The 115,343-nt window shown below is 70.8% G+C and carries 97 protein-coding genes, 1 tRNA gene and 1 pseudogene (1 of these 99 running past the window's edge); 68 read left to right on the top strand and 31 right to left on the bottom strand.

Going from position 1 to position 115,343, the window contains the following annotated elements; genetic code table 11:
* Together AC07DC_RS07535 and AC07DC_RS07530 are read right to left on the bottom strand one after the other, a co-directional pair.
* Positions 1-488 carry the start of a sugar transferase gene (locus tag AC07DC_RS07535; RefSeq protein WP_478912851.1) on the bottom strand. It extends 988 nt beyond the left edge of the window, so the window shows 488 of its 1,476 coding nt (coding positions 1-488); its start codon is at positions 486-488; its stop codon lies beyond the left edge, outside the window.
* A complete protein-coding gene (locus tag AC07DC_RS07530; protein WP_478912849.1) occupies positions 485-1,669 on the bottom strand; it encodes a glycosyltransferase family 4 protein in 1,185 nt (394 codons plus the stop codon). The genes AC07DC_RS07535 and AC07DC_RS07530 overlap by 4 nt, the downstream gene beginning before the upstream one ends.
* A gap of 614 nt (positions 1,670-2,283) precedes the next feature.
* Between AC07DC_RS07530 and AC07DC_RS07525 the strand changes: the two genes are divergently transcribed.
* The 6 genes from AC07DC_RS07525 to AC07DC_RS07500 all read left to right on the top strand — a co-directional run bounded on the left by AC07DC_RS07525 (position 2,284) and on the right by AC07DC_RS07500 (position 5,832).
* Positions 2,284-2,523, top strand: a complete 240-nt coding sequence (locus AC07DC_RS07525) for a chaplin (RefSeq protein ID WP_478912847.1) — start codon at positions 2,284-2,286, stop codon at positions 2,521-2,523.
* A gap of 125 nt (positions 2,524-2,648) precedes the next feature.
* Positions 2,649-3,059: a rodlin gene (locus tag AC07DC_RS07520; protein ID WP_478912845.1), complete on the top strand. Its 411-nt coding sequence runs from the start codon at positions 2,649-2,651 to the stop codon at positions 3,057-3,059.
* A gap of 287 nt (positions 3,060-3,346) precedes the next feature.
* Positions 3,347-3,580 carry a chaplin gene (locus tag AC07DC_RS07515; protein ID WP_478914053.1) on the top strand — a complete coding sequence of 78 codons (234 nt, stop codon included), beginning with the start codon at positions 3,347-3,349 and terminating at the stop codon, positions 3,578-3,580.
* Between the two features lie 160 nt (positions 3,581-3,740).
* Positions 3,741-4,493, top strand: coding sequence for a chaplin (locus tag AC07DC_RS07510; RefSeq protein WP_478912843.1), 753 nt, complete (start codon positions 3,741-3,743; stop codon positions 4,491-4,493).
* 459 nt (positions 4,494-4,952) lie between these two features.
* On the top strand, positions 4,953-5,291 hold the full coding sequence (locus AC07DC_RS07505; protein WP_478912841.1) for a hypothetical protein: 339 nt from the start codon (positions 4,953-4,955) through the stop codon (positions 5,289-5,291).
* Positions 5,292-5,418: 127 nt separating this feature from the next.
* The gene (locus AC07DC_RS07500) at positions 5,419-5,832 is read left to right on the top strand and encodes a rodlin (protein ID WP_478912839.1); all 414 of its coding nucleotides are present in this window, start codon (positions 5,419-5,421) and stop codon (positions 5,830-5,832) included.
* A gap of 90 nt (positions 5,833-5,922) precedes the next feature.
* Here the strand turns inward: AC07DC_RS07500 and AC07DC_RS07495 are convergent, their stop codons facing one another.
* On the bottom strand, positions 5,923-6,402 hold the full coding sequence (locus tag AC07DC_RS07495; RefSeq protein WP_478912837.1) for a hypothetical protein: 480 nt from the start codon (positions 6,400-6,402) through the stop codon (positions 5,923-5,925).
* Positions 6,403-6,441: 39 nt separating this feature from the next.
* Between AC07DC_RS07495 and AC07DC_RS07490 the strand changes: the two genes are divergently transcribed.
* From AC07DC_RS07490 to AC07DC_RS07470, 5 genes are all read left to right on the top strand, one after another.
* Positions 6,442-7,398 carry a helix-turn-helix transcriptional regulator gene (locus AC07DC_RS07490; RefSeq protein ID WP_478912835.1) on the top strand — a complete coding sequence of 319 codons (957 nt, stop codon included), beginning with the start codon at positions 6,442-6,444 and terminating at the stop codon, positions 7,396-7,398.
* 96 nt (positions 7,399-7,494) lie between these two features.
* Positions 7,495-8,454 carry a DUF389 domain-containing protein gene (locus tag AC07DC_RS07485; RefSeq protein ID WP_478912833.1) on the top strand — a complete coding sequence of 320 codons (960 nt, stop codon included), beginning with the start codon at positions 7,495-7,497 and terminating at the stop codon, positions 8,452-8,454.
* Between the two features lie 177 nt (positions 8,455-8,631).
* Complete coding sequence (locus AC07DC_RS07480; protein WP_478912831.1) at positions 8,632-10,719, top strand: glycosyl hydrolase family 28-related protein; 2,088 nt, start codon at positions 8,632-8,634, stop codon at positions 10,717-10,719.
* Between the two features lie 394 nt (positions 10,720-11,113).
* Positions 11,114-12,031 (top strand): MurR/RpiR family transcriptional regulator, encoded by a 918-nt coding sequence (locus tag AC07DC_RS07475; RefSeq protein WP_478912829.1) that lies wholly within the window; start codon positions 11,114-11,116, stop codon positions 12,029-12,031.
* Between the two features lie 306 nt (positions 12,032-12,337).
* Positions 12,338-12,727, top strand: a complete 390-nt coding sequence (locus AC07DC_RS07470) for a hypothetical protein (RefSeq protein WP_478912827.1) — start codon at positions 12,338-12,340, stop codon at positions 12,725-12,727.
* 315 nt (positions 12,728-13,042) lie between these two features.
* Here the strand turns inward: AC07DC_RS07470 and AC07DC_RS07465 are convergent, their stop codons facing one another.
* Both AC07DC_RS07465 and AC07DC_RS07460 read right to left on the bottom strand, forming a co-directional pair.
* Positions 13,043-17,056 (bottom strand): hypothetical protein, encoded by a 4,014-nt coding sequence (locus AC07DC_RS07465; protein ID WP_478912826.1) that lies wholly within the window; start codon positions 17,054-17,056, stop codon positions 13,043-13,045.
* 760 nt (positions 17,057-17,816) lie between these two features.
* Positions 17,817-18,152 carry a MerR family transcriptional regulator gene (locus AC07DC_RS07460; RefSeq protein ID WP_478912824.1) on the bottom strand — a complete coding sequence of 112 codons (336 nt, stop codon included), beginning with the start codon at positions 18,150-18,152 and terminating at the stop codon, positions 17,817-17,819.
* A 986-nt stretch (positions 18,153-19,138) separates the two neighbouring features.
* Between AC07DC_RS07460 and AC07DC_RS07455 the strand changes: the two genes are divergently transcribed.
* Positions 19,139-19,534: a hypothetical protein gene (locus AC07DC_RS07455; RefSeq protein WP_478912822.1), complete on the top strand. Its 396-nt coding sequence runs from the start codon at positions 19,139-19,141 to the stop codon at positions 19,532-19,534.
* Between the two features lie 66 nt (positions 19,535-19,600).
* Here the strand turns inward: AC07DC_RS07455 and AC07DC_RS07450 are convergent.
* A pseudogene (locus AC07DC_RS07450) lies at positions 19,601-19,804 on the bottom strand (mobilization protein); the annotation flags it as partial.
* Positions 19,805-19,860: 56 nt separating this feature from the next.
* Positions 19,861-20,739 carry a hypothetical protein gene (locus AC07DC_RS07445; RefSeq protein ID WP_478912820.1) on the bottom strand — a complete coding sequence of 293 codons (879 nt, stop codon included), beginning with the start codon at positions 20,737-20,739 and terminating at the stop codon, positions 19,861-19,863.
* Between the two features lie 714 nt (positions 20,740-21,453).
* Here AC07DC_RS07445 and AC07DC_RS07440 point away from each other — a divergent pair.
* The gene (locus tag AC07DC_RS07440; RefSeq protein ID WP_478912818.1) at positions 21,454-21,576 is read left to right on the top strand and encodes a hypothetical protein; all 123 of its coding nucleotides are present in this window, start codon (positions 21,454-21,456) and stop codon (positions 21,574-21,576) included.
* Positions 21,577-21,844: 268 nt separating this feature from the next.
* On the opposite strand, the gene AC07DC_RS07435 is transcribed toward AC07DC_RS07440, so the two are convergent.
* Positions 21,845-21,918, bottom strand: a tRNA-Gly gene (locus tag AC07DC_RS07435).
* A 465-nt stretch (positions 21,919-22,383) separates the two neighbouring features.
* On the opposite strand from AC07DC_RS07435, the gene dcd reads away from it, so the two are divergent.
* Together dcd and AC07DC_RS07425 are read left to right on the top strand one after the other, a co-directional pair.
* Positions 22,384-22,959 (top strand): dCTP deaminase, encoded by a 576-nt coding sequence (gene dcd, locus AC07DC_RS07430; RefSeq protein ID WP_138351324.1) that lies wholly within the window; start codon positions 22,384-22,386, stop codon positions 22,957-22,959.
* Position 22,960: 1 nt separating this feature from the next.
* Positions 22,961-23,458, top strand: a complete 498-nt coding sequence (locus tag AC07DC_RS07425) for a phosphoribosyltransferase (protein ID WP_478912816.1) — start codon at positions 22,961-22,963, stop codon at positions 23,456-23,458.
* Between the two features lie 80 nt (positions 23,459-23,538).
* Here the strand turns inward: AC07DC_RS07425 and AC07DC_RS07420 are convergent, their stop codons facing one another.
* Entirely contained in the window at positions 23,539-24,468 is a 930-nt protein-coding gene (locus AC07DC_RS07420) for a Yip1 family protein (protein ID WP_478912814.1), read from the bottom strand.
* A 259-nt stretch (positions 24,469-24,727) separates the two neighbouring features.
* Between AC07DC_RS07420 and AC07DC_RS07415 the strand changes: the two genes are divergently transcribed.
* Entirely contained in the window at positions 24,728-25,567 is an 840-nt protein-coding gene (locus AC07DC_RS07415; protein WP_478912812.1) for a DsbA family protein, read from the top strand.
* A 76-nt stretch (positions 25,568-25,643) separates the two neighbouring features.
* Here AC07DC_RS07415 and AC07DC_RS07410 read toward each other — a convergent pair whose 3' ends face one another.
* Entirely contained in the window at positions 25,644-27,908 is a 2,265-nt protein-coding gene (locus AC07DC_RS07410; RefSeq protein ID WP_478912810.1) for a (Fe-S)-binding protein, read from the bottom strand.
* A gap of 528 nt (positions 27,909-28,436) precedes the next feature.
* Between AC07DC_RS07410 and dnaK the strand changes: the two genes are divergently transcribed.
* The 5 genes from dnaK (at position 28,437) to AC07DC_RS07385 (ending at position 33,272) form a co-directional block, all read left to right on the top strand.
* Positions 28,437-30,293 (top strand): molecular chaperone DnaK, encoded by a 1,857-nt coding sequence (gene dnaK / locus AC07DC_RS07405; protein WP_478912808.1) that lies wholly within the window; start codon positions 28,437-28,439, stop codon positions 30,291-30,293.
* The gene (grpE, locus tag AC07DC_RS07400) at positions 30,290-30,955 is read left to right on the top strand and encodes a nucleotide exchange factor GrpE (protein WP_478912806.1); all 666 of its coding nucleotides are present in this window, start codon (positions 30,290-30,292) and stop codon (positions 30,953-30,955) included. The genes dnaK and grpE (AC07DC_RS07400) overlap by 4 nt, the downstream gene beginning before the upstream one ends.
* Positions 30,956-30,985: 30 nt before the next feature.
* On the top strand, positions 30,986-32,182 hold the full coding sequence (gene dnaJ / locus AC07DC_RS07395; protein WP_478912804.1) for a molecular chaperone DnaJ: 1,197 nt from the start codon (positions 30,986-30,988) through the stop codon (positions 32,180-32,182).
* Between the two features lies 1 nt (position 32,183).
* Positions 32,184-32,636, top strand: a complete 453-nt coding sequence (locus AC07DC_RS07390) for a heat shock protein transcriptional repressor HspR (RefSeq protein ID WP_478912802.1) — start codon at positions 32,184-32,186, stop codon at positions 32,634-32,636.
* 120 nt (positions 32,637-32,756) lie between these two features.
* Positions 32,757-33,272: an FBP domain-containing protein gene (locus tag AC07DC_RS07385; RefSeq protein ID WP_478912800.1), complete on the top strand. Its 516-nt coding sequence runs from the start codon at positions 32,757-32,759 to the stop codon at positions 33,270-33,272.
* Here the strand turns inward: AC07DC_RS07385 and AC07DC_RS07380 are convergent.
* Entirely contained in the window at positions 33,269-33,679 is a 411-nt protein-coding gene (locus AC07DC_RS07380) for an ATP-binding protein (RefSeq protein WP_478912798.1), read from the bottom strand. The genes AC07DC_RS07385 and AC07DC_RS07380 overlap by 4 nt on opposite strands.
* A gap of 238 nt (positions 33,680-33,917) precedes the next feature.
* Here AC07DC_RS07380 and AC07DC_RS07375 point away from each other — a divergent pair, with 238 nt between their 5' ends.
* Both AC07DC_RS07375 and AC07DC_RS07370 read left to right on the top strand, forming a co-directional pair.
* Positions 33,918-34,799, top strand: coding sequence for a helix-turn-helix domain-containing protein (locus AC07DC_RS07375; RefSeq protein ID WP_478912796.1), 882 nt, complete (start codon positions 33,918-33,920; stop codon positions 34,797-34,799).
* 11 nt (positions 34,800-34,810) lie between these two features.
* On the top strand, positions 34,811-35,011 hold the full coding sequence (locus tag AC07DC_RS07370) for a DUF397 domain-containing protein (RefSeq protein WP_478912794.1): 201 nt from the start codon (positions 34,811-34,813) through the stop codon (positions 35,009-35,011).
* 7 nt (positions 35,012-35,018) lie between these two features.
* Here AC07DC_RS07370 and grpE (AC07DC_RS07365) read toward each other — a convergent pair whose 3' ends face one another.
* The 4 genes from grpE (AC07DC_RS07365) to AC07DC_RS07350 all read right to left on the bottom strand — a co-directional run bounded on the left by grpE (AC07DC_RS07365) (position 35,019) and on the right by AC07DC_RS07350 (position 38,940).
* Positions 35,019-35,555 (bottom strand): nucleotide exchange factor GrpE, encoded by a 537-nt coding sequence (gene grpE / locus AC07DC_RS07365; RefSeq protein WP_478912792.1) that lies wholly within the window; start codon positions 35,553-35,555, stop codon positions 35,019-35,021.
* A complete protein-coding gene (locus AC07DC_RS07360) occupies positions 35,552-36,721 on the bottom strand; it encodes a tetratricopeptide repeat protein (protein WP_478912790.1) in 1,170 nt (389 codons plus the stop codon). Before AC07DC_RS07360 ends, grpE (AC07DC_RS07365) begins: the two co-directional genes overlap by 4 nt.
* A gap of 53 nt (positions 36,722-36,774) precedes the next feature.
* Positions 36,775-38,370 (bottom strand): Hsp70 family protein, encoded by a 1,596-nt coding sequence (locus tag AC07DC_RS07355; protein WP_478912788.1) that lies wholly within the window; start codon positions 38,368-38,370, stop codon positions 36,775-36,777.
* Positions 38,371-38,535: 165 nt separating this feature from the next.
* Positions 38,536-38,940 (bottom strand): pyridoxamine 5'-phosphate oxidase family protein, encoded by a 405-nt coding sequence (locus tag AC07DC_RS07350; RefSeq protein WP_478912786.1) that lies wholly within the window; start codon positions 38,938-38,940, stop codon positions 38,536-38,538.
* Positions 38,941-39,040: 100 nt separating this feature from the next.
* Between AC07DC_RS07350 and clpB the strand changes: the two genes are divergently transcribed.
* Both clpB and AC07DC_RS07340 read left to right on the top strand, forming a co-directional pair.
* A complete protein-coding gene (gene clpB / locus AC07DC_RS07345) occupies positions 39,041-41,644 on the top strand; it encodes an ATP-dependent chaperone ClpB (protein ID WP_478914051.1) in 2,604 nt (867 codons plus the stop codon).
* A gap of 92 nt (positions 41,645-41,736) precedes the next feature.
* Entirely contained in the window at positions 41,737-42,288 is a 552-nt protein-coding gene (locus AC07DC_RS07340; RefSeq protein ID WP_478912784.1) for a type III secretion system chaperone family protein, read from the top strand.
* 46 nt (positions 42,289-42,334) lie between these two features.
* On the opposite strand, the gene AC07DC_RS07335 is transcribed toward AC07DC_RS07340, so the two are convergent.
* Positions 42,335-43,546, bottom strand: coding sequence for a hypothetical protein (locus AC07DC_RS07335; RefSeq protein WP_478912782.1), 1,212 nt, complete (start codon positions 43,544-43,546; stop codon positions 42,335-42,337).
* A 348-nt stretch (positions 43,547-43,894) separates the two neighbouring features.
* Between AC07DC_RS07335 and AC07DC_RS07330 the strand changes: the two genes are divergently transcribed.
* From AC07DC_RS07330 to AC07DC_RS07265, 14 genes are all read left to right on the top strand, one after another.
* On the top strand, positions 43,895-45,061 hold the full coding sequence (locus tag AC07DC_RS07330; protein ID WP_478912780.1) for an aminotransferase class I/II-fold pyridoxal phosphate-dependent enzyme: 1,167 nt from the start codon (positions 43,895-43,897) through the stop codon (positions 45,059-45,061).
* A gap of 702 nt (positions 45,062-45,763) precedes the next feature.
* Positions 45,764-46,285 (top strand): DUF2617 family protein, encoded by a 522-nt coding sequence (locus tag AC07DC_RS07325; RefSeq protein WP_478912778.1) that lies wholly within the window; start codon positions 45,764-45,766, stop codon positions 46,283-46,285.
* A gap of 211 nt (positions 46,286-46,496) precedes the next feature.
* The gene (locus AC07DC_RS07320) at positions 46,497-48,086 is read left to right on the top strand and encodes a polyamine aminopropyltransferase (RefSeq protein ID WP_478912776.1); all 1,590 of its coding nucleotides are present in this window, start codon (positions 46,497-46,499) and stop codon (positions 48,084-48,086) included.
* 234 nt (positions 48,087-48,320) lie between these two features.
* A complete protein-coding gene (locus AC07DC_RS07315; protein WP_478912774.1) occupies positions 48,321-49,130 on the top strand; it encodes an SRPBCC family protein in 810 nt (269 codons plus the stop codon).
* A gap of 129 nt (positions 49,131-49,259) precedes the next feature.
* Positions 49,260-50,057 (top strand): aldose epimerase family protein, encoded by a 798-nt coding sequence (locus tag AC07DC_RS07310; protein ID WP_478912772.1) that lies wholly within the window; start codon positions 49,260-49,262, stop codon positions 50,055-50,057.
* A 37-nt stretch (positions 50,058-50,094) separates the two neighbouring features.
* Positions 50,095-50,634 carry an orotate phosphoribosyltransferase gene (gene pyrE / locus AC07DC_RS07305; protein ID WP_138357064.1) on the top strand — a complete coding sequence of 180 codons (540 nt, stop codon included), beginning with the start codon at positions 50,095-50,097 and terminating at the stop codon, positions 50,632-50,634.
* A gap of 194 nt (positions 50,635-50,828) precedes the next feature.
* On the top strand, positions 50,829-51,851 hold the full coding sequence (fbaA, locus tag AC07DC_RS07300) for a class II fructose-bisphosphate aldolase (RefSeq protein ID WP_478912770.1): 1,023 nt from the start codon (positions 50,829-50,831) through the stop codon (positions 51,849-51,851).
* Between the two features lie 129 nt (positions 51,852-51,980).
* Entirely contained in the window at positions 51,981-52,394 is a 414-nt protein-coding gene (locus AC07DC_RS07295; RefSeq protein ID WP_478912768.1) for a DUF3151 domain-containing protein, read from the top strand.
* A gap of 302 nt (positions 52,395-52,696) precedes the next feature.
* Positions 52,697-53,485 carry a DUF3152 domain-containing protein gene (locus AC07DC_RS07290; RefSeq protein ID WP_478912766.1) on the top strand — a complete coding sequence of 263 codons (789 nt, stop codon included), beginning with the start codon at positions 52,697-52,699 and terminating at the stop codon, positions 53,483-53,485.
* Positions 53,486-53,568: 83 nt separating this feature from the next.
* Entirely contained in the window at positions 53,569-54,447 is an 879-nt protein-coding gene (locus AC07DC_RS07285) for a tryptophan 2,3-dioxygenase family protein (protein ID WP_478912764.1), read from the top strand.
* On the top strand, positions 54,440-55,720 hold the full coding sequence (gene kynU, locus AC07DC_RS07280; RefSeq protein ID WP_478912762.1) for a kynureninase: 1,281 nt from the start codon (positions 54,440-54,442) through the stop codon (positions 55,718-55,720). Before AC07DC_RS07285 ends, kynU begins: the two co-directional genes overlap by 8 nt.
* A gap of 15 nt (positions 55,721-55,735) precedes the next feature.
* Positions 55,736-56,698: an alpha/beta hydrolase gene (locus AC07DC_RS07275; RefSeq protein ID WP_478914049.1), complete on the top strand. Its 963-nt coding sequence runs from the start codon at positions 55,736-55,738 to the stop codon at positions 56,696-56,698.
* 121 nt (positions 56,699-56,819) lie between these two features.
* On the top strand, positions 56,820-58,256 hold the full coding sequence (locus tag AC07DC_RS07270) for a sensor histidine kinase (protein WP_478912760.1): 1,437 nt from the start codon (positions 56,820-56,822) through the stop codon (positions 58,254-58,256).
* Positions 58,253-58,912 (top strand): response regulator, encoded by a 660-nt coding sequence (locus AC07DC_RS07265; RefSeq protein ID WP_478912758.1) that lies wholly within the window; start codon positions 58,253-58,255, stop codon positions 58,910-58,912. Before AC07DC_RS07270 ends, AC07DC_RS07265 begins: the two co-directional genes overlap by 4 nt.
* Before the next feature lie 139 nt (positions 58,913-59,051).
* On the opposite strand, the gene AC07DC_RS07260 is transcribed toward AC07DC_RS07265, so the two are convergent.
* Positions 59,052-59,726 carry a Crp/Fnr family transcriptional regulator gene (locus tag AC07DC_RS07260; RefSeq protein ID WP_138357072.1) on the bottom strand — a complete coding sequence of 225 codons (675 nt, stop codon included), beginning with the start codon at positions 59,724-59,726 and terminating at the stop codon, positions 59,052-59,054.
* A 253-nt stretch (positions 59,727-59,979) separates the two neighbouring features.
* Here AC07DC_RS07260 and nth point away from each other — a divergent pair, with 253 nt between their 5' ends.
* The 3 genes from nth to AC07DC_RS07245 all read left to right on the top strand — a co-directional run bounded on the left by nth (position 59,980) and on the right by AC07DC_RS07245 (position 62,793).
* Positions 59,980-60,813, top strand: a complete 834-nt coding sequence (nth, locus tag AC07DC_RS07255; RefSeq protein WP_478912755.1) for an endonuclease III — start codon at positions 59,980-59,982, stop codon at positions 60,811-60,813.
* Complete coding sequence (locus AC07DC_RS07250) at positions 60,810-61,487, top strand: NUDIX hydrolase (protein ID WP_478912753.1); 678 nt, start codon at positions 60,810-60,812, stop codon at positions 61,485-61,487. The genes nth and AC07DC_RS07250 overlap by 4 nt, the downstream gene beginning before the upstream one ends.
* 106 nt (positions 61,488-61,593) lie before the next feature.
* The gene (locus AC07DC_RS07245; protein ID WP_478912751.1) at positions 61,594-62,793 is read left to right on the top strand and encodes a MarP family serine protease; all 1,200 of its coding nucleotides are present in this window, start codon (positions 61,594-61,596) and stop codon (positions 62,791-62,793) included.
* 457 nt (positions 62,794-63,250) lie between these two features.
* On the opposite strand, the gene AC07DC_RS07240 is transcribed toward AC07DC_RS07245, so the two are convergent.
* The 5 genes from AC07DC_RS07240 to AC07DC_RS07220 all read right to left on the bottom strand — a co-directional run bounded on the left by AC07DC_RS07240 (position 63,251) and on the right by AC07DC_RS07220 (position 70,734).
* Positions 63,251-64,174: an alpha/beta fold hydrolase gene (locus tag AC07DC_RS07240; RefSeq protein ID WP_478912749.1), complete on the bottom strand. Its 924-nt coding sequence runs from the start codon at positions 64,172-64,174 to the stop codon at positions 63,251-63,253.
* A gap of 13 nt (positions 64,175-64,187) precedes the next feature.
* Complete coding sequence (locus AC07DC_RS07235; RefSeq protein ID WP_478912747.1) at positions 64,188-64,637, bottom strand: phage holin family protein; 450 nt, start codon at positions 64,635-64,637, stop codon at positions 64,188-64,190.
* 69 nt (positions 64,638-64,706) lie between these two features.
* Positions 64,707-66,149 carry a Na+/H+ antiporter NhaA gene (nhaA, locus tag AC07DC_RS07230; protein WP_478912745.1) on the bottom strand — a complete coding sequence of 481 codons (1,443 nt, stop codon included), beginning with the start codon at positions 66,147-66,149 and terminating at the stop codon, positions 64,707-64,709.
* 241 nt (positions 66,150-66,390) lie between these two features.
* Positions 66,391-68,349, bottom strand: coding sequence for an acetate--CoA ligase (gene acs, locus AC07DC_RS07225; RefSeq protein ID WP_478912743.1), 1,959 nt, complete (start codon positions 68,347-68,349; stop codon positions 66,391-66,393).
* A gap of 174 nt (positions 68,350-68,523) precedes the next feature.
* Entirely contained in the window at positions 68,524-70,734 is a 2,211-nt protein-coding gene (locus AC07DC_RS07220; RefSeq protein WP_478912741.1) for a bifunctional SulP family inorganic anion transporter/carbonic anhydrase, read from the bottom strand.
* 249 nt (positions 70,735-70,983) lie between these two features.
* On the opposite strand from AC07DC_RS07220, the gene AC07DC_RS07215 reads away from it, so the two are divergent.
* Positions 70,984-72,351, top strand: a complete 1,368-nt coding sequence (locus AC07DC_RS07215) for a polysaccharide deacetylase family protein (protein ID WP_478912739.1) — start codon at positions 70,984-70,986, stop codon at positions 72,349-72,351.
* On the opposite strand, the gene AC07DC_RS07210 is transcribed toward AC07DC_RS07215, so the two are convergent.
* On the bottom strand, positions 72,344-73,348 hold the full coding sequence (locus tag AC07DC_RS07210) for an ATP-binding protein (RefSeq protein WP_478912737.1): 1,005 nt from the start codon (positions 73,346-73,348) through the stop codon (positions 72,344-72,346). The genes AC07DC_RS07215 and AC07DC_RS07210 overlap by 8 nt on opposite strands.
* A 106-nt stretch (positions 73,349-73,454) precedes the next feature.
* Between AC07DC_RS07210 and AC07DC_RS07205 the strand changes: the two genes are divergently transcribed.
* A complete protein-coding gene (locus AC07DC_RS07205) occupies positions 73,455-74,276 on the top strand; it encodes a Fic family protein (RefSeq protein ID WP_478912735.1) in 822 nt (273 codons plus the stop codon).
* 357 nt (positions 74,277-74,633) lie between these two features.
* Here AC07DC_RS07205 and AC07DC_RS07200 read toward each other — a convergent pair whose 3' ends face one another.
* A complete protein-coding gene (locus AC07DC_RS07200) occupies positions 74,634-75,467 on the bottom strand; it encodes an HAD family hydrolase (protein WP_478912733.1) in 834 nt (277 codons plus the stop codon).
* Between the two features lie 452 nt (positions 75,468-75,919).
* Between AC07DC_RS07200 and ssd the strand changes: the two genes are divergently transcribed.
* The 7 genes from ssd (at position 75,920) to AC07DC_RS07165 (ending at position 80,933) form a co-directional block, all read left to right on the top strand.
* Complete coding sequence (gene ssd, locus AC07DC_RS07195; protein WP_478912731.1) at positions 75,920-77,029, top strand: septum site-determining protein Ssd; 1,110 nt, start codon at positions 75,920-75,922, stop codon at positions 77,027-77,029.
* Positions 77,026-78,201 carry a TadA family conjugal transfer-associated ATPase gene (locus AC07DC_RS07190; protein ID WP_478912729.1) on the top strand — a complete coding sequence of 392 codons (1,176 nt, stop codon included), beginning with the start codon at positions 77,026-77,028 and terminating at the stop codon, positions 78,199-78,201. The genes ssd and AC07DC_RS07190 overlap by 4 nt, the downstream gene beginning before the upstream one ends.
* Positions 78,198-79,124 carry a type II secretion system F family protein gene (locus AC07DC_RS07185; RefSeq protein WP_478912727.1) on the top strand — a complete coding sequence of 309 codons (927 nt, stop codon included), beginning with the start codon at positions 78,198-78,200 and terminating at the stop codon, positions 79,122-79,124. The genes AC07DC_RS07190 and AC07DC_RS07185 overlap by 4 nt, the downstream gene beginning before the upstream one ends.
* Positions 79,121-79,909 (top strand): type II secretion system F family protein, encoded by a 789-nt coding sequence (locus AC07DC_RS07180; RefSeq protein WP_478912725.1) that lies wholly within the window; start codon positions 79,121-79,123, stop codon positions 79,907-79,909. The genes AC07DC_RS07185 and AC07DC_RS07180 overlap by 4 nt, the downstream gene beginning before the upstream one ends.
* 61 nt (positions 79,910-79,970) lie before the next feature.
* On the top strand, positions 79,971-80,177 hold the full coding sequence (locus tag AC07DC_RS07175) for a DUF4244 domain-containing protein (protein ID WP_478912724.1): 207 nt from the start codon (positions 79,971-79,973) through the stop codon (positions 80,175-80,177).
* A gap of 43 nt (positions 80,178-80,220) precedes the next feature.
* Positions 80,221-80,601: a TadE family type IV pilus minor pilin gene (locus AC07DC_RS07170; RefSeq protein WP_478912722.1), complete on the top strand. Its 381-nt coding sequence runs from the start codon at positions 80,221-80,223 to the stop codon at positions 80,599-80,601.
* Positions 80,598-80,933, top strand: a complete 336-nt coding sequence (locus AC07DC_RS07165) for an Rv3654c family TadE-like protein (protein ID WP_478912720.1) — start codon at positions 80,598-80,600, stop codon at positions 80,931-80,933. Before AC07DC_RS07170 ends, AC07DC_RS07165 begins: the two co-directional genes overlap by 4 nt.
* Before the next feature lie 3 nt (positions 80,934-80,936).
* Here AC07DC_RS07165 and AC07DC_RS07160 read toward each other — a convergent pair whose 3' ends face one another.
* A complete protein-coding gene (locus tag AC07DC_RS07160; RefSeq protein WP_478912718.1) occupies positions 80,937-83,498 on the bottom strand; it encodes a DEAD/DEAH box helicase in 2,562 nt (853 codons plus the stop codon).
* Positions 83,499-83,661: 163 nt separating this feature from the next.
* On the opposite strand from AC07DC_RS07160, the gene bldG reads away from it, so the two are divergent.
* From bldG to AC07DC_RS07135, 5 genes are all read left to right on the top strand, one after another.
* The gene (bldG, locus tag AC07DC_RS07155; protein WP_138357092.1) at positions 83,662-84,003 is read left to right on the top strand and encodes an anti-sigma factor antagonist BldG; all 342 of its coding nucleotides are present in this window, start codon (positions 83,662-83,664) and stop codon (positions 84,001-84,003) included.
* Positions 84,004-84,091: 88 nt separating this feature from the next.
* On the top strand, positions 84,092-84,523 hold the full coding sequence (locus tag AC07DC_RS07150) for an ATP-binding protein (RefSeq protein ID WP_478912715.1): 432 nt from the start codon (positions 84,092-84,094) through the stop codon (positions 84,521-84,523).
* A gap of 509 nt (positions 84,524-85,032) precedes the next feature.
* The gene (locus AC07DC_RS07145; RefSeq protein ID WP_478912713.1) at positions 85,033-87,429 is read left to right on the top strand and encodes a sodium-translocating pyrophosphatase; all 2,397 of its coding nucleotides are present in this window, start codon (positions 85,033-85,035) and stop codon (positions 87,427-87,429) included.
* A gap of 195 nt (positions 87,430-87,624) precedes the next feature.
* The gene (locus AC07DC_RS07140) at positions 87,625-88,200 is read left to right on the top strand and encodes a small secreted protein (RefSeq protein ID WP_478912711.1); all 576 of its coding nucleotides are present in this window, start codon (positions 87,625-87,627) and stop codon (positions 88,198-88,200) included.
* A gap of 119 nt (positions 88,201-88,319) precedes the next feature.
* Complete coding sequence (locus tag AC07DC_RS07135) at positions 88,320-89,849, top strand: DUF7059 domain-containing protein (RefSeq protein WP_478912709.1); 1,530 nt, start codon at positions 88,320-88,322, stop codon at positions 89,847-89,849.
* 102 nt (positions 89,850-89,951) lie between these two features.
* Here the strand turns inward: AC07DC_RS07135 and AC07DC_RS07130 are convergent, their stop codons facing one another.
* The 3 genes from AC07DC_RS07130 to AC07DC_RS07120 form a co-directional block, all read right to left on the bottom strand.
* Positions 89,952-90,215 (bottom strand): TM2 domain-containing protein, encoded by a 264-nt coding sequence (locus AC07DC_RS07130; protein ID WP_138357097.1) that lies wholly within the window; start codon positions 90,213-90,215, stop codon positions 89,952-89,954.
* Between the two features lie 153 nt (positions 90,216-90,368).
* Positions 90,369-90,779, bottom strand: coding sequence for a DUF2752 domain-containing protein (locus tag AC07DC_RS07125; RefSeq protein WP_478912707.1), 411 nt, complete (start codon positions 90,777-90,779; stop codon positions 90,369-90,371).
* A complete protein-coding gene (locus AC07DC_RS07120) occupies positions 90,772-91,224 on the bottom strand; it encodes a TM2 domain-containing protein (protein WP_478912705.1) in 453 nt (150 codons plus the stop codon). Before AC07DC_RS07120 ends, AC07DC_RS07125 begins: the two co-directional genes overlap by 8 nt.
* A 118-nt stretch (positions 91,225-91,342) precedes the next feature.
* Here AC07DC_RS07120 and AC07DC_RS07115 point away from each other — a divergent pair, with 118 nt between their 5' ends.
* From AC07DC_RS07115 to AC07DC_RS07075, 9 genes are all read left to right on the top strand, one after another.
* The gene (locus tag AC07DC_RS07115) at positions 91,343-92,341 is read left to right on the top strand and encodes an ArsR/SmtB family transcription factor (RefSeq protein WP_478912703.1); all 999 of its coding nucleotides are present in this window, start codon (positions 91,343-91,345) and stop codon (positions 92,339-92,341) included.
* A 129-nt stretch (positions 92,342-92,470) separates the two neighbouring features.
* Positions 92,471-93,502 carry an ABC transporter ATP-binding protein gene (locus AC07DC_RS07110; RefSeq protein ID WP_478912701.1) on the top strand — a complete coding sequence of 344 codons (1,032 nt, stop codon included), beginning with the start codon at positions 92,471-92,473 and terminating at the stop codon, positions 93,500-93,502.
* The gene (locus AC07DC_RS07105; protein ID WP_478912699.1) at positions 93,502-94,284 is read left to right on the top strand and encodes an ABC transporter permease; all 783 of its coding nucleotides are present in this window, start codon (positions 93,502-93,504) and stop codon (positions 94,282-94,284) included. Before AC07DC_RS07110 ends, AC07DC_RS07105 begins: the two co-directional genes overlap by 1 nt.
* Before the next feature lie 10 nt (positions 94,285-94,294).
* Positions 94,295-95,092 carry an ABC transporter permease gene (locus tag AC07DC_RS07100; RefSeq protein WP_478912697.1) on the top strand — a complete coding sequence of 266 codons (798 nt, stop codon included), beginning with the start codon at positions 94,295-94,297 and terminating at the stop codon, positions 95,090-95,092.
* Between the two features lie 117 nt (positions 95,093-95,209).
* Positions 95,210-95,404 carry a hypothetical protein gene (locus tag AC07DC_RS07095; RefSeq protein WP_478912695.1) on the top strand — a complete coding sequence of 65 codons (195 nt, stop codon included), beginning with the start codon at positions 95,210-95,212 and terminating at the stop codon, positions 95,402-95,404.
* Between the two features lie 171 nt (positions 95,405-95,575).
* Positions 95,576-98,395 carry a type I DNA topoisomerase gene (gene topA / locus AC07DC_RS07090; protein ID WP_478912693.1) on the top strand — a complete coding sequence of 940 codons (2,820 nt, stop codon included), beginning with the start codon at positions 95,576-95,578 and terminating at the stop codon, positions 98,393-98,395.
* 88 nt (positions 98,396-98,483) lie between these two features.
* On the top strand, positions 98,484-101,468 hold the full coding sequence (gene tmk, locus AC07DC_RS07085) for a dTMP kinase (RefSeq protein ID WP_478912691.1): 2,985 nt from the start codon (positions 98,484-98,486) through the stop codon (positions 101,466-101,468).
* 396 nt (positions 101,469-101,864) lie between these two features.
* Positions 101,865-105,287, top strand: a complete 3,423-nt coding sequence (locus AC07DC_RS07080; protein WP_478912689.1) for an AfsR/SARP family transcriptional regulator — start codon at positions 101,865-101,867, stop codon at positions 105,285-105,287.
* A 56-nt stretch (positions 105,288-105,343) separates the two neighbouring features.
* On the top strand, positions 105,344-106,054 hold the full coding sequence (locus tag AC07DC_RS07075; protein ID WP_478912687.1) for a DsbA family oxidoreductase: 711 nt from the start codon (positions 105,344-105,346) through the stop codon (positions 106,052-106,054).
* 36 nt (positions 106,055-106,090) lie between these two features.
* On the opposite strand, the gene AC07DC_RS07070 is transcribed toward AC07DC_RS07075, so the two are convergent.
* Together AC07DC_RS07070 and AC07DC_RS07065 are read right to left on the bottom strand one after the other, a co-directional pair.
* A complete protein-coding gene (locus tag AC07DC_RS07070; RefSeq protein ID WP_478912685.1) occupies positions 106,091-107,902 on the bottom strand; it encodes a sigma-70 family RNA polymerase sigma factor in 1,812 nt (603 codons plus the stop codon).
* A gap of 112 nt (positions 107,903-108,014) precedes the next feature.
* A complete protein-coding gene (locus tag AC07DC_RS07065; protein WP_478912683.1) occupies positions 108,015-109,028 on the bottom strand; it encodes a TetR/AcrR family transcriptional regulator in 1,014 nt (337 codons plus the stop codon).
* Positions 109,029-109,322: 294 nt separating this feature from the next.
* On the opposite strand from AC07DC_RS07065, the gene AC07DC_RS07060 reads away from it, so the two are divergent.
* Positions 109,323-110,693, top strand: a complete 1,371-nt coding sequence (locus AC07DC_RS07060) for an NAD(P)/FAD-dependent oxidoreductase (protein WP_478912681.1) — start codon at positions 109,323-109,325, stop codon at positions 110,691-110,693.
* Positions 110,694-110,885: 192 nt separating this feature from the next.
* Positions 110,886-112,613: an ATP-binding SpoIIE family protein phosphatase gene (locus AC07DC_RS07055; protein WP_478912679.1), complete on the top strand. Its 1,728-nt coding sequence runs from the start codon at positions 110,886-110,888 to the stop codon at positions 112,611-112,613.
* A 74-nt stretch (positions 112,614-112,687) separates the two neighbouring features.
* On the opposite strand, the gene AC07DC_RS07050 is transcribed toward AC07DC_RS07055, so the two are convergent.
* Positions 112,688-113,998 (bottom strand): MFS transporter, encoded by a 1,311-nt coding sequence (locus tag AC07DC_RS07050; protein WP_478914047.1) that lies wholly within the window; start codon positions 113,996-113,998, stop codon positions 112,688-112,690.
* Positions 113,999-114,112: 114 nt separating this feature from the next.
* Here AC07DC_RS07050 and AC07DC_RS07045 point away from each other — a divergent pair, with 114 nt between their 5' ends.
* Entirely contained in the window at positions 114,113-114,673 is a 561-nt protein-coding gene (locus AC07DC_RS07045) for a MarR family winged helix-turn-helix transcriptional regulator (protein WP_478912677.1), read from the top strand.
* The last annotated feature ends 670 nt before the right edge of the window (positions 114,674-115,343 follow it).

Below are 115,343 nucleotides of genomic sequence, written 5' to 3'. Positions count from 1 at the left end.
CGCTGGAACCGGTAGACCACCGCGCGCGCGGCGCAGGCCAGCAGGCTGGTCGCGGCGATCGTGGTGAGCAGGACCGGCCAGCCGGGGGAGTGCGCGGGGCGGACGGCGGCGAGGGTGGTGGCGGAGGCGCACCAGGCGAGGGCCGAGCAGCCCAGCAGCGCGGGCAACTCGTCGAGCGCCGCCGGGTCGAGGCCCGTGCGGTACAGCCCGGCGTAGGTGTGCAGGAGCGTCAGGACCACCAGGAGCGGGCCGAGCAGCAGCACCGGGGAGCCCGGGCGCAGGGCCAGCACCCCGGCGGCGGCCAGGCAGTCGGTGGCGACGAGCGGGACGACCGCCCGGTGGCGGACGGGGACCCTTGCGTGGGCCGGCTGCGATACGGCGTCGGACGGCCCCCGGGGTGGTGCGATCGGGGCGCTGCCGGCGGGCGCGGCGGTGGTCCGCGTCACGTTCCGGGCTGGATGGGGCGCCTTTGCGCTCTCCGTCGTCATCGCGTGATGCGTTCCCTGCACTCGGGTTGCGACGGATCGAGCAGGTCGCGATAGAGCTCCGCGACCGACGCCGTCGTCCGCCGCACGTCGTAGGTGGTGCGCACGTGGTTGAGGGCCCGGCGGGCCGCGGTGGCGCACACGCCGGGGTTGGTGAGCAGGCCGAGGAGCGCCTGGGCGAGGGCCGCCGGATCCTCCGGCGGCACCAGGCAGAAGCGCTCCTGGCCGGGTGGCAGGCTCTCCCGGGCGCCGTCGACATCGGTCATCACCACGGGGCGGCCGCAGGCCATCGCCTCCAGCGGGGCCAGCGCCATCCCCTCCCACCGGGACGGCTGGACGACCACGTCGGCGGCCCGGTACCAGGGGGCGGTGTCACCGGTGGCCCCGGCGAAGAGCACCCCTTCGGGGGCGTCCCGGAGCAGCCGGTCGCGGTCGGGCCCGTCGCCCACCAGGACCAGCCGCGCGTCGGGCAGGCGGGCGGTGACCTCGGGCCAGGCCCGCAGGAGCAGGTCCTGGCCCTTCTGCGGACACAGCCGGCCCACGCAGACCACCAGGCGGTCGGCGGGACCCAGGTCGGAGAGGGCGGGCAGCGAGGCCCGCAGTCCGGGTGCCGCGTCCGACGGGCCGCCGTCGGGAGCGAAGCGGTCGAGGTCGACGCCGTTGGGGACGACCGCCCAGCGGGCGTCGATTCCGGCGCGCTCCCCCGTTCGCCGCTCGCTCTCGCTGACGCAGAGAACCCGGGTGGCCCAGCGCGCGGCCCACCGCTCCCAGCGGACGGCGGCGTACGCGGTCGCCCCGCCGACCGCCTCGAAGGACCAGGCGTGCGGCTGGAACACCGTCGGCACCCGGCCGCGTACCGCCAGCCGGCCGGCCAGTCCGGCCTTGGCGCTGTGGGCGTGCAGCAGATCCGGCCGCACCTCGCGGACCACCCGGCCGGCGCGCAGGGTCTCGGCGGCGAGTCCGGGGCCGGGCGAGCGGCCGGCCGCCCAGGGCACCACCTCGGCGCCCGCCTCGGCCGCGTCGCCGGCCAGGCCGCCGCCGGGAGGGCAGGCCACGACCGCACGGATCCCGTCACGTACCTGGGCCCGCACCAGGTCGGTGACGACGCGGGCGACACCGCCGTCAACAGGCTGAACGAGGTGGAGCACCGTCAGCCGGCCGGGTTCCTGCTGGTGTTGCGGCATCGCGCGCTGTTCTCTCTCTCCGCGACATGAAGAAATGGGGGTGTGTGCCGCCGTGCCCTGTCCGCGAAATCGGCGGTCTGTCTCGGTATCAACGAGGGGCCTGCCGGGCAGGTAATCCTTGTCCGGCGCGCCGGCGCGAAATGGGAGCTCAGTGCCGCTGCCGGCCAACGGCGGTACCTGGTGCAGCGATCGGCGCCCGCCGATCGATTGACGAACTCCTGTTCGTCCGTTCACGGAATGGCTGGTTGCTCTCCACAGTCAACCACCCGAACAGGAATGCACCGTGACAGAGTCCGGGCTGAAAATCACGTGGGACGCGCTGACCATGGGTGACAGCACATTCTTACGACCAACTGATCAACCATCACACCGTGTTGACGAATCGGCCATTTCTCGAATGCGTTCGCGAAGATGCTCCGGAATCCCGAACGCGCCCTCGAATCAACGGCGATCGGCCGGTCCCGAGTAACACGCACACCTGCGCGGGATTTCACCTTCCGGAGGAGATACCCCCGGGCCTATTGATGCGTTGATCACGCTGTTGGTCCATCCGGGCCAACGCCGCGTCGTCTCTCCCGTAGACGCGTTGTCTCTCCAGTAGAAATGGACGCTCCATGTCGCGTTTTGCCAAGGCCACCGTTCTGACCGCTTTCGCCGGTGCCGCTGTCGCCGGTGCGTCCGGTATCGCTTTCGCGGACGCCGGCGCCCACGGTGCCGCTGTGGAGTCGCCCGGTGTCGGCTCCGGCAACCAGATCCAGGTTCCGGTGCACGTGCCCGTCAACCTGTGCGGCAACTCCGTCACCGTGATCGGCCTGCTCAACCCGGTGTTCGGCAACGTCTGCGTCAACCGCTGACCGAACCGCTCGTTGGCCGGACTGGGGCCGTCACCATTCGGGTGAAGGGCCATAACCAAACCTGCGATGGGCGGTTGATCAGTCCGACCCGGTACCGGGGCAATCTCGCACAAGAAGGACTAATCGTGATCAAGAAGTTCCTCGCCACGGCTGCGGTGGCTGTCTCCGTCGTTGGCGTCTCCGCCGCGGTGGCCTCGCCCGCGATGGCCATCGGCAACTCCGGCGGAACCAGCACCACCAACGGGAACGGTTCCGAGCAGTCGTACGGCAACACCTACACCAGCGGCTACATGAGCCCCTCGTTCGCGCTCGTCCAGGGTTCCCTGAACAAGCCGTGCCTCGCGCTGCCGCTCAAGGGCAACGTCGGTTCGCTCATCGGCGTGGTGCCGATCACGGTCCAGGACATCAACGTCCTGTCGTCGCCGCAGAACCAGCAGTGCACCGAGAACTCCTCGCAGATCAAGGGCGACGAGCCGCTGTCGCACATTCTGGACCAGATCCCGGTCCTGTCCGGCAACGGCGCGCACAACAACTGATCCGCATTGCCTGAAGGCCCTGGCCGTCGGTGATCACTGACGGCCAGGGCCGTTTTTGTGCCCGAATTTCGTACCTGGATCCGTATTCAGCACGGCAATTCGTGAATTATGGAAGCCGAAGTTACGGCATTCGGGTGGATGATCACCGCAGGTGAACATGGAGGGTTTCTCCAGCCATCGGCGGTCGTTACCCCGGATGGTAGCGGTGTCACGGGCGGCAAGAAATTCCCCCGGGCAGCACGACGGTCGTGACTGTGATCGACACCCCTATGGAAAGGGAGCTCAACGTGAAGTACTCGAAGGTTGCCGCAATCGCCGCCGGAACGCTGATGGTCATGGGTGGCGCGGCCCCCGCTTTCGCCGACGCCGGCGCCCAGGCCGAGGTCTCGCACTCCCCGGGTGTGCTGTCCGGCAACGCCGTTCAGGTCCCGATCCACATCCCGGTCAACGTGTGCGGCAACACGGTCAACGTCATCGCCCTGCTGAACCCGGCGTTCGGCAACACCTGCACCAACAACTGACGTTGGTCCCCAGCCCGTGAGGGCAACCCGTTGCGGCCCCGGAGCGCTAGCCCGTGCTCCGGGGCCGCAACGGTTCCGGCGTGCGAGAGACCTTCCCGCGCGCTTCACCAAACACCCCACCAAACACCCCAGGCAGGGAAGAGAGACGATGCGACAGGCCTTGAGCAGGAGTCTGATCACCGTCGCCGCCGCGAGCGGAGTGCTCGCCGTGACCGGCGGCTACGCGCACGCTGATACGGAGGCCCGTTCGACGACGTCGAACTCGCCGGGCGTGCTGTCCGGCGACAGCATCCAGGTCCCGGTGGACGCACCGGTGAACCTGTGCGGCAACTCGGTGAACGTGGTGGCGCTGCTGAACCCGGCGTTCGGCAACGGCTGCGCCAACGAGTCGGCCCCGGCGCACGAGCGGCACGCGTCGGTGCCCGCGCAGCACGCCGGAACGCCCGCGCACGAGAGCGCCCACCACGGTGAGCACCACGGTGCCCACCACGGCATGCGGCACCACGAAGGGAACACCACCTCGGGCTCGCCCGGTGTGGGTTCCGGCAACAACGTCCGGGTCCCGGTCCAGGCGCCGGTCAACGTCTGCGGCAACACCGTTGACGTGGTGGCCCTGCTGAACCCGGCCATGGGCGACGAGTGCGGCGCGGACGCGCCGCCCCCGCCGCCGACGCGCCACCTGCCGCCGCCGGTTCACCACACCCCGCCGACGACGCGGCACATTCCGCCGGTCGAGCACGTCACGCCGCCGTTGCACGCGGCCGCGATCCGGCCCGCAGTACCGGTACGCGCTCAGCTCGCGCAGACGGGTTCTGAGGACCTCGGTACGGCCGGGGCCGTCAGTGCCGGGCTGCTGCTGAGTGGCGCAATGCTCTACCGCCGAACGCGCGCCGCACGGGTCCGATCGAATTGATCTGTTGACGCGGTGGGGAAACGGCCTGCCCCGGTGTCTCGCGACAGGAGATTCGCGAGATGCCCGAACGGCAAATTCGCCGGCGGCTGGGGGCCCACCGCGGGCAGACCGTGCGCAGGAATCTGCGGACTCCTCGTGCGTCTTCGATAGTAGGGGCCGGACACCACGGTCCCCCTGGCCGAACCGCGACTTCACGCGAACGAGAATATGTCATTTCGCTTGTTTCAAATGCGTTCGCCTGTTTCCGGTTCTTCCGTTCGGAAATCAACGAACGTCAATTGATACTAGAATTGCATGAGTTCTCACTTTCGAGTGATTGCCAAGAAGGATCTTTCCTCATGGTTTCTGTTGTGCGGCAGGGTCGTTAGCCAGGGGGACTACGGCGTCGTGAGCCATCCGTCGCTCACGCGGCCACCACCTCTGTGGTCGCCGCAGACGCCGCTACCGAAAGGGTTGACCGTGAAGTACTCCAAGGTTGCTGTGGTCGTCGCCGGTTCCGTGATGGCCATGGGTGCCGCCGCGCCGGCGTTCGCCGACAGCGCGACCCCCGTGATGCCGACCAGCATCAACGGCGGCCTCGACCAGGCCTTCGCGGCGCAGCCGCTGCAGAAGGCGGGCGACGCCAGCCTCGGCCCCGTGGTGGGCGCGGTCTCGCAGACCACCGACAAGCTGCGGTCGGACACCTCCACCGACTCGCTCCTGGGCCAGACGACCGACGCCGCCAAGAACCTGACGCCGGCGCTGGCCGGCGCCGCCAAGGCCACGCAGCTGCTCGGCGGCCTGCCCCTCGGCGGCTGACTTCACCGGCCGGCGTCACCCTTCGGGGCAATTTCCGCCAATGGAATGAAGCACCGGAACCAAACCCGTTCTCATCGGTTGATCTCTTCGCCCCGACTAGGGCACCCCCGCACACGAAGGACTGATCATGATCAAGAAGTTCCTGGCCGGCGCTGCCCTGGCGGCATCCGTTGTCGCCGCCGGTGCCGCCTCGGCGCCGCAGGCGATGGCGATCGGTGACGAGGGCGGCACCAAGACCGTCAACGGCAACGGGGCGGAGCAGTCCTACGGCAACACGCACACCGACGGCACGATGAGCCCGCAGATGGGCCTCGTGCAGGGCTCGCTCAACAAGCTCTGCGCGGGCGTCCCGGTCAAGGGCAACATCGGCTCGCTCGTCGGCATCCTGGTTCCGATCACTGCCCAGGACATCAACGTCCTGGCGTCGCCGCAGAACCAGCAGTGCACCGAGAACTCCTCCCAGATCAAGGGTGACGAGGCCGCCTCGCACATCCTGAACCAGATCCCGGTGCTCTCCGGCAACGGCGCGCACAACGGCTGACCCGAGCCGCGCACCACTCCGGGTCGCCGGCCCCTCTCCTTCCGGCGACCCGGCCCCCGACCGCGTGTGGTCAGCGCGTGTCGAAGTCGTTCACGGGCGGTCTCCCGTACTGCCCTCGGGGAGCGAGTCGGCGAGATAGGCGGCGAGGTCGGGACGGTCCGGCGCGAGCATGTGGCGTACCCATGCGTCGCGTTCGTGGAGCATCGGCGGCAGCTCCCAGACGCAGCCGATCAGCGTCGGCTCCAGTCGGACGAAATGCGTCGGGTCGTTGTCCGGGCAGCCCAGCACCGGCTGGCCGCCCGCCGCCCCGGCGAAGTGCAGAGCGTTGTCCCAGGCCCAGCTGTACGCGTTGAGGTACGCCCCGTCGTCCCCACCCCTGTGGAGGACGATGAAGGTGGCCTGCGGCGTACCGTCCGGCTCGGGCAGCAGCTCGGGGAGGATCGCGTACGCGGCCTTCTCGACCTCGGGTTCGATCCCCGCCGGGTCGGCGGTGACGTGGTACCGCTTGATGTGCCGGCCCCCCACCTCGACCGGTGGCAGCACCCGCAGCAGTTTCTCCGTGAAAGCCATGGCTGGACCGTAGAGGCCCTTCACTGACACCTTGTGTCAGTGAAGTCCAGCCGTCTGCTCTCCGTCCTGCTGCTGCTCCAGACCCGGGGCCGGATGACCGCCGCCCAGCTCGCACAGGAGCTGGAGGTGTCGGTCCGGACCGTCTACCGGGACGTCGACGCGCTGCACGCGGCGGGCGTGCCGCTCTACGGGGACGCCGGGCACTCCGGCGGCTACCAGCTCCTCGCCGGCTACCGCACCCGGCTGACCGGACTGAGCGCCGGCGAGGCGGAGGCGCTCTTCCTCTCCGGCATCCCGGGCCCCGCCGCCGAACTGGGACTCGGCTCCGCCCTCGCCGGCGCCCAGCTCAAACTGCGGGCGGCGCTCCCGCCCGAGCTGCGCGTCCAGGCCGAACGCATGCAATCCAGGTTCCACCTCGACGCGCCCGGCTGGTACGCGGACGACGCTGCCGTCCCGCATCTTCCGCAGGTCGCGGACGCGGTGTGGCACAGCCGGGTGCTCGACGTCCGCTACCGCCGCTGGAAGGCGCCGACCGATGTCGACCGGCGGCTGGAGCCGTACGGGCTGGTGCTCAAGGCGGGCCGCTGGTACGTCGTCGCCGGGCCGGGACCGTCGACGTACCGCGTCGACCAGATCCTCGAACTCACTGTGCGGGACGAGGAGTTCCAGCCGCCGGAGGACTTCGACCTGGCCGGCTACTGGCAGCGCTACCAGGCCGACTTCCACGCCCGTCTGTACCAGGGCGAGGCACTCGTCCGCCTCGCTCCGCGCGCCGCGTCCCGTCTCACCGGAGCCGCCGCCCACGCCCTGGCCGCCACCGGAACCCCGGAGCCGGACGGCTGGATCCGCGCGGTCCTCCCCATCGAGTCACTCGACCACGCCCGCGGCGAGTTCCTCGCCCTCGGCACGGACGTCGAAGTCCTCGGCCCCCCGGAGCTGCGCTCCCGCCTCGCCGAGACCTCCCGGATCCTGGCGGAGCGCTACGCCCCCGCGTGACGGCCGCACGGGCACGAACCCGGGCACGAACCCGGGCACGAACCCGGGCGTGAATCCGGACACGAACCGGGGCACGAAGCCGGGCACAATGACGCTGTGCTGCATGTGCGAGTGATCAGTCCCGTGGAACGCACCGACGAGGTGCTGAGGATCGCCGTCGACTGCCCCGCGGTGGTCAACGTGATCAGACTGCCCGGCGCCGCGTACGCGCCCCGGGGCGACTTCGTCGAGTTCGACGTGGCCAGGGAAGCGGCCAACGGCGTGCTCGCGCAGTTGCGGGGGCTGGGGTTGAAGGACAGCGGCGGCATCACCGTCGAGGAGCTGTATCTGTCGATCTCCACCGCCGCAGAGAAGGCCGAGGAGATCGCACCGGGGGATCCCGACGACGCCGTCGTCTGGGACGAACTGGCCGCGCGCACCTCCGCCGAGACCCGACTCACCTGGGCGTTCCTGGCCTTTCTCGCGCTCGCGACGCAGATCGCGGCGATCGGCGCGCTGCTGGACCAGCCGATCCTGATCGTCGGCGCGATGGTGCTGGGCCCCGAGTTCGGGCCGGTGGCGGCCGCCTGTTTCGGCTTACTGCGGGGCGATCTGCGGCTGATCGGCGCGGCCGTGCGCACTCTTGTCATCGGTTTCGCCGTCGCGATCGCGATCACGACGGCCTGCGCGGTCATGAGCCGGCTGCTGGGCTGGATCACTCCGGCGATGCTGGACAACAGACCGACGACCGACTTCATCATCCATCCGGACAAGTGGTCGTTCATCGTGGCGCTGTTGGCCGGCGTCGCGGGAATCCTGTCGATGACGGCAGGCAAGTCCGCCGCTCTGGTGGGCGTCTTCATCTCGGTCACCACCGTCCCGGCGGCGGGCAACATCGCCGTGGCGATCGCCCTCGCCCACTGGCACGAGGTCGCCGCCTCGTTCCAGCAGCTCGGCGTGAACCTCGCCGGCATGCTCCTCGCCGGCACGGTCACCCTCTTCCTCCAGCGCTTCCTGTGGAACCGCTACGGCCTGCACGTCATGCCGGCCGCCGCCCGGACGGCTCCCCCGCAATGAATCCAGGAAGTTGACGCAAGACTTTGATGGACTGCCGTATGTAGACGGCAAGCCGGCGGAAATATTCGGTAGGACCTTGTGGAACCGGGAGTGCGGTCCTACTGTCACCTCACCCTCATGGCATCCGCTTCGCCTTGCGGGTCTCAGGCGCGCCCTCCCGAGAGAAACGAGCATGCGATGTCACGGAGCATCACAGGTGCTGTGGCGAAGTGGTCGGAAGGACCGCGGCGAAGGTCCGCGGTGGTGGTCGCGTCGGTGACCGCGGCTGCCCTCGGGCTCAGCGTTCTGGCGGGTGGGACGGCGTTGGCCGGACCTGGCGCGGGCGGCGGTCCGGGCGCGGGGAGCGGGCCGGGCCCGGTGGTGACGCGCGCCGCACTCGATCCGGCGCTGGTCGCGGGCCGTGGCGCAAGCGTGGGATTCGCCGAGCAGGAGGCGGAGAACGCCGCGACGAACGGCACGGTCATCGGTCCCGGCCGCACCGCCTACACACTGCCGGCGGAGGCGTCCGGTCGTCAGGCGGTCTCGCTGACACCGGGCCAGTACGTCGAGTTCACGCTGCCGGCCGCAGCCGATGCGATCACCGTGCGCTACAGCATTCCGGACGCGCCGGGCGGCGGCGGGATCACCGCACCGCTCGACGTCACGGTCAACGGCAAGAACCGGACAACCGCGACGCTGACGTCGCAGTACGCGTGGCTGTACAACCAGTATCCGTTCTCGAACGACCCGAACGCCGGGCTGCTGCACCCCGACTACTGGGTCACCGAGTGCGCCTGCGTGCCCGCCGCCACGACACCCGCCCCGGAGTTCGCGACCCCGTTCCGCCCGAACCACTTCTACGACGAGCAGCGGCTGCCGCTCGGCAGGAAGTACCGCGCGGGGGACAAGGTGCGGCTCACCGTTCCCGCCGGGAGCAAGGCCGCGACCACCACCATCGACCTGCTCGACTCCCAACTCGTGGGCGCGCCGCACGTCGCGGTCGTCGCGGCGAACGTGCTGGCGTTCGGCGCCGACCCGACCGGCCGGCGCGACTCGGCCGACGCGATCGACCGGGCGATCGCCTTCGCGCAACGGACGCACCTCAAGGTCTACATCCCGCCGGGCACGTACCAGGTGAACCGCCACATCGTCGTCGACAACGTGACGATCGAGGGCGCCGGCAGCTGGTACACGATCATCAAGGGGCACGAGGTCGCCCTCACCACTCCGGCGCCCGACGGTTCGATTCACAGCGGTGTCGGTTTCTACGGCAAGGACGCGGCGGCCGGCGGCAGCACCAACGTCCACCTGTCCGGCTTCGCCGTCGAGGGCGACGTCCGCGACCGCGTCGACACCGACCAGGTGAACGGGATCGGCGGCGCGCTGAGCAACTCGACGATCGACGGCCTCTACATCCACCACACCAAGGTGGGCATGTGGTTCGACGGCCCGATGACGCATCTGCGGATCACCGACAACGTCATCACCGACCAGATCGCCGACGGCCTCAACTTCCACACCGGCGTCACGCACTCGCTCGTGTCGAACAACTTCATCCGGAACTCGGGTGACGACGGCCTCGCCATGTGGTCCGAGAAGACCGGGAACGCCGACAACACCTTCGACCACAACACCGTGCAGACACCCGTGCTCGCCAACGGCATCGCGATCTACGGCGGCACCGACAACACGGTCTCGAACAATCTGATCGCCGACCCGATCCGGGAGGGCAGCGCCATCCAGGTCGGCTCCCGCTTCGGCTCCGAGGCGTTCACCGGGCACCTGTGGATCACCGACAACACCACGGTCCGCGCCGGCACGTACGAGCTGAACTGGAACATCGGCCTCGGGGCCATCTGGTTCTTCGCGCTGGAGAAGAACATCGACGCGGACATCCGGGTGACCGGGGACAACTTCCTCGACAACACCTACAACGCGATCATGCTGGTCTCCGACTGGCCGGTGAAGGACCTGTACTCGATCACCAACGTCCACTTCAAGGACATCAGGGTCGACGGCACGGGCACATCGGTGGTCAGTGGCCGCGCCGCGGGATCCGCGACGTTCGAGAACGTGGACGCCCGCAACGTCGGGGCGGTAGGGGTCAACAACTGCGGCTCGTTCCACTTCACGCCCGCCGGCTCGGAGTTCGCGCTGACCGATCTCGGTGGCAACGACGGGGGCGGTACGACCGGCCCCTGGCTCGCCCCCTGGGAGCTGCCGAACACCATCACCTGCGACGACCGGCCGGCGGTCGTCGTGCCGCCGGCCCCGTCGGCGTGGTGACGTCCCGCCGGGATCCGTTGTAGTCGCCCTCCCGCCGGCTCCACCGTCGCGGTCCGGCCGGTCGCGTACTCCCTCGGCGAACTCGCCCGGCTCCTCGGCCGCGAGGACGAGGCCACCGCGCACTTCGCCCGTGCGGCCGGCGTCGCCGAACAGTGGAACAGCACGCGGGGACGCCCGGCGTGACGTCCGGAAAGTGACGTCCTGAACGGGTGTGCCGCAGGACCGTCGACCGCACACTGTGTTCGTCCCGCTGCTCTCGGTGATGCTGGCCCGCGATCCCACACCTGCGAAGACCGGGGCGCTGCGGCGGGCGGGATGTGGTGAGGAATGTCCGGTTCGACCGCAGGGGGTGAGCTATGTTGAGCAGGAGCGGCATGAACAAGGAGGCGCACCGGTGCCATCGGGGCAGCAGGCACGGGCACAGGCGGCTGCGATCACACCAGGTGGGCAGCCTCCGGACCAGGAGCGCTCCCCGGCCGACCGGCTCCACGCACTGTTCAACGGCCATCACCTGTCCCCCGGGCAGCGGCGTATCGCCCAGTACCTGATCGACCACCTCACCGAGGCCGCCTTCCTCTCGATCACCGACCTCGCGGAGCGGGTGGGCGTGAGCCAGCCGTCCGTGACCCGTTTCGCCGCCTCCCTCGGCTTCAGCGGATATCCCGCCCTGCGGGAGGTGCTGCAGCCGATCGCCCTGAGCGCGGTCGCGGGATCGCCGGAGAGCCGGCAGCAGCTGCGTCGCAACGAGCTGCAGGCGGCCGTCGACGCCGAGATCGAGAACCTGGAGAACGTGCGCCGGCTGCTCGCCGACACCGATCAGGTGCTGGACATCGGCCGTGAGCTGGCCCATTCGGTGCCGCTGACCGTTCTCGGCCTGCGAATCTCGGCCCCGCTCGTGGACTACTTCGCCTATGCCGCCCGGCGTATCCACCCCGATGTGCGGGTGGTGACCCGCGGCGGCAGCGTCGCCTTCGACGCGCTGCTGCAGTCCCGGGCGGCGGGCGGTGCATGGGTGCTGGCCTTCGCCATGCCCCGGCACGCCAGGGAGACGCTGGCAGCCCTGCGGGCCGCCCGCAGCGCCGGGCTGCGCATCGCCCTGATCACGGACGCCACACTGGGACCTCTGCTGGACGAGGCGGACGTGGTGCTGACCGCCGGTACCGGCTCCCGGCTGGTGTTCGACTCGTACGCGGCGCCGGGAATGCTCTCCGCAGCCCTGCTGCAGGCGATGGCCGACGCGGATCCGGAGCGGACGCAGGCGCGGCTCGAGGGGTACGAGCAGGTCGCCGATCAGCACGGTTTCTTCCTTTAGGTGCCGGAAGCACCTTTTGGGCAGGCCTGCACCGTCCGGAATGTATGAAATTTTTCATACCCTTGCGTACTCGACGGTATATATGTTTACTGCAGACGGCGCCTGGCTCCACCAGATGCCATGGAGAGCGTGACCCGCCCTCCCGACGGAACACCCGGGCCGACGCTCCCTCCTCGTGCCGCGCCCGGGGTGTTCACACCGGGCGCTCGCATCCCGCTGAGCGCCCACGGCAGCCTCGGTCAACCCCTGGGCCGAGGCAGCCAACAACCTCTCGATCAGAGTCGGCACCCTTCGGAAGCGACGAGAATGTCCCAGACGACCCTCAGCACGCTCAGCCCGGACTGGCCCTGCCAGGTCAAGTCACCCGGGAACCACGACTGGGAACGCACGGCCACCCGCTGGCTGCGCGACCTGCTGCCGGCCCGCTACGCCGGATACTCCACGCTCACCCGCCACCCCGCACTCCTCGCCCGGCACGCACAGCTCCAGCTGCAGTACGAGATGCGTGCGGTCCAGGTGGCGATGTGCACCAGCCGTGCCGAGCTGCCCACCATGGGCATGGTCGAGGCAGTCATCGAGAACACGATCCGCCTCTACGCCGTGGAGCTGGAACAACTGAGCCGCCTGGCCCGCGGAGTCCGCCTCGTCACCGAAGCCCTCACCGCCACCACCCCCGCCCCCCAACGCAAGCGCTGACCACTTTCCGCGCGTCCCGCCGCTGAGCCCCGGGCCACGGCTCCCTCACCCCTTCCCGTGTCAACAGCGCCGCCGCGCCGCCCGGGGGTCCGGGCGGCGCGGCGCCCCCGGCGGGCCCGCCCGCCCCCCCCCGCCCCCCCCCCCCGCGGCCGCCCCCCCCCCGCCCCCCGCCGGGGGGGGGGGGGCCCCCCCCCGCGCCCCCCGCCCCCCCCCCCCCCCCCCCCCCCCCCCCCCCCCCCGCCCCCCCGCCCGCGGGGGGGGGGGGGGCGCGGCGGCGGCGCTGTTGGCGTGGTGGGACTTACTGGCAGGGTGCGGTCAGCTGCTGTAGTAGCCGTTCAGGTCGGCGATGACCTGGACGTCGCCTGCCATGTTGTAGAAGGTGATCTGCCCGTCCACCACCGGCACGACCACCAGGTTGGCGATCGTCTCCCCTGTGGTGAAGTTCAGGTTCGACACCCCGGGCATCGGCCGGCTGTGCGGATAGACCGTCAGGAAACCGCCGGTCGTGGGAGCGGTCACCGTGACGTTGAGCACCACTGCCGTGACCCCTTCCGCAGGCACCCCTTCCACGTCGGCCACCCGCAGGGTCACCGTGCCGCCCGGACCGACCGCACCGGCACGGGCGCCCAGGCCACTGCGGGTGTCCATGACGCGCGTCGGTCCCGCGGGGGAGAAGGTCGACCCCGCCGACGAGAAGTAGCCCGTCACGTCGGCGAGCAGATCCACCGAGCCGCCGGCGTTGCGCAGGTCGACCTTTCCGTTCACCACCGGCACGACCACCAGGTTGGGGATCGTCTCCTTCGCGGCGAAGTTCAGGTTGGAGACCGCGGGCACCGGTGTGCCGTCCGGGTAGACCGTCACGAAGCCGGCCTGGGTGGGACCGGTGACCGTCACGTTCATGACCACCGCGGTCACGCCCGTGGCGGGCACGCCCTTCACCCCGGCCACCTGCAGCCGCACCACGCCACCGGGGCCCACGGGCGCCTTGGGGGCGCCCGTACCGTTCCGGGTGTCCAGGAAGCGCGTCGGCGTGATCGCCGTCAGGGCCGAGCCACCGCCTTCCGTGTAGTAGCCGGTGACATCGGCGAGCAGGTCGACCGACCCGGTGGCGTTGCGCAGGTCGACCTTGCCGTTCACCACCGGCACCGTCACCAGGTTCGGGATCGTCTGCCCCGGGCGGAAGTCGATGTTGGAGACCGCGGGCAGCGGCCGGCCATCGGGATACACCGTCACGTAGCCGCCCTGCGAGGGGCTGACCGCCGTCACGTTCATGACCACCGCGGTCACGCCCGTGGCGGGCACGCCCTTCACCCCGGCCACCTGCAGCCGCACCACACCACCGGCGCCGACGCGCGCCTTGGGGGCGCCCGTACCGTTCCGGGTGTCCAGGAAGCGCGCCGGTGTGACGGCAACGAAGCGGCTGTGTGAGGCGATGGGGGCCGCGGTGACCGTGTAGGCCCCGCTCAGCACTCCCGAATCGGGCATCCCGGCGGTCCAGTTGAGATCGTCGAGCACCACGTCGTATGCGCCGGGGGTGACCCCGTGGGTGGAGAGCCGCAGGGTGAGCGCCGTGCCGTCAGGGCTGACGGAAACCGGCTCGCTCATCCGGTATCCGGTCGCCGGGCTCCCGTTGGTGGCGAGCGTCAGCTTGTCACCGAGGTCGAGACCGGTGCCGTGCACCACCACCTGGTTCTGCGTCTCCGCCGGCCCGCTCGCGGGAGTGATCGACGTCAGCGTCTTGGTGGGCGGTTTGGCGCTGCATCCCTCCAGGCACACGCCCTGCATGGAGTAGTCCATGGGGAGCACCTGACTCGACGGAGTCACCACCAGGACCGCCTGCGCCGCCTCTCCCTGGGAGTAGACGGAGCAGCGGTAGCCGAAGTCACCGGAGTTGGTGTTGCACTGGTACTGGGTGAAGTAGGAATCGCCCCAGTGCGCGGCACTGAGCAGCCCCACCGATGGTTGACCCGCACCACTGGAGTTGTAGGCGCCGTACACCCCGAGACTCTGCGAGGGCTTCACCTGGACGACGGCGCAGTAACCCGTCGAGTTCTCGGTGAAAGTCCCGCCGCGCAGGGAGAATCCGTCCATGGACACCGGGTGCGCCGTGCACTCCGGAGCCCAGCCCGCCGCGGTGCCGACCCGCCAGGTGTCCACGTGCGCGGTGATCGGCGAGTCGCTGTAGCCGGAGGCGAGCACCAGGACCACGTACGACGTGTCGCCGGTCACCTGGCAGGCGACGCCCCACTGTCGGCAGACGTACTTGCCCGAGGAGTCGACGACCTCCAGCATGGCTCCGGCCGGAGCCGCGGCGGTCGTCCGCGCGCCCATCCAGAACTTGTCCGCGGCGGCCGCGGGGACCCGCAGGCAGCGCGCGTCCAGGGCCGATCCGAGCGTGAAGGCGGTGGACTTGCCGCCGAACGTCGTGGAGACCGGGGCCGAGCAGGAGGCCGTCCGGGAGATGTCACGTCGCACGAGGTGGTACGTGTCCGCCCGGCCGGTGCTGCCGGTCAGCATGGCCGTGTAGGAAGTGCCGGAGTCCATGGGGCACACCGTGGTGCTGCCGACAGTGCTGCAGATCTTCTTGCCACTGGCGTCGTAGAAGGTGATCGCGGCGTTCACCGTGTTGGCGGTGTTCTCGTAGTCGATCATCTCGCTGGTGGAGTGCTGACCGGCCGGAATGCTGAGGCACTGGACCTTCTTGGTCGCGGTGAGCGACGCTTCCGCACCCCAGGACCCGCCGAAGCCGGACTGCGGCCAGGAGGCGCAGCCCGCCACGTTGTCGGTGCGCTGCACTGCCACCGCGTAGGCGCCGGTGGACGGGCCGGAGAGCACGGCGTGGAACGGGGCGGTGCCGGTCAACGCGCAGGCCACGAAGGTGTAGTTGTAGTTCTGGCACTGCTGGGTGCCGGCGGCGTCCAGCACCACCACGTTCGGGTCGACGCCGTCCGCGGGCGGCTGGTTGGTCATGAAGACGGTGCGCCCGGTGGATGTCGGCAGCGTCAGGCAGATCTGCTCACCGGGGCCGCTGAACGTGCCGGTCTCGGGCCCCGAGGTGAAGCCGTCGTCCTTGATCCCGGTGCAGCCCCGGCTCTCGTCGATGGCGTTGAACGACATGCCGAACGGTCCCGCGTCGGTGGCGTAGTAGCTGTTGACCGCCCAGAAGTACGTCCCTGCCGCCAGATGGCAGGTCGTGTAGTAGTTCTGCTCGCACCCGAAGGTGCCGTCCGCCTTGTAGAGCGCCCCCGGAACGCTGCCGCCGCCGGCGCTGACCGGGCTGAACTGGTAGGTCCCCGCGGTGGGAACGTGCAGTGCGCGGCAGCGGGTCGGTGAGGTGAGATCGGGGGCTGTGCCGTATGCCTGCGGCTCCACGGTCGGGCAGCCCTCGGGATCGGAGAGGCGGGCCAGCGTCAGGTGGTAGTCGGCAGCGGCGGCGTAGGGCTCGCTCACGAGCGCGCGGAACGGTGCGGTGCCGGTCAGGGTGCAGTCGGTACTGCCGGTGCAGACCTGCGTGCCCGTCGCGTCGTAGACGGCCTCGGTCACCGGGTACGGCGTGATGAAGCTGCGCAGCACGTCGCCGACGGACAGGGCGGGGACATAGCAGTTTCCCGTGGCACCGGCCGCGAGGGTGCCCTGGAGATCGGCCGGTGCGCCGAGGTGGAGTGCGCTCTCGCTCACCGCGGTACAGGAGGTGTCGGAGAGCAGCGCGGTGTAGGAGAGGGAGAAGCCGGTGCTGTTGCCGGTCTCGTTGAGGATCTGCAGGGTGTAGGTCCCGGCCTGGCCGGTCCCGCACCTCAGCGGCTTCGTCCAGTCGGGCTGCCGGCAGCCGACGGTGCTGCCGTCGGGCGCCTTGAGGGTGCTCTGCAGGAAGCCGCCGCCGGTCGCGACCGTCTGGATGAACAGCAGGTCGGTCGCCTGGGGCAGGCTCAGCGTGAAGCTGCTGGTGGTGCCGCTGTCGAGGGAGGCACAGGGGTAGACGGTGTCCGGCTGGATCGCACCCGAGCAGGTGTCCGGCAGGTCACTGCTGCGGATGGCCTTCACCGCGGCCGCGGCGCGCGCGGCCCGTGCGTCGATCTTCGGAGCGACGGGCCCGGCGGCCTTGGGAGCCGGCTTGGGCGTCGCCTTCGGGCCTGCCGCCTGGGGCGAAGCCGTCGTCGCAGGATTGACCGCACTCGTCGGATTCGACGCCGCGGCGTAGGCCGAACCCGTCTGGCCGAGGAGCCCGGCCAGGACGGCGGCGAGAAGCGCGACGAGGGCGGCTATGCCGCCGCTCGGTCTCCTTCTGCTGCCACGTCCTCGTCCGCGTCCCGCAAAGGTCGGTAGAGACATGTACCCCCCTGACACACGCCCCGCCCCCGCAGTCACAGGAGTCCCATCAGGGCACGCGGAGCCTAGCCGCTCGCACCTCACCCAGGGGATCAATAAACAAACGCATGAACGATTCTTGGCCTGGAATCGGAGCGGGGGTGCAGGGGGCCGGACAACGGTCGCCCTCGCGGCCGAGAAGGACCAGGCAGTCAGGCTCGCCCGACGGGCAAACAAAGCAGCCCCGGGCCGTTGGCCTGGGGCTTTTGTGTGGAGCGAGTGACGGGAATCGAACCCGCGCTCTGAACTTGGGAATCACCCTGAACTTCGACCTGAGAATGACCTCTGACCTGGGGCGATGGCCGCCTGCGGCCCTTCCCTGCGACTCCGGTGAAGCCCCTGGTGACCGCTGCAAACCGCCCCCACTGGCACGTTGTGGCACGGCCCCTCGCGCTTGGGACGCAGCGCAGTTCGGCGGAAGGCGCGGCCGCAGTTGGCACTGGTGGCGGGTGTGCGGTAGGTCTGGGCGGGTAACTGCGCGCTGGTCCTCTTGGGCACGTGGGCTCCCCAGAGTGAATCGGGCGATTGGGCCCGTTGCGCCAGTCGGGTGAGACGCGTTGGGTGCCTCAGAGTCCCATGTCGCGTTCGGCCATCCAGCCAATGCTTAAGCCTTGGCCGATTGAAGTGGCTGCGTCCCGGCAGACGCGCCGACGGTATGCCGGCGATCCCAGGGGCACGGAAGGTGGGGCCCGGGGATCGGGGCGGGCTCGGCCGGCGTTGTAGGTCAGCTGGCTGGGTTGTTGCGCAGTTTCTCGTTCAGTTGGAGGGCTTCTTCGAGTTGGTCTTCGAGGGCGACGATGCGGCAGGCGGTTTCGATGGCGGTGCCCTGGTCGACGAGTTCGCGGGCGCGGGCGGCGATGCGCAGTTGGTAGCGGGAGTAGCGGCGGTGGCCGCCCTCGGACCGCAGGGGGGTGATCAGGCGGGCTTCGCCGATCGCACGGAGGAAGGCTGCGTTGGTGCCGATCATCTCGGCGGCGCGGCCCATGGTGTAGGCGGGGTAGTCCTCGTCATCGAACCGGTCGGCCGGGCTCGCGGCGCTGGCGGGGGGTTGGTCGGTCATTACGCCTCTTCGTGTCTGTTGGGCATCTGGCCTCCTGGGGAAACGCGTGGAGGGGCCCCGGGAGCCGTACCTGGCTTCCGGGGCCCCATGGGGCGGATCAAACACCATCTACTTCTACTACCGGCTTGTGCTGGCCGGTCCTGCCGTATTCGCATTGCCGCGTCGGGGGAACACGGGGTGCGGGGATCTTGAATGCTTGACCGGGGACCACCTTCCAATCCGGGGCCTTGCGAGTGCCCGCACACACCTGCCGTGCGGGCGATCCTGATGGTGTTGCTCCGAACCTTTCCTGCTCGTATCTGAAACGACGAAAGCTACTGACCTGCTGGTACTTCAGATACTGCGGTCCTGCGATCACAACTGAACTGCACTTCACAAACTGCGACTTGCGTGGCAGCCCCTTCTGGGCTGCCCAGCCCGGCAGTCAACCCCTGCGGCCCTGGTGCATGAAGCGGCCGCCGGGTTCCACTGCCGTGCCGTACCTACGGGAACATCGGGTCCCCTGTCCTGCGTGGTGCGTACTGCTGGTGGCTTTGAAAGCGTCACCCTGTCCGGCAGCCAGCCCCGTCGCCTGTTCCGCAACTGCTCTGGCTTAGAACCCCACTGCCGAACCTCTTGGCACGCGCGCCCGCAGTCCGGCGCCTTCACCAAGAGACCACTTATCCGCTGCTGGTACTGCTGTCAGAACTGCACTTGCTGTCTTGCGCGACGACCCCTGTGTGGGCCATCTGACCCGGCAATCAACCCTGCGACCACGTGCACTGAACGGCCGCCGGATTCCATCACCGTGCCACACCTCTGCGCGGCAGTTCGTGTCTGCCGCGCCCTGCTGTCTTCTTGGCTACGACAGGAACACTACCCACACCCCGAAGCGAATGTCTACTGCACTCGGGATAGATTTTCGTGCCAGCGGGAGGCAGGCATACTGCTCCCGTTCAGCACGATCAGTCAGTGCGTCTGCGCATGGAAGGGGCAGGAGAACGGGCATGCGAACTGACCGCTCACCGGTTCCGGAGACGGACATCTGCGACTTGTGCGCCCGCCGGCTCACCGACGGATGTCAGCTGGGCGTCGTCCCCGACTCGTCCGCGATCCGCGCCCGTGGTCCCGCGCGCGACGGCCGGCGACTGGTCGTCGCCTGCTCCCCCGAGCACTTGGCCGTCCTGCAGCAGGAGTACCGCACCCGCCCGTACGTGCCCGAGGAACTGTGGGCCGGGCAGATCGACCGCGCCCTGGCGCTTCAGCCCCAATCGCTTACTCGGGAGGCGCTGTCGGCGGCCACCGGCCTGGGTCCCCTGGAAATCCAGCGCGCCCTGGCCTGGAAGAGGCACCGCGACTGGCAACAGTACGAGCTGGACTCGCAGGCACCCGAGGTCGGCTGAAGGACCGAACCGGTCCGGGCTCCTCAGCGACCGTGGGTCAGCCGGCCCGCGGGTCCTTCGGTCCTATCAGCGGCGCAGCTGATGGGCACGCGGCATAGCCGGGGCGGCCTGGGGGTTTCCGGGCAGGTGAGCGGGAGTCTGAGCCCGGGTGTTGGTTGAGCGGAGGCGGGCGGCTTCGGCTCGTGGGTCGGGTGCGGGGTTGCGGGCCTTGTGTTGGATGCGGGTGATCAGGACTCGGGCGGGTTGGTGAGCAGTGGTCAGTTCACGTGGACGCGATGAGGTACGCGTCGGGCGGGCGGTTCCCGGGGCGCTCACCGGGTGGCGACTTACCTCGCTGGTTGGACGCCCGGCGTCAGCTCGACGCGGATGGTGTCACTCTCGTGGATGACGTATACCGGGTCGTTCTCCACGTTCCAGCCGTCGGGGAGCAGATGATAGCGTCCGCTGCGCTCGACGAGAAGTCGCAATCCGGTATAGCGGCAGCGAAAGGCGGAGTGGGTCTGAGGGCTGAGGCAGTCCTCACGCAGCTTTCCGCGTGGCGTCAGTTTTAGGCTGTCTGTACTGAAGACGACTACGGCGGTTCGGTCAGCGAGATGGTTGGCAACGCTTCTGGCATCTCGCTGACCAAGCTGTCCGGCGATCAAAGCGACTGCCCAAAGCAGGAAGACCCCGGCAGCGAAGACCGGCACCGCGCAGTTCCGGAGGCCAGTTGGGCGGACGCCGTTGTTGGCGGCGCGTGTCTGTCCCAGAAGGAGGCCAGACGCGACCGTAACGGGAGCCACCCATCCCCAGCCGTGCAGCTGGATCGGTCTCCACGCGAGCAGTATTGCCAGGCCAGCGGCCAGTACTACTAGGTGTCGGCGTGCCACTGCGGCGGAGGCGTTGGTGATGACGTGCGCGCTCCTCTCAGGCATTTTTGCCAGCAGGTTCGGCGCGCGGGCGGCGATTAATGCACCTACGACGGCAACGAGTACTGGCACGGTCACCAGGCGCAGGCATTGGATGACCAATTCTGCGGGGCTGAATCCGATCGAGAGCGGGGATAAGTGGAAGTAGCCGTAGAAGGCACTGCTGTACAGGACGCCCGCGTAGAACATCAGCGCGGCAAGGAAGGAGGCCTGTGCGATAACAGAGCTGAGAATCCCTGCCGGAGTTGCGGAATCGCGACGGCTCTTGTGGTGTGGGGGCGCGGAGGTCGGGATCACGATTCGCTTGGCGACGGCGGTGACGAGATGGGGCAGGTGGGGCGGCTGGTGGATGGCGACGAGCCGTCGGGGCAGCTGGGCCCCGGTGATGGAGTCGTAGGGGCGATGCCCGGCGCGGGGTCGGTTGCTTTACCGGTGCGGGGAGGAGGCGTCGTCAGCGGGGGGAACGAGTCTTCGCCGCCCCCGGCGGGCGGAGAGGTGTTCCCCCCGGACGGGGACGTGTTGCCCCCGGCGGGCGGGGAGGCGTTGCCCTCGGAGGGGGAGGCGCTTCTCTCGGGGGCTTTGGGCCCTGGGGAGCCGCAGCCGATTGCCGCCAGACACAACGCCACGACCGCAGCAGTACGACAAATTCGACTGAATCCGCTTCCCATATGCGTCCCTTCGTATGGCTGTCACGCAGCGTAGTGGCACGGAGGCTCGGAACCGTCGCAGGCCACTCATAGACGTCCGCCACCTGGGGGAACGCCCGTTGCACCCCAAATCCCCCGATCGATGCCGTCGCCGCCTGTGAGGCCTACTTGCTGCGCACCGCACAGCTAAGAAGGCACTCCACTCGGCGGCCCACCCGCCTGCTGGCGGACGGGAGCATCGCCAAGAACCGGTCTGGGTTGCGTCATCGCCGCAGGGCCGCCCGCAGCGGCTGACGGCTAGCGGTGCAACAACTCGGTCTGCATCCAGACCTACGACGTCGGCACCTACCTGGGCAGGGTCGAGGTGTCGGTCGTCAAAACCAACCAGCCGCACCGCATCAGCGCCCGCGTGTGGACCACCAACGGCTGGAGCGCCAACACCAAGGTTGAGGACCTGGACGCGTTCACGACGTACCGGGACAGGTAGGACAGGCATATCCCCAACGGCACTTCCTCGCGGGCACCCGGCTCTGCGCAGAAGGCCTCCGCGGGGCGAGAGCGTGGGCCTCCCCTGCGTCACCATCGCCAACTGACCCGCCTCGCTCGGTCTGCTCAGAAGCTCCCTCTCCAGCCGTAGGCGTCACGGAAGCGCGGTCACAGCCAAAGGAGGGGCCAAGTGGTGCGGAGGTGGTGCGGGATGCCCGAAGTGGTCTAGACAACAAGGAAGCCCCGGGTCAATGACCTGGGGCTTTGTGTGGAGCGAGTGACGGGAATCGAACCCGCGCTCTGAGCTTGGGAAGCTCATGTTCTACCATTAAACTACACTCGCGCGGCCCGCCGGTTGAGGCGTGGCACCGTCGCATACTGTACCGCATGGTCGGCCCCGGGCGTGATTTTGTCCGGGGCCTTCGTGTTGTCGTGGGGTGGGTTCGTGGGGGCGGGATGTGGCTGCGGGGGGCGGGGGTTGGGGCGTAGCGTTGGGTGCGGAGCGGCGTGTGGAAGATGGCCCGTCTCATCCCCTAATGTGGCTTTTGTCGTCCACGGAAGTTGGGGAAGGGAAGCGATGGAGCGCACCGTCGTTCGTTGTGCCGAGGGGCACGTGTTCAGCACCGCGTCGTTCCCGATGCAGAATCTGGGTGTCGGCCGGCTGGGTCCCGGGCGGTTGTTGAGGTGTCCGCGCTGTGCGCGGTTGCGGCATGCGGTGCCGGTGGAGAGCGGGAAGTAGCGCAAGTGGTGCCGCGCGGCTCCGGTCAGGATTGGGCCGGGGCAGCGTCGTCCGCGTAACCTTCGGGACGTGCTTCTCTCAGACAAGGACATCAGGGCCGAGATCGACAGCGGACGGGTGCGGGTCGACCCCTTCGACGAGTCGATGGTGCAGCCGTCGAGTATCGACGTCCGGCTGGATCGGCTCTTCCGCGTGTTCGAGAACCACCGGTATCCGCACATCGACCCGGCGGTGGAGCAGAGCGATCTGACCCGGCTGGTCGAGCCGGAGGGTGATGAGCCCTTCATTCTGCATCCGGGTGAGTTCGTGCTCGCGTCGACCTACGAGGTCATCTCGCTTCCGGACGACCTCGCGTCGCGCCTGGAGGGGAAGAGCTCGCTGGGCCGGCTGGGGCTGGTGACGCACTCGACCGCCGGCTTCATCGACCCGGGGTTCTCCGGGCACGTGACGCTGGAGCTGTCGAATCTGGCGACGCTGCCGATCAAGCTGTGGCCGGGGATGAAGATCGGCCAGCTGTGCCTGTTCCGGCTCACGTCGCCGGCCGAGCACCCGTACGGCTCGGAGCGGTACGGATCGCGCTATCAGGGGCAGCGGGGGCCGACGGCCTCGCGGTCGTTCATGAACTTCCACCGGACGCAGGTCTGACATGGCAGCCGTGCGGGAGAACCTGACGTACGAGGGCTTCGGGCGTGCCGTGCGCGAGCTGGCACAGACGATCGCGGACGACGGGTACGAGCCCGACATCGTGCTGTCGATCGCGCGCGGCGGGGTCTTCGTGGCCGGCGGTCTGGCCTACGCGCTGGACTGCAAGAACATCCACCTGGTGAACGTCGAGTTCTACACGGGTGTGGGCACGACGCTGCCGATGCCCGTCATGCTGGCGCCGATGCCGAACGCGATCGACTTCTCGCAGAAGAAGGTGCTGATCGCCGATGACGTGGCGGACACCGGCAAGACGCTGAAGCTGGTGCACGACTTCTGCGTGGGGCATGTCGCGGAGGTCCGCAGCGCGGTGATCTACGAGAAGGCGCAGTCGCTCGTGAAGTGCGAGTACGTGTGGAAGCGCACCGACGACTGGATCAACTTCCCGTGGTCCGTCGACGAGCCGGTTGTGAAGCGTGCGGGGCAGGTTCGGGACGCCTGAGCGGCCCGGTGTTGACGTGATGTGAGTAAGGGGCGCCTCCTATTGGGAGGCGCCCCTTACTGCTAGATCACCTGGATCAGCTAGATCACCGGGAGCTTGAAGAGGACCAGCAGCGCCACGAGTTGGATCGAGGCGGCGCCGAGCGCCTTGGGCCAGGGCAGGTCGTGGGACTTGCTCACCATGGAGGTGAGCAGGGCCGCACAGGCGAGCCAGGTGACCCAGCCGATGATCTGGACGAGTCCGTTGGCGCTGCCGAGGAAGATCGCGAAGAGCAGGCGGGGCGCGTCGGTGAGCGACGTGACGAGCATCGCCAGGCCGACGGTGGGGGCCCAGGAGCCGTCGCCGCCGAGCTGGCGGGCCAGCGCGTGCGTCACGGTGCCCAGCATCAGGCCGCTGAGCGTGACGGCGACGGCGGTGCTGATCACCCACGGGATGCTGGACGACACGGTCGCGTTGAGGACGTCCTCGCGGGCCGCGTCGAACCCGAAGACGGCCAGCAGCCCGTAGAGGAACGTGACGGTCAGGGCCGGGCCCCACACCGCGTAGTCCCGCATCTGCCAGAAGGTGTGGCCGGGGCGCAGCGCGATACCGCTGATCAGCTGCTTCCAGTGCAGCCGGGGCCCGGAGGGCGGCGCGGTGGTCTGACCCGCGCGGTACGTGGCGACGTGGTCGCCGTCCTGGTCCGGAGTGCCGTACGGCGCGAACTGGTCGGGGGATCCGGGGAGGGTGAAGGCGCGGGTGTGGCCCGGGTTGTCGTTGTATGCCGGTGCCGGCGCACTGCCGGGAGCGGGCTCGCCGAAGTACTCGGGCTCGCCGGACGGGGCGCCGCCGTAACCGCCGCCGTGCCCATGCGCCTGCCCGCTACCCTGCGCGCTGCCCTGGCCGCCGCTCTGCCCGCCTCCGTAGCCCTGCGGATAACCCTGCGGTTGTCCGTAGTTCTGTGGCCCACCGTGCTGGGGCGCCTGCTGCCCGCCGTGGTCCCGTCCGCGTCGATTCCTGAATCCAGCCACGTCATCGAACGTACCGGTTCCCGCTGGGCGCCGGGCCTGGTGGCCGGTTCTGCGGCGGGCTTTGCTGCCAACCTGTGACACGTGACGGCAGGTCCTTTGGGGGACCTTTGGCCCTGAATCATATGACTTATGCGGGGGCTGGTGGGGCTGGTGGGAACTTAGCGTCGTTAGATTGGGGGACATCTCGGGATTTCCGGGACTCAGCAGTCAGACCAGAAGCAGCCGGACCAGAAGCAGCCAGACCAGAAGGAGCCGTTCCATGGCCGTACGCACCGCCCGTAACGTCAGAACCGCGGGAATCGCGGCCGTCGCCGTCGCGCTGCTCGCGATGACGGCGGCCGGATGCGGGTCATCAGGGTCGGGATCCGGGTCCGGGTCCGGATTCGGGTCGCTGAAGGAATCGGGCTCCGATTCCGCCGCGTCCGCGAAGGCCGGAGCCGGTGCCAACGCTGACGGCGGGGCCAAGGCCGACGGCGGTGCCAACGCTGACGGCGATGCCAAGGCCGCCGTCGACACGGCCCTGCTCGCCCAACTGCCCGCCCGCATGGCGGCCGACGGTACGGCGATCGTCGTCGGCGACCCGAAGGCGCCGAACACGGTGAAGGTCTACGAGGACCCGCGCTGCCCGTACTGCAAGCACTTCGAGCAGGGCGGCGGCGCGGCGCTCGCGCAGCTGGTGAAGGACGGCAAGGTCAAGGTCGAGTACACGATCGCCTCCTTCCTCGACGCGAACTTCGGCGGCAGCAGCTCGGTGAAGGCGGCCAACGCGATGCGCGCGGCCGTCGACGCGGGGAAGTTCGCCGAGTTCCACTCCGCGGTCTTCGCGAACCAGCCCGAGGAGCCGGCGGACGGCTTCACCGACGCCTTCCTGCTCAAGATCGCCGGCACGGTGAAGGGCCTGAACACCGCGGCCTTCCAGAAGGCGGTCAAGGAGCAGACCCACAAGGGGTGGGTGGCGACGTCCGAGAAGGCCTTCGAGGCCTCCGGTTCGCAGGGCACGCCCACGGTCCTGGTGAACGGCAAGAAGGTCACGCCCGCGGACGCCGTGTACGACGCGGCCGCGTTCACCAAGGCGCTCAAGGAGCTCGGCATCAGCTAGCCGACGAACAACACTCCGTAACGCGATGACGGCATGCCCTCAGGGGCATGCCGTCATCGCGTTACGAGAGGAGGTGTCAGGAGTTGCTTGCCGCCTCCGCGGGCTCCTCCACCGGGCCCTCGGCGTCGGGCTCCACAGGTGTCTTGACCGACTGCAGCAGCAGCTGCGAGACGTCAACGACCTGCAGGTTCTCCTTCGCCTTGCCGTCGTTCTTCTTGCCGTTGATCGAGTCGGTGAGCATCACCAGGCAGAACGGGCAGGCGGTGGAGACGATGTCCGGGTTGAGGGACAGCGCCTCGTCCACGCGCTCGTTGTTGATGCGCTTGCCGATGCGCTCCTCCATCCACATGCGCGCGCCGCCGGCGCCGCAGCAGAAGCCGCGCTCCTTGTGCCGGTGCATCTCCTCGTTGCGGAGCCCCGGCACCGCCTTGATGATGTCGCGCGGCGGTGTGTAGACCTTGTTGTGCCGGCCCAGGTAGCAGGGGTCGTGGTACGTGATCAGGCCCTCGACCGGGGTGACCGGGACGAGCTTGCCCTCGTCCACCAGGTGCTGCAGCAGCTGCGTGTGGTGGATGACCTCGTACTCGCCACCGAGCTGCGGGTACTCGTTCGCGATGGTGTTGAAGCAGTGCGGGCAGGTCGCGACGATCTTCTTCTTGGCCTTCTCGACGACGATGCCTTCTTCGGCGTCCTCACCGAACGCCATGTTCAGCATCTCGACGTTCTGCTGGCCGAGCTGCTGGAAGAGGAACTCGTTGCCGAGGCGGCGGGCGGAGTCGCCCGTGCAGTTCTCCTCGCCGCCCATGATGGCGAAGGAGACACCGGCGATGTGCAGGAGCTCGGCGAAGGCCTTGGTGGTCTTCTTGGCGCGGTCCTCCAGGGAGCCCGCGCAGCCGACCCAGTACAGGTACTCGGTCTCGGAGAGGTCCTCGATGTCCTGGCCCACGACCGGGACCTCGAAGTCGACCTCCTTGACCCAGGCCAGGCGCTGCTTCTTCGCCAGGCCCCAGGGGTTGCCCTTCTTCTCCAGGTTCTTGAGCATCGTCCCGGCCTCGCTCGGGAACGCGGACTCGATCATCACCTGGTAGCGCCGCATGTCGACGATGTGGTCGATGTGCTCGATGTCGACCGGGCACTGCTCGACACAGGCGCCGCAGGTGGTGCAGGACCACAGGACGTCCGGGTCGATGACGCCGTTCTCCTCGGCGGTGCCGATGAGCGGGCGCTCGGCCTCCGCCAGGGCGGCGGCCGGTACGTTCGCCAGCTGCTCGGGCGTCGCCTTCTCGTTGCCCTCGGCGTCCTTGCCGCCACCCGCGAGCAGGTACGGCGCCTTGGCGTGCGCGTGGTCGCGCAGCGACATGATCAGGAGCTTGGGGGAGAGCGGCTTGCCGGTGTTCCAGGCGGGGCACTGCGACTGGCAGCGGCCGCACTCGGTACAGGTGGAGAAGTCGAGCAGGCCCTTCCAGGAGAAGTGCTCGATCTGGGAGACGCCGAACTGGTCGTCCTCGCCCGGGTCCTCGAAGTCGATCGGTACGCCGCCCGACGCCATCGGCTGCAGCGCGCCGAGCGCGACACCGCCGTCCGCCTCGCGCTTGAACCAGATGTTGGGGAAGGCGAGGAAGCGGTGCCAGGCGACACCCATGTCCGTCTTCAGCGCGACCGTGATCATCCAGATGAAGGACGTCCCGATCTTGATCATCGCCGTGAGGTAGACGAGGTTCTGCAGGGTGCTGAAGTCCATACCCCTGAAGGCCGCGACCAGGGGGTACGAGGCGAAGTACGCGGCCTCGTAGCCGTGGACGCCGGTGAGGGCGCCCTCCAGGCCGCGCAGGGTCATGATCGCGAGGCCGATGATGAGGATGACGGCCTCGACGAAGTACGCCTGGCCGAAGTTGGATCCCGCGAACCGGGACTTGCGGCCGGCCCGGCTCGGCAGCGAGAGCTGCCGGATGACGATCAGCGTGAGGATGCCGAGCGTCGTCATCAGCCCGATGAACTCGACGAAGATCTCGTACGGCAGCCAGTGGCCGATGATCGGCAGTACCCAGTCGGCCTGGAAGAGCTGGCCGAAGGCGTTCACCAGCGTCGCCACGAGCGAGAAGAAGCCGACGGCGACGAACCAGTGGGCGACGCCGACGATGCCCCAGCGGTTCATCCGGGTGTGCCCGAGGAACTCCTTGGCCACGGTGACGGTGCGCTGCACGGGTTCAGCGGTGCGGGTGCCCGCGGGTACGTCCTGGCCGAGCTTCACGAAGTGGTAGATCTGCGCGATGGCTCGGCCGAACAGTGCCGCGCCGACCACGGCGAGTACCAGCGACACAAGGATCGCGGCGAGTTGCATTTCGGGGCTCCTCGGGCCTGCGAGAGCGGGGATTACTAAGCGGTAACTTATCCAGTCTCCCGCTGAGATTACCCGGGATACGTGGCCTCATACAGCCGCCCAGCCGGTGATCTGTGTCGCTGTGTCACCGATCGAACGACGGGCCCCGCGCGCCTGGCCCGCATCCTTCGTGGGAAATATGACTATAGGCGAACAAAAGCCCTGCAATGCGGCAATACAGTGCAGCAATGCGGTACGGCCGGGCAGGACGGACACGACAGCCGGGCACGGCGGCCATGCCGGGCACCGGCCCCGCTTCGACGGTGCCGCTCCGACCGGCTGCCGATGCGCCGCTCCGGGCCCGGCGCGAAGGTCGATCCTGATGCCGACCCTGACCGGAAAGTGCAGGTCGGAGCCGCGCAACGGAAGCTGTGAGCGATCGAACAGTCGAAGAGTTGAGTCCCCTCCACTCAGCTCTGTTGACAGGTTTCTATCTCTGATGCACCCTTGAGCCAGTTCCACTCAAGTCGGTCAGCTGGAGGATTTACCATGGCACGTGCGGTCGGCATCGACCTGGGCACGACTAATTCCGTCGTCAGCGTTCTCGAAGGCGGCGAGCCCACCGTCATCACCAACGCCGAAGGCGCCAGGACCACGCCGTCCGTCGTCGCCTTCGCCAAGAACGGCGAGGTGCTCGTCGGAGAGGTAGCCAAGCGCCAGGCAGTCACGAACGTCGACAGGACCGTCCGGTCGGTCAAGCGCCACATGGGCACCGACTGGAAGATCAACGTTGACGGCAAGGACTTCAACCCGCAGCAGATGAGCGCCTTCATCCTGCAGAAGCTGAAGCGTGACGCCGAGGCCTACCTGGGCGAGAAGGTCCAGGACGCGGTCATCACCGTCCCGGCGTACTTCAATGACTCCGAGCGCCAGGCGACCAAGGAGGCCGGCGAGATCGCGGGTCTCAACGTCCTGCGTATTGTCAATGAGCCGACGGCCGCCGCCCTGGCCTACGGTCTCGACAAGGACGACCAGACCATCCTCGTCTTCGACCTCGGTGGCGGCACCTTCGACGTCTCGCTGCTCGAGATCGGCGACGGCGTCGTCGAGGTGAAGGCCACCAACGGTGACAACCACCTCGGTGGTGACGACTGGGACCAGCGTGTCGTCGACTACCTGGTGAAGCAGTTCGCCAACGGTCACGGCGTGGACCTGTCCAAGGACAAGATGGCCCTCCAGCGCCTCCGCGAGGCCGCTGAGAAGGCGAAGATCGAGCTGTCCTCGTCCACCGAGACCTCGATCAACCTGCCTTACATCACGGCGTCCGCCGAGGGCCCGCTGCACCTGGACGAGAAGCTCACCCGCGCCCAGTTCCAGCAGCTCACGTCCGACCTGCTGGACCGCTGCAAGAACCCGTTCAACAACGTCATCAAGGACGCCGGCATCCAGCTGTCCGAGATCGACCACGTCGTTCTGGTCGGTGGCTCGACCCGCATGCCCGCCGTCGCCGAGCTCGTCAAGGAGCTGACCGGCGGTCAGGACGCCAACAAGGGCGTCAACCCGGACGAGGTCGTCGCCATCGGCGCCGCACTGCAGGCCGGTGTCCTGAAGGGCGAGGTCAAGGACGTCCTGCTGCTCGACGTCACCCCGCTGTCCCTGGGTATTGAGACCAAGGGCGGCATCATGACGAAGCTCATCGAGCGCAACACCACGATCCCGACGAAGCGCTCCGAGATCTTCACGACGGCCGAGGACAACCAGCCGTCCGTCCAGATCCAGGTCTACCAGGGCGAGCGCGAGATCGCGGCGTACAACAAGAAGCTCGGGATGTTCGAGCTGACCGGTCTGCCGCCGGCCCCGCGCGGGATGCCGCAGATCGAGGTCACCTTCGACATCGACGCGAACGGAATCATGCACGTCGGCGCCAAGGACCTCGGCACCGGCAAGGAGCAGCGCATGACCGTCACCGGTGGCTCCGCGCTGCCGAAGGACGACATCGACCGCATGATGCGCGAGTCCGAGCAGTACGCGGAAGAGGACCACAAGCGCCGCGAGGCCGCCGAGACCCGTAACCAGGCCGAACAGCTCGTCTACCAGACGGAGAAGTTCATCGCCGACAACACGGACAAGCTCCCGGCGGACGTGAAGGAAGAGGTCGAGACGACCGTCGCGGACCTCAAGGAGAAGCTCAAGGGCGAGGACGTCGCCGCGATCCGCGAGGCCACCGAGAAGGTCGCCGCCACCAGCCAGAAGCTCGGCACGGCGCTCTACGCCAACGCCCAGGCCGAAGGTGCCGGCGCCGCCGGTCCCGAGGACGCCGCGGGTGCCGGCCAGGCCCAGGCCGACGACGATGTCGTCGACGCCGAGATCGTGGACGAGGACAAGCCGAAGGACGGTGCCGCGTGACGGAGGAGTCGAAGGGCTTCGACAAGGAGCCCGACGTCCCCTCCGATGCCGCGGAGTCCGAGAGCGCGACGCCCGACAACGAAGCGGCGAAGGCCGCCGGTTCCGCCGATGAGGCGGAGCCGGCGGCCCCGGCCGGGGACGCGAATCAGATCACAGCCCTGAAGGCCCAGCTGGACCAGTCCCGCAGCGCGCTCAGCGAGCGCACCGCGGACCTCCAGCGGCTCCAGGCCGAGTACCAGAACTACCGGCGCCGGGTGGACCGGGACCGCATCGCGGTCAAGGAGGTCGCTGTCGCGAACCTGCTGACCGAACTGCTCCCGGTACTCGACGACATCGGCCGCGCGCGGGATCATGGCGAGCTGGTCGGCGGCTTCAAGTCCGTCGGCGAGTCGTTGGAGACCGTGGTGGCCAAGCTGGGTCTGCAGCAGTTCGGCAAGGAGGGCGAGCCCTTCGACCCGCTGGTGCACGAGGCCCTCATGCACAGCTATTCGCCGGATGTCACGCAGACCACCTGCGTGCAGATCCTGCAGCCCGGGTACCGGATCGGCGAGCGGACCATCCGCCCGGCCCGCGTCGCCGTCGCCGAGCCCCAGCCGGGCACGGCGGGCAAGGGTGAGGACGAGGCGTCTGACGAGGAGAACGGTGGCCCGGAAGAGGGCTGACGCGACACACGGGAAGGAGGGACGGCGAGGATGAGCATCAGCAGGGACTTGTACGAGAAGGACCTCTACAAGGTTCTCGGCGTCCCGAAGGACGCGACCGAGGCGGAGATCAAGAAGGCGTACCGGAAGCTCGCTCGCGAGTTCCACCCGGACGCCAACAAGGGCGACGCCAAGGCCGAGGAGCGCTTCAAGGAGATCTCCGAGGCCAACGACGTCCTGTCCGACGCCAAGCGCCGCAAGGAGTACGACGACGGTCGTGCGCTGTTCGGCAACGGCGGACTGCGCAGCCCCGGCGGTGCCGGCGGCCAGGGCGGCTTCGGCTTCGACCTCGGTGACCTCTTCGGAGGAGCCCAGGGCGGGAGCTCGCAGACCGGCCAGGCCGGCGGTTTCGGCGGCGGTCTCGGTGATGTCTTCGGCGGCCTGTTCAACCGGGGCGCCGGCGGCACCGGCACCCGCGTCCAGCCGCGCCGCGGCCAGGACATCGAGTCCGAGGTGACGCTCAGCTTCACCGAGGCGGTGGACGGGGCCACGGTCCCGCTCCGGATGTCCAGCCAGGCGCCCTGCAAGGTCTGCTCCGGCACCGGCGACAAGAACGGCACCCCCCGGGTCTGCCCGACCTGCGTCGGTACCGGCCAGGTGTCGCGCGGCGGCGGTGGCGGGTTCTCGCTCACCGACCCGTGTGTGGACTGCAAGGGCCGCGGGCTCATCGCCCAGGACCCCTGCGACGTCTGCAAGGGCAGCGGGCGCGCCCGCAGCTCCCGCACCATGCAGGTCAGGATCCCCGCGGGTGTCACCGACAGCCAGCGGATCCGGCTGCGCGGCAAGGGCGCACCGGGCGAGCGCGGCGGCCCGGCCGGCGATCTGTATGTCGTCGTCCATGTCGACAAGCACCCCGTGTTCGGACGCAAGGACGACAACCTCTCCGTCACCGTGCCCGTCTCCTACCCGGAGGCGACGCTCGGCGGCGACATCAAGGTACCGACGCTCGGCGGTCCGCCGGTCACCCTCAAGCTGCCCCCGGGCACGCCCAACGGGCGTACTCTGCGGGCCCGCGGCAAGGGCGCGCTCCGCAAGGACGGCAGCCGTGGTGACCTGCTGGTCACCGTGGAGGTCGCGGTACCGGAGAAGACCGAGGGCAAGGCGCTCGACGCGCTGGAGTCCTACCGCGAGGCCACAGCGGAGTTCGACCCGCGGGCAGAGCTCTTCAAGGCCGCGAAGGGAGCATGACATGGACGGCATGCGGGGCGGTCGGATGCGTCATCCGTACCAGCTGACCGAGGAGTCCCCGGTCTACGTCATCTCGGTGGCGGCCCAGCTTTCCGGGCTGCACCCGCAGACGTTGCGCCAGTACGACCGTCTCGGCCTGGTCTCCCCCGACCGCACCGCCGGCCGCGGCCGACGCTACTCGGCCCGCGACATCGAGCTGCTCCGCGAGGTGCAGCGGCTGTCGCAGGACGAGGGCATCAACCTCGCCGGCATCAAGCGCATCATCGAGCTGGAGAACCAGGTGGCCGCGCTCCAGGCGCGCGTCGCCGAGCTCGCGGCGGCCGCCGAAGGCATGTCGGCCGCCATCCAGCAGCGCGAGGCCGCCGTCCATGCCTCCTACCGCCGCGACCTGGTCCCGTACCAGGAGAAGCAGACGACCGCGCTGGTCGTCTGGCGTCCCAAGAGGAACGATTAGTCGCGCCTGTGTACGAGCCCGGCACCTTCTCGGGGGTGCCGGGCTCCGTCGTGCCCTGGCCCTGTTGCCGGGCGGAAATCCGGACGACATGTCCGGACCTGGCTGTTAGCGTCGATTTCCATGGAACCGCTCGTCGAACAGCAGATCCGTGCCTCCTTCGTGAACTGTTCCAAGGGAGAAGCACGCCGCCTCAACCTGCCCCGGGACTTCGCCGACCTGCCCTGGGCGGATCTCGACTTCCTCGGCTGGCGCGACCCCGGAGCCCCGGACCGCGGCTACCTCGTGGCGCCCGGGGCGGACGGGCTCACCGGTATCGCGTTGCGTAGCTCGGGCGGAGCCCGGCGCAACATGCTGCGCACCAGCCTCTGCTCGATCTGCGTCACCAACCACGCCAGCGGCGGCGTCGACCTCCTCGTCGCCCCGAAGGCCGGCCCCGAGGGCCGCAACGGCAACACGATCGGCACGTACATCTGCGCCGACCTGGCCTGTTCGCTGTATGTGCGGGGGAAGAAGAAGGTCGCGACGGCCCAGCGGTTCGAGGAGACCCTCACTCTGGACGAGCAGATCGCCCGGACCCTGCGGAACCTGGACGTCTTTCTGACGAAGGTCCTGGCGGACGGCGAGGCGGCGGCTTAGCCTCCGCCCAGTTCGAACCAGACGGCTTTCCCCGGCCCCGCCCCGTGCCGGCACACGCCCCACGCCGTCGCGCACGCGCTGAGCAGCGGCAGCCCGCGCCCGTGCTCCTCGTCCGCCCCGGGCCGGCCGTGCGCGTCCGGCAGCCCCGGCGCGTCATCGCTGATCAGCACCCGCAGCGCGCCGGGCGTCGCGCACTCGGCGAAGAGGGTCAACCGCGCCCGGGTACCGGCTCGACGGCAGGCGAGCACGGCGTTCGTCACGACCTCGGACGTGAGCAGTAACGCCGTATCGGCGAGCTCGGCTCCGCCGCCGGTAGCGGTGAGCAGCGTACGGACGCCCTCGCGGGCGGAGCGGACCCATACGGGGTCAGGCGGGAAGACGAGCGAGAAGTCGGTTCCATTCAGCATGGGTTCGCGCTTCCGTGGGAGGCGGGGCGCTGTTTCGCAGTGGCAGTGCCGGGATCGACTCCGTCGGTTCCGGTGCACTTCCGCTTCCAGCGCGGTGGATGGCTGCCCACGACGGTAGGGAACGGTCTTCTGTAGTTGCAACCGTTTCCGGGTATTCCAACCCGCACGGGTGACGGGTGAACAACTATGTGGACCAAGGGAGTTGATCGCGGCAGACTCCGGGACAAGGAGGTCCCACATGCCACCCAGAAGTGCGCCCAGCGAACGGCACCGCCGGCTCGGCGCCGAGCTGCGCAAACTCCGCAACCGCGCAGGACTGTCCGGAGACCAGGCCGGGGCGCTGCTCGAAGCCGACCGCACGCGCATCAGCAACATCGAGGCCGGGCGGGTGGACGTATCCCGCAACCGCCTCTACCTGCTGCTGCGCGAGTACGGCTGCCCGCCGGGGCCGCTGTTCGACGGGCTGATGGAGATGGCCCAGGAGCGGGGCAAGGGCTGGTGGGACGAGTACCGCGATGTGATGGGACGCAATGCCCTCGATCTGGCGGAGCTGGAGTCACGTTCCAGCGCGGTGCGGATCCACGAGCCGCTCTTCATTCCCGGGATGCTGCAGACTGCCGACTACGCACGCGAGGTGATCGCCGCTACGGAGACCGACCCGGAACGGGTCGAGCGTTACGCGCAGTTCCGGCTCGCCAGGCAGCAGATCCTCACGGGTGAGTCCCCGCCCGCCTACCACGCGGTGATCTACGAGGCGGCGCTGAGAGTCGAGGTCGGCGGAACGCGGATCATGCGGAAGCAGCTGCTCAGGCTGATCGAGGTTGCCCGGCTGCCCCACGTCACTCTGCAGATCTTCCCCTTCACGAGAGGGGCGTACGCCGGTTTCGCCCGCCCGTTCATCCTCTTCGAGGGCTCGGTGCCGGAGCTGGGCACCGTCTACCTGGAGAACCCGAAGAGCGCCGCGTTCGTTGGAGTTGGCGAACAACTGGACGACTACGCCAAGATGTTCGAACGGCTGAGCGGGTTGGCGCTGGCGCCGGTGGACCCGCAGTCAGCGCCCGAGTCCCATGAGGGACGGGACTCCCTCAGTCTCATTCAGCACGTGATGTACAACCTGTAAGAAGGAGCCAGATGTCCCAGCTCACGTGGCAGAAGTCCTCGTTCAGCAGCGGCGGCCAGGGCGAATGCGTCGAGGTGGCCACCGGTTCCGCCGGCCTCGTCCATCTCCGGGAGAGTGACGACCCGCAGGCCGTCATAACCACCACCCCCGCCGCGCTCCGTACGCTGCTCCACGCCGCGAAGGCCGGCGCCTTCGACCACCTCGCGCGCTGACGCGCCGCTAGCCGGCGGCCGCGTGGACCAGGACCTGCTGGGCCCGGACGAGACGGGACTCCATCACGTAACCGTGGCGCACGATGCGCGCGACGTGGCCCACCAGGTCGGGGCTGAGGGCCGGCACGGTGCCGACCGCCTCCTGGGTGGCGGGGTTGAAGACGCCCGCCTCGATCGGCATCCGCGTCATGCCGTACTTCTCCAGCACCGTGGACAGTTCGGCGCGGACGGAGTCGGCGAACGGGTCGGTCTCGCGCTCGACACGGTCGAGCAGCAGGACCAGGTCGTACAGCAGGGGCTGGACCGTGCGGCCCTCGGCGAGTTTGCGGGTGTGGTCGAGCTCCTGGTGGAGCTCCTCGACGGAGCGGCGGGTCTCCCGGTCGTTGAGCAGCCGGCGGCGGAACTGGTCGCCGAGCCCGGCGACCTCCTCGCGCAGCCCGTCGACCGCGTCGGCGACGACGTTGAGCACGTCAGGGGCCGGAGGCGCGGGCGGGGCGGCCGGCGGCGCGGGCGCCTCCGGTTGCGGTGGCGGCGGAATGCTCATGGTTTGCTCCAGTCCGGCTCGACGGCGTTGGGGGGCAGTGACTTGCGGGCGTGCCACCAGCGGGGCTTCCAGCCGAGATAGGCGAGGACCGCGATCAGGGCGAACACCAGCAGGGAGCTGAGGACGCCCCCGATTCCGTCGTCGGGCAGGGCGACGCCGACGATGATGAAGATCAGCGCGACACCGAGCATGCTCTTGCGGCCGCGCCAGGCCTTGTGGGTCGCGTAGAGCGCGGCGGCCCGGTCGGTGTAGAGCTTCTGCACGAGTTCCTGGTCGGTGGGCTGGACGGCGAGCGCCTGGTCCACGATGCCGTCGATGCGGCGGGCGGCTTCGGCCGAGGTGATCAGCCGCTGCCGGGTGAAGGGGTGGTAGGTCTTGGCGCCCTCGGCGCGGAGTGACCAGATGGCGCTGATCTGGTTCCGCAGCCCCGCGTGCTCCGGCTGCTCGGTCAGCGCGCGCTCGTAGTGCTGGAGGGCCTCGTCGTACCGGCCGGCCGCGTACAGGGCGTCACCGGCGTAGATGCGGTAGTCGACGTTGTCCGGCTCCAGCGAGCAGGACTTGAGGTGCCAGGTGATCGCGGTCGGGAGGTCGTTGACCGCGCGGCTGGCGGTGCCCATCAGGGAGTGGGTGTACGCGTTGCGCGGCGCGAGGGTGATCGAGCGGCGGAACTCCTGGATGGCGGCGGCGGTGTCCCCGGCGTCCAGGTGCAGCGCCCCGAGCAGCTGCCAGGCGTCGGCGTTGGTGTCGTCGAAGTGGACCGCCTGCTGGGCCTCGTAGAGGGCGGCGGCGGGGTTGCCGCGCCGGACCTCCGCGCGGGCGGCCTCCAGCCAGTCCCGGGTCCGCGGGGCGTCCCCGCCCTGCTGATTGGGGACGGACTTGCCGCCGGAGCGCTGCTGCGGCTTCGGCTCAGGCGCACGCAGCCGCTGCGTGCGACGGGCGTCGTACGCGGCCCGGCGGGCCGGGTCCACGAGCTCCTTGCGGGCCTCGGTGAGCCGGGCGACCTGGTCCTCGGCCTCGCGGCGCTTGTCCGCGCTCGGCGCGCGGCTGGCCTTGCCCGCCCACGCGCGCTGCTGGACGTCGAGCTTCCTGCCGATCTCCTCGGCGCTGTCGGCGGGATCGAGCTCGAACTCGGCGTAGTAGTCCCGGAATTCGCCGGTGCTGGTCATGGGGTTGAAACTCCGGTCAGAGGGCGGCGCGAAGGATCGGGCGTGTGCGGAGTTCAGAGCGCGGAGATCCGCGCGACCCGGTCGCTGAGCGCGTCCAGTTCCTGGGAGGTGAGGTTGTCCAGCCGCTCGACCTCGAACTCGCCGAGCCACTTGCCGCTGGTGCCGTCCTTGACCTCGACGTGGATGATCCCGTCGACGTCGTAGGAGTAGAAGACCTCGAACGGTGCGCCCACCGGGTACGGCGGGATCTGCAGGGTGCTCTCACCGACGACCTTGACGTAGTCCAGGTCCTCGCCGTCGCCCTCGGTCACGGCGACGCGCAGCTTCGTCTGCTGGTTGGCGAGCGTGTGGAAGGTGTCGCTGCGGCGGGTGGGGACCGAGGTGTTGCGGGGCACGATGATCGAGTTGTACTGCAGCGAGTGGTCGTGGTCATGGGTGGCCACCATGCCGAGGGACTGCGAGGTGACGTCCTTGATGGACTTGATCTTGCCCTTGGTGAGCCGGGCGAGCCCGTCGCCGGGCGACGTCTCCACGGCGGCGCCGCTGCCGATGTACTTCTTCTTCTCCTGGGCCTGCTCGCCGCGCACCTGGGCGTCGAGGCCGACCAGCGCCGCCCCGAGGGCGACGACCTCGTCCTGGTTGATGCCGCGCTCGGGGTCCTTGCCGGAGAGCCGCTTCACCAGGTCAGCGACCATCGGCATCCGGGTCGAGCCGCCGACCAGGAGCACCCGGTCGATGGCGGCCCAGGTGAGCGAGGCGTCCGCGAGGACGCCCTCGGTGATGATGCGGGTGCGGTCCAGCAGGTCCGCGCTGAGCTCCTCGTACTTCTCGCGCGTGATGCGGATCTGCTCGTGCCGCCCGTCGGCGGAGAGCATGACGACGGCCTGCGGGGCGTTGGACAGGGTGCGCTTGGCGATCTCGGCCTTGTCGCGGAGTTCGGCGAGCAGTGCGCCGTCGTCGGTGAGGTCGCGCCCGCCGGCGGCGGTGAACGTCCCGTTGAGGTGCTCCATCAGGACGCCGTCCCAGTCGAAGCCGCCCAGGTTGCGGTCGCCGTCGGTGGCGATCACGTCGTAGTCGCCGTCCACGACGCGCATCACCGTCACGTCGAAGGTGCCGCCGCCGAGGTCGTAGACCAGGACGGTGCCGATCTCCTCGCCGTCGTCCGCGCGGTCGAGCCCGTAGGCGAGCGCGGCGGCGGTGGGCTCGTTGACGATGCGCAGCACCTCGAAGCCGGCGATCTGGCCGGCGTCCTGGGTGGCCCGGCGCCTGGCGTCGTCGAAGTAGGCGGGGACGGTGATGACGACCTGGTCGACGGGCTCGCCCAGCATCATCTCCGCGTCCTCGCGCAGTCGCTTGAGGACGAGGGCGGAGATCTCCTCGGGGCGGTAGGCGACACCGGACTCGGAGGTGTAGATGGCGTTCGGCTCGCCCATGTAGCGCTTCGCGAACTGGATGACGTGGTCGGGCGCGGTCATCGCCGAGCGTTTGGCCTGGGAGCCGACGACGACCGTGTCGCCCTGGAACATCACCACGGACGGGGTGATGTTCTCCCCCTCACGGTTCCGGACGATGGTGGCCGCACCCGAGGCGTCGGCCACCGCCATCGCGGAATAGGTCGTTCCGAGATCGATCCCCAAGACACGCGCCACAGCACTCTCCCCGTTGTCGGCCGTTCCACCGCACGGGACATGATGCCGTGTCACGTATCGGGCCCGCCAGGCCCTTTGAAGATCGGGGCGGGGCTGGAGGGTCCGGTGGTGCTGGTGGGATCAGAGCGGGACGCGTGGGGGGGCCGGTGGGGTCGGGCGCTCGGGTCAGGCGCTGCCCATCGCGCGGGTCAGCGCGATCTCGATGACGACGCGGTCGGGGTTGAAGGCGGGCGTCCGTGCGTAGCGCTCGGCGTAGCGGCGGACGGCGTCGGCGATGCGCTCCGGATCGGTGCTGACGGTCGCGACGCCCTCCAGGGTCGCCCAGCGGCCCTTGTCGACCTGGCAGGCGGCGACCCGGGCGCCGTCGGGCCCGGCGGCCAGGATGTTCGCGACCTTGCGGCTCGCCTTGTTCGTGATCACGCGGGCGAGGCAGGCCTCGGGGTCGTAGGTCACGCCGACCGCGACGACGTGCGGGCTGCCGTCGGGCCGTGGTGTCGTGAGGGTGCACAGGTGATATTCGCGCCAGAAGGACAGGTACGCGGATTCGGGGTTGCGTAGGTCTCGGGCCATGAGAATGCACGCTACGCCATGGGAATCGGCGCTACCGTTCCAGGGTTGAGTGCCATAGACTCAACTTGACTGAGTGATCCGACAGGAGGTTCAGGTGGCCGTGGAAGCGGAGCTGACCAACAAGAGCCGGGAAGCGCTGAACACCGCAAACGCACACGCGGTGTCCGCCGGGAACCCGGACCTCACCCCCGCACATCTGCTGCTCGCCCTGCTGGGCGGAGCCGACAACGAGAACATCGTGGACCTGCTGGCGGCGGTCGGCGCCGACGCCGCGGAGCTGCGCGCGGGCGCCGAGCGGCTGGTCGCCGCGCTGCCCGTCGTCCAGGGCGCCACGGTCGCGCCCCCGCAGGCCAACCGGGACCTGCTGGCGGTCGTCGCGGACGCGTCGCAGCGCGCGAAGGACCTCGGGGACGACTACATCTCGACCGAGCACCTGCTCATCGGTATCGCCGTCAAGGGCGGCCAGGCCGGCGACCTGCTCAACCAGCGGGGCGCCACGGCGAAGAAGCTGCTGGACGCCTTCGAATCCGCCCGTGGAGGGCAGCGCGTGACCAGCCAGGATCCCGAGGGCACCTACAAGGCGCTCGAGAAGTACGGCACGGACTTCACCGCCGCCGCCCGCGAGGGCAAGCTCGACCCGGTGATCGGCCGGGACCAGGAGATCCGCCGGGTCGTCCAGGTGCTGTCCCGCCGAACCAAGAACAACCCGGTGCTGATCGGCGAGCCCGGCGTCGGCAAGACCGCCGTCGTCGAGGGCCTCGCGCAGCGCATCGTCAAGGGCGATGTGCCCGAGTCGCTGCGCAACAAGCGGCTGGTCTCGCTCGACCTCGGCGCGATGGTCGCGGGCGCCAAGTACCGCGGCGAGTTCGAGGAGCGGCTCAAGGCGGTGCTCTCCGAGATCAAGGAGAGCGACGGCCGGGTCATCACCTTCATCGACGAGCTGCACACGGTCGTCGGCGCGGGCGCCGGCGGCGACTCCGCCATGGACGCGGGCAACATGCTCAAGCCGATGTTGGCCCGCGGTGAGCTGCGGATGGTCGGCGCCACCACGCTCGACGAGTACCGCGAGCGCATCGAGAAGGACCCGGCGCTGGAGCGCCGCTTCCAGCAGGTGATGGTGGCCGAGCCGTCCGTCGAGGACACCATCGCGATCCTGCGCGGCCTCAAGGGCCGGTACGAGGCGCACCACAAGGTGCAGATCGCGGACTCCGCGCTGGTCGCCGCCGCCACCTTGTCCAACCGCTACATCACCGCCCGTTTCCTCCCGGACAAGGCCATCGACCTCGTCGACGAGGCTGCCTCCCGGCTCCGGATGGAGATCGACTCCTCGCCCGTCGCGATCGACGAGCTGCAGCGCGCCGTGGACCGGCTGCGCATGGAGGAGATGGCGCTCAAGAACGAGACGGACCCCGCCTCCGTCCAGCGGCTGGAGAAGCTGCGCAGGGACCTCGCCGACAAGGAGGAGGAGCTGCGCGGCCTGACCGCCCGCTGGGAGAAGGAGAAGGAGGGCCTCAACCGCGTCGGCGCCATCAAGGAGAGCCTGGACGAGGTGAACACCGACATCGAGCGCGCCCAGCGCGACGGTGACTTCGAGGCCGCGTCCAAGCTGCTCTACGGCGAGAAGCCGCGGCTGGAGGCCGAGCTGGCCGAGGCCACCGAGGCCGAGGCGGCCGCCGCCAAGGACACCATGGTCAAGGACGAGGTCGGCCCGGACGACATCGCCGACGTCGTCGGCGCCTGGACCGGCATCCCGGCCGGCCGGCTGCTGGAGGGCGAGACCCAGAAGCTGCTGCGCATGGAGGAGGAGCTGGGCCGCCGGCTGATCGGCCAGACCGAGGCCGTCCGCGCCGTCTCCGACGCGGTGCGCCGCTCGCGCTCGGGCATCTCCGACCCCGACCGGCCGACCGGATCGTTCCTCTTCCTCGGCCCCACCGGCGTCGGCAAGACCGAGCTGGCCAAGGCGCTGGCGGACTTCCTCTTCGACGACGAGCGCGCCATGGTGCGTATCGACATGAGCGAGTACGGCGAGAAGCACTCCGTCGCCCGGCTCGTCGGCGCCCCACCCGGCTACGTCGGCTACGAGGAGGGCGGCCAGCTCACCGAGGCCGTCCGGCGGCGCCCGTACAGCGTGGTGCTGCTCGACGAGGTCGAGAAGGCGCACCACGACGTCTTCGACGTGCTGCTGCAGGTGCTCGACGACGGCCGGCTCACCGACGGCCAGGGCCGCACGGTCGACTTCCGCAACGCGATCCTGGTCCTGACGTCGAACCTCGGCAGCCAGTACCTGGTCGACCCGGTGCTCGGGGACGCGGAGAAGAAGCAGAGCGTCCTGGAGACGGTGCGGATGTCCTTCAAGCCGGAGTTCCTGAACCGGCTCGACGACATCGTCGTTTTCAGTGCGCTGAACAAGGAGGAGCTGCGGCACATCGCCCGGCTGCAGACCGACCGGCTCGCCGAGCGGCTGCGCGACCGCCGGCTGGTCCTGGACGTCACCGACGCCGCCCTGGACTGGCTCGCGGACGAGGGGAACGACCCGGCCTACGGCGCGCGGCCGCTGCGCCGCCTCGTGCAGACCGCGATCGGCGACCCGCTCGCCCGCGCGATCCTGTCCGGCGAGGTCGTCGACGGCGACACCGTCCGGGTCGACCGGGCGGGGGAGGGGCTGATCGTCGGCCCGGCGCCGTCCCTGTCCAAGACGGTCTGACACCGCCGCCCCCGGCGCGGATCCGCCGGGGGTTGCCAGACCCCTCGGCGGATGGGGGAGGATGGAAGGAATCCGTACGAAGGGAACTCACGGTGAGCATCGATCCGTCCTCGATTCCTAATTTCGGGGGCCAGCCGGACCCCGAGCAGAACGGCCCCGCCGCCAGCGCGGTCATCCCCGACCAGGACCTGGTCAAGCAGCTGCTCGAACAGATGGAGCTGAAGTTCGTCGTCGACGACGAGGGCGACCTCGCCGCGCCGTGGGAGGAATTCCGCGCGTACTTCATGTTCCGCGGTGAGGAGGACCAGCAGATCTTCGCGGTCCGCACTTTCTACGACCGGCCGTACACCGTCGATGACAAGCCGCAGCTGCACGAGGTCATCGACGACTGGAACCGCCGCACCCTGTGGCCGAAGGTCTACACGCACACGCACGACGACGGCTCCGTCCGTCTGATCGGCGAGGCGCAGATGCTGATCGGCCTGGGCGTCAACCTGGAGCACTTCGTCTCCAGCACGGTGAGCTGGGTACGCGCCTCGATCGAGTTCGACAAGTGGGTCGTGGAGACCCTCGGACTGGAGAAGGACGTGGACGCCGACGGCGGCGACAAGGGCGACGAAGGCACCAACGGCGACGACGTCTGACGCAGCCAGATCTTGGATCTTGGATCTTGGGTTGTGGAGCGTTGGATCAGATCGGCGCGGAGACGACCGTCAGCAGGTACGTCCCGTAGAAGAACGAGAGCCCGGCCAGCGCGGCCACCGCTACGGCGGCGGTGCGCGGCCGGGCTTTCGACAAGGCCAGCGCGGCCGGGACGAGCAGCGGGAAGGCCGGCAGCAGGAAGCGCGGCTTGGATCCGAAGTAGTGCGAGCCGCCCAGCGCGATGAGGACGAGCACCGCCGCGTAGAGGGCCAACGGCAGCGGGATCCGCTGCAGCAGCGCCAGTACGAGCAGGAGCAGCGCGGCCGCGCCGATCGCGGCGACCATGTAGCCCATGAGCTGGTCGCGGTCGAGGATCAGATGCCTGACGTACTCCAGGGCGTTGCGGCCGAAGTCGAACTGCGAGCCCCAGCGGCGCTGCACGTCGAAGTACCCCAGCGGCCGGCCCGTCTGCAGGCCCACCCAGCCGACGTAGCCGCACCAGCCCAGCGGGGCGACGAGCGCGCCCACCCAGGCCGCCCGGTCCTGCGGCAGCCCCTCGCGGTGGCGGCGCCAGGCGTCGGCGGCGACGCCCGCGGCGACCGCGGCCACCACCGCGATGCCGTTCGGACGCGCCAGCCCGGCGAGCACCGCGAGCCCGCCCGCGCCGAGCCAGCGCCGGGTGAGCAGCGCGTACAGCGCCCAGGCGGCGCAGGCGGTCAGCAGCGACTCGGTGTACGCCATCGTCAGCACGACGGAGTGCGGCAGCAGCCCCCACAGCAGCACCAGGCAGATCCCGGCCCGCCGGCCGTAGAGCCGATCACCGATCGCGAAGATCCCCCAGGCGGCCAGGGCGGCCGCGCTCCAGGCGATCAGCAGGGCCGCGTTGACCGGACCGATGGGCAGGACCGTGGAGACGGTCCTGATCAGCGCCGGGTAGAGCGGGAAGAACGCCAGATCGCTGAAGCTCATGCCCTGGGCCGTGGCGGACGGGAAGAACGTCCCGTAGCCCCATTCGGCGATCCGCTCGTACCAGCGAGCGTCCCAGCTCTGCCCGAACAGGCTGCGCGGATGCAGCCCGGCCCGCAGCGCCCACGCCGTCACCAGCACGGCGCCGACCAGCCGGGTCGCGGCGAAGAGGAGCAGGGCGGGGGCGGCCCGGCGCAGGGAGTCGCGCAGGGCGAGGGCGCGGCCGGGCGGCGCGGCGGGTGCGGGGTGCGCCTCGGTGGTCGGACTGGACGAGACCGGCTCGGCCGTGTGCACCGTACCGCTCCTTTCGGGCCCGGTCGGGGCACCGTCGGGTCCGCCCGGCTCCGCTCGGAGCGGCGGGTATGACGGTACGACTATGCGGTGACCGCCCTTCGGCTCTCGCGCTCCCGGGCGTACGCCGTCTCGCATTCCACCCGCTTGGCGGACCTCCCTCGCCGGCCGGGCCCGCCGGGCCGGTTCGCCCCGGTCCCGCCCCCACGGGCGGCGCCCGCGGCTTATCGTGAGCCGTCGGTCGGGAGCTGTCGGTCGTGAGTCGTCGGTCGTGGGCCGTGTGTCGTGGGCTGTCCGTCGTGGGCTTTCTGCCGTGGCTCGGCGAAGCGGGTTCAGGGAAGTGGGGAACACATGGGTGAGTGGAGTCCGGCCGCGCGGGTGCGGGGCGTCGGAACGTCGATCTTCACCGAGATGACGGAGCTGGCCAGAAGGACCGGGGCCGTCAACCTGGGGCAGGGAGTGCCCGAGCTGGCGAGCCCCGCGACGCTGCTCAAGGACGTGGCCGACGCCGTGCTCGCGGGCAACAACCAGTACCCGCCCGCCGTCGGCTTCCCGGCGCTCCGCACCGCCGTCGCCGAGCACCAGCTGCGCCGCTACGGGCTCGAGTACCGGCCGGACGGCGAGGTGCTGGTCACCACCGGCGCCACCGAGGCCATCGCGGCAGCGCTGCTCGCGTTCTGCGACCCCGGCGACGAGATCCTGGCCTTCGACCCCTGCTACGACGCCTATCCCGCCGCCGCCCGGCTCAGCGGTGCCACGCTGGTCGGCGTCCCGCTGGAGGCCGACGGCGACGGCTTCGTCATGAACGCCGACGCGCTGCGCGCCGCCGTGACGCCCAGGACCCGCGTCCTGGTGCTCAACACCCCGCACAACCCGGTGGGCAAGGTGTTCACGGCCGCGGAACTGGACGCGATCGCCGAGGTCTGCCGGGAGCACTCGCTCATCGTGGTGACCGACGAGGTGTACGAGCACCTGGTCTACGACGAGACGCCGCACCGCACGATCGCGGCGCTACCCGGCATGCGGGAGCGGACGCTGATCATCTCCTCGGCGGGCAAGACCTTCAACGTCACCGGCTGGAAGATCGGCTGGATCTGCGGTCCCGCCCCGCTCGTCGCCGCCGCCGGCTCCGTCAAGCAGTTCCTCACCTACGCCTCCGGCACCCCCTACCAGGAGGCGCTGGCCCGGATGCTCGGCTCCGTCGAGGAGTGGGCGGCGGAGCTGCGCGGCACCCTGCGCGCCAACCGCGACCTGCTGAGCGACGGGCTGAAGCAGGCCGGCCTGCGCCCGTACCGCGCGGAGGCCGGGTACTTCCTGCAGGCGGACGTACGGTCCTGGGGCTACCCGGACGGCGTCACCTTCTGCCGGGAACTGCCGGAGCGGGCGGGCGTGGTCGCCATTCCGACGTCGGCCTTCTACCAGGGGCAGGACGCTCCTTCCTGGCTGGTCCGATTTTCCTTCTGCAAGCGCGAGGAATCGGTACGCGCCGCCGTCGACCAGCTGGTGCGGGCGCGCTGAGCAGTTTCGAACCTCTGGACTTCCTCAACTCTGCTTTCGAGTGGATTCGGCGGGGGCATCACCGTCGCACGAAGAAAGTCACAGCTCACGAAGACGGGGGGCGGGGAAGATGCGCGCATTCCTGATTGGTCTGGTCGCACTGGTCGTCATCATCGCCGTAGCGGTGCGACTGAGGAACCTGAGCCGCACGGTGAACCTGAGCAAGGCGCGGGGGCGCGGACGGGGCCGGGCGAGCGCGGCGAGCACGGGCGCCGGGTCGGAAGGCGGCAGCTGGTGGGCGTTCGGTGGCTCCGACGGGGGCGGCTCCGGCGGCGGTCACCACGGCGGGGGCAGTCACCACTCCTGCGGCGGCGGACATTCCTGTGGCGGCGGATCGTCCTGCGGGGGCGGGTCGTCGTGCGGGGGTGGCGGCGGCTGTGGCAGCAGCTGATCGTTGGAATTGCATGTGGCTCATGCCCATTCGCATATGCGCCCGGTGGAAGTGTCACCCGCCGGGCGCAGTTGTGGTGAACACCTGAACCGATACGCGCTCCTGGGGATGTAAAGCGCGCGCAGATGGGTAAAAAGGCTGAAGGCACCCGGCGTTTCATGATTCCGTATCTACCGGACCCCACGTGGGCACGAGCCGACGCACGTTCCCGCCAGATCCACCAACTGGTGCGGGTCGGCCCATCATCCACTGCGTGCTTGCGGAGCCGACCCATGCTCACCACTCTCCAGACCGCTTACACCGATACCCGTGCCGGAGACCTGGCCTGGTGCCTGGGCAGGGAAGCGCTCCCCGCGCTCGCCGTGCTCGACCTCCAGCTCAGCGGCACCGACCAGTCTCCCGTGCAGGTGCAGATGCGCCTGCTCGGCGCCTCCCACCAGGTACTCATCGATTCCGAGGGCGGCAGTTGTTCGGAAACCGTCGCCTGCATCCCAGGAAGTCAGACTCCGCTCCCTTTTGGCGTCGCCAAACGCATCGGGACATGGGACTACGAATTCGCGGCACGCGTCGAGACGTTGTCGCGCGGCTCCTTCGCGGGCCGGGCGCAGGAACTCCTCGCGCTCGTCGCGGATCACCCGCAGGGTCTCGCGGGCACCTTTCCCGGCGATCCGCACGCGTTCACCGCGATGCTCGTCCAGCACAGCGAGGGCAGCGTCCGCTGGCGCACCTGGCACGCGTACCCGCAGGAAGGGCGCCTGGTGGCAACGCGGTCGCGCATCAGCGTCCTTCCGTAGCCGGACAGTTGACGGCGGGCGGCGGGCAGCGGACCTGAAGTGGGCATTCCGCGGCCGCCTACGGCTGCCCGCGAGGGTCGGCGGCGGCGCTCGGAGCGCACTTTTGCGAGCCGTGGTGGTACTCATCGCGCCGTCAAGTGCCGTCAAGTGCCGTCAAAAAGCACCCCTGTGGGTGACAAATGCGACCGCAGGCCTGACATAGCGTTCATTCATGATCGACCAGTCAAGCCGCACATCCGCCGTGCGGCTCCCCGTACCGGTCGGCCCGGCCCGTGCGCTGGTCCTCGCCGCCGTCTTCGTCTGCGCCGCCTGCGGGCTGATCTACGAGCTCGAACTCGTCGCCCTCGCCTCGTACCTCGTCGGTGACTCCGTCACCCAGGCCTCCGTCATCCTGTCGGTGATGGTCTTCGCCATGGGCGTCGGCTCCCTGCTCGCCAAGCGGATACGGTGCGTCGCGGCCGTCGGGTTCGCGGGTGTGGAGGCGGCGCTCGCGCTGGTCGGCGGGCTCTCGGTGATGGCGCTGTACGCGTGCTTCGCCTGGTTCGGGATGGCGCGTCCGGCGATGATCGCCTGCGCGTTCGCCATCGGTGTGCTGATCGGCGCCGAGATCCCGCTGCTCATGACGCTCATCCAGCGGATCCGCCGACAGGACGCGAGCGGCGCCGTCGCCGACCTCTTCGCCGCGGACTACGTCGGCGCGCTGGCCGGCGGGCTCGCCTTCCCGTTCCTCCTGCTGCCCGCGTTCGGCCAACTCACCGGCGCGCTGGTCACCGGCGCGGTGAACGCGGTCGCGGGTGCCGCGATGGTGCTGTGGCTGTTCCGCGGCGACCTGACCCCCAGCGCCCGCAACTGGCTGCTCGTCGCCAACCTCGGCGTGCTGGCGGTGCTCGGCGGCGCCGCTCTCACGGCCGGACCGTTCGAGACAGCCGCGCGGCGCGCGGTCTACGGGGGCGATGTGCGCGTCGCCGAGCAGACCGACGTCCAGGAGATCGTCCTCACCGGCGGGGCCGGCGCCCCCGTGCAGCTCTTCTTCGACGGGCGGCTGCGGGTCTGCGGAGCCGACGAGTTCCGCTACCACGAGGCACTGGTGCACCCGGCGATGGCCGGCCCGCACTCCCGCGTCCTGGTCCTCGGCGGCGGCGACGGCCTCGCCGTGCGCGAGGCGCTCCGCTACCCGGACGTCACCTCGGTGACCGTCGTCGACCTCGACGGTGAGCTCGTCCGGCTCGCCCGCACCGATCCCGACCTCGTCGCGCTCAACCGGCAGGCCTACAGCGATCCGCGGGTCCACACCGTCACCGCCGATGCCTTCGACTGGCTCCGGGCCGGCACTCCGGGGCCGTACGACGTGATCCTCGCCGATCTGCCCGACCCCGGGATCTCGCGCAGCGCCAAGCTGTACTCCGAGGAGTTCTACGGCCTAGCGGGCCGCGCGCTGGCCCGGGACGGGCGGCTCGCCGTGCACGCGGGCTCACCGAACGCGGCCCGGCACAGCTATTGGACGATCGACGCGACGCTGCGGGCCACGGGGCTGCGCACCGTGCCGTACCTGACCGGCGGCCGGGACTGCGGGCCGCCGTCCGGGCCGGACCGCTGGTCCGGGAAGGCCGGTGGAGGCCCCACGGACTGGGGCTTCGTGCTGGCCGCCCGTACCGAGCCCGAGCTGCGGCTGGCCCCGGACGCACCGCCGCTGCGCTCCCTGTCGGCGGCGAGCCTGCCGGGGCTGCGGCAGGCCGCCTGGGCATCGCGCGAGAGCGGACTCACGCCTTCCACGCTGATGCGGCCGCGGGTGGGCGGCTGACCGGGGTGGCGGGCGGGTCGGCTGCCGGGGCGGCTGCCTGGGTGGATGACGGGGTGGCTGACCGGGTGGATCCCTGTGTGGTGCCTGGGGTGGCTGACCGGGTGGATCCCTGCGTGGTGCCTGGGGTGGATGACCGGGGTGGATGCCCGCATTCGGGGCACGGCTCCGGTCGCCGGCCATACCGTGCGGCGCGACCCGGTGACCTGGGCGCCCGACGGTCGGTAGGCTCCCCGCATGGAGCATGAGGTGTTCGTTCCGGTTCTGGCGGAAACCATTCGGCAGGCGCTCGCCGACCCGGCCCGCGTCGCCGCGAGCCTGCCCGGGTGGCAGCCCGACCCCGGCGGGGACGTTCTCACCGGCCGGCTGCGGGTGCGCGCCGGCGGTTCGACGATCACCTACCGCGGCGCGCTCCGCGTCACCGAGCGCGCCGGCGGGTTCTCCGTCGAGGGCGAGGGCACGGAGGCGCGAGGCAACGGCACCGTGAAATTCACCCTCGGAGTGCTCGTCGAGGAGGCCGACAAGGCCGTCCCCGGCACGATGCTGTCCTTCACCGGCACCGCGGCCACGATCGAGGGGCGGCTCGCCACGTTCGACGGCCCCGCCCGCGAGACCGCGGCCCGCCGTCTGCTCGACCGCTTCACCGCGGAACTGACGGCCGGCCTCCCCGGAGTGCCCGAGGAACCCGATGTCGTCGACGGTCTCGACGGTGCCGACGACGGCGGGGAACCGGAAGAGGCCGAGGAGATCGCGCTGGTCGAGGTGGACCTGAACGACGTCGAGGTGGAGGTCGAGGTGGAGGTCCCCGAGACCGCGGCCGAGCTCGACGACCTCGAACCCCCGGCCGAGGCCGCCCACGCCCGCCGCACCATGATCGGCCGCAGCGCCGAGGAGGTCGACCACGCGCCGCCCCGCGGCCGTTACGCCCCCGCGCCCTCCGCGGCGACCACCTCCACCACCGCCACGCTGCGCTGGGCGGCACCCGCCGCCGCGGTCCTGGTGGCCTCCGCGGTCGTCGTGGGCCGGGTGCTGCGCCGCCGCCGGTGACGTCGCCCGGGTCGGTGTCGCTGTTGGTGTCAGCTGGGTTCGCGTCGCCGTGTCGTCCGCAAGGCTCGCGACGTGCGCAACGGCGGCCGTGCCGCCCGTGATCCGCCGGACAGGCCCTACGCTCATAGGGTGACGACTGGGAAGAAACTGACGGCGGGCGACGCCGAACTGACCGTGGTGCCGCAGGACGGGTGCCGGATCGCCTCGCTGACGGTCGGAGGGACCGAACTGCTGCGCCAGGGCGACCGGTACGGCTCGTTCACCATGGTTCCGTGGTGCGGCAGGACCGAGAACGGACGCTTCCGCAACGGCGGAATCGTTCACCAACTGCCGGTGGACGCGCCTCCGCACGCGATCCACGGCACCGGCCGCCACACCGCGTGGCGCGAGGCGCCGGGCGGTACGGACTCGGCGGCGTCGTACTACTTCGACCTGGCCGACCCGTGGCCGTATCCGGGCCGTGTCACGCAGACCTTCGAACTGGGCGAGAACGAGCTGCGGATGACCCTGTCGGTGGAGGCCGCCGGTGACTCCTTCCCGGCCCAGGCCGGCTGGCACCCCTGGTTCCTGCGCAACCTCGGGCAGGGCGGCCGCGACGCCGAGGTGGACTTCACCCCGGAGTGGCAGGAGGAGCGCGGCGACGACCATCTGCCGACGGGGAAGCGGACGCAGCCCAAGCCCCGGCCGTGGGACGACTGCTTCGGCATGCCGGACGGCGTGGATGTGTCGCTGACCTGGCCCGGCGAGCTGCGGGTGCGCGTGACCAGCCCGGCCGAATGGGTCGTGGTCTACGACGAGCAGCCCGAGGCCGTCTGCGTCGAGCCGCAGTCCGGGCCGCCGAACGGACTCAACACACTGCCGCGCCTCGTCACCCCGATCGATCCGCTGGAGATCGGGACGGTCTGGTCCTGGGAGCGGCTGGGCTGATTCCGCCGAGCCGATCGCGGCGGCTAATCTCGACGCTATGAGTGACGTGCGCGAGGCCCTGCTGCAGCAGATCAAGGACAAGGCCGTGGTCCACGGCAAGGTGACGCTTTCCTCCGGGCTGGAGGCCGACTTCTACGTCGACCTCCGCCGGATCACCCTGGACGGCGAGGCGGCGCCGCTGACCGGCCAGGTGATGCTGGACCTGACCAAGGACCTCGACTTCGACGCCGTCGGCGGGCTGACGCTCGGCGCCGACCCGGTGGCCGGCTCGATGCTGCACGCGGCCGCCGCCCGCGGCCGCCGGCTCGACGCGTTCGTCGTCCGCAAGGCGACCAAGGCACACGGCATGCAGCGGCGGATCGAGGGCACCGAGGTCAAGGGCCGCCGGGTCCTGGTCGTCGAGGACACCTCGACCACCGGCGGCTCGCCGCTGACCGCCGTCGAAGCGGTGCGCGAGGCCGGCGGCGAGGTCGTGGCCGTCGCCGTCATCGTCGAGCGCGGCGCCGCCCCCGCGATCGAGGCGGCTGGCCTGCCCTATCTCGCTGCCTACTCGCTGGCCGACCTCGACCTCGGCTGAGCCTCGTCTGCTGCGGAGAACCCGTCTGACCTGCGGATTTACCGGCCCCCTGAACGTTCCACGTGGAACGTTCAGGGGGCCGTCGCATGTGAGGTGTGCACCGAGGTGGTGTTCGAGCGGGTCTCTGGGAGGATGGTGCCGACAAAGACGTCGTACCGCAGTATCAGGACCCGCACATCACGAGGAGCGGACAAATGCCCATCGCAACCCCCGAGGTCTACAACGAGATGCTCGACCGGGCGAAGGCAGGCAAGTTCGCCTACCCGGCCATCAACGTGACCTCGTCGCAGACGCTGCACGCCGCGCTGCGCGGCCTGGCCGAGGCGGAGAGCGACGGCATCATCCAGATCTCCACCGGTGGTGCGGAGTTCCTGGGAGGCCAGTACAGCAAGGACATGGTCACCGGCGCGGTCGCGCTGGCGGAGTTCGCGCACATCGTGGCCGAGAAGTACCCGGTCACCGTCGCGCTGCACACCGACCACTGCCCGAAGGACAAGCTGGACGCGTACGTGCGTCCGCTGCTCAAGATCTCGCAGGACCGCGTCGCCGCCGGCCGCCTGCCGCTCTTCCAGTCCCACATGTGGGACGGCTCGGCGGAGAACCTCAACGACAACCTCGCCATCGCGCAGGAGCTGCTCGCCGAGGCCGTCAAGGCCAACATCATCCTCGAGGTGGAGATCACCCCGACCGGTGGCGAGGAGGACGGTGTCTCGCACGAGATCAACGACTCCCTCTACACCACCGCGGACGACGCGTTCCGTACCGTCGAGGCCCTCGGCCTGGGCGAGAAGGGCCGCTACCTGCTGGCCGCCTCCTTCGGAAACGTGCACGGCGTCTACAAGCCGGGCAATGTCGTGCTGCGCCCGGAGATCCTCAAGGAGCTCCAGGTCGCGGTCGCCGAGAAGCACGGCAAGGCCAACGCCTTCGACTTCGTCTTCCACGGCGGTTCGGGCTCGACGATCGAGGAGATCAACGAGGCCCTGGAGAACGGCGTCGTCAAGATGAACATCGACACCGACCTGCAGTACGCCTTCACCCGCCCGGTCGCGGACCACATGTTCCGCAACTACGACGGCGTACTGAAGGTCGACGGCGAGGTCGGCAACAAGAAGGTCTACGACCCCCGTGTCTGGGGCAAGGCCGCCGAGGCGGGCATGGCCGCGCGCGTCGTCGTCGCCGCCGAGAACCTGCGTTCCGCGGGCAACAAGATCAAGTAAGCAGCAGCACGGCACGACCGCTCCACCGCTCCACCGCTCCCCAGGAGCACCGCTCCGCAGCAGCCCTCCGGGCCCGCCGTTCCGGCCCGGGGGGCTGCTTGCCGTCCCGGACAGGGCAGACTGGAACCCATGGCCATTCACAAAGACCTTCTCGGGGGACCACCCCCGACCCATCTGCCCGACGACCCGGAGCCGCGCGAGCTGCTCGCCTCCGGCACCGCGCCCTCCGAGGTAGCCGCGAAGTACCCCGCCTCCTCCCTGGTCTGGGCCCAGCTCGCCGACGACGCCTTCGAAGCGGGCCACGTCGTCGAGTCGTACGCCTACGCGCGCACCGGCTACCACCGCGGCCTGGACGCGCTGCGCCGCGCCGGCTGGAAGGGCCACGGCCCGGTGCCGTTCGAGCACGAGCCGAACCGCGGCTTCCTGCGCGCGCTGCACGCCCTCGCCCGCGCGGCGCAGGCGATCGGCGAGCAGGAGGAGTACGAGCGCTGCTCGTCCTTCCTCCGCGACAGCTCGCCGACCGCGGCTGACACGCTCAGCTGATCCCGCGAGCCCTCCCGGCCGACCGCCGATTGCCCCCGAACTGAAGCAAAAACGGACAAGAAATTCACGCGACTTGGCGTTCCACCGAACCCATGTGTGATTGTGAGCGTCATTGTCTGTGAGCACCGTGGGAGCAGTCGGCGGCCGGGGAGGCCGCCACTCCGGCGGCGCCTTCAGGGGGAGCTTTGACGCATCACGCACCGGCGGCACGTGGCGACCGACAGCGAGGTCCCGGCCGACGGCAGAGCCGGAGCCAGGCCACGCGTCGGCGCCGGCGCGCCCAACGGCGCATGCGGCTGCTGATGACTCTCACCGTGCTGGCCGTTCTGATCGGCGGCGCCGCCGCATGGTGGAGCGGCGGCCCGGACGACGTAGCGGACGCGTCGGCCCCGACCGCGCCCCCCGCCCCGTCCTCCCCGGCCGCCACCACGCCGAAGGACGCTCCCCCGAGCACCGCCCCCAAGGCGTCCAGGAGCCCGTCGTCCGCCTCTGCGAAAGTCGTCGACAAGACGTCCGTGCCGAAGTCGGGGCCCGGCACCTTCAAGGCGGGCAAGGGCAAGGGCAGCGGCTCCACGGTCGGCCAGGGCCTCATACGTACGTACCGGGTCCAGGTGGAGGACGGCATCCAGCTCTCCGCCGACGAGGTGGTGGACGAAGTGGGAGCGATTCTCGCCGACCCCCGCAGCTGGGCCCATGACGGCAAGCACGGCTTCCGCCAGGTGTCGTCCGGCAGCGCGGACCTGGTCATCCGCATAGCCACGCCCGACACCGCCGACGCGCTCTGCCTGGCGGCCATCCATCTGGACACCGGGAACGAGCTGAACTGCGAGGTCCCCGGCGGTGTGGTGGTGAACCTCCGGCGGTGGATCCTGGGCTCGCCGACGTTCACCGGGCCCATCTCGGAGTACCGCGCCCTGATCATCAACCATGAGGTCGGGCACAGCCTCGGCCACGGCCACGAGGGCTGCCCCGGCCCCGGCGAACTCGCGCCCGCGATGATGCAGCAGATCAAGGGCCTCAACGGCTGCAAAGCGAACGCCTGGCCGTACGACCGGCAGGGGCACTACATCAGCGGCCCGCCCGTGACCTGAGACCCTTGCCGAATCTCCGCACTCGACAGATGATCTCGGCGAGGCCCGGCGACCCCGGGCCCCGGATCCTGAAGGGAACGGAAATGTCCGAAACACCGGCCGAGAGTCCGGAGACCCCGAACCTCGACTTCCAGGGCACCACCCCTTACGAGGACTACGTCCAGGCGGATGTCCTCACCCATCTTCAGCACACCCTCTCCGACGACCCCGGCGAGATGGTCTTCCTGGTCACCACCCAGGTCATGGAGTTGTGGTTCACCGTCCTCGTCCACGAGTGGCACACCGCGGGGCAGGCGCTCCGCGAGGACGACATCCCGAGGGCGATGGCGGCGCTCAAGCGCAGCACCTACGAACTCGAATCGCTCAACGCCTCCTGGAAGCCGCTCGCGCACCTCACCCCCGGCCAGTTCAACGCCTACCGCAGCGCGCTGGGCGAAGGCTCCGGGTTCCAGTCCGCGATGTACCGGCGGATGGAGTTCCTGCTCGGCGAGAAGTCGGCGTCCATGCTCGTCCCGCACCGCGGCTCGCCTCGCGTGCACGCCGAGTTGGAGAAGGCCCTGCACGAGCCGAGCCTGTACGACGAGGTGCTCGGCCTGCTGCACCGGCGCGGCCACGACATCCCCGCCGAGCTCCTGGAGCGCGATCTCTCGCTGCGCTACGAGCCCGACCCGGCCGTCGAGCGGGCCTGGCAGCGGATCTACTCCGCCTCCGAAGCCACTCCCGAAGGATCCGCGGCCCTTCCCGGGGCCACCGCCGGTGACGCCGAGCTGCAGCGGCTGGGCGAGGCGCTGACCGAGGTCGCCGAGCTGGTCTGGCGCTGGCGCAACGACCATCTGGTGGCGACCCGCCGCGCGATGGGCTCCAAGACCGGCACCGGCGGCTCCGCGGGCGTGGCCTGGCTGGAGAAACGTGCCTCCAAGAACGTCTTCCCCGAGCTGTGGACGGCGCGCAGCCATGTCTGACGCCTCGCCGCGGGAACAGGCCGGGCAGCTCGACGCCGCCGACGGGCTCGCCAGGATCCGCGACCGGTTCACCCTCGACGAGACCGTCTACCTCGACGGCAACTCGCTGGGCGCCCTCCCCACCGCGGTCGCGCCCCGCCTGATGGACGTGATCGAGCGCGAATGGGGAAGCCTGCGCATCCGCTCCTGGGACGAGAGCGGCTGGTGGACCGCACCCGAGCGGATCGGGGACCGCATCGGCGCGCTGATCGGCGCGGCCCCCGGCCAGGTGGTGGCCGGCGACTCCACCAGCATCAACGTCTTCAAGGCGGTCGTGGCCGCCGTCCGGATGGCGGGGGACGACCGCACCGAGATCCTCGTGGACGCCGCGACCTTCCCGACCGACGGCTACCTCGCCGAGTCCGCCGCCCGGATGACCGGCCGTACCGTCCGGCCCGTCGAGGCCGGGGCCATGGCGGACGCCCTGAGCGACCGCACCGCCGTCGTGCTCGTCAACCACGTCGACTACCGGTCCGGGCGGCTGCACGACCTGCCCGGTACGACGGCCGCGGCCCACGCGGCGGGCGCCCTGGTCGTCTGGGACCTCTGCCACAGCGCGGGAGCGCTGCCGGTCGGCCTCGACGAGCACGGCGTGGATCTCGCCGTCGGCTGCTCGTACAAGTACCTCAACGGCGGCCCCGGCGCGCCCGCGTACCTGTACGTCCGCCGCGATCTGCAGTCCCGCTTCGACTCGCCGCTGCCGGGCTGGAACTCGCATGCCGACCCCTTCGGCATGACCCCCGGCTACACCCCGGCGGACGGCGCCGTCCGCGGCCGCGTCGGCACGCCCGACATCCTGTCGCTGCTCGCCCTCGACGCCGCGCTCGACGTCTGGGACGGAGTCGGGATCGCGGACGTACGGGCCAAGAGCCTGGCCCTGACCGACTTCTTCCTCGCCTGCGTCGAGCGGTACGTGCCGGCCGGCCGGGTCTCCTCGATCACGCCTGCCGCGCACGAACACCGCGGGAGCCAGGTCGCGCTGCGCTGCGACGACGCGGGCGAGGTCATGCGCCGCCTGACCGCCCGTGGCGTCGTGGGCGACTACCGGCGCCCCGACGTCCTGCGCTTCGGCTTCACCCCGCTCTACACGCGGTTCGCCGATGCAGAGCGCGCCGCGCGGGTACTCGCCGACGTGCTCCGCGAGGTCGACGACGAGGCCGGTGCGCGGACCGGAACAGAGGCCGGCGAAGCCGGCGCGACAACCGGCCACGACGCCGGCGAAGGGAACCGATAACCGATGCCCGCCTCCATGCCCGAGCACGCCGCCCACCGCGCACCTGCCCCGGCCGGTCCCGGCCCGGCGGACGCCGCCGCGAAGCGTGCGGAGGCGGAGGAGGCATCGGCCTTCGCGCACCCGGCCGTCCCCCCGGACATGACCGCGGCCTACGGCGAACTGCCCGACCAGATCGTCGACTTCTACCGTCCGCGTGTCGCGCCCGGTGTCCCCGCGCGGCCCGCGCCGCTCGTCGTCGTCCTGCACGGCGGCGCCTGGCGCGCGCGGTACGACCGCCGGCACATCTCGCCGTTCGCCGCCCACCTCGCCGGCCGCGGCTTCGCCGTCGCGTCGGTGGAGTACCGCCGCGGCGGCGAGGAGCCGCCGTCCGGCGGCGACGGCAGCGCCTACCCGCGCGAGGAGACCCCGCCGGCGGGCCGTTGGCCGGACACCCTCGACGACATCGCCACGGCCGTCGACGCCCTGCCCGCGCTCGCGGTGCGGGTGCTGGGCGCGGACAGCGTGGATCCGCGGCGGGTCGTACTCACCGGGCACAGCGCCGGCGGTCATCTGGCGCTGTGGGCCGCCGCCCGCAACGCCCTTCCGCTCGATTCCCCCTGGCATCGTCCATCGCCTCCCCCGTTGCGCGGAGTCGTCGCCCTCGCGCCGATCGCGGACTTCGCGTCCGCGATCCGGCTGCGCGTGTGCTCCGACGCCGTGGTGCAGTTCCTCGGCGGGCCCGACCACGTCACGGCGCGGCTGCCCCACGCCGATCCCGCCGCGCTGCTGCCCACCGGTATCGCCACAACCATCGTGCAGGGCACCACTGACAACGAGGTTCCGCCGCAGGTCGCGAGGGCTTTCGCGCAGGCCGCGGCGCTGGCGGGCGAGGAGGTCACCGAGGCGGTACTGGACGGCATCGGCCACTTCCCGCTGATCGACCCGGCCGCCGGCGCGTGCGCCGTCGTCGCCGAGGAGATCGCGCAACTCGCCTGGTAGCAGCCGGGCCGTTGACCGCCCCGGGCCGCCTTCCGGCGGATCGCGTAGTCCTTGAGACGGATGCCGCGAGATCGGCTGCGGTGTGGACGACGCGCCGGTGCGCGCTGCCTACTGTGTGAGCGTGACCGACATCAACCAGACCACCCTGCGGACCGAGCTCCGTATAGCCCGGAGCGCGCTGAAGGGGCTGCGTGACGACCTGATCACCGACGCCTTCGCCTTCCGCCCGCTGCCGCCGCGCTCCACCGACGGCACCTTCGTGAGCAGGCTCCCCGACCGGCTCCGCGACTCCTCGCGCTGGCTGCCGCACGCCTTTCTGACGGCTTCCGCCTGCTTCCTCATGCTGGTCGGCTACGAGTTCGAGAGCGAGCGGGGCGGATCGGGCCTGGCCGCCGCGCTCCTCACCGGGATTCCGCTCGTCACCGTGCTCTTCCGCCCGGTCGGCGCCTGGTGGTTGTCGCTCACGGCCGGCTTTCTCAGCGGCGCCGCGGGCATCCAGTTCTCGGAATGGCCGTGGACGGCGAGCGGATTCGTCTCGCACCTGGTGGTGATGGCCGTCGTCGCGATCCGTACGCGGCCCCGGGTGGCCGCGGAGATGTGGCTGATGACGACGCTTCTGGGCGCCGGGTTCGCGTTCATGAACCCCTCGCAGGAGTCGGACAGCTTCGCCATGTCGGTCGTCTCGTTCCTCGTCCTCCTCACCGTGGTGCTGGTCAGCGGGTTGCGTGAGACGCAGGCGAAGGTCGTCGAGCAGGTCGCGGTCACCCAGGTCGAGCGCTCGCGCCGCACCCTCCTGGAGGAGCGCACGACCATCGCCCGCGAGCTGCACGATGTCGTCGCGCACCACATGTCCGTCATCGCGATCCAGGCCGAGGCCGCGCCCTACCGCGTCGAGAACCCGCCGGACGAGCTGACCCGCAGCTTCGCGATCATCCGCGAGAACGCGGTGGCCGCGCTCACGGAGCTGCGCCGCGTCCTGGGTGTCGTCCGGGCCGACAATCCCGACGCCTTCGCCGACAGCGCCCCTGAGGCCCCGCAGCCCACCCTCGCCAACCTGGACTCGCTGCTGGCCAACGTCAGGGACACGGGCGCGGAGGTCGACAAGGTGGTGACCGGCGCCGTCCGGACGCTGCCGCAGGGCGTGGAGCTGTCCGCGTACCGGATCGTCCAGGAGGGGCTCAGCAACGCGCTGCGCCACGCTCCGGGCGCCGCCACGCGCGTCGAGATCGGCTACGTCCTCGGCGGCCTCGGCCTGCGGGTGGTCAACGGCCCGGCCACCGAGGAGGTCAGGCCCTCCCACGGCGCCGGGCACGGCGTGCTGGGCATGCGGGAGCGGGTGTCGATGCTGGGCGGCGAGATGACGGCGGAACCCACCGCCGAAGGCGGCTACGAGGTGACGGCCTTCATCCCGGTGGCCGCAGAACCGAAGCCGGAGCCGAAGCAGGAAGCTAAGCCGAAGCCGGAAGCGAAGCCCGGACCGAAGCCGAAGCCGGAGCCGAATCCGGAGCCGAAACCCGGCGCGAAGCCCGTGGCGAAGTCTGCCGGGGACCCCGTATGACGATCCGGGTGCTGATCGTCGACGACCAGATGATGGTCCGTGAGGGGTTCTCGGTCCTGCTCAACGCGCAGCCGGACATCGAGGTCGTGGGAGAGGCGGTGGACGGCCGGGAGGCCATCGCCCAGGTGGCCGCGCTACGCCCCGACGTCGTCCTCATGGACATCCGGATGCCCGAGGTCAACGGCCTGGAGGCGACCCGCGAGATCGTCGCCGCCGACGCCGATGCCAAGGTGCTCGTCCTGACCACCTTCGATCTGGACGAGTACGTCTACCAGGCGCTCCGCGCCGGAGCCAGCGGCTTCCTCCTCAAGGACGCCTCGGCGCGGCAGCTCGGCGACGCCGTACGGATCGTGGCGGCCGGTGAGGCGCTGCTCGCCCCGGCCGTCACCAAGCGGCTGATCGCCGAGTTCTCCCGACTCGGTACGCCCAGGCCGCCGGCCCAGGACCGGGTCGGCGACCTGACCGATCGCGAGACCGAGGTCCTCGTCCTCGTCGCCCAGGGCCTGTCGAACGCCGAGATCGCCGCGCACCTCGTCGTCGCCGAGTCCACCGTCAAGACCCACGTCAGCCGGGTCCTGGTGAAGCTCGGGCTGCGGGACCGCACCCAGGCCGCGGTGTTCGCCTACGAGGCCCGCCTGGTGACCCCGGGAGGCTGACGGGCCGGAATGGGTGCCTCCGAGGGCCACGGGCCCCGTAGGAGGCGCTCCAGGCGGTCTCAGGACGCGCCGAAGGCCCCGCCCCCGGTGAGGGGCGGGGCCTTCGGTATGCGGTGGGGCAGCGGACGGACCGGGTCCGTCAGCGGCTGCGCTTGGCGAGCCGCTCGACGTCGAGCAGGATCACCGCGCGGGCCTCCAGACGGAGCCAGCCGCGGCCGGCGAAGTCGGCGAGCGCCTTGTTGACGGTCTCGCGCGAGGCACCGACGAGCTGCGCCAGCTCCTCCTGCGTGAGGTCGTGCACCACGTGGATGCCCTCTTCGGACTGCACGCCGAAACGGCGCGACAGGTCGAGGAGCGCCTTCGCGACCCGGCCCGGTACATCCGAGAAGACCAGGTCCGACATGACGTCGTTGGTACGCCGCAGCCGTCGCGCGACGGCGCGCAGCAGCGCGGTCGCGACCTCGGGCCGGGCGTTCAGCCAGGGCTGCAGGTCGCCGTGGCCCAGGGCGAGGAGCTTGAGCTCCGTCAGCGCCGTGGCCGTGGCGGTCCGGGGGCCGGGGTCGAAGAGCGACAGCTCGCCGATCAGCTCGCCGGGGCCGATGACGGCGAGCATGTTCTCGCGGCCGTCGGGGGAGGTGCGGTGCAGCTTCACCTTGCCCTCGGTGACGACGTAGAGCCGGTCCCCGGGGTCCCCCTCATGGAACAGCGCGTCGCCACGCGCGAGCGTGACCTCGGTCATCGAGGCGCGCAGTTCAGCGGCCTGCTCATCGTCGAGCGCCGCAAAAAGCGCCGCGCGCCGCAGAACGTCGTCCACGAGCTCTCTCCTTGTCGACATCGCCGGATGATCCCCGTGATGCCCGCTGGCAAAACAGTGCGATCAATCACAAGTCTGTCTTATGTATCGCCGAGCACGTGCCCCGGGGGTCCGATTGGGGGTCGGTTCCTTGTGGTCAAGGGCGGATGTCAGTGCCGAGCCTTAGGCTGGCCGGGTGTCTGATACGCCGAGTTCGCAGAAGAAACGGCAGGGTGGGACCGCCGAACGGGTGATCCGGACCCCTGATTCCGCTGTGAGCGAACAAGCTTCGCTCAAGCCCGCCAAAAAGCCGGAATCACGCATCGCGCTGGTCCGCCGGGCGCGGCGGATCAACCGTGAGCTCGCCGAGCTCTACCCGTACGCCCATCCGGAGCTCGACTTCGAGGACCCGTTCCAGCTCCTCGTCGCCACGGTCCTGTCCGCGCAGACCACCGACCTGCGGGTGAACCAGACGACCCCGGGGCTTTTCGCCGCCTATCCGACGCCGGAGGACCTGGCGGCGGCCGAGCCGGAGGCGCTGGAGGAACTGATCCGGCCGACCGGCTTCTTCCGGGCCAAGGCGAAGTCGCTGCTGGGCCTGTCCGCGGCGCTGCGCGACCGGTTCGACGGCGAGGTGCCGGGCCGGCTGGAGGACCTGGTCACGCTGCCAGGAGTGGGCCGCAAGACGGCGAACGTCGTCCTGGGGAACGCGTTCGGCGTCCCCGGGATCACCGTCGACACCCACTTCGGCCGGCTGGCCCGTCGCTTCGGCTGGACGACCTCCGAGGAGCCGGAGAAGGTCGAGCAGGAGGTCGGCGCGCTCTTCCCGAAGAGCGAGTGGACGATGCTGTCGCACCGGGTGGTCTTCCACGGCCGTCGTACCTGCCACTCCCGCAAGCCCGCCTGCGGCGCCTGCCCGATCGCCCCGCTCTGCCCGTCGTACGGCGAGGGCGAGACCGACCCGGAGAAGGCGAAGAAACTCCTGAAGTACGAGCTGGGCGGCGCCCCCGGCCAGCGCCTGAAGCCACCGTCCGACTACCCGGGCGACCCGGCGCCCGCACTGGGCGTCCCGGCAGGCACCACGGCCATGACGCAGGGGAGCGAATGACGACCACACGTGGCGGCGAGGCGGCCGTATCGATCCAGGGCCTGCCCCAGTGGCTGCATCCGGTGGCCCGTGCCGCGGGAGACGTGCTCCCCGAGCAGCTCAGCCGGTTTCTGCCGCCCCCGTCCGGCCGGGGGCGGCAGTCGGCCGTGCTGATCCTCTTCGGCGAGGGCGAGCACGGCCACGACCTGCTGCTGATGGAGCGCTCGACGTCGCTGCGGTCGCACGCCGGCCAGCCGTCCTTCCCCGGCGGTGCGCTCGACCCCGAGGACGGCGATCCCGAGGGCGAGGGCCCACTGCGCGCGGCCCTGCGCGAGGCGGAGGAGGAGACCGGCCTCGACCCGTCGGGCGTGCAGATCTTCGGTGTGCTGCCGCGGCTGTACATCCCGGTCAGCGAGTTCGTCGTGACCCCCGTGCTCGGCTGGTGGCGCACCCCCAGCCCGGTCGGCGCGGTGGACCAGGCGGAGACCGCCCGGGTTTTCCGGGTCCCCGTGGCGGATCTCGCGGACCCCGCAAACCGGGCGACGATGACGCACCCCAGTGGCTTCCGCGGCCCGGCATTCCTGGTCGAGGGCGCGGTGGTCTGGGGCTTCACAGCCGGTCTGATCGACAAGATTCTGCACTTCGCGGGCTGGGAGCAGCCCTGGGACCGGGGCCGGACGGTGCCGCTCGCATAGGACGGCATGAGACCGTGTGCTCGTGCTGTGTCTTCCTGGGGGGCACCCCCGGGACCTCCGGCCGATGCCCCCGTCGAGCTGGACCGTCCTCGCGAGGTCAACCTAGATGAACGTGCTGGACTTGTTGCTGCTGCTCGCCGCCGCGTGGTTCGCGGTGGTCGGCTACCGCCAGGGATTCGTCGTCGGCGTCATGTCGGTGATCGGATTTCTCGGCGGCGGCCTCGCCGCGGTCTACCTGCTGCCCATGATCTGGGGCAAGGTCACCGACGACTCCTCGCCCGGGTCCGTGGCGGTGGTGATCGCCGTCGTCGTGGTGATCGTCTGCGCCTCGATCGGCCAGGCGTTCACCACCCATCTGGGCAACAAGCTGCGCACCCGCATCACGTGGTCCCCGGCCCGCGCGCTGGACGCGGGCGGTGGCGCGCTGGTCAACGTCGCCGCGATGCTGCTCGTCGCCTGGCTGATCGGCTCCGCGCTGGCCACCACGGCGCTGCCGACGATAGGCCGCGAGGTGCGCTCCTCGAAGGTCCTGCTCGGCGTCTCCCGGGTCATCCCGCAGCAGGCCGACAACTGGTTCACCGACTTCAGCTCGACCCTCGCGCAGAACGGCCTCCCGCAGGTCTTCAGCCCCTTCGGCGGCGAACCGATCACCACGGTGCCCGAGCCCGATCCCAGGCTCGCGAGCAGCCCGGTGGTCAACGAGGCCCGCCGGAGCATCGTGAAGGTCGTCGGGACGGCGCCCAGCTGCGGCAAGGTGCTGGAGGGCACCGGCTTCGTCTTCGCCAGGGACCGGGTGATGACCAACGCCCACGTCGTCGGCGGGGTCAGCGAGCCCACCGTGCAGATCGGCGGCGAGGGCCGGCTGTACGACGCCCGCGTCGTCCTCTACGACTGGCAGCGCGACATCGCCGTCCTGCAGGTGCCTGGGCTCAATGCCCCGACGCTGCAGTTCACCGCGGGCGACGCGCACAGCCGGGACGACGCGATCGTGGCGGGCTTCCCGGAGAACGGCGGCTTCGACGTCCGTGCGGCCCGGGTACGCGGCCGCATCCAGGCGAACGGCCCGGACATCTACCACCGGGGCACCGTGCACCGCGACGTCTACTCGCTCTTCACCAAGGTGCGCCAGGGCAACTCAGGCGGCCCGTTGCTCTCCCCGGACGGCAAGGTGGCAGGCGTCATCTTCGCCAAGTCCCTCGACGACGCGGACACCGGCTACGCGCTGACCGCGGACGAGATCCGCGAGGACATCACCGCCGGTCGCACCGCTGACCGCCAGGTCGACAGCCAGGGCTGTGCGCTCTAGAAGGTCGGTCCGAACCGAGGAACGTCTCCGCGAACCCGAACGTCGCCAGGACCGTTCGGGGTACCCCGGGTGCTAGTCGCTGCGGGGGTGCCGCAGGCGCGCGCCCACCCAGCGGGCGCGCCGCCGCAGAATGCGTGGGATACCGATCTGGTGCTCCCCCTCGGGGAGTACGGCCGCAGGCGTCGCGCGGTTGACAGCTGCGACGAGATTGCGGCGGGTGCGAGATACATCACGGTAGTCGTGCGTCCAACCCATACCGAGCTACGTGCCCGCGGCCCAAGGTCGGTAATCGTGCGGCGGTCGCCCAATTGGCGTATGCGTCCGGCATTTGGCTGATCGTCAGACAGTCGTACCGGGCTGTCCATCGAGCTGACTCCCCGTCCGACGGCCGGTCCGGCAGCCGGTCGTCGGGGTTCACCAGCGATCCGTCGGGGTGACCACCCACCCGTCCGGGTGACTACCGGTCCGGCTCGGGGTCCTTCAGCCAGTTGATCAACTCGGTCGAGAACGCGATCGGGTCCTCCTCGTGCGGGAAGTGCCCCAGCCCGTCGAAGAGCCGCCAGCGGTACGGCGCCTCGACGTACTCGCCACTGCCCGCGGAGCTGCGGGTGCGCATCGCGGAGTCCAGCGAGCCGTGCAGATGCAGCGTCGGGACCCGCACCGGCCGCTTCATGCGCCGGTTGAACTGGATGCCGTCGGGACGGGCCATCGAGCGGACCATCCAGCGGTACGGCTCGACGGCGCAGTGCGCCGTCGAGGGGATCTGCATCGCCTGCCGGTAGACGTCGACCGTCTCCTCGTCCGGCAGCAGCGGCCCCGACCAGTCCCGGATCAGCCGTCCGACCATCGCCGAGTCGTCAGCGATCAGCTGCCGCTCCGGCACCCAGGGCCGCTGGAAGCCCCAGATGTAGGAGCCGGCCGCGCTCTGCTTCATGTCCGTGAGCATCGCCGCACGCCAGCGCCGGGGATGCGGCATCGAGCACACCGCCAGCCGGCGCACCAGCTTCGGCCGCATCACCGCGGCGGTCCAGGCCAGATAGCCGCCGATGTCATGGCCGACCAGCGCGGCGTCCGGCTCGCCGAGCGAGCGGATGACCCCGGTCACGTCCAGCGCGAGGTTCGCGGGGTCGTAACCGCGCGGCGTACGGTCGCTGCCGCCGACCCCGCGCAGGTCCATCGCGACCGCGCGGAAGCCCGCGTCGGCGAGCGCCGTCAGCTGGTGCCGCCAGCTCCACCAGAACTGCGGGAAGCCGTGCAGCAGCAGCACCAGCGGGCCGTCGCCGGCCTCGGCGATGTGGAATCGCGCGCCGTTCGCGGCGACATCCCGGTGCGTCCAGGGCCCGTCGAGCCGTGCAACCGAGGAATTACCAGCGACCGTCATGAAGCTGAGCGTGTCACACCTTGAGGTCGTCCGTGGTACTGGACTCCAGGGCACGCGGATGCGGCTTGACGCTCTGGAGTACGGCTGCCGTCTGCTTGGCCGACGCGATGCTGCGCTCCGGCTTCTTCACCTTCTTGAACTTCGCCCGAGCGAACACCCCGAGAACGAGGGCGATCACGACGTACGCGCCGCCGACGATCAGGAACGACCAGGCGAGGCCCAGCCCGAGGGCGTGGATGCCGTAGGCCGCCGCCATGCTGAACATCGGCAGGGCGAAGAACGCCAGGGTGACGGCGCCCACGATCGCGCCGCTGCCGATGCCGACCCGCTTGACGTCCTCGCGCAGTTCAGCCTTGGCGAGAGCGATCTCGTCGTGCACCAGGGCGGACATCTCCGCCGTGGCGGAGGCGAACAGCTGTCCGAGACTGCGGTTCGCGCCCTCCGCCTGCTCCACTGCGCTCATCGCATCCTCCGTCGGTATCCGTCATGCCCGGCTACCAGGTGGTAGGGACTGTTACCCACAGATCATGCCTCAGTCCTCCCCACCCGCGCCTCTGACCCGGGCCAGTTCGGCGAGCCTGCGGTGCTCCTCCGCCTTCCGTTCGAGGATCTCGGCCATCCGCAGGTGGTACTCCGGGTTGTCCTGCTCATAGATGTCCGGGATGCCGTCCCCGTCCTCGTCGCGCTCCTCGTCCTCGCACATCGCCCGGTACTTGTTGTTGCGGAGCTTGAGCAGGACGCCCGCGATGACGGCCGCGATCAGGGAGCCGATCAGGACGGCCGCCTTCACCTCGTCGGCCAGCAGCGGATCCTCGGTGAAGGCGAGTTCGCCGATCAGCAGGGACACGGTGAAGCCGATGCCGGCCAGCGAGGCGACGGCGAGCACATCGGGCCAACTGAGGTCCGGGTTGAGCTCCGCCCGGGTGAAGCGGGCCGCCAACCAGGTACCGCCGAAGACGCCGAGGGTCTTGCCGGCGACCAGCCCGAGGACCACACCGAGCGTCTCGGGCTGCGAGAAGACATCGGTGAGCGCGGCGCCGGAGACGGCGACACCCGCCGAGAACAGGGCGAACAGCGGCACCGCCAGGCCGGCGGAAACGGGGCGTACGAGGTGCTCGACGTGCTCGCCGGGGGAATGCTCCTCGCCCTCTCGGCGGGAGCAGCGCAGCATCAGGCCCATGGCGACGCCCGCGATCGTGGCGTGCACGCCGCTGTTGTACATCAGCCCCCAGATGACCAGGGCGAGCGGCAGGTAGATGTACCAGCCGTGCACTTCCTTGCGGAGCAGCAACCAGAAGACCAGCAGGCCCAGCGCGGCGCAGCCGAGGGCCACGAAGTTGATCGACGAGGTGAAGAAGACCGCGATGATCAGGATCGCGAAGAGGTCGTCGACGACGGCCAGCGTCAGCAGGAACGCGCGCAGCGCGGACGGCAGCGAGGTGCCGATGACGGCGAGGACGGCCAGCGCGAACGCGATGTCGGTGGCGGTCGGGACCGCCCAGCCGTCCAGCGCTCCGCCGCCGACGGTGTTGACGACCAGGTAGACGAGAGCGGGCACGGCCATGCCGCAGACGGCGGCGATGACCGGCAGCGCCGCGGCGGACGGCGTACGCAACTCGCCGGCGACCAGCTCGCGCTTGAGCTCGATTCCGGCCACGAAGAAGAAGACGGCGAGCAGGCCGTCGGCCGCCCAGTGCTGCACCGACAGGTTCAGCCCGAGGGAGGACGGGCCGAAGTGGAATTCGCTGACCGTCTCGTAGGTCTCGTGCGCCGGGGTGTTGGCCCAGATCAGCGCGGCGACGGCGGCGAGGAGCAGCAGGACGCCGCCCACGGTCTCGGCGCGCAGCGCGTCGGCGACGAAAGTCCGCTCGGGGAGGGAGAGCCGTCCGAGGAAAACGGAACGGCGGCGGGGTCCGGTCGCGGGCGGATCGGCGGGTCGGTCGGCGGGCCGATCGGTCACAGGTCGCTCAGTCACGGTCGAAGCCCTCCGGTCGGTCGGTCATCCACTGGACATGGTTGACTCCGTTGCCGACCAGACTTCCCGGCGCACCTTGGGTACTGACGCGTTCCTGACGCGGGGACCAGCTTATCGGTTCGCGCGCTGTGCCGTCCGACGATCTTCACAATACGGGCATGAGGGGCCCCCGGCCTGATGCCGGGAGCCCCTCAGTCGCCGTGTGGACCCTGCCGGGTCCGCCGGTGGGTCCCTCTTCCGATCAGTCCTCGCTGCTCGCGCCCGGCAGGTTGGTCTGGATCAGGTCCATCACCGAGGAGTCCGTCAGCGTGGTGACGTCACCGAGCTCGCGGTTCTCCGCGACATCGCGCAGCAGGCGGCGCATGATCTTGCCGGAACGGGTCTTCGGCAGCTCGCTGACGATCAGGATGCGCTTGGGCTTGGCGATCGGGCCCAGCGTCTTCCCGACGTGGTCGCGCAGCTCGGCGACGAGCGTGTCGGAGTCCGAGGCGGTGCCACGCAGGATGACGAACGCGACGATCGCCTGGCCGGTGGTCTCGTCCGTCGCGCCGACGACCGCCGACTCGGCGACCTTCGGGTGCGAGACGAGCGCCGACTCGACCTCGGTGGTCGAGATGTTGTGGCCCGACACCAGCATCACGTCATCGACCCGGCCGAGCAGCCAGATGTCGCCGTCGTCGTCCTTCTTGGCGCCGTCACCCGCGAAGTAGCGGCCCTCGAACCGCGACCAGTAGGTGTCGATGTAGCGCTGGTCGTCGCCCCAGATGGTGCGGAGCATCGACGGCCACGGCTCGGTCAGCACCAGGTAGCCGCCGGAGCCGTTGGGCACCTCGCGCGCCTCGTCGTCCACGACGGTGGCGGCGATGCCCGGCAGGGCGCGCTGGGCGGAGCCCGGCTTGGTGGTGGTGGCGCCCGGCAGCGGGCTGATCATCATCGCGCCGGTCTCGGTCTGCCACCACGTGTCCACGATCGGGCAGCGGTTGCCGCCGATGTGCTCGCGGTACCACATCCACGCCTCGGGGTTGATCGGCTCGCCGACGCTGCCCAGCACCCGCAGCGAGGACAGGTCGAACTTCGCGGGGATGTCGTCGCCCCACTTCATGAACGTCCGGATCGCGGTCGGCGCGGTGTAGAGGATCGTGACGCCGTACTTCTGGATGACCTCCCAGAAGCGGCCCTGGTGCGGGGTGTCCGGGGTGCCCTCGTAGATCACCTGGGTGGCGCCGTTGGCCAGCGGTCCGTAGACGATGTACGAGTGGCCGGTCACCCAGCCGATGTCGGCCGTGCACCAGTAGACGTCGGTCTCCGGCTTGAGGTCGAAGACGGCGTGGTGGGTGTAGGAGGTCTGGGTGAGGTAGCCGCCCGAGGTGTGCAGGATGCCCTTCGGCTTCCCGGTCGTGCCGCTCGTGTAGAGGATGAAGAGCGGGTGCTCGGCGTCGAACGCCTGCGGGGTGTGCTCGGCGGACTGCCGCGTGACGATGTCGTGCCACCACACGTCACGGCCCTCGGTGAACGCGGTCTCCTGGCCCGTTCGGCGGACCACCAGAACGTGCTCGACCGTCGGGCACCTGGTGACGGCGTCGTCGATGGCCGGCTTGAGCGCCGACGGCTTGCCGCGCCGGTAGCCGCCGTCGGAGGTGATGACGAGCTTGGCGTCGGCGTCCTGGATGCGGGACGCGACCGCGTCGGCAGAGAAGCCGCCGAAGACCACGGAGTGGGCGGCGCCGATCCGGGCGCAGGCCAGCATCGCGACCACGGCCTCGGGAATCATCGGGAGGTAGACCGCGACCCGGTCGCCGGCCTCGATGCCCAGCTCGGTGAGCGCGTTGGCGGCCCGGCTGACCTCGTCCTTGAGCTCGGCGTAGGTGATGGCGCGGCTGTCGCCGGGCTCACCCTCGAAGTGGATGGCCACCCGGTCGCCGTTGCCGGCCTCGACATGCCGGTCGACGCAGTTGTACGCCACGTTGAGCTTGCCGTCGGCGAACCACTTGGCGAACGGCGGGTTCGACCAGTCCAGGGTCTCGGTCGGCTCGGTGTCCCAGCTCAGCCGCCGTGCCTGCTCGGCCCAGAAGGCCGGGCGGTCGGCCTCGGCCTGTGCGTACGCATCCGCGGTGACGTTGGCGGATGCGGCCAGCTCGGCCGGCGGAGCGAAACGCCGCTCCTCCTTCAACAGATTGGCCAGGCTCTCGTTGCTGCTCACGCCAACTCCTTGTCAACTGTCCCAGATGTCCCGGCCATAGCTCATCAGGCCGCGGGCGCGATGACAAGAGTCGCAGGACAATTGGTTTAGACCTGTAGCGCGAGCAGCGACGATCGAGGCCGCGCGGCGTGGCGTTCTCCTGCCCGATCGCCCCGCCGCGCGGCCTCGGCGGTGTCAGACCGCGTCCAGCACCTCCGGATGGACCGCCGAGAACGTCCCCGAGGCGTGGTCCAGGACGTATGCCTGGGCCTCGGCGACATGGAAGTACATGCCCTGGAGCTGGAGCTTCCCCTCCGCGTAGCGGCGGGCCACGCACGGGTGGTCGAGCAGGTGCTCCAGCTGCTGGACCACGTTGGCCAGGCTCAGCCGCTCCAGGTCGTCGGCGGCCGCGCGGTCCGTCAGCTCCGGGCCGCCGCGCGCCAGCCGATCGAGGCTGGGCCGGCCGTGCCGCAGCCAGCGGGCCAGCGGGGTCTGCGCGCCCGGCGGATGATCACTGCCGAGCAGCGCCTGCATGGCGCCGCAGCCGGAGTGCCCGCAGACCGTGATGCTGCCGACCTTCAGTACGTCCACCGCGTACTCGACGGCCGCGGCCACCGAGTCGCAGGAGCCGTCCGAGCCGGGCGGCGGCATCAGGTTTCCGATATTGCGGACGGTGAAGAGGTCACCGGGCCCGCTCGAGGTGATCATGCTGGTCACCAGCCGGGAATCGGCGCAGGTCAGGAAGAGCTGGGTGGGCCGCTGGCCCTCCCGCGCCAGCCGCGCCAGCTCGTCCCGCACCAGGGGTGCTGTATTGCGCTGGAAGTTGCTGACACCCCCGATCAGCTGATTGCCGGCCGGTGCGGTGACGGTGGCGGCGCTTGGCCGGGTGCAGTGGTGGTTGCGCCACGGCGTCCAGGGCCGGCAGGCGTGCGCGCTCGCCGGTTCACTGACGGTCTGGCCGGTGCGGTCGCCGAGCATGGCCCAGCCGCCGCGGGCGCGGTGCCGGTCGCACCACGACTGCAGCGCCTCGTAGGCCGCATGGTCCATGAAGGAGCCGTCCAACTCGACGACGGCGTGCGCCCCGTCGGGCACCTGCGCGAAGGCCCGGGTCAGCCGGGGCACCGCGAGGAACGTCAACTGCCCGCGGGCTCGGACCCGGTAGCCGCCCGCCTCCTCGGAGACGGTGACGCGGGTGCGGGTGAGGCGGCGCAGCGAGGTGAAGGCCGCGACGACGATCCCGGCCACCACGCCCTCCAGGACGCCGAGGAGCACGACCCCGCCGATGGTGGTCGCGTACACCGGGAACTCCCGGTGCCGCCGTACGTGTTTGATGTGCGCGAAGCTCACCATCTTCACGCCGACGAGCAGGACCAGGACGGCGAGGGCGGCGAGCGGGATCAGATCCAGCACTCCGGCCAGCAGGCTCGCGCAGAGCACCACCCACGCCCCGTGCAGGACGGTGGCGTAGCGCGTCGCGGCCCCGGCCCGGATGTTGGCCGAGCCGCGCATCGCGCCGCCGGCCACCGGCAGACCGCCGAGCAGCCCGGACACCACGTTCGACGCGCCCTGGCCGAGCAGTTCGCGATCGAGCTGTGCCGGTCTGGCCCGCCGGTCGGGGGACTCGGACTGCATCTTGTCGAGCGCGACCGCGGACAGCAGCGACTCCATGCTCGCGACGAGCGTGACGGTGACGACCGCGGCGAGCAGGCCGAGCACCGGGCCTTCCGGCAGCCGAGGCAGCACCGGGGCGCCCCACGACGGCAGGTCGACGCGCGGCACGGTCAGCGCGAGACCCGCGGCAGTGGCGGCGGCCACCGCCGCCAGCGCCGCCGGGACCGCCCGCAGCGCGCGCACGGCTCTGTTCCTGCTGTTTCTGCCGGGCAGCCGGGGCCAGCCGACGAGGACGACGGCGGTGAGCGCGCCGATCCCCAGCGTGGCCGGGCTGGTGGCCGCCAACTGGCGGGGCAGCGCACCGAGGTTGGCCAGGGCGGAGCCCTGAGCGGTACCTCCGAGGATGACGTGCAGCTGCCCGACGGCGATGGACACGCCGATCCCGGCGAGCATGCCGTGCACGATGGCGGGACTGACGACGAGCGCCGCTCTGGCCACCCGCAGCGCGCCGAGGGCGAGCTGGGCGAGGCCGGCGAGCACGGTGATGGCGCAGGTGGCGCGCCATCCGTAGCGCTGTACGAGTTCGGCGGTGACGACCACGAGGCTGGTGGCAGCCCCGCTGACCTGCAACGGGGCCCCGCCGAGCAGCCCGGCGACGATACCGCCGACGGCTGCGGCGACAAGGCCGGACTGGAGGGGCGCGCCGGTGGCGAGGGCAATACCGAGCGACAGCGGCACGGCGATCAGAAAGACAGTGATCGAAGCGGACAGATCGGACCTGTGAGGCGTCTGCATGGTTCCCGTCTCCTTCAGGGCGGCGGGACGTGGTAGCCGTACGTAACTGTATGGCTACTCTCAAGCGTCGGTAAAAGGAGAGTAATGCGGATATACGGTTCGGTGAAGTCCGTAGATCCACTCGGGCGGAGATTTACTCCTATCAGGTGAATCGAGGAGTGGTTTGGCCGGTCGTGACGGCCAAATCGCGGGAGCATGTCAGTTTTTGCTCTCGAATCCCTCTGCTCTCCCCTTTGGATCGAGGTTCGTATGCATTCCATGCGGAAGGCCACGGCCCTGGCCGCTGTAACGGCGTTGGCATTTGGCGTGGTGGGTTGCTCCGGCGGTTCGAGCGGTTCGAGCGGTTCCGGCGGTTCCGGCGGTTCGGGTAGTTCGGCCGGTTCGGGTGGGCAGAGCAGCAGGCAGCACGACGGCCCCGCCGCCGCGGTGAAGAAGCCGCCGACGCGGGTGATGAAGCTGATCGGCGACGGCTCCACCGCCGACACCGGAGCCCAGCCGAACCAGCCGAGGTTCCAGCGGCTCGCGCCCGGCGAGAAGCCCCCGCAGTTCGTCGTCTTCTCCTGGGACGGCGCGGGAGAGGACAGCCAGAAGCTGTTCTCGCACTTCCGCGAGGTCGGCAAGGAGAACAACGCGGCCATGACGTACTTCCTCAGCGGCGTCTACCTGCTGCCCGGGGACCGCAAGGAGGTCTACGCGCCGCCGCGGCACTCGCGCGGCGCCTCCGACATCGGCTTCACCGACCGGCCGGAGATGACCAACACGCTGGAGCAGATCCGGCTGGCGTGGCAGGACGGCAGCGAGATCGGCACCCACTTCAACGGCCATTTCTGCGGGCCGAACGGCGGTGTCGGCACCTGGTCGTCCGCGGAGTGGAAGAGCGAGATCGAGCAGGCCGAGGGCTTCGTCAAGAACTGGAAGACCAACAGCGGCCTGACCAGGCTCGCCCCGCTGCCGTTCGACTACAGCAAGGAGCTGGTCGGGGGCCGCGCCCCCTGCCTGGAGGGCCAGCGGAACCTGATCCCGGCCGCCAAGGAGATGGGTTTCCGCTACGACGCCAGCTCGGTCGGCGGGCGGCAGGTCTGGCCTTCGCAGATCGACGGCGTCTGGGACTTCCCGCTCCAGGACATCCCGGTCCCCGGCCGGGCCTTCGAGACGCTCTCCATGGACTACAACTTCCTGGCCAACCAGTCCGGCACGACCAAGGGCGACCCGTCGATGCGCGAGTACTGGGGCCGGCAGATGCAGAACGGGCTGGCCGCCGCCTTCGACCGCGCCTACACGGGCAACCGGGCGCCGATGTTCGTCGGCAACCACTTCGAGTCGTGGAACGGCGGCGTCTACATGAAGGCCGTCGAGGCCACCATCGCGTCGGTGTGCCGTAAAGAAGGCGTGCGCTGCGTGTCCTTCAAGCAGATGGCGGACTGGATGGACGCGCAGGATCCGGCGGTGCTGGCGAAGCTGCGGACGCTGGACGTCGGACAGGCGCCTAAGGAGGGCTGGCCGGCCCTCCTCGCGGCACCTGGCTCGGCACCTGGCTCGGCACCTGGCTCGGCACCTGCGGCTCCTGCGGGCGCGGCGGGGTCCGCGGCGGAGGTCGGCCGGTCGAAGGTCAGTTAGGCGACAGCGCGCCGGCGGCGGCCACCGACCCGGCCTCGCCGAGCACGAAGACGGGGTCGACCTGGGAGGCCAGGTCGGCGCCCGTCTTCGCGTTGCCCCAGCTCTCCGCGTTCTTCAGATGGAAGTGCACCATCTGACGGGTGTAGCGGTCCCAGTCGCGCGCGTCGTACGAGGCGTCGGCCGTCTCGTGCATCGTCCGCAGCGCGCGCCGGTTGGCCTCCTCCAGCAGCTCGAAGCTGGGCGGGCGGCCCTTCTCCATCGCGCGCACCCAGTCGGAGTGGCCGATGGTGGCGAGCAGGTCGTCACCGGTCTCGTCGCGCAGGAACGCCAGGTCGTCGGTGCCCTGCACCTTGTTGCCGATGACGCGCAGCGCGACACCGAAGTCGCGGGCGTACTCCTTGTACTGGCGGTAGACGGCGACGCCCTTGCGGGTCGGCTCGGCGACCAGGAACGTCATGTCGAACCGGGTGAACATCCCGGACGCGAACGAGTCGCTGCCGGCCGTCATGTCCACCACGACGTATTCGTCCCGGCCGTCGGCCAGATGGTTCAGGCACAGCTCCACCGCTCCGACCTTGGAGTGGTAGCAGGCGACGCCGAGGTCCGACTCGTTGAAGGGGCCGGTCGCCATCAGCTGCACGGCGGCGCCGTTGTCCAGGGGGACGGTACGGGCGCACGCGGCGTAGACCGGGTTCTCCTCGACCACCCGCAGCAGGCGCGACCCGCTGCCCGGCGGAGTCGTCTTGATCATGGTCTCGGTGGAGGCGATCCGCGGGTTGGTACCCCGCAGGTACTCCTTGATCTCCGGCAGGTGGGCGCCCATCGCGGGGAACGCGGCGGCCTCCTCCTCGTCCAGGCCGAGGGCCGGGCCGAGGTGCTGGTTGATGTCCGCGTCTACGGCGACGACGGGGACGCGGGCGTCCGCTAGGTGGCGGATGAACAGGGAGGACAGCGTGGTCTTGCCGCTGCCGCCCTTTCCAACGAAAGCGATCTTCATGTTCGCCAAGAGTAGTCGGAGACCTACGGGCGGTGACGGTTTGGAGTGGGGAAGGCCACTCGATCGGGGTTCATCGGGGCGTTCTGCTGTGCGTAGGGTCGTACTCATGGGTACGAACGCTGATCCGCTCGCCATCCTCGGCTCCCTGCCCGGCGTGTCCGACTCCGTGGACTCCGTACGGCAGTCCGTGGACAAGGTCTACGGCCACCGGGTGATGCGCCGCCGTTCGGACGAGGTGACGTCCGAGGCGGCGCTGCGCGGAGCGCGCGGTTCCGCCGCGCTGGCCGGTGCCGACTGGCCGCTGGAGGAGATGCGACGGCGCAGCGACTTCTCCGCGGACGCCGAGGCGCGCACCGTGGGTGCGGCGCTGCGGCTGACCGCCGAGGCGGGCCAACTGCTCAGCGTCTGGCGCCAGTCGCCGGTACAGGCGCTGGCCCGGCTGCACCTGGTGGCGGCGGGCGGCGCCGCTCCGGACGACACGGTCGGCCGGCCGCGGCTGGCCGGCGAACCGGTCGACGAGCCGCTGGTGGAACTCCCGCTCCCGGAGTCGGGAGAGGTGGCCGCCCGGCTCGACGGCCTCGTCGGGCTGCTGCGCGCGGGGAGCGAGGCGCCCGCGCTCGTCGTCGGCGCGGTGGTGCACGGTGAACTGCTGTCGCTGCGACCCTTCGGCTCGTTCAACGGGCCGGTCGCGCGGGCGGCGGAGCGGATCGTGCTGGTCGGCAGCGGGCTCGACCCCAAGTCGATCTGTCCGGCCGAGGTGGGCCACGCGGAACTCGGGCGTGCCGACTACCTCAAGGCGCTGGAGGGTTACGCGTCCGGGACGCCGGAGGGCATGGCCGCCTGGATCGGGCACTGCGGGAAGGCGCTGGAACTCGGGGTGCGCGAGAGCGTCGCGGTGTGCGAGGCACTGCAGCGCGGCGCTGCCTGAGGCTGCCGGGTCTTCCCTGAGGCCGCTCCCGGATCTTTGCAGGTCCGGGGGGCCTCAGGGGCCCGGAAAGGGTTGCGGCGACACCCGGGGGTGCCGCCGCTGGCATGTCCGTCGCGTTACCATGCGTGCTCGAATTTTGCCGATCAGGTCGGGACTTTGCCCGTCACCTGGTGCGGCTGGCCCGGTTAGCGGGTCGGCTGCGCGTGGGTGCCCGACTTCCATGCTGGGTCCGTGCGGCCAGATACTCTGCGGTCTTCCTCTCGGAACGTCCGTGGTCTCGCGGGCCTCTGAGTCCTTTCTACCGCCGCTGCGGCCGAAGTGGAACCCCTGAGCGCACTTCTTTACTTTTACGTGTAATCAGGACAAAAGTGACGGTCGGCGCTTGCGGGCCGCGTACCAGACGAGTCCGGCGGTGGCGGCCGCCGCCCCGACCGCGGCCGCGGCGAGGACCGGCCGCGGCGGCATCGACAGCGACGGAATCCGCTGGTTGAGCCGTACCGGCCGGTTGAAGGTGAGGATCGGCCACTCCTGGCTGGTCGCCTCCCGGCGCAGTCCCCGGTCCGGATTGACCGCGTACGGGTGGCCGACGACCTCCAGCATGGGGATGTCGGTGACCGAATCGCTGTACGCGAACGACCGCTCCAGGTCGTACCCCTCGGTGCCGGCGAGGCCGAGGATGGCCTCGGCCTTGGCCGGGCCGTAGACGTAGTGCTCGATCTCGCCGGTGTAGCAGCCGTCCTTGGCCACCATCTGGGTGGCGATCACATGGTCGGCGCCGAGCATCCGGCCGATGGGCTCGACGACCTCGGCTCCCGAGGCGCTCACGATGACCACGTCCCGCCCGGCGGCGTGGTGCTCCTCGATGAGGGACGCGGCCTCGTCGTAGATGATCGGGTCGATGAGGTCGTGAAGGGTCTCGGCCACGATCTCCCTGACCTGCTGCACGTTCCAGCCGCGGCACAGCTCGGAGAGGTACTTGCGCATCCCCTCCATCTGGTCGTGGTCGGCGCCGCCCACCAGATACACGAACTGGGCGTAGGCGGTGCGCAGCACGGCCCGTCGATTGATCAGGCCGCCTTGGTAGAAGGATCTGCTGAAGGCGAGGGTGCTCGACTTGGCGATCACGGTCTTGTCGAGGTCGAAGAATGCTGCGGTGCGCGGGGACAGGTGGTTTTCCACGAGCACGAGCATAAGCAACCACCATTCGGCGTAAGCTGAGGCGCGTGGGTTTGCCTGAGAAGGCTGTCGGGTACACCATGGAAGTCACGGATCGTTCGCGACCGTGCTAACCCGGTCTGGCTCCTCCCCCCCCGAGTCGGACTGTGGGGACGACCCCCGCTCTCCCCCCCGGCGGGGGTCGTCGCATGTCCGGATGTCTTTTCGGACGGACGTCCCGGTAGCTCTCCTTCCCTTTATGCGGTAGCTCCCCCTCCTCTTGCGGTGCCTGTATCGGGTATGACGTGTCACGTTCCGTAATCGTTGCCCCTTGGCGGCGAACTCACCCGTTCGAGTGGCGGAGTTATCCACAACCGGTGAGTTGTCCACCGGTTCTGACCAAGATCATCTGAATCTCCGGAACGGCCGGACTCTGTTCGCAGGCGATGCACCACCGTGCACGCGGGACGAACGAGGGGGACAGGGCCGTGGCCGAATCCATCACACCCGACCGGACGCCGGCAGCCGCAGAGGAGCCGGGCGGACCGCTGATCGTCACTCAGGACGAGGCGCTGCTCGACGATTTGCTGCGGCTGTGCGCGGCGGCCGGCGCCGAACCCGAAGTCGCCTTCGGCGCCCCGCCCCGTGCGGGCAGCTGGGAATCCGCGCCGCTGGTCCTCGTCGGCTCCGACGAGGCCACCCGGCTGCGCGGCGCCGTCCGGCGCAAGGGCGTCCTGCTCGTCGGGCGGGATCTGGACGATCAGGACGTCTGGCGCAGAGCTGTCGACATCGGCGCAGATCACGTCCTCTTCCTGCCCGATGCCGAGACCTGGCTGGTCGACCGGATCGCCGATGCGGCCGAGGGGGTGGCAGAGCCCGCACTGACCATCGGCGTGGTGGGCGGCCGCGGCGGCGCCGGGGCGAGCACGCTGGCCTGCGCCCTCGCCGTCACCGCGGCCCGCGACGGCCGCCGGGCGATGCTCATCGACGGCGACCCGCTCGGCGGGGGCCTCGACATCCTGCTCGGCGCGGAGCGCTCCGGCGGACTGCGCTGGCCAGACCTCGCCGACTCGCGGGGACGCGTCAACAGCGGAGCGCTGGAGGAGTCGCTGCCGCGGCTGGACGCGCTCAGCGTCCTCAGCTGGGACCGCAGCGACTCGGTGGTCATCCCGCCACAGGCCATGCGGTCCGTGCTGGGTGCCGCCCGGCGCCGGGGCGGAGTCGTCGTCGTGGACCTGCCCCGGCGGGTCGACGAGGCGGTCGCGGAGTCGCTGGCGCAGATCGACGTCGGACTCCTCGTCGTCCCGGCCGAGTTGCGGGCGGTGGCCGCGGCCACCCGGGTCGCCTCAGCCGTCAGCATGGTCCTCAAGGACCTGCGGGTCGTCGCCCGGGGGCCCTTCACCTCCGGACTCGGGGACGAGGAGATCGCCAAGCTCATCGGCCTGCGGCTGGCCGGCGAACTGCCCTCGGAACCGGGCCTGCTGGACGGGCAGGACGGCAGCGGGCCACCCGGCGCGAGCGGCCGCGGGCCGCTGGCCCGCTTCTGCTCCGCCTTCCTCGCCCAGGCCCTGCCCAGCGGCGGGAGCGTGCCGGTATGAGCGCGGACCGAGCGGAACCGAGGGCGGCGCTCCTGGACGCCGTCAGACTCCGCCTCGCGGAGTACAGCGGGGACCCGACGCCCAGCAGGGTGGCGGCCGCGCTGCGCGCCGAAGGGCGGCTGCTGGGCGACACCGAAGTGCTCGGCGTCGTCACGGCGCTGCGATCCGAGATGGTCGGCGCGGGACCGCTGGAGCCCCTGCTCGCCGATCCGGATGTCACCGATGTGCTCGTCAACGGACCGGACGAGGTATGGGTCGACCGTGGGCACGGTCTGGAGCGCAGCGACGTGGGCTTCGCCGATGCCGCCGCTGTGCGACGGCTCGCCCAGCGGCTCGCGACGACCGCCGGCCGGCGGCTGGACGACGCCCGGCCGTGGGTCGACGCCCGGCTTCCGGACGGCACCCGGTTGCATGCCGTGCTGCCGCCCGTCGTCGTCGGCTCGCCGTGCCTGTCGCTGCGCGTGGTGCGGGCCAGAGCCTTTGCCCTGGACGAGCTCATCGCGGCCGGCACGATGGACGCCGAGACGGCCCGGCTGCTGCGAGCCGTCCTCGACGCCCGGCTCTCCTTCATGATCAGCGGCGGTACCGGCACCGGGAAGACCACCCTGCTCAGCTGCCTGCTGGGACTCGTCGAACCGGACCTGCGCATCGTCCTCGCCGAGGACTCCGCGGAACTGCGGCCCGATCACCCGCATGTCGTACGCCTGGAAACCAGGCCGGCCAATCAGGAGGGTGCCGGTCTGGTGGAGCTGCGGGATCTGGTGCGCCAGGCCCTGCGGATGCGCCCGGACCGGCTGGTGGTCGGCGAGGTCCGCGGGCCGGAGGTCACCGAGCTGCTCGCCGCGCTCAACACCGGGCACGAGGGGGGCTGCGGCACAGTGCACGCGAACGCGGCCTGCGATGTGCCGGCCCGGCTGGAAGCCCTCGGTTCGACTGCCGGGCTCGACCGCGCCGCCCTGCACAGCCAGTTGGCAGCAGCGCTCTCGGTCGTTGTCCACCTGGCGAGGGACCGTTCGGGGCGGCGCCGGGTCGCCGAGATCCATGTACTGGAACGCCGCGCCGACGGGCTGGTCATCACCGTCCCGGCGGTGGTGTGCGGCGCGGATGGCGCCGGGGAGCGGGGGCCCGGCTGGGACCGGCTGGCGAGCCTGTGCGAGCGGGGTGCGTCATGAGGGCCGGAACCGCGGTGGTGGCCCTGTTGGCCGCCGTGCTCTGCGCGGGGGCCGCCGGATGGCTGATGTACGGCGGGGACGCCGTCCTGCGCCGGGCCCGTCTGTTGCTCGCCGGCGGCCCGCAGCCGGGCACCGCGTGGAGATGGGGGCCCGGTATGTGGCGCGGGCCGGTGGCCTGCGGGCAGGCGCTGCTCGCACCCGTACGGGAGCGGCTGGGGTGGCGCCTCGGGCGTGAACTCCTCTGTCTGCCGGCCGGCTTGGCGATCTCGGTTGCGGCGCATTCGGTGCTGCCCGTGCTGGCCGGAGCCGCCGCCGTGCCGCTGGTCGGCCGCCAGCTGCGACGGCGGGCAGGGCGCGTGGCGGCGGAGCGGCGGATGGCCGCCGTGGGCACGCTCTGCGGGACGGTCGCCGGTGATCTGCGGGCCGGAAGGCCGCCGCTCACGGCGCTGGCGGGCGCGATCGAGGACGACGGCTGGCCGGACACCCCCGAGCTGGTGGAGGCCGCGCGGCTGCTGCTGGCCGCGGCCCGGTTCGGCGGAGATGTGCCGGAGGCGCTGCGGGCCGCCGCGCGCCAGGAGGGCGCCGAAGGGCTGGCCGCTGTCGCCGCGTGCTGGCAGGTCGCCGTCGACGGCGGCGCGGGGCTGGCCGCGGGCCTCGACCGGATCGCCGCCGCCCTGCGCGCCGAACGCGACCAGCGGGACGATCTGCGGGCCCAACTGGCCGGGCCCCGCTCGACCGCGCTGATGCTGGCGCTGCTCCCGCTGTTCGGAGTGGTGCTCGGCGCGGGACTGGGGGCGGATCCGGTGGGGACGCTGCTGGGCACTCCCGCAGGGTTGGCCTGCCTGCTGGCGGGCGGCCTGCTGGAGTGGGCGGGCCTGGCCTGGACCGGACGCATCGTGCGGTCCGCCGAGGAGTCCCGGTGAACGGCGACCGCGTCCACAGCCTGGGGACGGCCGTTTCGGTCGGCGCCGCCGCCCTGTGTGTCGTGGTGACCGTGATCGAGGCCCGGCGTGAGCGTGCCGCGCTCGGCAGGCTCCGGCTGCTGTTCGGGGTGCGGGTCACCCAGCGCCGCGGAGTCACCTGGTGGACGAAGGGGCCCGCGCTGCGGAGTTGGGGTCCCGTCGCCGCGGTGGCGCTCGGTGCCGCCGTGTTCGTCGGAGGGATCCCCGGCTGCGTGGCCGGTCTGCTCGCCGCGTACGGGATGCGGCGCTGGCAGCGCCGGTCGCGGGCGGCGGCCGGCGGCCCGGACCGTGACGAGACCGCCGGACGTCATCTGCCGCTCTGCGCCGACCTGATGGCCGCCTGCCTCGCCGCGGGCGCCAGGCCGGGCGAGGCGGCCGAAGCGGTCGGCCGCTCGCTGGGCGGGCCGCTGGGCGACGGGCTCATACGGGTGGCGGCCGAGCTCCGGTTGGGCGGTGACCCTGAGCGGTGCTGGGAGCGGTTCGGCCGGCTGCCCGCGGCCCGGGGGCTCGCACGCTGCCTGGCACGCGCCTCCCACAGCGGGGTGGCGCCGGTCGACGAGGTGGCACGCCTCGCCGCCGACTACCGCGCGGCGCGCGGCCGTTCGGCGCTCGGCCGGGCCCGCCGCGCGGGAGTGCTGGCCACGGCCCCGCTCGGGTTGTGCTTCCTGCCGGCCTTTCTGCTCGTCGGGGTGATTCCGGTGGTGATGGGGCTGGCGAAGGGGATCCTCGCCGGCGGTTCCGGCTAGTCGGCGTCGGATCCGAGCTATGGAACGTCATTCAACGCATATCGATACAAGGGGGAACATCATGGTGGTCCGGATGGTTCGGATGGTTCGTGCGACGGCCCGGCGGCTTCGGTCGGCCGCGGACGCGGGAATGACCACGGCGGAGTACGCCGTCGGCACGCTGGCGGCGTGCGGATTCGCCGCCGTGCTCTACAAGATCGTGACCAGCGGTGCGGTCAAGTCGGCGCTCAGCGGTCTGATCGAGAGGGCGCTCAATGTGTCCTTCTGAGGGCCGTCCCGAGCAACCGTTGGAGAGGCCCGTGGAGAGGCCCGTGGAACGGCCTCCGGAGCGGCCGCCCCGACAACCCGAGGGGCGGTTACGGCGGGACGAGCGGGGGTTCGTCACCGCGGAGGCCGCCGTCGCACTGCCGGTCATGGTGCTCTTCACCGCGGCTCTGCTCAGCGGGTTGATGGCCGTGGCGGCACAAATCCAGTGCGTGGACGCCGCGCGGGCGGGCGCACGGGCGGCGGCCCGTTCCGAGCCGGAGGCGGCCGCGCTGGCGGCGGCCCGCGCCGCCGCTCCGCGGGGGGCCGCGGTCTCGCTGGCCCGGGACGGTGACGTGGTCAGAGTGCGGGTCACTGCCCGATCGCCGGTGCTGGCGGTCACGCTGCACGCGGAGGCGGCGGCGCTCGCCGAGGACACGGTCCGGTGAGCGGCGGGCGGCGTGGCGACCGGGGGTCGGCGACGGTCTGGGCGGCGCTGCTGATGGGGGTGTTGTGCCTGGCGTTCGGCGCGGTTCTGGCCATGGGCCAGGCGGCCGCCGCCCGCCATCGGGCGGGCGGCGCGGCGGATCTGGCGGCCCTGGCCGCGGCCGACCACGCGATGGACGGCGCGGCGGCCGCCTGCGCTCGGGCCGCGCGGACGGCGGCGGCGCAGGGCGCCCGGCTCGTCCGGTGCGTGGTGACCGGCGAGATCGCCGACGTCACCGCCGCCGTCGGCCCGGCGCGGGTCCGCTCCCGGGCCGGGCCCGCCTCCCGGGGCTGACCGTCACTCTGCGACCGCGGCCGGGCCCTCATCCGGGCCCGGGCCCTCATCCGGGCTCGGGCCCTCACCCGGGCCGTCGTCCGCATCGGCACCCGGAAGCGTGCCCGGGGACACGCCCGAGTCGGCGCCCGGATCGGCGCCCGGAAGCGTGCTCGGGGACGCGCCCGAGTCAGTATCCGTATCCGCGCCGGGATCCCCGCCCGGATCCGGGGCCGGCTCTCGGGCCAGGAGGCAGTCCAGGAGGCGGACCGCGGCCGGTTTGTCCAGGGGCTCGTTGCCGTTGCCGCACTTGGGGGACTGGACGCAGGAGGGGCAGCCGAACTCGCACTCGCAGGAGGCGATGGCCTCCCGGGTGGCGATGAGCCAGCTACGGGCCGTGTGGAAGGCGCGCTCGGCGAAGCCGGCGCCGCCCGGGTGGCCGTCGTAGACGAAAACGGTGGGCAGGCCGGTGTCGGCGTGCAGCGGGATCGAGACGCCGCCGATGTCCCAGCGGTCACAGGTGGCGAAGAGCGGGAGGAGACCGATGGAGGCGTGTTCGGCGGCGTGCAGGGCGCCGGGGAGCTCCTCGGGGTGGATCCGCGCGGCGTCCAACTGGTCGTCGGTGACGGTCCACCACACCGCCCGGGTGCGCAGCGTCCGCCGTGGGAGGTCGAGTTTGGTCTCCCCGAGCACTTCACCGGTGATCAGTCGGCGGCGCAGGAAGGAGACGACCTGATGGGTGACTTCCACCGATCCGAAGTGGACGCGGGCGGCGCCCCAGGACTCCTCCAGATCGGTGGAGAGAACGGAGATGGAGGTGGTCTCACGGGCCATCGTCGAGTAGTCGGGGTCCGCCTCGCCGACCAGGGCCACGGCGTCATCGAGGTCCAGGTGCTCGACCAGATACGTCCGGCCCTGGTGGAGGTGGACCGCGCCGTCGTGGACCGAGGTGTGCGCGGACGCGTCGTCGACGGTGCCGAGCAGCCGGCCGGTGGCGGACTCGACGACCTGGACGGCCTTGCCGCCCGCGCCCCGGATGTCGGTGAGATCGGTGGCGCGCTCCCGGCGGGTCCAGAACCAGCCGCCGGCCCGGCGTCGCAACAGCCCCCGGCGTTCCAGCTGGGGGAGCAGGGAGGCGGTTTCCGGGCCGAAGAGTTTCAGGTCGTCGTCGGTGAGCGGGAGCTCGGCGGCCGCGGCGCAGAGATGGGGGGCGAGGACGTAGGGGTTGTCGGGGTCCAGGACGGTGGATTCCACCGGGCGTTGGAAGATCGCTTCGGGGTGGTGGACGAGATACGTGTCGAGCGGGTCGTCGCGGCCCACGAGGATGGCGAGCGCGCCCTGGCCGGCGCGCCCGGCGCGGCCCGCCTGCTGCCACATCGAGGCGCGGGTGCCGGGATAGCCGGCCAGCAGGACGGCGTCGAGCCCGGAGACGTCGACGCCCAGTTCCAGGGCGGTGGTGGAGGCCAGGCCGAGGAGCCGGCCCGAGTGCAGGTCGCGTTCGAGGGCGCGGCGCTCCTCGGCGAGGTAGCCGCCGCGGTAGGCGGCGACCCGGGACGGCAGCGAGGGGTCGACGGCGGCCAGCTTCTCCTGGGCGATCAGGGCGATCAGCTCGGCGGCACGGCGGGAGCGGACGAAGGCGACGGTGCGGGTGCCCTGGACGACGAGGTCGGTGAGGAGGTCGGCGCACTCGGCGGTGGCGGTGCGGCGCACGGGCGCACCGTGCTCTCCGCTCATCTCGGTCAGCGGCGGCTCCCAGAGGGCGAAGGCCAGTTCGCCGCGGGGGGAGGCGTCGTCGGTGACCTCCACGACCTGGACGCCGGTGAGCCGGCCGGCGGCGGCAGCGGGATCCGCGGCGGTGGCGGAGGCGAGCACGAAGACCGGATCCGCCCCGTAGTGGGCGCAGAGCCGGCGCAGTCGCCGCAGGACCTGGGCGACGTGCGAGCCGAAGACGCCCCGGTAGGTGTGGCACTCGTCGATGACGACGTACCGCAGCCGCCGCAGGTAGGAGGCCCAGCGGGCGTGGGCGGGAAGGATGCCGCGGTGCAGCATGTCGGGGTTGGTGAGGACGTACGTGGCGTACTGCCGGACCCACTCGCGTTCCTCGAACAGGGTGTCGCCGTCGTAGAGCGCGGGACGGATCGCGGAACCGAGCGGTTTGGCGAGCGCGGCGACCGCCCGCCGCTGATCCGCTGCGAGGGCCTTGGTGGGCGCCAGATACAGCGCGGTGGCTCCACGGCCGTTCGGGGCCTCGGAGCCGTCCAGGAGGGCACTGAGGACCGGGGCGAGGTAGGCGAGGGACTTGCCGGAGGCCGTCCCGGTCGCGACGACCACCGATTGGCCGCGCATGGCGTGGGCGGCGGTGAGCGCCTGGTGCTCCCAGGGACGGGCGATACCGGCCGCCCGGATGGCCGCCAGCACTTCCGGACGGATCTGATCAGGCCAATCGGCATGGCGACCGACCCGCGGGGGCAAGTGCTCCGTATGGGTGATGCGTGCGGCTCGGCCTGCCCCCGTGGCGAGCCGCTCGAGAACGGTGCGGGGGGACGGGCGGCGGTGCGCCGACTGCGGAAGTTGGTCCTTGGCCATCGGCACTCAGTGTGTCACCGGCGTGACGGACAATCGCAGGAAGGCGTCGTGCTGCCCCACTGTGAAGTGATTGAATGCCATCGCGGCTGCCGATCCGTCCCCTCCCCTTCGGCGGGGAGGTCCCCGGGGGCGACGCCGCTCGATGCAAGGTGCTGGAGGATCCGTGGACCTGTCCCTGTCGACTCGAACCGTTGGCGACCGTACGGTCGTCGAGGTCGGCGGCGAGATTGATGTGTACACCGCACCCAAGCTGCGTGAGCAGCTGGTAGAGCTGGTGAACGACGGCAGTTATCACCTGGTTGTGGACATGGAGGGAGTCGATTTCCTCGACTCCACCGGTCTGGGTGTACTCGTCGGCGGTCTCAAGCGGGTGCGTGCTCACGAAGGCTCGCTGCGCCTGGTGTGCAATCAGGAGCGCATTCTTAAGATTTTCCGGATTACTGGCCTGACCAAGGTGTTCCCGATCCACACCTCGGTCGACGAGGCTGTCGCGGCGAACGACTGACCATCCCGATCGTCGCAGGACGGGGGTACCGGGCGGTTTCGTCGCCCGGACCCCTGTGATGCCCACCCATAGGAGCGAGGGGGAGGCCATGCCCACCGTAGAACTGCTCTTCAGCGCTCAGCCCGAGCACGTGCGCACCGCACGGCTCGTAGCGGCTGCAGTAGCGCGCCGGGCGGGGGTGGACGAGGCAGTCCTTGACGAGGTGCGACTTGCCGTGGGCGAGGCGTGCAGCCGCGCTGTCGGCCTGCACCTGAGCAACGGCGTGGACCGGCCTGTGCGGGTGCTGCTGACCGAGGAGGAGAAGAAGTTCTCCATCGAGGTCGGCGACGAGGCACCGGGCTCGCCGGCGGGCTCCGTCCCGTCGGCGCGGGGGTCCGCCGCCGATGACTCCGACGACGAGGGCGAGATGGGCCTGGCCGTCATCAGCGGTCTGGTCGACGATGTCGAGGTCACCGTGGGCGAGCACGGCGGAATCATCCGCATGAGCTGGCCGACGGCGTCAGCAGTCGCACTCCCTTAGAACCGGCCCCTTAGAACCTGCCCCTTTAATCCTGGCCACCAGAACTGCACCGGAGCACCTGCTCCGGTCACCACCAGGGCCACCACCCGGGCCACCCACCGGTAGCTCCGGCACCGCGCGCCCCACCCGTACAGCCCATCGGTAAGGGTGAATCGGGGGCTCCGCGGCGCCCCCCGTAGCGCTGCCCGGCGCCGTCTCCATGACGCCGCCCGCGCGCCGGCTCCCGGCTGCCCTGACGCTGCCCGTGCCCCGCCTCCACGCAGGCGCCGCCCGGCCTCCGCGGTGCGTCCGCGACGCCTTCCCCGCGCCCGATTCTTCACCGCATTCGGTGGTTTACGTGCCCGTGGGGAATTCCGGCTTCCCCGACACAGGCGAATTCTGATCCCGCGCACTGTTTTGATCTAGTCCCGCTCCCTACAATCCGTCCATCTTTGCTCAGCTCGCTGAGCGTCGCGGCTGTGGGAGTCGTAGGAGCCGCGCGCCCATGCGCCAAACGTCAAGGAGGACGAATGGCGGGGCCACTTACCCCTCACGCGCAGGACATCGCTCAGGCACTGGCCGCCGGGCCGGTACTGACCGACGGAAATCGGAATCTCGTACTGATCATCGTGGTTGTCGCACTGGCGGCACTGGCGCTCGCCGGAGTGCTGGTACGTCAAGTGCTCTCGGCGGACGAGGGCACCGACAGCATGAAGCGCATCGCCGCTGCCGTGCAGGAAGGCGCGAACGCCTATCTCGCCCGGCAGTTCCGCACGCTGGGGATCTTCGCCGTAGCGGCGTTCTTCCTCCTCATGCTGTTGCCCTCGGACAACACTTCGCAGCGTATCGGCCGGTCGGTGTTCTTCCTCGTGGGCGCCGTCTTCTCGGCGGTCACCGGTTATGTCGGCATGTGGCTGGCGGTGCGCGCCAACGTGCGCGTAGCGGCCGCCGCACGGGCGGCGACGCCCGCGCCCGGCGAACCGAAAGCGGATCTGACGGATGTCTCGCACCGCGCGATGAAGATCGCTTTCCGCACCGGTGGTGTGGTGGGCATGTTCACGGTGGGCCTCGGCCTGCTGGGCGCCTCGGTCGTCGTGCTCGTCTACAAGGCCGACGCGCCCAAGGTGCTGGAGGGCTTCGGATTCGGCGCGGCCCTGCTCGCGATGTTCATGCGTGTCGGCGGCGGCATCTTCACCAAGGCCGCCGACGTGGGTGCCGACCTGGTCGGCAAGGTCGAGAAGGGCATCCCGGAGGACGATCCGCGCAATGCCGCGACCATCGCGGACAACGTGGGCGACAACGTCGGTGACTGCGCCGGTATGGCCGCCGACCTCTTCGAGTCCTACGCCGTCACCCTGGTGGCCGCACTCATCCTGGGCAAAGTGACGTTCGGCGACGCCGGGCTGGCTTTCCCGCTGCTCATCCCCGCGATCGGGGTGCTCACGGCGATGATCGGCATCTTCGCCGTCGCGCCGCGCCGCTCCGACCGCAGCGGGATGACCGCCATCAACCGCGGCTTCTTCATCTCCGCCGTCATCTCGATGGTGCTCGTCGCGGTGGCGGTCTACCTCTACCTCCCGGCCACCTACGCGGAGCTGAAGGGCGTCCCGGCCGACATCTCCGGCCACTCGGGCGACCCGCGCGTCCTCGCGCTCGTCGCCGTCGCCATCGGCATCGTGCTCGCCGCCCTCATCCAGCAGCTCACCGGCTACTTCACCGAGACCAGCCGCCGTCCCGTCCAGGACATCGGCAAGTCCTCGCTGACCGGCGCGGCCACCGTGGTCCTCGCCGGAATCGCCATCGGCCTGGAGTCGGCGGTCTACTCGGCGGTGCTGATCGGGCTGTCGGTCTACGGGGCGTTCCTGCTCGGCGGCACCTCGGTGTGGCTCGCGCTGTTCGCCGTCGCACTGGCCGGCACCGGCCTGCTCACCACCGTCGGCGTGATCGTGGCCATGGACACCTTCGGCCCGGTCTCCGACAACGCCCAGGGCATCGCGGAGATGTCTGGAGACGTGCACGGTGAGGGTGCCCAGGTGCTCACCGACCTGGACGCGGTCGGCAACACCACCAAGGCGATCACCAAGGGCATCGCCATCGCCACGGCGGTCCTCGCCGCGACCGCGCTCTTCGGTGCGTTCAAGGAGTCGATCGACACCGCGGTCGCGGGCGCCAACATCTCGGCGGCGGACATGAGATGGCTCAGCCTCGACATCTCGCAGCCGAACAACCTGTTCGGGCTGCTGCTCGGTGCGGCCGTCGTGTTCCTCTTCTCCGGGCTCGCCATCAACGCCGTCTCGCGGTCGGCGGGCTCGGTGGTCTACGAGGTGCGGCGGCAGTTCCGCGAGCATCCCGGGATCATGGACGGCACGGAGCTGCCGGAGTACGGGAAAGTCGTCGACATCTGCACCAAGGACGCGCTGCGCGAGCTGACCACCCCCGGCCTGCTCGCCGTACTCGCCCCCATCGCGGTCGGCTTCTCCCTCGGCGTCGGCTCGCTCGCGTCGTACCTGGCCGGCGCGATCGGCACCGGCACCCTGATGGCGGTGTTCCTCGCCAACTCCGGTGGCGCCTGGGACAACGCCAAGAAGCTCGTCGAGGACGGAAACTACGGCGGCAAGGGCAGCGAGGCCCACGCCGCGACCGTCATCGGCGACACGGTCGGCGACCCGTTCAAGGACACCGCGGGCCCGGCGATCAACCCGCTGCTCAAGGTCATGAACCTGGTGGCGCTGCTGATCGCCCCGGCGGTGGTGAAGTTCTCCTACGGCAACGACGCGAACCTCGGAGTCCGCATCACGGTCGCGGTGGTCTCGATCGCCGTCATCGTCGGTGCGGTCTACAACTCCAAGCGACGCGGAATCGCCATGGGGGACGACAACAACGCGCATACGCCGGAGCGCTCGGCGGACCCGGCGTCGGTCTCCTGACCGGCGTTCCGTAACGCGATCGACGGCACGTCAGAACGGCGGCGGGCGGCACCTTTTGGGTGCCGCCCGCCGCCGTGCGCGGAGTGTATCGGCGCCCCCGATTCCTTGGTGCAAATGGCTTGAATAGGGGATGAATCTTCCTTCGGACTCGTGGTCGACACCCATTTGGCGTGTAAGTTCCGGGGCCGTGGAGCCATGGAAGGGACACATCCGGTGAAGAAGAAGCTCGTAAGCGCGCTGTCCGGTGCTGCTCTGCTCCTGGCGTTGTCGGGATGCAGCAGCGACGACTCGAACGACAAGCTGGACGCCTGGGCGAAGACCGTCTGTGACCAGGCCTCGGCACAAACCAAGAAGATCAACGACGCGAACACGGCCATCACGAAGGTCGACAAGAACGGCAAGCCGGCGGATGTGAAGGCGGCGGACTCCGCGGCCTTCCAGCAGATCTCCGAGGCGTACAAGTCCCTCGCGGACGTCGTGAGCAAGGCCGGGGCACCGCCCCTCGACAACGGCGCGGTCCAGCAGAAGGACGCGGTCGCCGACCTCACCAAGGCGTCGGCCGCCTACGCGGCGGTGAAGACGAAGGTCGACGGGCTCGACACGACGGACCAGGGGAAGTTCGGCGACGGCCTCTCCGCCGCCTCGGCGCAGGCGGACGCTGCCAACAAGACCGCGGAGGCGGCTCTCAACACCCTGCGAGCGGGCGACGTCGGCAAGGCGATGGCCAACCAGACCGGCTGCAAGTCGGGAGCCACGCCGTCGGCGACCTGACCGGGCCACAGCGCCGACCGCACGCGGTCGGCGCGTCCCCGACCTGATCCGATGCGCCGACACGGCCCGGCACCCTTCCGAGGGGCGCCGGGCCGCGCTCGTTCCGCGACAATGGGAGCGTGAGTACCCCGCCCCTCTCCAGCGCCCCGCCCCTCCCCGCCCCGGATCACGCGGAACGGCTGCGTGACGCCCTGCGGGCCGCCGCCTTCACGGCCGACGGCTGCCTCGATCTGCTCGGCGCCACCGCCTACGCGGCCCTGTCCCGGGCCGAGACCGTGCCCGCGCTGCGCGCCACGCGCGGCGGCAGCCCGCTGGAGTCGCTGGTGCGGCTCTTCCTGCTGCAGCGGCCCGTGGCGTACGAGCGGCTGCGCGCCGCCCTGCCCGTCGACGTGTGCCTCGCCGACGGCTGGCTGGTCCGGGACGGCGACGAACTGCGCGCCACCGTGGACGTCCGCCCGTACGCGGGGGACGGCGGCGAGGACTGGTGGATCGTCTCCGACCTCGGCTGCGCGGTCGGCGGAGCCGGCGGCATCGGCACGGCGCCCGGCGTGGACCGGGCCGATCTGGTGCTGGGCGTCGGAGGGGCCTCCACGACGCTGGCGGGCCTCACCGTCCGCGACCCGGCGGCCTCCGCGCTCGACCTCGGCACCGGTTCCGGCGTCCAGGCGCTGCACGCCTCCCGGCACGCCACCCGCGTCACCGCGACCGATGTGAACGCGCGCGCCCTGCACTTCGCGCGCCTCACCCTCGCGCTCTCCGGCGCGCCGGAACCCGAACTGCTGCAGGGCAGCCTCTTCGAGCCGGTCGGTGAGGACCGCTTCGACCTGATCGTGTCCAACCCGCCGTTCGTCATCTCCCCGGCGGGCCGCTTCACGTACCGCGACGGCGGTATGCGGGGCGACGACCTGTGCCGCACCCTCGTCCAGCAGTCCGCCGCGCACCTCAACGACGGCGGTTACTCCCAGCTCCTCGCCAACTGGCAGCACACCGACGGCGAGGACTGGCGGGAGCGGCTGACCGGCTGGGTGCCGCGCGGCTGCGACGCCTGGATCGTGCAGCGCGAGGTGCAGGACATCACCCAGTACGCCGAGCTGTGGCTGCGCGACGGCGGCGACCACCGCGACGACCCCGCGCGGTACGCGGCCCGGTACGACGCCTGGCTGGACGAGTTCGAGCAGCGCAAGGTCAAGGGCATCGGCTTCGGCTGGATCACGCTCCGCAAGTCGGGCTCCGACCGGCCGGCGATCACCGCCGAGGAATGGCCGCACCCGGTGGAACAGCCGCTCGGCGCGCACATCAAGGACTGGTTCGTCCGCCAGGACTTCCTGCGCACGCACGACGACGCCGCGCTGCTGGAGGCGCGCTTCCGGCTCGCCGACGAGGTGGTGCAGGAGCAGGTGGGCCTGCCGGGCGCCGAGGACCCGGAGCATGTGGTGCTGCGCGCCAACCGCGGGATGCGGCGCGCCACCAAGGTCGACACGGTCGGCGCGGGCTTCGCGGGGGTGTGCGACGGGACGCTGCCGGCCGGCCGGATCCTCGACGCCATCGCGCAACTGCTGAAGGAGGACCCGGTGATGCTGCGCGACCGTACGCCGGAATCGATCCGGCTCCTCGTCGAGCAGGGCTTCCTGGACCCGGTCGGGAACTGACCGGCGGTTCCGGACGCGACCACGGCCCGCCCCCCGCGCGGAGAAGCGGGGAGCGGGCCGTGGTTCGACAGGCGCGGGTGATCAGGGCCTGTCCGACGGGCTCTAGCCCTGCAGCACGCGACCGTTGGAGTCGGTGCGGTCCTTGCTGGTGAAGAAGATGATGGCGTCGATGAACGACCAGATGCCGCAGCCGCCGAGGGTGAACAGCTGGCCGAGGGCCATGCCGGTGTGGCCGGTGTAGAAGCGCCCGATGCCGAGGGTGCCGAGGAAGAGCTGCAGCAGACCAGCGGTGATCTTGGACTTGTCCGACAGCGGACGACCCTGCGGGTCGTAACCGAACGGCGCGTCGGGCGTGGGCGTGGCCATGGATGGCTCCTTGCGTTGGGGACGAAACACCAATGGGACGTGCGTAGGTGCCCCGCCCCCGATGCGTGGCCTGATCCTGGCAGCAACGCCTATCGGGAGTCACATTTTCTGACCGGACTTCATGAAAACGTGATCAGAAGTGCCGGTTGAGTGCTAGTTGATGTTGCGCAGTACACCCCAGACCAAGGCTCCGGCGATCAGAACCGCCTGAAACCGGCCCGGAACGACCGGCCGGTAGCTCCGGCCGCGCAGACCCTCCGCCAGCCAGCGGCCGTAGAGGAACAGGCCGATGGGCGCGAGGACGAACAGGGCTGCGTTGTCGTGGAACGCACCGGATATATCACCGTGCATCAGGTCATAGACCAGGCGCGTCGCACCGCACGCGGGGCAGAGCAGCCCCGTCGCCCAGTTGAACGGGCACCGCGGCAACAGGTGCCCCGGCTCGTGCGGGTTGGTGGTCCACAGGTACCCGGCGCCCGCGAGGAGCGCGAGCGGGACCGAGGCCGGGTGCGAGACGAGACGTCGCACCCGGCCGGCGGTCGGCCGCAGACGGGTTTCAGCCACGCAGGACGCGACCCTGCGAGTCGGTGTTGTTGTTGCCGGTCAGCAGGATGATGCCGTCGATCAGCGACCAGATACCGCAGCCGCCGAGCGTGAAGAGCTGGCCGAGCGCCATACCGATGTGGCCGGTGTAGAACCGGCCCACGCCGAAGCCGCCCAGGAACAGCGAGAGAAGCCCCGCCGTCACCTTCGACTTGTCGGAGTACGGGCGGCCGTAGGGGTCGTAACCGTAGGGCGCGGCCGGGTCGCCGGTGTACGCGCCGGGCTGCTGGTAGCCGGGCTGCATGCCCGGCTGCTGCGGGTAGCCGTAACCGGGCTGGCCGCCGGCCGGCTGGCCGTACGGGTTCTGCGGGGGCTGCTGCGGCTGGCCGTACTGCGGGTAGCCGTATGCCGCGCCCGGCTGCTGCTGCGGGTCCTGCGGCTGGCCGTACGGGTTCTGGTCGGACATGGCGGGTGGCTCCCCCTGCTGAGAAATATCGGTCGGTCGGACAGATCGGGTTCGGGTCGACGCCGCACATCTTTCCAGCTCGCCCGAGTGCACGTCCCGCCCGGGGCAGAATGCGGGGGTGATCCGCATAGAACTCGACGAGGCGTCCCTCGGCCGTACGCGTATCGCCATGAGTCCGCTGTGGGACGCGTTCTGCAGCCTCCACCTGGCGATGCCGGGCCGGCAGCCGTCCTGGCCGTACCAGAAATGGGTCGGCCGGGCCCGGCACGTACTGGCGTCCGACGACCGGACGGAACCGCTCCGGGCCTTCATCAGCGGCCCGCTCGGCTTCCCCGACTTCATGCTCCCGCGGCCGCTCGGCACCACCTCGATCGAGGCCGAACTGGACGTGCTGCGGGCCACCACGCGCGAAGCGGTCCAGCTGCAGATCGCCGAGCACTTCCCCGACGGACTGCCCGAGCTGTACCGCCCGTACCTCGACGACCCGCGGCGCGCGTGCGGCGAGCTCGCCGACGCCTACGCCGCCTACTGGTACGGCGCCCTCGAACCGCACTGGCCGGTCATGCGCCGGCTGGTCGAGGACGAGGTCCTCATCCGGGCCCGGACGTTCGCCACCGAAGGCGTCGACGCGCTCTTCGCCGGCCTGGAGGCCCGCGCCCGGTGGAACCCGCCCGTCCTGGAACTGACGAAGCACATCGAGGCCGAGTACCGGGCGGGGGAGCGCAGCCTGCTGCTGGTGCCGCTGGTCTTCGCCGAGGGCTGCCGGCTGTACTCCACCGACGACCCCGGCGTCATGGCCGTCTCCTTCCAGGCCCGCGGCGCCGGCGCGCTGCGCGAGGAGCCCGAGGAGCGCACGGACGACCGGCTCGGCGCGCTGCTCGGGCGCGGGCGCGCCACCGTGCTGCGGGAACTGGCCGCGCCGCTCACCACAGCCGGCCTCGCCGACCGGCTGGGGCTGGCGCCCTCGACCGTCTCGGAGCATCTGTCCTTGCTCGCCGAGGCCGATGTCGTCAGCCGCCACCGGGTCGGCCGCAGTGTCTACTACCAGCTCACGGAGACCGGCCGGGCGCTGCTCGCGCTGCTCAGCGGGGAGAACGTGCTCAAAGCGGTCTCCTGACGCTTCGACACACCGTCTCCTGACGATTCGGCACACTGTCCCCTGACGCTTCGGCGCGCCGTCCTCTGACGATTCGGGGGCCACCGAATCAATCGCCGATGACCGCTCCCGCTTCGTAGCGTCGCCCGCATGCTGGCAATCGACGCGCACGAACTGCGGCGCACCTACCGTTCCCGCACCGGATGGCTGCGCCCGCGCACCACCGAGACCGAGGCCGTCCGCGGTGTCACCTTCCAGGTGCGGCGCGGCGAGCTGTTCGGGCTGCTCGGCCCCAACGGCGCGGGCAAGACCACCACCATCAAGATGCTCAACACGCTGCTGCTGCCCACCGGTGGCGCGGCCCGCGTCCTCGGCCATGACGTCGCCACCGACCCCGTCGCCGTACGCCGCCGCATCGGCTACGTCTTCGGCGGCGACCGGGGGCTGTACGAGCGCCTGTCCGCGCGCGACAACCTCCGCTACTTCGCCGAGCTGTACGGCGTCGAGCCGCGTGAGCAGAAGCGCCGGATCGCCGAACTCCTCGACCTCACCGGGCTGACCGGCAGGGAGAGCGAACGCGTCGAGGGGTACTCGCGCGGTATGCGCCAGCGCCTGCACATCGCCCGCGGGCTGCTGCACCGGCCCGCGGTGCTCTTCCTCGACGAGCCGTCGATCGGCGTCGACCCGGTCGCCGCCCGCGAACTGCGCCGCACCGTCGCGGACCTGCGGGCCGGCGGCACGACCGTGCTGCTCACCACCCATTACATGGCCGAGGCCGACGAGTTGTGCGACCGCATCGCCATCATCGCGGGCGGCGAGATCCGCGCGCTCGACACCCCGGAGCGGCTGAAGGCGCGCGTCCAGGAGCGCGCGATCACCGAGATCGAGGCGTACGGGGCGGCCGAGACGCACCTGGCGGGAATCCGGGCGCTGCCGGGCGTACGCGGTGTCGCCGTCGACGACCGCGGCCATGTCCAGGTGCTGACCGTCCAGGCGGAGCGCGACGCCGATGTGCACGGACCTGTGCTCGGGGCCCTCGACGGGGTCCGGCTCGGCCGGATCACCAGCCGCGAACCCACCCTGGAGGACGCCTACGTGGCGATCGTCGAGGGAGCCGCCGCTCATGACGCGCCGCTCCCGGAGACGGCCGCTGAAACGCCGCTCCCCGAGGTGGCCGCGTAATGCGTGCGACGCGCAGAGCCCTGCGCCTCATCGCCGTCGGCGTCCGCACCCATGTCTCCTACATGTCGCGTTCCCCGCTGGAGATCACTTTCGCCGTCATCGTCCCGATCGTCTACGCGACGCTGGCCGTCTATCTCTTCCGGGCCGCCGACCACCCCGAGCGGCTCCTCGAAGCGTCCGTCGGCGCGGGCCTGATGGGGATCTGGTCGTCGGTGCTGTTCGGCTCGGGAGGAGCGGTGCAGAACCAGCGCTGGCTGGGCACGCTGGAGACCCTGGTGGCCGCACCCGCACCCCTCGGCCTGATCCTCCTGCCGATCACCCTGGCGACCGCGGTCGTCGGCACGTACGCGATGGGCGCGACGCTGCTGTGGGGCACCGTGCTCTACGGGGTGCCGCTGACCTTCGCGCACCCGCTCCTCTTCCTCGTCGCGGTCCCGGTGTGCGTGCTGTCGCTCGGGATGATGGGAATGCTGCTGGCCTCGACGTTCGTGCTGCTGCGCAACGCCAACGCGCTGGCGAACCCGCTCGACCACCCCGTCTGGATGCTCTCGGGGATGCTCGTGCCGATCACCGTCCTGCCTTCCTGGACCCGCCCGCTGTCCTGGGCGCTGCCCACCACCTGGGGCGCACGCGCCGTGCATGCCGCCACCGCCGGGGGCGAGGTCGTCCGGCCGATGCTCATCGGCGTCGGCGTCGGCGCGCTCTGGCTGCTGCTGGCCCTGCTCACCCTGACCCGCGTCGAACGCCGCGCCCGCGCGGCGGCCACCCTCGCCCCCACGTAAGGAGCCGACCATGCGTCATCTCACCCGCACCGCACGCCTCGTCGTGGTCGGCGGCACCATCTCCTACCGGGCGCTGTTCAACTGGACCTCGCCCGCGATGTTCACCGGCACCCTGCTCGCCGGGCCACTGCTCCAACTGGTCTTCTTCACCTTCCTGGGCCGCCAGCTCGGCGTCGCCGACGACCGTTTCTACATCCTCGGCAACGCGGTGCTCGCCTCGTCCACCGCCTGCGTCTACGGCGGCACCATGGCCGTCGCGAACGAACGCCGCTACGGCACGCTCGGCGCGGTGCTGCTCAGCCCGCGCAGCCGGACCGCCCTGTGGACCGGCCGCGCGCTGCCCTACGTCGTCAACGGCCTGTTCGTCACCGTCGTCACCCTCGCCGCCGGCGCCCTGCTGCTGGGGCTGCGGATCCCGGCCGCCGCGCTGCCGGGGCTGGCCGCCGCGATCATCGCGGCCGCCCTGTCGTGCTCGGCGTTCGGGATCACTCTGGGCGCGCTGGGGCTGCGGTTCCGGGACGTCTTCCTCGTGTCGAACGTCGCGAGCGCCGTCCTGCTGCTGCTGACCGGCGCGAACGTGCCGCGCGAGACGCTGCCCGGCTGGATGCGGACGGCCGGCGACCTGCTGCCGCTGACCCATGCGACCGGGGCCGCCCGCGCGCTGGCCGCCGGTGGGACGTGGCGGGCCGCGCTGCCCGGGGTCGGAGCGGAGCTGGGGGTGGCCGCCGGGTACGCGGTGCTGGCCGTCGTCCTGCTGCGCCTCTTCGAGCGCGGCAGTCGCAAACGAGCCACGCTGGATGTGATGTAGCCCTCGGATGTAGGCCGCCATTCACCCGGGGTTCGCCCGGACGCCGTACGGAGGTGCGAGTCTCCGGCGCGAGCCGCAAAAAGGCCGGGGAGAAGTCGAGGGAGAAGGGGGACGGGCATGGAGAGCACACCCGCACTGTTCGCCGGAATGGTCTTCGCGCTGTTCGGGGCGGCGCTTCTGGTCTGGGCGGGGGCGCGCACGGCGGGCCGCGCGCCGGTGACCCAGGGCGGCGGCTCGGCCGGGGCGATCTTGACCATTCTTTTCGGAGCGGTGTCCCTGCTGGCCGGCCTCTGGTGTCTCACACAGGTATAAGCGCACGTCACGCCGCCTGGAAACGGACAGAGCCGCCGGTCCGTGCGGCAGGAATGACGGTTGTCGGGTTACCGTTCGAGTGGCGTTGCGGACTTTTCGCGTTTGACATGGGACCGGGATGTACGGTCACACTCCGCAGCGAACCCCCTTCGACCGGAGAGAAGAGCGAAGTTGTCCCCGACCCGCGAGACCGCAAAGAGCGGCCGCCGACTCGTCATCGTCGAGTCGCCTGCCAAGGCGAAGACGATCAAGAGCTACCTCGGCCCGGGCTACGTGGTCGAGGCCAGCGTCGGGCACATCCGCGACCTCCCCAACGGGGCCGCCGAAGTGCCGGCGGAGTTCAAGGGCCAGCCGTGGGCTCGCCTCGGCGTCAACGTAGACAGTGACTTCGAGCCGATCTACGTCGTCAACGCCGACAAGAAGGCGCAGGTCAAGAAGCTCAAGGACCTGCTCAAGGACTCCGACGAACTCTTCCTCGCCACCGATGAGGACCGCGAGGGCGAGGCCATCGCCTGGCACCTGCAGGAAGTCCTCAAGCCCAAGGTTCCGGTCCGCCGGATGGTCTTCCACGAGATCACCAAGGAAGCCATCCAGGCCGCGGTCGCCAACCCGCGCGAGCTGAACCAGCCGCTCGTCGACGCCCAGGAGACCCGCCGCATCCTCGACCGCCTCTACGGCTACGAGGTCTCGCCGGTCCTGTGGAAGAAGGTCATGCCGCGCCTGTCGGCCGGCCGAGTGCAGTCCGTCGCCACCCGGCTCGTCGTCGAGCGGGAACGTGAGCGCATCGCGTTCCGCACCGCCGAGTACTGGGACCTGAGCGGCACCTTCGCCACCGGCCGTACGGGTGACGCCTCCGACCCGTCGACCGTCTCCGCCCGCCTGACCAGCGTCGACGGACGCCGGATCGCCCAGGGCCGCGACTTCGACGCGTCGACCGGGCAGCTCAAGGACAACGCGACCGTCCTCCACCTGGACGAGGCCAACGCCCGCGCGCTGGCCGCCTCGCTCGCCGACAGCGCCTTCGCCGTCCGCAGCGTCGAGTCCAAGCCCTACCGCCGTTCGCCGTACGCTCCCTTCCGCACCACGACCCTGCAGCAGGAGGCCTCGCGCAAGCTGGGCTTCGGCGCGAAGGCGACGATGCAGGTAGCGCAGAAGCTGTACGAGAACGGCTTCATCACCTATATGCGTACGGACTCCACGACCCTGTCGGAGACCGCGATCAAGGCCGCCCGCGCGCAGGTCACCCAGCTCTACGGAGCCGAGTACCTCCCGGAGAAGCCGCGCGTCTACACCGGCAAGGTGAAGAACGCGCAGGAGGCGCACGAGGCGATCCGCCCCTCCGGCGACCGCTTCCGCACCCCCGCGGAGACCGGCCTGACCGGCGACCAGTTCCGGCTCTACGAGCTGATCTGGATGCGTACCGTCGCGTCCCAGATGAAGGACGCGGTCGGCAACTCCGTCACCGTGAAGATCGGTGGCACGTCGAGCGACGGCCGCGCGGCGGAGTTCTCCGCCTCCGGCAAGATCATCACGTTCCACGGCTTCATGAAGGCCTACGTCGAGGGCGCCGACGACCCGAACGCCGAGCTCGACGACCGCGAGCGGCGCCTGCCGCAGGTCAGCGAGGGCGACGGCCTGACCGCCGAAGAGCTCACCGTCGACGGCCACGCCACCAAGCCGCCGGCCCGCTACACCGAAGCCTCGCTGATCAAGGAGCTCGAAGAGCGCGAGATCGGCCGCCCGTCGACGTACGCGTCGATCATCGGCACGATCCTCGACCGCGGCTACGTCTTCAAGAAGGGCACGGCCCTCGTGCCGTCCTTCCTCTCCTTCGCCGTGGTCAACCTGCTGGAGAAGCACTTCGGCCGGCTCGTCGACTACGACTTCACCGCCTCCATGGAGGAGGACCTCGACCGCATCGCCCGCGGTGAGGCCCAGGCCGTGCCGTGGCTGCGGCACTTCTACTTCGGCGGCGACGACTCCGCGGCCAAGGCCTCCGCCGCCGACGCCGGCAACGGTGACGGCGACCACCTCGGCGGCCTCAAGGAGCTCGTCGAGGACCTCGGCGCCATCGACGCCCGAGAGATCTCCTCCTTCCCCATCGGTGAGGGCATCGTGCTGCGGGTCGGCCGCTACGGCCCGTACATCGAGCGAGGCGAGAAGGGCGAGGAGAACCACCAGCGCGCCGACGTCCACGAGGAGCTGCCGCCGGACGAGCTGTCCGTCGCGTACGCAGAAGAGCTGTTCGCCAAGCCGAGCGGCGACTTCGAGCTGGGCGACGACCCCGAGACCGGCCGCCCGATCATCGCCCGTGACGGCCGCTACGGCCCGTACGTCACCGAGGTCCTGCCCGAGGACACCCCGAAGACCGGCAAGAACGCGATCAAGCCGCGTACCGCGTCGCTCTTCAAGTCCATGCAGCTCGACACCGTGACGCTCGCCGACGCGCTCAAGCTGATGTCGCTCCCGCGCGTCGTCGGCACCGACGCCGAGGGCGTCGAGATCACCGCGCAGAACGGCCGCTACGGCCCGTATCTGAAGAAGGGCACCGACTCGCGCTCCCTGGAGACCGAGGACCAGCTCTTCGACATCACCCTCGACGAGGCGCTGGCGATCTACGCGCAGCCCAAGCAGCGCGGCCGCGCCGCAGCCAAGCCTCCGCTGAAGGAACTGGGCACCGACCCGGTCAGCGAGCGGCCGGTCGTCGTCAAGGACGGCCGCTTCGGCGCGTACGTCACCGACGGCGAGACGAACGCGACCCTGCGGACCGACGACGACGTCGAGACCATCACGCCGGAGCGCGGCTACGAGCTGCTCGCCGAGAAGCGTGCCAAGGGCCCGGCGAAGAAGAAGGCCACGGCGAAGAAGGCTCCCGCCAAGAAGGCCGCGGCGAAGAAGACCACCACGGCCGCCAAGAAGACCGTGGCGAAGAAGACCACGACCAAGAAGGTCGCCGCGAAGAAGACCACGGCGGCGCAGACCACCGAATAACCCGCCGTACTGTCGCGCATCCATGACCCTCCGCCCATTTGTTCGGGCGGGGGGTCATGGTTTTCCGTGCTCCGGATAGGCTGTCCGAATGACGCGAATCGAGCGGCCAAGGGACGTGACCGACGCTTTCGCCGGCGACCTCGCGGCGGACTCGCGCGAGCGGGCGGTAGGCGCCCTCCTGAAGATCCCGCCGCTGCGGAAGCTGTGGGGAGCCCAGCTCACCGGAGGCATCGCCGACCGGCTCGGGATGCTGGTGCTGCTCGTGCTCACCGTGCAGGCCGCGGTCCTCGCCGGGTCCTTCGGCGGCGGCTACCGGGGCGCGGCCTTCGCCGTCGCCGCGGTGCTCGGCGTCCGGCTGGTGTCCACCCTGCTCTTCGGCGCCGTGCTGCTCGGCCCGCTGTCGGCGCTCACCGCGACCGACGGCGCCCTGGACCGCCGCTGGACCATGATCGGCGCGGACGGGGCACGCCTGGCGCTGTTCATCGTCGCCCCGCTGTGGATCACCTGGGTTCCGTCCTCCGCCGTCGTCTGGCTGCTCGTCACCGCTTTCGTGGCCGGTATCGCCGAACGCCTGTGGACGGTCGCCAAGGACGGCGCGGCCCCCGGGCTGCTCCCGGTCCCGACCCCCGGCGACACGGCCGTACGCCCCGCCCCCGACCATCTCGCGACGCTCCACCGCCTCGACCTGCGCACCGGTTTCGTCGCCCTGCCGATCGCCGCGGCCGCGCTCGTCGTCGTGACCCTGCTGAACAGCCTGCTCGCGCTCGTCGTGGACTGGTTCGACCTCCACCAGGTCGCGCTCTCCGCCGACGTCGCCGCCGGGCTGTTCTGCGCGTCCATCGCGATCCTGTACTTCCTCGAACTGCCCGACACCACGACGGTCCGCCCGCACTCCCCGCTCGAAGGCCTCCGGCTCCCCAAGGGACCCGACGGCTCGGAGCGCGGCCGCACGGGCGCCCTCCCGCTCCTCGTCCTGGCCACCGCGGGCGTGGCCGGCTCCATCGCCGGCGCCGTCGCCCTGGCGGTACTGCACGCCGCCGACCTCGGCTTCGGCCCGGTCGGCTTCGGACTCCTCGTCCTGGCGCTGACCGCGGGCACCGTCATCGGCATCCGGGTGGGCCCGCGCACCCTGCCGACCCTCTCGCGCCGCCGCCTGCTGGCGATCGCCATCGCCGTCACCGGCCTCGCGCTGCTGCTCACCGGCCTGGTCCCCGACCAGACCACCGTCCTGCTCCTGGCGGCTCTCGCCGGTACGGCCGCGGGCGTCACCGCCAACACCGGTCACGTCCTCATCGAGCAGGAGGCCGAGGAGCAGCGCCGCGCGCGCACCACCGACCACCTGCACGCCGTCGTCCGCGTCGCGGTCGCCCTCGCCGCCATCGGCGCCCCTGTGCTCGCCGGCCTCATCGGCCCGCACCGCCTCGCCAACGGCCACTTCACCTTCCAGCACGGCGGCGCCGCCTTCACGCTCATGCTGATCGGCGCCCTGCTCCTGCCGGTCGCCGCACTCGTCCTGGGCAAGACCGACGACCGCCAGGGCGTACCGCTCCGCCGCGACCTGCGCGAGGCCCTGCGCGGCGGCGAGCCCGCCGCGGCCCCCTCCGCCACCGGATTCTTCATCGCCATAGAGGGCGGCGACGGCGCCGGGAAGTCCACCCAGGTCGAAGCGCTCGCCGAGTGGATCCGCGCCAAGGGCCACGAGGTCGTCGTCACCCGGGAACCGGGAGCGACCGCCGTCGGCAAGCGGCTGCGCTCGATCCTGCTGGACGTCTCGTCCGCCGGCCTGTCGCACCGCGCCGAGGCGCTGCTGTACGCCGCCGACCGCGCGGAACACGTCGACTCCGTCGTCCGTCCCGCCCTGGAACGCGGCGCCGTCGTGATCTCCGACCGCTACATCGACTCCTCCGTCGCCTACCAGGGCGCCGGCCGCGACCTGGCCCCCACCGAGATCGCCCGCATCTCGCGCTGGGCCACCGACGGACTCGTCCCGAACCTCACCGTGCTCCTCGACGTCTCTCCCGAGGCCGCCCGCGAGCGCTTCACCGAGGCCCCGGACCGGCTCGAGTCCGAGCCCGCCGAATTCCACCAGCGGGTCCGCGCCGGCTTCCTCACCCTCGCCGCCGCCGACCCCTCCCGCTACCTCGTCATCGACGCCGCCCAGGAGCCCGAAGCGGTCACGACCGTCGTACGGCACCGCCTCGACCAGGCGCTGCCGCTCTCCCAGCAGGAGATCGAGGCCCGCGAGGAAGCCCGCCGCCAGGCCGAGGAAGCCGCCCGCATCCGCGCCGAGGAGGAGGCCGCCCGGCTCGCCGAGGAAGCCCGCCTCGAAGCCGAACGCCAGGCCCAACTCGCCCGTCTCCGCGAGGAGGAGGCCGAGCGTCAGCGGGAGGCCGAGGAGGCCGCCCGCCGCGAGGCCGCCGAGCGGGAGGCCGAAGCGGCCCGCCTGCGCGCCGAGGAGGCCGCCCGCCTCGCCGAGGAGGAACGGCTCCGGCTCGCCGCCGAGGAGGCCGCCCGCAGCGCCGAACGGGACCGGCTGCGCCGGCTGGCCGAGGAGGAGTCCAGGCTCCGCGCCGAGGCCGAGGCCCGCCGTCTGGAGAAGCAGCGCAAGGCCGAGGACGCCCTGCGCCGCGCCGAAGAGGCCCGCGCGGCGGCCGCCGCGGCAGCGGCAGCGGCCGGCAACGCCACCCAGACCGTGGAGACGCCTAAGCCGGCGCCCAAGTCCCCGGAACCGGAGACCACGGTCCTCCCGAAGGTCCCCACGCCCCCGGCCTCCGCCGCCGAGACCACGGTGCTGCCCGCGGTCCCGCCCTCCGCCGCGGACGAGACGGCCGTGCTGCCGCCGGTGCGCCCCGAGCCGAAGGACAACGACCCGGCCGACCGCGTCCCGCCGTCCTTCTTCCGCCCGGAAACCCCCGACAACGAGCGCACCCGCGAACTCCCCGCGGTCACCCCCCCAGCCCGCCGCCCCCGCTCCGACTGGGCCGAGGAAACCCCCCTGGACGACCTCCCCACCCTGGCGGACGAACTCCTGGGCACCCACGACGACGAAGACGGCCCGACGGGCCGCCGATAGGCGGTTCCGACGGGGGTGCGGGTACGTCAGCCCCCGCCCCGCCGCTGCGCCACACGCCTCCGGCGAGGTGCGGGTACGTTGGCCCCCACCCCGCCGTCGCGCCTGCGGCGGGCTGTTTCCCACCCACCCGCCCTCTTCGCCTACCGGCGAGGTTCGCGTACATCGCCACCCGGCCCACCGCTGCGCCTGCGGCGGGGGGTGCGCCCAGCCGCGGGCCGGTTGTGACGTGAGGGGACCGGGACCGCAGGGGTGGGGTTTCGAAATGCTGCCGAGCTATTTGTGGGCCGCCAGGCCCGTAAATAGTCGATTTCGAAGCCCCACACCGGAGGCCCGGGCACCGCAACCCAGAACCGGCCCGCTCGAACCGCAACCCGGCAACCCGGCAGAATGGACCCCGTGCGGTACCTGATCCTCGGCACCACGGAAGCACGTGACCCCGCCGGCACCCCCGTCCCCCTCGGCGGCAGCCGGCTCCGCGCCCTGCTCGCCGCCCTGACCCTGCACGCCGACCGCCCCGTCTCCGCCGACGCCCTCATCGCGGAAGTCTGGGGCCCGGACGCCGACCTGCCGCACGACGCGAGCGGCGCCCTCCAAGCGCTCGTATCCCGTCTCCGACGCGCCCTCGGCAAGGACGTCGTCACGTCCGGTCCCGGCGGCTACCGCCTCCTCACCGGACCGGACGACGTCGACCTGCACGTCTTCGAGCGGCTCGCCGCAGAAGGCGCCGCCGCCCTCGAAGCCGGCAACCCGGAGTCCGCCGCGACCACCCTGCGCGAGGCACTCGCGCTGTGGCGCGGCCCGGCGTTCGCGGATCTGCCGGACCGGCTGTCGGCGGCGGCGCGCCCCGAGGCGCTGCGCCTCACCGCGCTGCACCGCAGAATCGACGCGGACCTGGCGTGCGGACGTGCCGCCGAGACACTGCCCCAGCTGCGGGAGCTGGTCGCGGACCACCCGCTGGACGAGCCGTTCCACGTTCAGCTGATCAGGGCGCTGCGCGCCGCGCACCGCTCCGCGGACGCGCTCGTGGCGTACGAACAGGCGCGCAGGACGCTCGCCGACCAGCTGGGCGCGGACCCGGGCCCGGAACTGCGCGCGCTGCACGCACAGCTACTGACAACAGAACAACCACCCACCCCGTCCTCCACCCCCACACCCACACCCACACCCACGCAGCCACCCACGCCACCACCCACACCCCCCAAAGCCCCGCAGGGCAACCTCCGCCCAAGACTCACCAGCTTCGTGGGCCGCGAGGCCGAACTCCTCGAAATCCGCGCCGACGTGGCGCAGTCGCGCCTCGTCACGCTCACCGGCCCCGGCGGCTCCGGCAAGACCCGTCTGTCGGAAGAGGCAGGCGCGGCCCTGACCGGCGCCGGCTACCCGGACGGGGTCTGGATCGCGGAACTGGCCCCGCTCGACCACCCCGCAGCGGTCCCGCAGGCGGTCCTGAGCGCACTCGGCCGCCGCGACACGACGATCTTCGGCGTGGCCCGCGAGGGCATCAAGGGATCGGGCGGCGGTGCGGGCGCCGACTCCGGCGACCCGACCGCGCGCCTGCTGGAGCACTGCGCGCAGCGCCGGCTGCTGCTCGTACTGGACAACTGCGAGCATCTGATCGACGCCGCCGCCGAGTTGGCGGCCGAGCTGCTCGCCGCGTGTCCCGGCGTCACGGTGCTGGCGACGAGCAGGGAGCCGCTGGGAGTGCCGGGCGAGACGGTGCGCCCGGTGGAGCCGCTGTCACCGACGACCGCGCACCGGCTGTTCGCCGAGCGCGCCGTGACCGTGCGCCCGGGGTTCGACTCCGAGCAGGACATCGCGGCCGTCGACGAGATCTGCCGCAGGCTGGACGGTCTGCCGCTGGCGATCGAACTCGCCGCGGCCCGGCTGCGCATGCTGTCCCCGCGGCAGATCGCCGACCGCCTCGACAACCGGTTCCGCCTGCTCACCAGCGGCAGCCGCACGCTCCTGCCGCGCCAGCAGACGCTGCGGGCGGTCGTCGACTGGAGCTGGGACCTGCTGTCGGAGGAGGAGCACTCGGCGCTGCGCAGCCTGAGCGTCTTCGCGGGCGGTTGGACGCTGGCCGCCGCGGAGTCGGTGGTCGGCGGGGACGACGTCATCGAGCTGATCGGCCAGCTGGTCGACAAGTCCCTGGTGGTAGCGGCGCAGCCGGCCAAGGGAGACGAGGGGGACAACGGCGACGAGGACGTCACGGAACTCCAGGCCGACATCCATACCGAGGACGGCGTCCGCTACCGCTTCCTGGAGACGATCCACGAGTACGCGGCCGAACGCGCCCTGGAGCGCCCGCAGGACCTGGCGGCGGCCGCCCGCCGCCACACCGACTACTTCCGCGGCTTCGTGCGCGCCGCCGACCCGCAGCTGCGCACCGCCCGCCAACTGGTCTGGCTGCGCCGGATGGAGGCCGAGCTGGACAACATCCGCGCGGTGCTGCACCGGACGATCACGGCGCACGACGAGGCGGCGGCGCTGACCCTTGCCGTGGACATGGGCTGGTTCTGGTGGCTGCGCAACTACCGGGAGGAGGGCGCCGGTTGGCTCAACCGCATCATCCGGATGAGCGAACCGGGCGAGCAGGACGGCCCGTACTTCTGGGCGCGGATGGATGCCCGGCTGCTGATGTTCTTCGTGAGCACCGACCACGCCTCGGAGGAGTTCCTCAACACCCCGTCGGTGCAGGAGACGGCCGCACTGATCGCCACGGTGTACCGGGACGCGGGGCCTGCCTCGGCCCGCTTCCCGGGCATGCTGTGGCCGATCGCGAGCTACATCGGCGGCGGACACCTGGGGATCCGTGAGAGCACGGACGTGGTCGTCGGCAACTCCCGTGCGTACGGCGACGACTGGGCGCTCGCGGCAGCCCTGCTGTTCCGTACGCACATCACCATCGACCTGCCCGGCGGACTGGCCCGCGCGACCGACGACTGGGACGAGCTGACGACCCTCAGCGGCCGCGTCGGCGACCGTTGGATGCTCGCGCAGGTGCACGGCGCGCGCGCCGAGATGGAGGTCATGTGGGGCGAGTACGCGGCGGCCCGCGCCGACTTCGAGGCGGCGCTCCGGCTCGGCGAGGAGCTGGGCGCGAACGCCGAGGGGCCGTTCCTCGTCGGGAGGATGGCCGAGCTGGCCATCCGTTCGGGTGATGACGCGGAGGCAGAGAAGCTCTGCCGCCGGGCCGAGGAGGGCGCGGAGCAGTTCGGGGTGATGGACGCGCGGAACTACGTCCGCGCCCTGTCGGCTTGGCTGTCGCTGCGCCGCGGCGATGTGGAGCGGGCCCGAGAACTGTCCGAGCTGGCCCGAGCCCAGGCGAGCCAGGGCACTCCGCCGCCGATCTTCGCGGTGGTGCTCGACGGCCTCTTCGCCCGGATCGCGGCCGCGGAGGGCGATCTGTGGGACGCGCTGGTCAAGACCAGCGCCGCGGTGCGGAGGGGCATCGACACGAACTGCACGGAGCCGATGATCGCGGGCCTGCTGGAGTACGGGGCCGAGCTCCTCGTGGCGCTGGACGAGCCGTGGGCGGCCGCCCGGCTGCACGGGGCGTCGTCGGCGCTGCGCGGGGCGCTGCTGCCGCGTACGGTCCCCGAGACGATCAGCTTCCGCGAGGCGGAGGCGGGCGCGCGGACAGCGCTGGGCGACGCCGGGTACGAGGCCGCGAGCGCGGACGGCGAAGGAGCGGACCTGGAGGCCGCGGCGGGCATTCTGGCCGAGGCCGCCACCAGGGCCCCCACGCCGGTCGCGGCCACCGCCGACTCCGCCAGCGCTGCCGCCCCGGTCTCCGCCCCGGCCCCCGCCGGGGAATAGCTCCTCGCCCGGCACCGTTGCTGAATATTGATCATTCAAGCAATTTGGGAGTGTCCGTGAAGGTCGAGATCTACAGCGACATCGCCTGCCCGTGGTGCCACGTCGGCAAGGCCCGCTTCGAGCGCGCCCTCGCCGCCTTCCCGGGGGCCGCGTCCGTCGAAGTGGTCTACCGGCCGTTCCAGCTCGACCCGGCCGCCCCCGAGAAGCCGCGGCCGCACCGCGAGGTGCTGGCCGCGAAGTACGGGCCCCAGGCCCTCGCCATGGACGAGCACATCACCCGGCTCGGCGCGGCCGAAGGCCTGACCTTCGACTTCGACACCGTCGTCGAGAACAACTCGCTGCTCGCCCACCGCCTGCTGCGTTTCGTACTCGACACCTACGGTCACGAAGCGCAGGCCCGCCTCAAGGGCCGGCTCCTGGAGGCCCACTTCGGTGAGGGCCTGGACATCGGTGACCGCGAGCGCCTCGCCGACGCCGCCGTGGCCGTCGGCCTGGACCGCGAGCCGATCGCCGCGTTCCTCGCCGGTGACGACCTCATCGACGAGGTGACCGGGGAGATCGACGAGGCCCGGCAGCTCGGCATCACGGCCGTCCCGACCTTCGTCTTCGAGGGCAAGTGGACGGTCCAGGGTGGCCAGGAGACGTCCACGTTCCTCAGCGCCCTGGAACAGGTCGCGAAGGAGACCGGAACGGTCCTGACCGACCAGGACGGCGGCGCGTGCGCCGACGGCGCCTGCGAGGTCCCGCAGCGGGACCACAACCACTGAATCGGCGGCCCGCCCCGCCCCTGCGCGCTCCGGGCCCTACTGGCAGCTGATCCTGGACTGCGCCCAGTCCGCCACGTTCACGAGCCGGAAGCCATCGGCGGAGTCGACGACCAGCCGGATCGTCTTCTGTCCGGCGATCCCGACGCTGACCGGCACCGCCGCGTCGCCTCCGCGCACCACTTGCGACTGCCACAGCCGTCCGTTGTCGCCGTAGACGGAGAAGCGGACGGCGCCGAGCCCCATCGTCATGTCGTCGACGCCGGCCAGCGCGTCGTACGTCGTGCAGCTGCGGTTGAGGTCGATGAGAACGGACGACGGGGCGCGCACGGTGATGCCGTGGTCGTACTCCTCGCCGCCGATGCTCAAACCCCAGCGGTCCCAGACCCAGCTGCTCTCCCTGAGCCGCACCGTCGGCTTCGTGTTGTCACCGATACCGGTCCACCCCAGTTGGTTGACCTGGAAGACCGCGGGAGCGGGAGGCGGGGCAGGCGTGGGCGTCGGCTTGGGAGCGGGCTTCGGGGCGGGTGACGGCGTGGGGGTCGGCTTCGGCTTCGGCCGCGCGACGGGAACCGCGGGCTTGGGCGTCGGCTTCGGCGCCGGCGGCTTCGGGGCCACGCTCGGCGGTTCGGGGCTCGGCTTCGGCTTGGGGGCGGGCGGTGTCGGCGGCGGCGGTGTGCTGACCGGCGCCATCACCGCCGGTCTGGCCTGCGGCTTCGGAGCGGGCGCGTCGTCCCCGATGTTCATCGCGGCGAACGCGATTCCGGCGGCGGCGACCACCACGCCCGCCACGATGCCGGCCTTCACGGGCGCGCCGAGTCCCTCGGCCGCCGCGCCTCCGCCTGCGGCGCCGGCTCCCGCGCCGCCACTCGACGCGGCGCCCGTCGCGGCCGCTGCCGCACCTCCGGCGGCACCCGCTACTCCGACGCCCGCCACGATGCCGGCCACCTTCGCCGCGTACGCGGCGGCGAACCAGCCGATGACCGCGACCGGCAGCAGGCCCTTGAGCGCCGAGTTGACGTCGGCCAGCTCCAGCGCCGCCGCGCGGCACCGTTCGCACTCCTTGAGGTGCTTGCTCAGCTCCCGGTCCGCGCGCATCCGCAGACCGCCGCGCGCATGCGCGCCGAGCCGGTCCGCGTACCGCGCGCAACTGCCTTCGGTGGTCAGTGTCGAGCTGACGTGGGCCTGCAGATAGGCCTGCCGCAGGCCCTCGCGGGCCCGGTGCGCCAGTACCGCCGTGGCGTTCGCCGTCAGGCCGAGCAGCGGAGCGATCTCGCTCGGGGACTCCTCCTCGACGGCGGTGTGCCACAGCACCGTCTGCCACCGCTCCGGCAGCGTACGGAAGGCCCGGATGGCCAGCGACTGCTCGGCGTCGTGCATGGCGCGGACGTCCGCGCCCAGGTCCAACGTGTCCTCGTTGGCGGACGAGCCCGCCGCCGACACCGCGAACACGGCGAAGTCCTCGACGAGTTGCTCGCGCCGGGCGGTGTTGCCCCAGGACGCGGCGACGCGCCGCACCGTCGTCAACAGGTAGGCGCGCACCGCCGAGTCCGGCCCGCTGCCGCCGCGCACGGCCTGCAGCGTGCGGGCGAACACCTCGCCGGTCAGGTCCTCCGCGGTGTGCGCGTCACGGCAGCAGCTACGGGCATAGCGACGCACCGAGTCGGCGTGCCGCCGGTACAGCTCCTCGTACGAGCTGTCGTCACCACCGCGTACCCGGGCCACCAGATCGGCGTCCGACAGCGGTACTTGAGACTCCGGTTCACGCTGCTCGGGAACCCGGCGCGATGGCAGTCCGCCGCCCGCTTCCGCACTTGCAGCAGCGCTCGACTCGCCGTTTGCCTCGTCCACCGCGCCAGGGTGTCACACCTGGTGCATCCCGAGATGTGCCGCGACAGGGAACCACCCGTCCGAGGAGCATTCGCTCACCGGACCTTCACCTTTGATCGGCTTTTCGCCCGCCTCACTCGATCGGGGAGGTGCTCCAACTGAGCGCGGACGGCGCCGACATGCCCTCCCCGACACGTTCCGCACGGTCTCCGGAACGGTCCGCGGTCCGCTCTCCCGCCCGGTCCGCGGCCGCTGGGCGCGAGCGCAGACCGTCCAGCAGGATTTCCAGCAGCCGCGCGGACGCGGCCGCCTGCTGTGCCGGATCGGGCAGCGAGGGCGCCGCGGTGGCTATGACCAGCAGCACGTCGGCCACCGAGACATCACCGCGCAGTTCGCCCGCGGCACGCGCCCGGTCGACCAACTGCCCGACGACCTCCAGCAGCGCGGGAATCCCCGCGTCGTCCGTTTCTCCGCCAACGTTGGAAACGACAGCGTCGGAAACGCCACCGCCGACAACGCCACCGCCGACAGCGTCACCGTCGGAGACGGCAGCGTCGGAAACGCCACCGTCGAGAACGGCGGCGCCCAGAGCGGCGGTGTCGAGAGCCGGTGCCGTCACGGCCGGTGCGTCAACGGACGGCACCGACTGAACGGTGATTCCGGTCGACAGCTCGCCCGGCTCCACCGCCGCACCCAGCGGCACCCGCTGCTGCGGAACGCGCGCCGCTTCGTCCGACGACGCCCCGGTCCTGACCCGGAGCACCTGCGGCGGCAGCAGCCGCCCGGCGCCCGAGGCGACCGAGGTCCGCAGGAAGCGCGCCAGCGCCGACCACGCCTCGTTCTCCTGCCCCAGAGCGGTCCTTGCCTGCTCGGTCAGCCGGGAGGTCTCCTCCTCGGCGATCCGTCGTACCAGTACGTCCTTGCTCGGGAAGCGCCGGTACACGGTGCCGACGCCGACGCGCGCACGGCGTGCCACGTCCTCCATGGGCGCCCCGTAGCCCAGCTCCCCGAACACCTCACGCGCGGCCCTCAGCACATGTTCCAGATTGCGCTGGGCGTCCACCCGCAGCGGGGTCGCGCGGCTGCTGCCGCCGTTACCCTCCGCGCCTGCCGCCGCTACCGTCCATTGAGAGTCCTGAATGTGCATATGTGTATCCCCCGGTTATGACGTCTCCCCCCGGAGACTCCCCACCCGTAATGATCATCGGCGCACGGCGAACGTACCCCGATGGAGTACGAACATAGTTGAGCCCACGTCAAGAAAGAAGGGGGTCCCTTCCGCCCGGCGCGTCCCCGATCGGAGTAGCGGGCCCGTCCGTTCTTCTTTCACCGGCTTTGCCCGGTCAACGACACATCCCTGACCTGCCGGATCCGCGTATCCGGTGAATCACTGCGGTACGCCCTGTGGACAAACGCCCTTCATCCATTGCGTCATGGAGCAATGACGGAGTCGGCAGCCCAGTCAAGAGCCCAGTCAAGCCCGCGCATTCTCGTGATCGGTGGGGGATACGTCGGTATGTACACCGCCCTGCGCCTGCAGCGGAAGCTGAAGCGCGGCGAAGCGGAAGTGATCGTCGTCGACCCGCAGCCGTATATGACCTACCAGCCGTTCCTCCCCGAGGCGGCCGCCGGGTCGATCTCCCCCCGGCATGTCGTGGTTCCGCTGCGGCGGGTCCTGGACAAGTGCCAGTTGGTGGTGGGCGAGGCGACGCACATCGACCACTCCAAGCGCGTCGCGACCGTGGCGACGCTGGCCACCGAGGAGGAGGGCGCCGCGGGGATCGAGATCCCGTACGACCACCTCGTCCTCGCCCCCGGTTCCGTCTCGCGCACGCTGCCCATTCCCGGCCTCGCCGAGTTCGCCATCGGCTTCAAGACCGTCGAGGAGGCCATCGGCCTGCGCAACCACGTACTGGAGCAGCTCGACATCGCCTCCTCGACGCGCGATGTCGAGGTACGGGACGCGGCGCTCACGTTCGTCTTCGTCGGCGGCGGCTACGCGGGCGTCGAGGCGCTCGCCGAGCTGGAGGACATGGCCCGTTACGCGACGCGGTACTACCACAACCTGCGCCCCGAGGACATGAAGTGGGTGCTCGTCGAGGCCACCGAGAAGATCCTCCCCGAGGTCGGTGAGGAGATGGGCAAGTACGCCATCCGGGAGCTGCGCGCCCGCAACATCGACCTGCGGCTCGGCACCCGCCTGGACTCGTGCGAGAACCGGGTCGCGGTCCTCTCCGACGGCACCCGCCTGCCCACCCGCACCGTCGTCTGGACCGCCGGTGTCAAGCCGCACCCGATCCTCGCCGCCACCGACCTGCCGCTGAACGAGCGCGGCCGGCTCAAGGGCACCGCCACGCTCGGGATCGACGGGGTCGAGGGCGCCTGGGCGGCCGGCGACGCCGCGGCCATCCCGGACCTGACGTCGGAGGAGCCCGGCAAGGAATGCGCCCCCAACGCGCAGCACGCCGTCCGCCAGACCAAGGTGCTCGCCGAGAACATCCTCGCGTCGATCCGCGACCAACCGATGAAGGAGTACCGGCACAAGTACGCCGGCTCCGTCGCCTCCCTCGGCCTGCACAAGGGCGTCGCCCACGTCTACGGACGCAAGCTCAAGGGCTACCCCGCGTGGTTCATGCACCGCGCCTACCACCTCAGCCGGGTGCCCACTTTCAACCGCAAGGCGCGGGTGCTCGCCGAGTGGACGCTGTCCGGTCTTTTCAAGAGGGAAATCGTTTCGCTGGGCTCGCTGGAGCACCCGCGCGCCGAGTTCGAACTGGCCGCCGGCGGGCTCCCCAAGCCGGACGCGCCCTGAGCCACGCGATTCCCCCCGGGCCGTGGGTCGGCCACACTGGGCGTGTGACCATGTGTGCGCCAGCACCTGCAAAGCGTGACAAATACGAGGAATCGGACGTTTGCTGAATTCTCCCGGGGAGCGACCCCCCGTACCCCCGCGCAGAGCCAGGTGGTCCGGGCTGCCCCAAGCAACATCACGAGGTGGAACTCGGTGAACCTCACTCGCTGGAGCGCCCGGCTTCCCGGAACGCAGCGCCGTACGGCCGCGGCCGGACGTACACCGGACGCCGCACCCGCCGCCGTAACCGCCGCCGCGGCGACCGGCGGAGCCGTGCCTGCGGCCCGCGCCGAGCACCCGGAAGCGCCGGCGTGCGCCGTCGACGCGCTCTCCGTCCACGACGTCCTCAGCCAGGTCCCGGCGCTCATCGCCATCACCCACGGCGCCGGGCACCGCATCGCGTACGTCAACGAGGCGTACACCGAGGTCTTCGGCCCGCGCAGAACGGGTGAACCCGCCCGCGAAGGACTTCCCGAGCTCGACGAGCTCGGGCTGCTCCCGCTCATGGACCAGGTGCACCGCAGCGGCAAACCGCGCACCGTCAAGGCGCGCAAGGTCACCCTCCCCGACCGCGACCGCTACTTCACCTTCACCTGCACGCCGGTGCACACCGGCGCGGGCCACGACGGCACGCAGGGCGCGCACAGCGCCCAGGGAACCCACGGCACGCAGGACACCGCCGAGGCCAAGCGCGGCGTCCTCGTCTTCGCCGCCGACGTCACGGACCAGGTGCAGGCCGCCGAGCGCCTCCGGGAGAGTGAACGCCGGCTGCACGCCACCGCCGTCACCCTCCAGCGCAGCCTGCTCCCGCAGGAGCTGGAACAGCCCGACGACCTACGCGTTGCCGCCACGTACCAGCCCGGCGGCACCGACGCCGCGGTCGGCGGCGACTGGTACGACGTGATCACCCTCGGCGCCGGCCGTACCGCCCTCGTCATCGGCGACGTCATGGGCCGCGGGGTCCGCGCCGCCGCCGTCATGGGCCAGCTCCGTACCGCGGTCCGCGCCTACGCCCGGCTCGACCTGCCCCCGCACGAGGTCATCCAGCTGCTCGACGGCCTCGCCTCCGAGATCGACGCCACCCAGATCGCCACCTGCGTCTACGCGGTCCACGACCCCAGCGAGGGCCGGCTCTCGTACGCCACCGCCGGCCATCTGCCGATCCTCGTCCGCGACCCCGAGGGCCAGGTGCACCGCACCGACGAGCCCACCGGGCCCCCGCTGGGCACCGGCGGCTGGGTCCACAGCTCCGGATCCATCCCGCTCGGCCCAGGCTCCATGGCGGTGCTCTACACCGACGGGCTGGTCGAGCGGCGCGGCGAGGACATCGATGTCGGCATCGAATCCCTGATGAGCGCCTTCGCCGGGGCCACCGGCACCCCGCAGGTCATCTGCGACCGGCTGCTGCGCGCGCTGGGCGTGACCTCCGAGCACGACGACGACGTCGCCGTCCTGGTCCTGCAGTACCCGGACCACACCGGCGCCGACGCCGAGCTCTTCCGCAACGCCTCGCTGGAACTCCTCGGCGGTATCGAGGCGGCGCCCCGCGCCCGCGCCTTCGCCACCGGCGTCCTGTCCAGCTGGCGCTTCCCCGCGGACCTGCGCGACCTCGGCGTCCTCGCCGCCAGCGAGCTGGTCGCCAACTCGCTGCAGCACGGCACTCCGCCGATGAAGCTCCGGCTTCGCCGCACCGACCGCCGGCTCATCATCGAGGTCACCGACGGCGACGACCACCTGCCGCGCCGCCGCCGCGCGGAACCCGCCGACGAGGCCGGCCGCGGCATCTCGATCATCGCCACGATCGCCTCCAGCTGGGGCTCCCGCCGGACGCCCGGCGGCGGCAAGGCCGTCTGGTGCGAGTTCGCCCTTCCGCGGGGCTGAGAACGACAGCTGCCCCGGCCATGGGCCGGGGCAGCGTCATGCGGTGTCCGTGGTTCTCGGCGGGCGGCCGGTGCTCAGCCTCCGACGGAGGCCTCGACCGGCTGGTTGGGCAGCAGCGGGCGGCTGGGCGCCAGCGGCTCCCGCGGCGCCGGCACGACGGCGTGCGGATTGTCCTGGGCGGGAGTGAGCCCGCGGCCCATCCGGAGCGCCAGCCACGTGATGCCGAGCGAGAACGCGATCAGCATGCCGATGTAGGCGCCCCACATCCCGGCCCCGGCCATCACTCCGCCGACCGCGGGCCCGACCGCGAGGGCGAGCTGCTTCACGAGGGCGAACGCCGAGTTGTACTGGCCGATCATCCGCGCCGGCGCCAGATCGGCGACGAGCGGAGCGACGGTCGGCGACAGCATCGCCTCGCCGAGCCCGAAGAGCGCGTACGTGGAGATCAGCGTCACCGTCGCCACCGCGTGGCTCCCGTGGAGGAGACCGGAGACACCCGCCGCGATCCAGGCGACCGTCCAGATCAGACCGACCGCCGCGATCACCCGGCTGCGCCGCCGCCGCTCGATCTTCTTCAGGATCAGGAACTGCGCCGCGACGATGACGGCCGTGTTCGCCGCGAGGGCGATCCCGAGCGTCGCCGGCTGGATGCGGGTGACCTCGGTCGCGAAGGCCGCCAGCCCCGACTCGAACTGTCCGTAGCAGGCGAAGAACATCACGCCGCCGAGCACGCACAGCTGCACCATGGCCCGGTCCCTGAGCAGCATCCGCCACCCGCCCGGGGCCTTGTCCGACGGCGCGCACTCGATCCGCGACGTCCTCGGCAGCCGTACGGTGCAGACCACGGCGCCGAGCACCAGGAACATCACGGCCTCGATCGAGAACAGCAGCGTGAAGCTGCCGGGCCGCGAGGTGTCGACCATCAGACCGCCGATGAGGCCGCCGATGCCCAGACCGAGGTTGTTCAGGAAGAACTGCGTCGCGAAGGCCCGCGAGCGGGTCTTCGTGGTGGAGCACCACACGATGAGCGTCGCGAGCGAGGGCGCGATGATCGCGACCCCGGCGCCCATGACGGCAGACGCCGCGACCACGGTCACCGCGGTCGTCGCGAGCCCGAACCCCATCGCGCCGATGGAGGCGAGCACGGCACCGGTCATGGCCACGGGCAGCGGCCCCCGCTGGTCGATGGCCCGGCCGGTGAACGGCAGCACGCAGAGCGCGGCCACGGCGTAGGCGGCCAGCACCACCCCGGCCGTCGTCGCACCAAGATCCCGTACCTGCGCCACGTAAATGAACAGGAACGGGACCGTGAAGCCGTTGCCGAACGCGCTCAGCGCGTTGCCCAGCTGGATCCGGCGCAGAGCCGCGCCCATCTCGGTGGTCACACTCACCTACCTAGGTTGTCGTTGAGTCTCGAAGACTTCAGAGTTAAAGTTAGAAGCTAAAGAGTACACAGAGAAGGGCTTTAGCGCCAAGCGGTTACGTGCGATACTCGGCCCATGCCCGCAGCAGACGGCCCCGCCAGTCCCCCGCAAGAGCTGGACCTCGACGAGCAGATCGCGGCCTACCAGCGCGAGTTTCCCGAGGTGGACCCCCAGGTCGAGAAGGTCGTCACGGCCCTGGGCCGGCTCAACCGCCGGATGAACGTCGGCTACGGCCGGCACCTCTCGGCGCTGGGCATCAGCAACGCCGAGTGGGAGGTCCTCAAGGCCCTCGTCGTCGTCGGCAAGCCGTACCGCCTCGGCCCCGGCGACCTCGCCAAGCGGCTCGGCCTCACCCCGGCGGCCATGACCCACCGCATCGACCGCATGGTCACGGAGGGCCTGGTCACCCGGGACCGCGACGAGTCCAACCGGGTCCGGGTCATCGTCGAGCTGACCGACGAGGGCCGCGGCAAGTGGCTGGAGACCATGCGGATGGCCGCCGCCTTCGAGGCCGACCTGCTGCAGGACCTCTCGACGGACGAACGGGCGGTCCTGGGCGAGGTGCTCCAGCGCCTGCTGCGCCGCGTGGAGGTCACCCAGCCGGACGCGGGCGGCCGGCTGGAAGACCTCGACTGACGAGGTCCTGGCAGGGCTCCGACGGGGCCCTGGCGGAGCTGCGCAGGCCGGACGGGCGGGGGTTGACACCCTGCGGATGGCTGCGTAGTGTTCTCCGAGTTGCCCGCCGGTGAACGCCGACGCGATTCGGTCCCGAGGCAGCCACTCCAATGACAACCATTCGAACGAACGACGCTCTGTCGTCTCGTTTTCGTGTGCGTTTTCGGAATGGGAACGGAAAGCGGCCGATTTGGATCGGAAGCCGGAGTTCCGCTAAAGTTTCACTCGTCGGAAGGGCTCAACGGCCCGGCTGACAAGCCCCTCTGACTGGGAGTCAGGCCCGAAAGGTTCTGATAGAGTCGGAATCGCCGGAAAGCGCGAAAGCGCAGAAGGCGAAACCCGCTGACTGGGAATCGGACGCGAAAGTGTCTGATAGAGTCGGAAACACGAAGGGAAGCCCGGAGGGCGCCGGTGACGGCACCAAAGGAAGCGTCCGTTCCTTGAGAACTCAACAGCGTGCCAAAAGTCAACGCCAGACTTAAAACACCCCGGGCGGAACCCATTCGGGTTTCGTTTGGTGGTTCCTTTGAAAAAGACCTTCCGCCCTCCGGTTTTTGACCGGAACTGGTGGGAGGCAATTACACAGCGAGGACGCTGTGCACCACGGGCCTTATTCCGGCCGGTGGTGCCG

It is taken from the genome of Streptomyces sp. NPDC045021, from assembly GCF_056432645.1.
This window is presented reverse-complemented; position numbering and strand designations above follow the sequence as displayed.

What these genes read in the sequence shown, in the direction of transcription:
- AC07DC_RS07530 (WP_478912849.1), bottom strand. Translation starts at nt 1,669, where the DNA reads ATGCCGCAACACCAGCAGGAACCCGGCCGGCTGACGGTGCTCCACCTC.
- AC07DC_RS07525 (WP_478912847.1), top strand. Translation starts at nt 2,284, where the DNA reads ATGTCGCGTTTTGCCAAGGCCACCGTTCTGACCGCTTTCGCCGGTGCC.
- AC07DC_RS07500 (WP_478912839.1), top strand. Translation starts at nt 5,419, where the DNA reads ATGATCAAGAAGTTCCTGGCCGGCGCTGCCCTGGCGGCATCCGTTGTC.
- AC07DC_RS07495 (WP_478912837.1), bottom strand. Translation starts at nt 6,402, where the DNA reads ATGGCTTTCACGGAGAAACTGCTGCGGGTGCTGCCACCGGTCGAGGTG.
- AC07DC_RS07480 (WP_478912831.1), top strand. Translation starts at nt 8,632, where the DNA reads ATGTCACGGAGCATCACAGGTGCTGTGGCGAAGTGGTCGGAAGGACCG.
- AC07DC_RS07470 (WP_478912827.1), top strand. Translation starts at nt 12,338, where the DNA reads ATGTCCCAGACGACCCTCAGCACGCTCAGCCCGGACTGGCCCTGCCAG.
- AC07DC_RS07465 (WP_478912826.1), bottom strand. Translation starts at nt 17,056, where the DNA reads ATGTCTCTACCGACCTTTGCGGGACGCGGACGAGGACGTGGCAGCAGA.
- AC07DC_RS07460 (WP_478912824.1), bottom strand. Translation starts at nt 18,152, where the DNA reads ATGACCGACCAACCCCCCGCCAGCGCCGCGAGCCCGGCCGACCGGTTC.
- AC07DC_RS07455 (WP_478912822.1), top strand. Translation starts at nt 19,139, where the DNA reads ATGCGAACTGACCGCTCACCGGTTCCGGAGACGGACATCTGCGACTTG.
- AC07DC_RS07425 (WP_478912816.1), top strand. Translation starts at nt 22,961, where the DNA reads ATGGCAGCCGTGCGGGAGAACCTGACGTACGAGGGCTTCGGGCGTGCC.
- AC07DC_RS07415 (WP_478912812.1), top strand. Translation starts at nt 24,728, where the DNA reads ATGGCCGTACGCACCGCCCGTAACGTCAGAACCGCGGGAATCGCGGCC.
- AC07DC_RS07410 (WP_478912810.1), bottom strand. Translation starts at nt 27,908, where the DNA reads ATGCAACTCGCCGCGATCCTTGTGTCGCTGGTACTCGCCGTGGTCGGC.
- dnaK (WP_478912808.1), top strand. Translation starts at nt 28,437, where the DNA reads ATGGCACGTGCGGTCGGCATCGACCTGGGCACGACTAATTCCGTCGTC.
- dnaJ (WP_478912804.1), top strand. Translation starts at nt 30,986, where the DNA reads ATGAGCATCAGCAGGGACTTGTACGAGAAGGACCTCTACAAGGTTCTC.
- AC07DC_RS07390 (WP_478912802.1), top strand. Translation starts at nt 32,184, where the DNA reads ATGGACGGCATGCGGGGCGGTCGGATGCGTCATCCGTACCAGCTGACC.
- AC07DC_RS07385 (WP_478912800.1), top strand. Translation starts at nt 32,757, where the DNA reads ATGGAACCGCTCGTCGAACAGCAGATCCGTGCCTCCTTCGTGAACTGT.
- AC07DC_RS07380 (WP_478912798.1), bottom strand. Translation starts at nt 33,679, where the DNA reads ATGCTGAATGGAACCGACTTCTCGCTCGTCTTCCCGCCTGACCCCGTA.
- AC07DC_RS07375 (WP_478912796.1), top strand. Translation starts at nt 33,918, where the DNA reads ATGCCACCCAGAAGTGCGCCCAGCGAACGGCACCGCCGGCTCGGCGCC.
- AC07DC_RS07370 (WP_478912794.1), top strand. Translation starts at nt 34,811, where the DNA reads ATGTCCCAGCTCACGTGGCAGAAGTCCTCGTTCAGCAGCGGCGGCCAG.
- grpE (WP_478912792.1), bottom strand. Translation starts at nt 35,555, where the DNA reads ATGAGCATTCCGCCGCCACCGCAACCGGAGGCGCCCGCGCCGCCGGCC.
- AC07DC_RS07360 (WP_478912790.1), bottom strand. Translation starts at nt 36,721, where the DNA reads ATGACCAGCACCGGCGAATTCCGGGACTACTACGCCGAGTTCGAGCTC.
- AC07DC_RS07350 (WP_478912786.1), bottom strand. Translation starts at nt 38,940, where the DNA reads ATGGCCCGAGACCTACGCAACCCCGAATCCGCGTACCTGTCCTTCTGG.
- AC07DC_RS07330 (WP_478912780.1), top strand. Translation starts at nt 43,895, where the DNA reads ATGGGTGAGTGGAGTCCGGCCGCGCGGGTGCGGGGCGTCGGAACGTCG.
- AC07DC_RS07325 (WP_478912778.1), top strand. Translation starts at nt 45,764, where the DNA reads ATGCTCACCACTCTCCAGACCGCTTACACCGATACCCGTGCCGGAGAC.
- AC07DC_RS07320 (WP_478912776.1), top strand. Translation starts at nt 46,497, where the DNA reads ATGATCGACCAGTCAAGCCGCACATCCGCCGTGCGGCTCCCCGTACCG.
- AC07DC_RS07315 (WP_478912774.1), top strand. Translation starts at nt 48,321, where the DNA reads ATGGAGCATGAGGTGTTCGTTCCGGTTCTGGCGGAAACCATTCGGCAG.
- pyrE (WP_138357064.1), top strand. Translation starts at nt 50,095, where the DNA reads ATGAGTGACGTGCGCGAGGCCCTGCTGCAGCAGATCAAGGACAAGGCC.
- fbaA (WP_478912770.1), top strand. Translation starts at nt 50,829, where the DNA reads ATGCCCATCGCAACCCCCGAGGTCTACAACGAGATGCTCGACCGGGCG.
- AC07DC_RS07295 (WP_478912768.1), top strand. Translation starts at nt 51,981, where the DNA reads ATGGCCATTCACAAAGACCTTCTCGGGGGACCACCCCCGACCCATCTG.
- AC07DC_RS07290 (WP_478912766.1), top strand. Translation starts at nt 52,697, where the DNA reads ATGACTCTCACCGTGCTGGCCGTTCTGATCGGCGGCGCCGCCGCATGG.
- AC07DC_RS07285 (WP_478912764.1), top strand. Translation starts at nt 53,569, where the DNA reads ATGTCCGAAACACCGGCCGAGAGTCCGGAGACCCCGAACCTCGACTTC.
- kynU (WP_478912762.1), top strand. Translation starts at nt 54,440, where the DNA reads ATGTCTGACGCCTCGCCGCGGGAACAGGCCGGGCAGCTCGACGCCGCC.
- AC07DC_RS07275 (WP_478914049.1), top strand. Translation starts at nt 55,736, where the DNA reads ATGCCCGAGCACGCCGCCCACCGCGCACCTGCCCCGGCCGGTCCCGGC.
- AC07DC_RS07265 (WP_478912758.1), top strand. Translation starts at nt 58,253, where the DNA reads ATGACGATCCGGGTGCTGATCGTCGACGACCAGATGATGGTCCGTGAG.
- AC07DC_RS07250 (WP_478912753.1), top strand. Translation starts at nt 60,810, where the DNA reads ATGACGACCACACGTGGCGGCGAGGCGGCCGTATCGATCCAGGGCCTG.
- AC07DC_RS07245 (WP_478912751.1), top strand. Translation starts at nt 61,594, where the DNA reads ATGAACGTGCTGGACTTGTTGCTGCTGCTCGCCGCCGCGTGGTTCGCG.
- AC07DC_RS07240 (WP_478912749.1), bottom strand. Translation starts at nt 64,174, where the DNA reads ATGACGGTCGCTGGTAATTCCTCGGTTGCACGGCTCGACGGGCCCTGG.
- AC07DC_RS07235 (WP_478912747.1), bottom strand. Translation starts at nt 64,637, where the DNA reads ATGAGCGCAGTGGAGCAGGCGGAGGGCGCGAACCGCAGTCTCGGACAG.
- AC07DC_RS07220 (WP_478912741.1), bottom strand. Translation starts at nt 70,734, where the DNA reads ATGCAGACGCCTCACAGGTCCGATCTGTCCGCTTCGATCACTGTCTTT.
- AC07DC_RS07215 (WP_478912739.1), top strand. Translation starts at nt 70,984, where the DNA reads ATGCATTCCATGCGGAAGGCCACGGCCCTGGCCGCTGTAACGGCGTTG.
- AC07DC_RS07210 (WP_478912737.1), bottom strand. Translation starts at nt 73,348, where the DNA reads ATGAAGATCGCTTTCGTTGGAAAGGGCGGCAGCGGCAAGACCACGCTG.
- AC07DC_RS07205 (WP_478912735.1), top strand. Translation starts at nt 73,455, where the DNA reads ATGGGTACGAACGCTGATCCGCTCGCCATCCTCGGCTCCCTGCCCGGC.
- AC07DC_RS07200 (WP_478912733.1), bottom strand. Translation starts at nt 75,467, where the DNA reads ATGCTCGTGCTCGTGGAAAACCACCTGTCCCCGCGCACCGCAGCATTC.
- AC07DC_RS07190 (WP_478912729.1), top strand. Translation starts at nt 77,026, where the DNA reads ATGAGCGCGGACCGAGCGGAACCGAGGGCGGCGCTCCTGGACGCCGTC.
- AC07DC_RS07185 (WP_478912727.1), top strand. Translation starts at nt 78,198, where the DNA reads ATGAGGGCCGGAACCGCGGTGGTGGCCCTGTTGGCCGCCGTGCTCTGC.
- AC07DC_RS07175 (WP_478912724.1), top strand. Translation starts at nt 79,971, where the DNA reads ATGGTGGTCCGGATGGTTCGGATGGTTCGTGCGACGGCCCGGCGGCTT.
- AC07DC_RS07160 (WP_478912718.1), bottom strand. Translation starts at nt 83,498, where the DNA reads ATGGCCAAGGACCAACTTCCGCAGTCGGCGCACCGCCGCCCGTCCCCC.
- AC07DC_RS07150 (WP_478912715.1), top strand. Translation starts at nt 84,092, where the DNA reads ATGCCCACCGTAGAACTGCTCTTCAGCGCTCAGCCCGAGCACGTGCGC.
- AC07DC_RS07145 (WP_478912713.1), top strand. Translation starts at nt 85,033, where the DNA reads ATGGCGGGGCCACTTACCCCTCACGCGCAGGACATCGCTCAGGCACTG.
- AC07DC_RS07140 (WP_478912711.1), top strand. Translation starts at nt 87,625, where the DNA reads ATGGAAGGGACACATCCGGTGAAGAAGAAGCTCGTAAGCGCGCTGTCC.
- AC07DC_RS07130 (WP_138357097.1), bottom strand. Translation starts at nt 90,215, where the DNA reads ATGGCCACGCCCACGCCCGACGCGCCGTTCGGTTACGACCCGCAGGGT.
- AC07DC_RS07120 (WP_478912705.1), bottom strand. Translation starts at nt 91,224, where the DNA reads ATGTCCGACCAGAACCCGTACGGCCAGCCGCAGGACCCGCAGCAGCAG.
- AC07DC_RS07110 (WP_478912701.1), top strand. Translation starts at nt 92,471, where the DNA reads ATGCTGGCAATCGACGCGCACGAACTGCGGCGCACCTACCGTTCCCGC.
- AC07DC_RS07105 (WP_478912699.1), top strand. Translation starts at nt 93,502, where the DNA reads ATGCGTGCGACGCGCAGAGCCCTGCGCCTCATCGCCGTCGGCGTCCGC.
- AC07DC_RS07100 (WP_478912697.1), top strand. Translation starts at nt 94,295, where the DNA reads ATGCGTCATCTCACCCGCACCGCACGCCTCGTCGTGGTCGGCGGCACC.
- AC07DC_RS07095 (WP_478912695.1), top strand. Translation starts at nt 95,210, where the DNA reads ATGGAGAGCACACCCGCACTGTTCGCCGGAATGGTCTTCGCGCTGTTC.
- tmk (WP_478912691.1), top strand. Translation starts at nt 98,484, where the DNA reads ATGACGCGAATCGAGCGGCCAAGGGACGTGACCGACGCTTTCGCCGGC.
- AC07DC_RS07065 (WP_478912683.1), bottom strand. Translation starts at nt 109,028, where the DNA reads ATGCACATTCAGGACTCTCAATGGACGGTAGCGGCGGCAGGCGCGGAG.
- AC07DC_RS07060 (WP_478912681.1), top strand. Translation starts at nt 109,323, where the DNA reads ATGACGGAGTCGGCAGCCCAGTCAAGAGCCCAGTCAAGCCCGCGCATT.
- AC07DC_RS07045 (WP_478912677.1), top strand. Translation starts at nt 114,113, where the DNA reads ATGCCCGCAGCAGACGGCCCCGCCAGTCCCCCGCAAGAGCTGGACCTC.